At 73.8% G+C, this 113315-nt stretch carries 96 protein-coding genes, 1 pseudogene and 1 riboswitch (1 of these 98 running past the window's edge); of the genes and pseudogenes, 56 read left to right on the top strand and 41 right to left on the bottom strand.

Annotation, left to right across the window (positions count from 1 at the left end; all coding sequences use genetic code 11):
- Positions 1–61: 61 nt before the first annotated feature.
- A complete protein-coding gene (locus AB0G84_RS05255) occupies positions 62–2032 on the bottom strand; it encodes an amino acid transporter (RefSeq protein WP_361315754.1) in 1971 nt (656 codons plus the stop codon).
- A 236-nt stretch (positions 2033–2268) separates the two neighbouring features.
- On the opposite strand from AB0G84_RS05255, the gene AB0G84_RS05250 reads away from it, so the two are divergent.
- Positions 2269–4443 carry a SpoIIE family protein phosphatase gene (locus AB0G84_RS05250; RefSeq protein ID WP_361315751.1) on the top strand — a complete coding sequence of 725 codons (2175 nt, stop codon included), beginning with the start codon at positions 2269–2271 and terminating at the stop codon, positions 4441–4443.
- Positions 4444–4541: 98 nt separating this feature from the next.
- Here the strand turns inward: AB0G84_RS05250 and AB0G84_RS05245 are convergent, their stop codons facing one another.
- Both AB0G84_RS05245 and AB0G84_RS05240 read right to left on the bottom strand, forming a co-directional pair.
- Positions 4542–5381, bottom strand: coding sequence for a hypothetical protein (locus tag AB0G84_RS05245; RefSeq protein WP_361315749.1), 840 nt, complete (start codon positions 5379–5381; stop codon positions 4542–4544).
- Positions 5378–5644, bottom strand: a complete 267-nt coding sequence (locus tag AB0G84_RS05240; protein WP_361315746.1) for a MerR family DNA-binding transcriptional regulator — start codon at positions 5642–5644, stop codon at positions 5378–5380. Before AB0G84_RS05240 ends, AB0G84_RS05245 begins: the two co-directional genes overlap by 4 nt.
- 243 nt (positions 5645–5887) lie before the next feature.
- On the opposite strand from AB0G84_RS05240, the gene AB0G84_RS05235 reads away from it, so the two are divergent.
- A complete protein-coding gene (locus AB0G84_RS05235) occupies positions 5888–7075 on the top strand; it encodes an aminotransferase class I/II-fold pyridoxal phosphate-dependent enzyme (protein WP_361315743.1) in 1188 nt (395 codons plus the stop codon).
- 7 nt (positions 7076–7082) lie between these two features.
- Here the strand turns inward: AB0G84_RS05235 and AB0G84_RS05230 are convergent, their stop codons facing one another.
- Complete coding sequence (locus tag AB0G84_RS05230) at positions 7083–8363, bottom strand: hypothetical protein (RefSeq protein WP_361315740.1); 1281 nt, start codon at positions 8361–8363, stop codon at positions 7083–7085.
- Between the two features lie 643 nt (positions 8364–9006).
- Between AB0G84_RS05230 and AB0G84_RS05225 the strand changes: the two genes are divergently transcribed.
- Together AB0G84_RS05225 and AB0G84_RS05220 are read left to right on the top strand one after the other, a co-directional pair.
- A complete protein-coding gene (locus AB0G84_RS05225) occupies positions 9007–10281 on the top strand; it encodes a VWA domain-containing protein (RefSeq protein ID WP_361315737.1) in 1275 nt (424 codons plus the stop codon).
- Positions 10281–11105, top strand: coding sequence for a hypothetical protein (locus AB0G84_RS05220; RefSeq protein WP_361315735.1), 825 nt, complete (start codon positions 10281–10283; stop codon positions 11103–11105). Before AB0G84_RS05225 ends, AB0G84_RS05220 begins: the two co-directional genes overlap by 1 nt.
- Positions 11106–11278: 173 nt before the next feature.
- Here the strand turns inward: AB0G84_RS05220 and AB0G84_RS05215 are convergent, their stop codons facing one another.
- From AB0G84_RS05215 to AB0G84_RS05205, 3 genes are all read right to left on the bottom strand, one after another.
- Entirely contained in the window at positions 11279–12646 is a 1368-nt protein-coding gene (locus AB0G84_RS05215; RefSeq protein WP_361315733.1) for a DUF5685 family protein, read from the bottom strand.
- A gap of 292 nt (positions 12647–12938) precedes the next feature.
- Positions 12939–14216, bottom strand: a complete 1278-nt coding sequence (locus AB0G84_RS05210; RefSeq protein WP_361315731.1) for a PP2C family protein-serine/threonine phosphatase — start codon at positions 14214–14216, stop codon at positions 12939–12941.
- A 105-nt stretch (positions 14217–14321) separates the two neighbouring features.
- Entirely contained in the window at positions 14322–15155 is an 834-nt protein-coding gene (locus AB0G84_RS05205) for an undecaprenyl-diphosphate phosphatase (RefSeq protein ID WP_361315728.1), read from the bottom strand.
- A 221-nt stretch (positions 15156–15376) separates the two neighbouring features.
- Here AB0G84_RS05205 and AB0G84_RS05200 point away from each other — a divergent pair, with 221 nt between their 5' ends.
- Complete coding sequence (locus tag AB0G84_RS05200) at positions 15377–16465, top strand: acyltransferase family protein (RefSeq protein WP_361315725.1); 1089 nt, start codon at positions 15377–15379, stop codon at positions 16463–16465.
- Between the two features lie 4 nt (positions 16466–16469).
- Here AB0G84_RS05200 and AB0G84_RS05195 read toward each other — a convergent pair whose 3' ends face one another.
- A complete protein-coding gene (locus tag AB0G84_RS05195; RefSeq protein WP_361315722.1) occupies positions 16470–17588 on the bottom strand; it encodes a bile acid:sodium symporter in 1119 nt (372 codons plus the stop codon).
- 419 nt (positions 17589–18007) lie between these two features.
- Between AB0G84_RS05195 and AB0G84_RS05190 the strand changes: the two genes are divergently transcribed.
- Entirely contained in the window at positions 18008–19636 is a 1629-nt protein-coding gene (locus tag AB0G84_RS05190; protein WP_361315719.1) for a helix-turn-helix domain-containing protein, read from the top strand.
- A gap of 180 nt (positions 19637–19816) precedes the next feature.
- A complete protein-coding gene (locus AB0G84_RS05185; protein WP_361315717.1) occupies positions 19817–22288 on the top strand; it encodes a SpoIIE family protein phosphatase in 2472 nt (823 codons plus the stop codon).
- Here the strand turns inward: AB0G84_RS05185 and AB0G84_RS05180 are convergent.
- The gene (locus tag AB0G84_RS05180; protein ID WP_361315714.1) at positions 22283–23725 is read right to left on the bottom strand and encodes an NAD-binding protein; all 1443 of its coding nucleotides are present in this window, start codon (positions 23723–23725) and stop codon (positions 22283–22285) included. The two genes, AB0G84_RS05185 and AB0G84_RS05180, sit on opposite strands and share 6 nt — an antisense overlap.
- Positions 23726–24233: 508 nt before the next feature.
- Between AB0G84_RS05180 and AB0G84_RS05175 the strand changes: the two genes are divergently transcribed.
- From AB0G84_RS05175 to AB0G84_RS05115, 13 genes are all read left to right on the top strand, one after another.
- A complete protein-coding gene (locus AB0G84_RS05175) occupies positions 24234–25697 on the top strand; it encodes an amino acid permease (RefSeq protein WP_361316795.1) in 1464 nt (487 codons plus the stop codon).
- Between the two features lie 102 nt (positions 25698–25799).
- The gene (locus tag AB0G84_RS05170) at positions 25800–26750 is read left to right on the top strand and encodes a hypothetical protein (protein WP_361315711.1); all 951 of its coding nucleotides are present in this window, start codon (positions 25800–25802) and stop codon (positions 26748–26750) included.
- Between the two features lie 162 nt (positions 26751–26912).
- Positions 26913–27356: a hypothetical protein gene (locus tag AB0G84_RS05165; RefSeq protein ID WP_361315708.1), complete on the top strand. Its 444-nt coding sequence runs from the start codon at positions 26913–26915 to the stop codon at positions 27354–27356.
- A gap of 102 nt (positions 27357–27458) precedes the next feature.
- On the top strand, positions 27459–27839 hold the full coding sequence (locus AB0G84_RS05160) for a hypothetical protein (protein ID WP_361315706.1): 381 nt from the start codon (positions 27459–27461) through the stop codon (positions 27837–27839).
- A gap of 90 nt (positions 27840–27929) precedes the next feature.
- Positions 27930–28979: a zinc-dependent alcohol dehydrogenase family protein gene (locus AB0G84_RS05155; RefSeq protein WP_361315703.1), complete on the top strand. Its 1050-nt coding sequence runs from the start codon at positions 27930–27932 to the stop codon at positions 28977–28979.
- Between the two features lie 189 nt (positions 28980–29168).
- Positions 29169–31667, top strand: coding sequence for a SpoIIE family protein phosphatase (locus AB0G84_RS05150; protein WP_361315700.1), 2499 nt, complete (start codon positions 29169–29171; stop codon positions 31665–31667).
- 13 nt (positions 31668–31680) lie between these two features.
- A complete protein-coding gene (locus AB0G84_RS05145) occupies positions 31681–32778 on the top strand; it encodes a substrate-binding domain-containing protein (protein WP_361315698.1) in 1098 nt (365 codons plus the stop codon).
- A 12-nt stretch (positions 32779–32790) separates the two neighbouring features.
- On the top strand, positions 32791–33570 hold the full coding sequence (locus AB0G84_RS05140) for an ATP-binding cassette domain-containing protein (protein ID WP_361315696.1): 780 nt from the start codon (positions 32791–32793) through the stop codon (positions 33568–33570).
- 92 nt (positions 33571–33662) lie between these two features.
- The gene (locus AB0G84_RS05135) at positions 33663–34820 is read left to right on the top strand and encodes a sugar ABC transporter permease (RefSeq protein ID WP_361316792.1); all 1158 of its coding nucleotides are present in this window, start codon (positions 33663–33665) and stop codon (positions 34818–34820) included.
- A gap of 82 nt (positions 34821–34902) precedes the next feature.
- The gene (locus AB0G84_RS05130) at positions 34903–36051 is read left to right on the top strand and encodes a permease (RefSeq protein WP_361315693.1); all 1149 of its coding nucleotides are present in this window, start codon (positions 34903–34905) and stop codon (positions 36049–36051) included.
- A 101-nt stretch (positions 36052–36152) separates the two neighbouring features.
- On the top strand, positions 36153–37025 hold the full coding sequence (locus AB0G84_RS05125; protein ID WP_361315691.1) for a universal stress protein: 873 nt from the start codon (positions 36153–36155) through the stop codon (positions 37023–37025).
- Between the two features lie 58 nt (positions 37026–37083).
- Complete coding sequence (locus AB0G84_RS05120; protein WP_361315688.1) at positions 37084–37383, top strand: DUF1876 domain-containing protein; 300 nt, start codon at positions 37084–37086, stop codon at positions 37381–37383.
- A 49-nt stretch (positions 37384–37432) separates the two neighbouring features.
- Positions 37433–38770 carry a nicotinate phosphoribosyltransferase gene (locus tag AB0G84_RS05115; RefSeq protein ID WP_361315685.1) on the top strand — a complete coding sequence of 446 codons (1338 nt, stop codon included), beginning with the start codon at positions 37433–37435 and terminating at the stop codon, positions 38768–38770.
- 11 nt (positions 38771–38781) lie between these two features.
- Here AB0G84_RS05115 and AB0G84_RS05110 read toward each other — a convergent pair whose 3' ends face one another.
- Entirely contained in the window at positions 38782–39696 is a 915-nt protein-coding gene (locus tag AB0G84_RS05110) for a universal stress protein (protein ID WP_361315683.1), read from the bottom strand.
- Positions 39697–39815: 119 nt separating this feature from the next.
- Between AB0G84_RS05110 and AB0G84_RS05105 the strand changes: the two genes are divergently transcribed.
- On the top strand, positions 39816–40574 hold the full coding sequence (locus tag AB0G84_RS05105; RefSeq protein ID WP_361315680.1) for an HAD-IA family hydrolase: 759 nt from the start codon (positions 39816–39818) through the stop codon (positions 40572–40574).
- Positions 40574–42988, top strand: a complete 2415-nt coding sequence (locus tag AB0G84_RS05100) for a glycosyl hydrolase family 65 protein (protein ID WP_361315677.1) — start codon at positions 40574–40576, stop codon at positions 42986–42988. Before AB0G84_RS05105 ends, AB0G84_RS05100 begins: the two co-directional genes overlap by 1 nt.
- A gap of 24 nt (positions 42989–43012) precedes the next feature.
- On the opposite strand, the gene AB0G84_RS05095 is transcribed toward AB0G84_RS05100, so the two are convergent.
- On the bottom strand, positions 43013–45355 hold the full coding sequence (locus AB0G84_RS05095) for a collagenase (protein ID WP_361315675.1): 2343 nt from the start codon (positions 45353–45355) through the stop codon (positions 43013–43015).
- A 150-nt stretch (positions 45356–45505) separates the two neighbouring features.
- Between AB0G84_RS05095 and AB0G84_RS05090 the strand changes: the two genes are divergently transcribed.
- On the top strand, positions 45506–46891 hold the full coding sequence (locus AB0G84_RS05090; RefSeq protein WP_361315673.1) for an aminopeptidase P family protein: 1386 nt from the start codon (positions 45506–45508) through the stop codon (positions 46889–46891).
- A 32-nt stretch (positions 46892–46923) separates the two neighbouring features.
- Here AB0G84_RS05090 and AB0G84_RS05085 read toward each other — a convergent pair whose 3' ends face one another.
- From AB0G84_RS05085 to AB0G84_RS05060, 6 genes are all read right to left on the bottom strand, one after another.
- A complete protein-coding gene (locus tag AB0G84_RS05085; protein ID WP_361315670.1) occupies positions 46924–47631 on the bottom strand; it encodes a GntR family transcriptional regulator in 708 nt (235 codons plus the stop codon).
- Positions 47632–47749: 118 nt separating this feature from the next.
- Complete coding sequence (locus tag AB0G84_RS05080) at positions 47750–48751, bottom strand: proline racemase family protein (RefSeq protein WP_361315668.1); 1002 nt, start codon at positions 48749–48751, stop codon at positions 47750–47752.
- Between the two features lie 11 nt (positions 48752–48762).
- The gene (locus tag AB0G84_RS05075; protein ID WP_361315665.1) at positions 48763–49665 is read right to left on the bottom strand and encodes a dihydrodipicolinate synthase family protein; all 903 of its coding nucleotides are present in this window, start codon (positions 49663–49665) and stop codon (positions 48763–48765) included.
- 11 nt (positions 49666–49676) lie between these two features.
- The gene (locus tag AB0G84_RS05070) at positions 49677–51131 is read right to left on the bottom strand and encodes an NAD(P)/FAD-dependent oxidoreductase (RefSeq protein ID WP_361315663.1); all 1455 of its coding nucleotides are present in this window, start codon (positions 51129–51131) and stop codon (positions 49677–49679) included.
- The gene (locus tag AB0G84_RS05065) at positions 51112–51432 is read right to left on the bottom strand and encodes a (2Fe-2S)-binding protein (protein ID WP_361315661.1); all 321 of its coding nucleotides are present in this window, start codon (positions 51430–51432) and stop codon (positions 51112–51114) included. Before AB0G84_RS05065 ends, AB0G84_RS05070 begins: the two co-directional genes overlap by 20 nt.
- Positions 51429–52598, bottom strand: coding sequence for an FAD-dependent oxidoreductase (locus AB0G84_RS05060; protein WP_361315658.1), 1170 nt, complete (start codon positions 52596–52598; stop codon positions 51429–51431). The genes AB0G84_RS05065 and AB0G84_RS05060 overlap by 4 nt, the downstream gene beginning before the upstream one ends.
- A gap of 208 nt (positions 52599–52806) precedes the next feature.
- On the opposite strand from AB0G84_RS05060, the gene AB0G84_RS05055 reads away from it, so the two are divergent.
- Entirely contained in the window at positions 52807–53517 is a 711-nt protein-coding gene (locus AB0G84_RS05055; protein ID WP_361315656.1) for a pyridoxamine 5'-phosphate oxidase family protein, read from the top strand.
- Positions 53518–53567: 50 nt separating this feature from the next.
- Positions 53568–54413 (top strand): uracil-DNA glycosylase, encoded by an 846-nt coding sequence (locus tag AB0G84_RS05050; RefSeq protein WP_361315653.1) that lies wholly within the window; start codon positions 53568–53570, stop codon positions 54411–54413.
- Here AB0G84_RS05050 and AB0G84_RS05045 read toward each other — a convergent pair.
- Positions 54398–55309 carry an SDR family oxidoreductase gene (locus AB0G84_RS05045; RefSeq protein WP_361315650.1) on the bottom strand — a complete coding sequence of 304 codons (912 nt, stop codon included), beginning with the start codon at positions 55307–55309 and terminating at the stop codon, positions 54398–54400. The two genes, AB0G84_RS05050 and AB0G84_RS05045, sit on opposite strands and share 16 nt — an antisense overlap.
- A gap of 1 nt (position 55310) precedes the next feature.
- Positions 55311–56117 (bottom strand): SDR family oxidoreductase, encoded by an 807-nt coding sequence (locus AB0G84_RS05040; RefSeq protein WP_361315647.1) that lies wholly within the window; start codon positions 56115–56117, stop codon positions 55311–55313.
- A gap of 82 nt (positions 56118–56199) precedes the next feature.
- On the opposite strand from AB0G84_RS05040, the gene AB0G84_RS05035 reads away from it, so the two are divergent.
- From AB0G84_RS05035 to AB0G84_RS05015, 5 genes are all read left to right on the top strand, one after another.
- Positions 56200–56958, top strand: coding sequence for an enoyl-CoA hydratase family protein (locus tag AB0G84_RS05035; protein ID WP_361315644.1), 759 nt, complete (start codon positions 56200–56202; stop codon positions 56956–56958).
- Positions 56955–57797 (top strand): CoA-transferase, encoded by an 843-nt coding sequence (locus AB0G84_RS05030; RefSeq protein WP_361315642.1) that lies wholly within the window; start codon positions 56955–56957, stop codon positions 57795–57797. The genes AB0G84_RS05035 and AB0G84_RS05030 overlap by 4 nt, the downstream gene beginning before the upstream one ends.
- Positions 57794–58522, top strand: a complete 729-nt coding sequence (locus AB0G84_RS05025) for a CoA-transferase (RefSeq protein ID WP_361315639.1) — start codon at positions 57794–57796, stop codon at positions 58520–58522. Before AB0G84_RS05030 ends, AB0G84_RS05025 begins: the two co-directional genes overlap by 4 nt.
- Positions 58522–59580, top strand: a complete 1059-nt coding sequence (locus tag AB0G84_RS05020; protein WP_361315637.1) for a nitronate monooxygenase — start codon at positions 58522–58524, stop codon at positions 59578–59580. Before AB0G84_RS05025 ends, AB0G84_RS05020 begins: the two co-directional genes overlap by 1 nt.
- A gap of 202 nt (positions 59581–59782) precedes the next feature.
- On the top strand, positions 59783–60553 hold the full coding sequence (locus AB0G84_RS05015; RefSeq protein ID WP_361315634.1) for a GNAT family N-acetyltransferase: 771 nt from the start codon (positions 59783–59785) through the stop codon (positions 60551–60553).
- Between the two features lie 65 nt (positions 60554–60618).
- On the opposite strand, the gene AB0G84_RS05010 is transcribed toward AB0G84_RS05015, so the two are convergent.
- The 3 genes and pseudogenes from AB0G84_RS05010 to AB0G84_RS05000 form a co-directional block, all read right to left on the bottom strand.
- Entirely contained in the window at positions 60619–61776 is a 1158-nt protein-coding gene (locus AB0G84_RS05010; protein ID WP_361315632.1) for an acetyl-CoA C-acetyltransferase, read from the bottom strand.
- A gap of 35 nt (positions 61777–61811) precedes the next feature.
- A pseudogene (locus tag AB0G84_RS05005) lies at positions 61812–62189 on the bottom strand (TetR family transcriptional regulator); the annotation flags it as partial.
- A 19-nt stretch (positions 62190–62208) separates the two neighbouring features.
- Positions 62209–63003 (bottom strand): SDR family oxidoreductase, encoded by a 795-nt coding sequence (locus tag AB0G84_RS05000; protein ID WP_361315629.1) that lies wholly within the window; start codon positions 63001–63003, stop codon positions 62209–62211.
- A 114-nt stretch (positions 63004–63117) separates the two neighbouring features.
- Here AB0G84_RS05000 and AB0G84_RS04995 point away from each other — a divergent pair, with 114 nt between their 5' ends.
- From AB0G84_RS04995 to AB0G84_RS04985, 3 genes are read left to right on the top strand one after another with little or no spacing between them, the layout of a single operon-like run.
- On the top strand, positions 63118–64002 hold the full coding sequence (locus AB0G84_RS04995) for an enoyl-CoA hydratase (RefSeq protein ID WP_361315626.1): 885 nt from the start codon (positions 63118–63120) through the stop codon (positions 64000–64002).
- Complete coding sequence (locus AB0G84_RS04990; RefSeq protein WP_361315623.1) at positions 64002–65171, top strand: acyl-CoA dehydrogenase family protein; 1170 nt, start codon at positions 64002–64004, stop codon at positions 65169–65171. The genes AB0G84_RS04995 and AB0G84_RS04990 overlap by 1 nt, the downstream gene beginning before the upstream one ends.
- Positions 65171–66151 (top strand): acyl-CoA dehydrogenase family protein, encoded by a 981-nt coding sequence (locus AB0G84_RS04985; RefSeq protein ID WP_361315621.1) that lies wholly within the window; start codon positions 65171–65173, stop codon positions 66149–66151. Before AB0G84_RS04990 ends, AB0G84_RS04985 begins: the two co-directional genes overlap by 1 nt.
- Positions 66152–66187: 36 nt before the next feature.
- Here the strand turns inward: AB0G84_RS04985 and AB0G84_RS04980 are convergent, their stop codons facing one another.
- Positions 66188–66769, bottom strand: coding sequence for a GNAT family N-acetyltransferase (locus AB0G84_RS04980; RefSeq protein ID WP_361315619.1), 582 nt, complete (start codon positions 66767–66769; stop codon positions 66188–66190).
- Positions 66762–67379, bottom strand: a complete 618-nt coding sequence (locus tag AB0G84_RS04975) for a PadR family transcriptional regulator (protein ID WP_361315617.1) — start codon at positions 67377–67379, stop codon at positions 66762–66764. The genes AB0G84_RS04980 and AB0G84_RS04975 overlap by 8 nt, the downstream gene beginning before the upstream one ends.
- 309 nt (positions 67380–67688) lie before the next feature.
- On the opposite strand from AB0G84_RS04975, the gene AB0G84_RS04970 reads away from it, so the two are divergent.
- The 4 genes from AB0G84_RS04970 to AB0G84_RS04955 all read left to right on the top strand — a co-directional run bounded on the left by AB0G84_RS04970 (position 67689) and on the right by AB0G84_RS04955 (position 73588).
- Complete coding sequence (locus tag AB0G84_RS04970) at positions 67689–69791, top strand: FUSC family protein (protein ID WP_361315614.1); 2103 nt, start codon at positions 67689–67691, stop codon at positions 69789–69791.
- Positions 69792–70074: 283 nt separating this feature from the next.
- Positions 70075–72630, top strand: a complete 2556-nt coding sequence (locus AB0G84_RS04965; protein ID WP_361315612.1) for an ATP-dependent Clp protease ATP-binding subunit — start codon at positions 70075–70077, stop codon at positions 72628–72630.
- A gap of 13 nt (positions 72631–72643) precedes the next feature.
- Positions 72644–73144, top strand: coding sequence for a DUF6328 family protein (locus tag AB0G84_RS04960; RefSeq protein ID WP_361315609.1), 501 nt, complete (start codon positions 72644–72646; stop codon positions 73142–73144).
- A gap of 93 nt (positions 73145–73237) precedes the next feature.
- A complete protein-coding gene (locus tag AB0G84_RS04955) occupies positions 73238–73588 on the top strand; it encodes a PRC-barrel domain containing protein (protein ID WP_361315607.1) in 351 nt (116 codons plus the stop codon).
- 92 nt (positions 73589–73680) lie between these two features.
- Here the strand turns inward: AB0G84_RS04955 and AB0G84_RS04950 are convergent, their stop codons facing one another.
- The gene (locus tag AB0G84_RS04950; protein ID WP_361315604.1) at positions 73681–74781 is read right to left on the bottom strand and encodes a hypothetical protein; all 1101 of its coding nucleotides are present in this window, start codon (positions 74779–74781) and stop codon (positions 73681–73683) included.
- A gap of 313 nt (positions 74782–75094) precedes the next feature.
- On the opposite strand from AB0G84_RS04950, the gene AB0G84_RS04945 reads away from it, so the two are divergent.
- From AB0G84_RS04945 to AB0G84_RS04920, 6 genes are all read left to right on the top strand, one after another.
- Positions 75095–75286 carry a DUF6381 family protein gene (locus AB0G84_RS04945; protein ID WP_361315602.1) on the top strand — a complete coding sequence of 64 codons (192 nt, stop codon included), beginning with the start codon at positions 75095–75097 and terminating at the stop codon, positions 75284–75286.
- A 349-nt stretch (positions 75287–75635) separates the two neighbouring features.
- Positions 75636–76646 (top strand): hypothetical protein, encoded by a 1011-nt coding sequence (locus AB0G84_RS04940; protein WP_361315599.1) that lies wholly within the window; start codon positions 75636–75638, stop codon positions 76644–76646.
- A 7-nt stretch (positions 76647–76653) separates the two neighbouring features.
- Positions 76654–77781 (top strand): hypothetical protein, encoded by a 1128-nt coding sequence (locus AB0G84_RS04935; protein ID WP_361315596.1) that lies wholly within the window; start codon positions 76654–76656, stop codon positions 77779–77781.
- Positions 77762–80749, top strand: coding sequence for an ATP-binding protein (locus tag AB0G84_RS04930; RefSeq protein ID WP_361315594.1), 2988 nt, complete (start codon positions 77762–77764; stop codon positions 80747–80749). Before AB0G84_RS04935 ends, AB0G84_RS04930 begins: the two co-directional genes overlap by 20 nt.
- Complete coding sequence (locus AB0G84_RS04925; RefSeq protein ID WP_361315591.1) at positions 80746–81870, top strand: trypsin-like peptidase domain-containing protein; 1125 nt, start codon at positions 80746–80748, stop codon at positions 81868–81870. Before AB0G84_RS04930 ends, AB0G84_RS04925 begins: the two co-directional genes overlap by 4 nt.
- A 29-nt stretch (positions 81871–81899) precedes the next feature.
- The gene (locus AB0G84_RS04920; RefSeq protein ID WP_361315588.1) at positions 81900–82964 is read left to right on the top strand and encodes a serine protease; all 1065 of its coding nucleotides are present in this window, start codon (positions 81900–81902) and stop codon (positions 82962–82964) included.
- Between the two features lie 24 nt (positions 82965–82988).
- On the opposite strand, the gene AB0G84_RS04915 is transcribed toward AB0G84_RS04920, so the two are convergent.
- The 3 genes from AB0G84_RS04915 to AB0G84_RS04905 are packed head-to-tail and all read right to left on the bottom strand — an operon-like array spanning position 82989 to position 85760.
- On the bottom strand, positions 82989–84029 hold the full coding sequence (locus AB0G84_RS04915) for an ABC transporter substrate-binding protein (RefSeq protein ID WP_361315586.1): 1041 nt from the start codon (positions 84027–84029) through the stop codon (positions 82989–82991).
- A gap of 44 nt (positions 84030–84073) precedes the next feature.
- Complete coding sequence (locus AB0G84_RS04910; RefSeq protein ID WP_361315583.1) at positions 84074–84955, bottom strand: ABC transporter permease; 882 nt, start codon at positions 84953–84955, stop codon at positions 84074–84076.
- Positions 84945–85760: an ABC transporter ATP-binding protein gene (locus AB0G84_RS04905; RefSeq protein ID WP_361315580.1), complete on the bottom strand. Its 816-nt coding sequence runs from the start codon at positions 85758–85760 to the stop codon at positions 84945–84947. Before AB0G84_RS04905 ends, AB0G84_RS04910 begins: the two co-directional genes overlap by 11 nt.
- A 225-nt stretch (positions 85761–85985) precedes the next feature.
- On the opposite strand from AB0G84_RS04905, the gene AB0G84_RS04900 reads away from it, so the two are divergent.
- From AB0G84_RS04900 to AB0G84_RS04870, 7 genes are all read left to right on the top strand, one after another.
- Positions 85986–87692, top strand: coding sequence for a sensor histidine kinase (locus tag AB0G84_RS04900; RefSeq protein ID WP_361315578.1), 1707 nt, complete (start codon positions 85986–85988; stop codon positions 87690–87692).
- A complete protein-coding gene (locus tag AB0G84_RS04895; protein WP_361315575.1) occupies positions 87689–88381 on the top strand; it encodes a response regulator in 693 nt (230 codons plus the stop codon). The genes AB0G84_RS04900 and AB0G84_RS04895 overlap by 4 nt, the downstream gene beginning before the upstream one ends.
- A gap of 91 nt (positions 88382–88472) precedes the next feature.
- Positions 88473–89051, top strand: coding sequence for an N-acetyltransferase (locus AB0G84_RS04890; protein WP_361315573.1), 579 nt, complete (start codon positions 88473–88475; stop codon positions 89049–89051).
- Positions 89052–89083: 32 nt separating this feature from the next.
- Positions 89084–89821 carry a FadR/GntR family transcriptional regulator gene (locus AB0G84_RS04885; RefSeq protein ID WP_361315571.1) on the top strand — a complete coding sequence of 246 codons (738 nt, stop codon included), beginning with the start codon at positions 89084–89086 and terminating at the stop codon, positions 89819–89821.
- A gap of 139 nt (positions 89822–89960) precedes the next feature.
- On the top strand, positions 89961–91019 hold the full coding sequence (locus AB0G84_RS04880) for an asparaginase (RefSeq protein WP_361315569.1): 1059 nt from the start codon (positions 89961–89963) through the stop codon (positions 91017–91019).
- A gap of 113 nt (positions 91020–91132) precedes the next feature.
- Complete coding sequence (aspA, locus tag AB0G84_RS04875) at positions 91133–92554, top strand: aspartate ammonia-lyase (protein WP_361315566.1); 1422 nt, start codon at positions 91133–91135, stop codon at positions 92552–92554.
- A 116-nt stretch (positions 92555–92670) separates the two neighbouring features.
- Positions 92671–93465 carry a carbon-nitrogen hydrolase family protein gene (locus AB0G84_RS04870; RefSeq protein WP_361315564.1) on the top strand — a complete coding sequence of 265 codons (795 nt, stop codon included), beginning with the start codon at positions 92671–92673 and terminating at the stop codon, positions 93463–93465.
- 21 nt (positions 93466–93486) lie between these two features.
- Here the strand turns inward: AB0G84_RS04870 and AB0G84_RS04865 are convergent, their stop codons facing one another.
- The gene (locus tag AB0G84_RS04865; protein WP_361315561.1) at positions 93487–94113 is read right to left on the bottom strand and encodes a GntR family transcriptional regulator; all 627 of its coding nucleotides are present in this window, start codon (positions 94111–94113) and stop codon (positions 93487–93489) included.
- Between the two features lie 126 nt (positions 94114–94239).
- Between AB0G84_RS04865 and AB0G84_RS04860 the strand changes: the two genes are divergently transcribed.
- Together AB0G84_RS04860 and AB0G84_RS04855 are read left to right on the top strand one after the other, a co-directional pair.
- Entirely contained in the window at positions 94240–94461 is a 222-nt protein-coding gene (locus AB0G84_RS04860) for a hypothetical protein (RefSeq protein WP_361315558.1), read from the top strand.
- Between the two features lie 243 nt (positions 94462–94704).
- The gene (locus tag AB0G84_RS04855) at positions 94705–94857 is read left to right on the top strand and encodes a hypothetical protein (protein ID WP_361315556.1); all 153 of its coding nucleotides are present in this window, start codon (positions 94705–94707) and stop codon (positions 94855–94857) included.
- A gap of 79 nt (positions 94858–94936) precedes the next feature.
- Here AB0G84_RS04855 and AB0G84_RS04850 read toward each other — a convergent pair whose 3' ends face one another.
- The 3 genes from AB0G84_RS04850 to AB0G84_RS04840 are packed head-to-tail and all read right to left on the bottom strand — an operon-like array spanning position 94937 to position 97895.
- Positions 94937–95575 (bottom strand): LUD domain-containing protein, encoded by a 639-nt coding sequence (locus tag AB0G84_RS04850; protein WP_361315553.1) that lies wholly within the window; start codon positions 95573–95575, stop codon positions 94937–94939.
- Entirely contained in the window at positions 95572–97131 is a 1560-nt protein-coding gene (locus tag AB0G84_RS04845; protein WP_361315550.1) for a lactate utilization protein B, read from the bottom strand. Before AB0G84_RS04845 ends, AB0G84_RS04850 begins: the two co-directional genes overlap by 4 nt.
- Positions 97128–97895: a (Fe-S)-binding protein gene (locus AB0G84_RS04840; protein ID WP_361315549.1), complete on the bottom strand. Its 768-nt coding sequence runs from the start codon at positions 97893–97895 to the stop codon at positions 97128–97130. Before AB0G84_RS04840 ends, AB0G84_RS04845 begins: the two co-directional genes overlap by 4 nt.
- Before the next feature lie 205 nt (positions 97896–98100).
- Between AB0G84_RS04840 and AB0G84_RS04835 the strand changes: the two genes are divergently transcribed.
- The gene (locus AB0G84_RS04835) at positions 98101–99774 is read left to right on the top strand and encodes an L-lactate permease (protein ID WP_361315547.1); all 1674 of its coding nucleotides are present in this window, start codon (positions 98101–98103) and stop codon (positions 99772–99774) included.
- Between the two features lie 93 nt (positions 99775–99867).
- Here the strand turns inward: AB0G84_RS04835 and AB0G84_RS04830 are convergent, their stop codons facing one another.
- From AB0G84_RS04830 to AB0G84_RS04815, 4 genes are all read right to left on the bottom strand, one after another.
- Positions 99868–100686, bottom strand: coding sequence for an FCD domain-containing protein (locus tag AB0G84_RS04830; RefSeq protein WP_361315544.1), 819 nt, complete (start codon positions 100684–100686; stop codon positions 99868–99870).
- A 158-nt stretch (positions 100687–100844) separates the two neighbouring features.
- On the bottom strand, positions 100845–101969 hold the full coding sequence (locus tag AB0G84_RS04825) for an aromatic ring-hydroxylating dioxygenase subunit alpha (protein ID WP_361315542.1): 1125 nt from the start codon (positions 101967–101969) through the stop codon (positions 100845–100847).
- 244 nt (positions 101970–102213) lie between these two features.
- Positions 102214–104709 carry an FAD-dependent oxidoreductase gene (locus tag AB0G84_RS04820; protein ID WP_361315539.1) on the bottom strand — a complete coding sequence of 832 codons (2496 nt, stop codon included), beginning with the start codon at positions 104707–104709 and terminating at the stop codon, positions 102214–102216.
- Positions 104710–105096: 387 nt separating this feature from the next.
- Positions 105097–105900, bottom strand: a complete 804-nt coding sequence (locus tag AB0G84_RS04815) for an IclR family transcriptional regulator (RefSeq protein WP_361315536.1) — start codon at positions 105898–105900, stop codon at positions 105097–105099.
- Positions 105901–106068: 168 nt separating this feature from the next.
- Between AB0G84_RS04815 and AB0G84_RS04810 the strand changes: the two genes are divergently transcribed.
- Both AB0G84_RS04810 and AB0G84_RS04805 read left to right on the top strand, forming a co-directional pair.
- Positions 106069–106392, top strand: a complete 324-nt coding sequence (locus AB0G84_RS04810; RefSeq protein WP_361315534.1) for a bifunctional 3-phenylpropionate/cinnamic acid dioxygenase ferredoxin subunit — start codon at positions 106069–106071, stop codon at positions 106390–106392.
- On the top strand, positions 106389–107558 hold the full coding sequence (locus AB0G84_RS04805) for an FAD-dependent oxidoreductase (protein WP_361315531.1): 1170 nt from the start codon (positions 106389–106391) through the stop codon (positions 107556–107558). The genes AB0G84_RS04810 and AB0G84_RS04805 overlap by 4 nt, the downstream gene beginning before the upstream one ends.
- 241 nt (positions 107559–107799) lie before the next feature.
- Here the strand turns inward: AB0G84_RS04805 and AB0G84_RS04800 are convergent, their stop codons facing one another.
- The 3 genes from AB0G84_RS04800 to AB0G84_RS04790 form a co-directional block, all read right to left on the bottom strand.
- Positions 107800–108936, bottom strand: a complete 1137-nt coding sequence (locus AB0G84_RS04800) for an NAD(P)/FAD-dependent oxidoreductase (protein WP_361315528.1) — start codon at positions 108934–108936, stop codon at positions 107800–107802.
- A 335-nt stretch (positions 108937–109271) separates the two neighbouring features.
- Positions 109272–110132, bottom strand: a complete 861-nt coding sequence (locus AB0G84_RS04795) for a tetrahydrofolate dehydrogenase/cyclohydrolase catalytic domain-containing protein (RefSeq protein ID WP_361316790.1) — start codon at positions 110130–110132, stop codon at positions 109272–109274.
- Between the two features lie 14 nt (positions 110133–110146).
- Positions 110147–110235, bottom strand: a riboswitch (ZMP/ZTP riboswitch).
- Between the two features lie 151 nt (positions 110236–110386).
- Positions 110387–111382: a hypothetical protein gene (locus tag AB0G84_RS04790; RefSeq protein WP_361315525.1), complete on the bottom strand. Its 996-nt coding sequence runs from the start codon at positions 111380–111382 to the stop codon at positions 110387–110389.
- A 228-nt stretch (positions 111383–111610) separates the two neighbouring features.
- Between AB0G84_RS04790 and AB0G84_RS04785 the strand changes: the two genes are divergently transcribed.
- Positions 111611–111871: a hypothetical protein gene (locus tag AB0G84_RS04785; protein WP_361315522.1), complete on the top strand. Its 261-nt coding sequence runs from the start codon at positions 111611–111613 to the stop codon at positions 111869–111871.
- 33 nt (positions 111872–111904) lie between these two features.
- Here the strand turns inward: AB0G84_RS04785 and AB0G84_RS04780 are convergent, their stop codons facing one another.
- Positions 111905–112663, bottom strand: coding sequence for an SDR family oxidoreductase (locus AB0G84_RS04780; RefSeq protein WP_361315519.1), 759 nt, complete (start codon positions 112661–112663; stop codon positions 111905–111907).
- A 439-nt stretch (positions 112664–113102) separates the two neighbouring features.
- Positions 113103–113315: the 3' end of a D-alanyl-D-alanine carboxypeptidase/D-alanyl-D-alanine-endopeptidase gene (gene dacB / locus AB0G84_RS04775; RefSeq protein ID WP_361315517.1), read on the bottom strand. It continues 1407 nt past the right edge of the window; 213 of the gene's 1620 nt are visible here — the last part of the coding sequence; its start codon lies off the right edge, out of view — the gene reads right to left on this strand; it ends in the stop codon at positions 113103–113105.

Raw genomic sequence — 113315 nt, 5'->3', positions numbered from 1 at the left:
GGTTAGGGCGCTTCCGTCGGATCTTCGTGGGCGCGCGGGGCCGGGGGGACGGGGTTGCCGCTCAGCCGACGTGCACGCGGGGGCGGCGCGCCCGGTCCGGTTCAGCCTCGCGCAGCACCTCGCGGGTGACGGGGGCGACCTCGCCCTGGCCGAAGAGGAAGAAGCGCAGGAACTGAGTGAAGGGGTTGCCCTCGGTCCACTCGAAGTAGATGTGCGGCCGCTGCTCGGTGGCGTCGCGTACGTGCAGCAGCAGCGCGGCGAGCGCATTAGAGATGGCCGAACTCTCCAGCACCAGGACCCGGAAGCGTTGGTGCAGCACCTCGCCGCGGACCTGGAGTTCGCTCTCGAATTCGGAGGGGTCGCCGAGGGTGACCTCGACGAAGATGAAGTCCTCCTCGGCGGGGAGGTCGTTGTCGGTGCGGATCTGCTGGAGCTTGTCGCGGTACTCGGCGAGGTCGCGCTGGTCCGGCTCGTTGGCGATGAAGCGGATCTTGCGGTGGGCGATGTCGCGGATGAACCGCTCGGCCATGTCGTCGAGCACGACGCTGGTCACCCGGAGTTCGAAGGCGCGGGCGAGGCGGGAGAGGAAGGACACCAGGATGATGCCGGCGATGAAGCAGGCACCGATCTTCACCCCGTCGGGCCGCTCGAAGACGTTCGCCACCGTGGTGTAGACGAACACCACCGCGATGACCGCGAAGCCGACCGTCCAGCGGTGCTGGCCGGCGCGGCGCGCGGCGATGGTCACCGCGATCGCGGCGGAGCTGATCAGGACCAGGACACCGGTGGCGTAGGCGCCGCCCTGGGCGTCGACGTCGGCGTTGAAGATCCAGGTCACCAGGAACGCGATGAGGGTGAAGACCAGCACCATCGGGCGCACCGCGCGCGCCCAGTGCGGCGCCATGCCGTAGCGCGGCAGGTACTGCGGCATCAGGTTCAGCAGACCCGCCATGGCCGAGGCGCCGGCGAACCAGAGGATGGCGATGGTGGAGATGTCGTAGACGGTGCCGAAGGCGGAGCCGAGGTACTCGTGCGCCAGGTAGGCCAGCGCCCGCCCGTTGGCGGATCCGCCGGGCTTGAACGCCTCCGGGGGGATCAGCAGGGTCGTCACGAAGCTGGTGATGATGAGGAACACGCTCATGATCACAGCGGCGGTGGTGAGCAGCTTCCTGGCGCCGCGGATCCGCCCCAGCGGACGCTCCTCGGTGTCCTGGGGGTCGCCCTCGATGTGCGGCATGACCGCCACCCCCGTCTCGAAGCCGGACAGGCCCAGCGCCAGCTTCGGGAAGACCAGCAGGGCCACCCCGACCATCGCCAGGGCGTTGCCGTGCTGGGTGGTCAGCGCCTGGGTCCAGTCCGTCACCAGGCGGGGGGCGGCGAGTACATGCCCCAGTGCATCGACGACGACCACCACGTTGAGCATCAGGTAGAGCCCGACGAGCACGATCGCCACCCCGATCGCCTCCAGGAAGCCCTTGAGGAAGACTGCGCCGAGCAGGGCGACCAGGATGAGGGTGATGGTCATCTGCTGGTCGTGCAGGACGCTGGTGAGGTGCGGGTTCTCCACCAGGTGGGTGGCGGCGTCGGCCGCGGAGAGGGTGATGGTGATCAGGAAGTCGGTGGCGGCGAAGCCCAGCAGGGTCAGGACGAACAGCTTGCCCTTCCAGAACGACAGCAGCCGCTCCAGCATCGCGATGGAGCCCTGGCCGTGCGGGCTCTCCTTGGCCACCCTGCGGTAGACCGGCAGGGCACCGGCCAGGGTCACCAGGACCAGCACCAGGGTGGCGACCGGGGACAGCAGCCCGGCGGCCAGGGCGGCGATGCCCGGCTGGTAGCCGAGGGTGGAGAAGTAGTCCACACCGGTCAGACACATCACCCGCCACCACCGCTGCCCCTGGTGCGCGTCGATCGGTCCGGCGTGCGGCCCCTGGTGGTGTTTGGCCAGATCGGCCAGGCCCTCCAGCATCCAGGCCCGGAAGCGTTGGCGCAGCGCGGCGCGGGAGGAAGAGCCCGCCGGGGCGGAGGGTGCCATCGTGCGCTCCTGTCGGCTTGCGAAAGCATCCGGCCGCCTGTGGGACGGCCGGGCCAGCGTACGAAATCCGGGCCCGGTCGCCGTGGCCATCGCGGGCCTACCGCTTTCGTGTCCCCGGTCCGCGGCGCCGCTGGTCGGGCGGCTCCCGGCGGACCCGTCGCATCCCGGGCGCGGTGTGTCAGAGTGAAGAGAGGACGCGACGGCGTGGTCGCCGCGTGCCAGAGAGGGCGGCTGTCATGTCCCTACCGTCGGATCGCCTGGGCTCGACCACGGAGCGCTCTCCGGCCGCCGGACTGCGGAGCGAGGAGTACGAGGACCTGCTCGGCCAGGCCCCGGTGATCTTTGCTGCGCTGAGCGGTCCGCAGCATGTGCTGGAGGCGGCGAACCCGGCGTTCTTCGAGGTGATCGGTGGCGGGCGCGGGCGTACCGGTGCACCGATCGGCGAACTCTTCCCCGAGCTGGGGCCGCAGGGGGTGCTGGACCGGCTGGACGCCGTGTACCGCACCGGCACCACCTACCGGAACCGCGGCGGGCGGCTGGTCCTCGGTCTGCCGGAGGCGGAGCGGGAGGTGTTCTTCGACTTCACCTACGAGCCCCGACGGGACGCGGTCGGCAACGTCGACGGGGTCTTCGTGATCGCGGTCGAGACCACCGCGCACCACAACGCCCAGCTCCTCGCCGCCGAGCAGCGGGTGTTGCTGGAGCAGATCGCCCGGGACGCTCCGCTCACCGACATCCTGGACGGGATGGCCCGGGCGATCGAGGAGCTCTCCCCCGAACTGATCGTCTCCGTCCTGCTCCTCGATGCCGACGGGCGGCACCTGCGGCACGGCGCCGGCCCGAGCCTGCCGGACTTCTACAACCAGGCGGTCGACGGGATCACCGTCGGCCCCGAGGTCGGCTGCTGCGGCACCGCCGCCTATCTGCGCGCCCCGGTGGTCGCCACCGACATCGCCACCGACCCCCAGTGGGACGACTACCGGGAGGTGGCGGCGCAGGCCGGGGTCGCGGCGTGCTGGTCCACCCCGATCATGGGCACGGACGGCCGGCTGCTGGGCACCTTCGCGATGTACCACCGCACCCCCAAGGCTCCCAAGGAGAAGGATGTGGCGCTCAGCGCCGCGTTCGCCCGGATCGTGGCGCTGGCCATCGAGCGCCACCAGGCCATGGAGGCCGGCCGGGCCGCCCAGGAACGGGAGAAGGCGGCCCGGGAGGACCTGGCCTTCGTGCTCGACGCCAGCACCGCGATCACCCGCGAGCCGCACTACTTCGACTGTCTGCAGTGCATGGCCCGGCTGACCGTCCCCGCCCTGGCGCAGCTGTGCACCGTCCACGTCGTCGAGGACGGCCGGACCCGGCGGATCGCGGTGGCCGCCGCGAGCCCGTCCGCGGAGGGCCTCCTCACCGCTCGTGGTATCCGCGAGGAGATCGACGGTGCGGTCGCCCGGGTGCTCGCCTCGGGCACCACCGAGACCGGCCGCAGCGACGCCGCCGTCGGCTCCCCGCAGCCGACGGTCACCGGCTACGCCTGCGTCCCGCTCGCCACCCGCGGCCGGACGTTCGGCGTGCTGACCCTCCTGGCCACCCGCCGGCCGCTGGACGACCATGTCATCGCGCTGGCCGAGGAGCTCGCCCGCCGGGCCGCCTCCAGCGCCGACAACGCCCACCAGTTCACCGACCGGGTACGGCTCGCCCGCGACCTGCAGGCCGGGCTGCTGCCGCCCGAACTGCCCGCCATACCCGGCGCCGACCTCGCGGCCTCGTACCACCCCGCCGGCGAGGGCCTGGACGTGGGCGGCGACTTCTACGACGTCTTCCCGCTGTCCGAGGGCCGCTGGGCGCTGATGATCGGCGACGTCTGCGGCCGGGGGGCGGCGGCGGCCACCACCACCGGCATGGTCCGGCACACCGCGCGCGCCGCCGCCCGGCTGCTCAACGACCCGGCGGACGTGGTCGCCGCCATCAACAGCGCGCTGACCGAGAGCACCACCGAGGAGACCTTCGTCTCGCTGGTCTATGCCGAGCTGCGGCGCTCGGCGACCCACCTCACGCTGGACCTGATGCGCGCCGGCCATGTGCCGCCGCTGGTCCGCCGGGGCGACGGCACCATCGAGGAGGTCGCCGCACCGGGACTGCTGCTGGGCATCGGCCCGCATGTCGCGGGGGCGCCGTGCCATATCGCGCTCTATCCGGGCGACAGCCTGGTGCTGGTGACCGACGGCATCACCGAAGCCCGTTCCCCCGGCGGTGAGTTCTTCGACGAGCACCGCCTGGCGACCGCCCTCGCCACGGCTCCCGGCAGCTCCCCCACGGCCGCGTCGCTGATCGCCTCCGTCACCGCAGCGGTCACCGCGTTCGCGGGTAACTCCACCCCCGACGACCAGGCCGCGCTGGCCCTGACCGTCACCTGAGGGCCGGTCCGGGGCGTGCGGGACACGGCCGACCGGCGGGTCCGGCCTGGCGAAGCTGACTTCGCCTCCGCCTGTGCGGTCGGAACCGATCTGTGGGGTCAGGCGGGCTGACGGAGTGCGCTGACCAGTGCGCGCGGGTCGTCTGCGTGGAAGCGGATGGTACGGGCCTCTTCCGTTGCGCCGAGCGGGCGGGTGAAGGGGAGCGGCCGGTTCAGCTCCAGGGTCACCGAGGTCTGGCTGCCCACGATCAGGTCGAGGACCCCGTCCTCGGAGAGGGTGACCAGGCGGCCCTCGGGGTAGCGCCGGTCGACCCGGACCGAAGCGACCGCGTCCGGCGGTACGGCGAGGTCGAAGAGGGCTCCGTAACGGATCCGCAGGGAGCCGTCGGGGCGCACGACGTGCGGCCGGGTGACACAGGCGGCGTGCAGAGCCAGCACGAGGACGACGCCGTACAGGTCGAGTACCAGGATCACCCCGTGAACCGCCGGCCAAGGGATGAGGAAGGCCAGGCCCACCGTCTCGATCACCATCACGCACAGCAGCCCGTACATCATCGCGGTCTGGGGCCCGGTGTACGCGGCAGCGAGGTCCCCGGGGCGCACCCCGTGCGTGCCGCGCCGGACCCACCGCCCCAGGGAGGCGAGGGCGCGCAGCTCATGGCGGACCAGGCGGCGGACCGCCACCGGAACCGCCTCCTGTACGGCGGCCCGCCGCGCCGCCCGGCGGTCCACGCCGCGAGCGCGCGCGGCGACGTACAGCGAACGCAGCACCCAGGTCTCCAGCAGCAGCATCGCGAGCACCAGCGCCTCGGCGCCCACCAGCGCCCACCCGGGCGGCCGGACCCCGGCCACCAGGCAGGCCGCCAGGGCCAGTTCCCCCGGCAGCACGGCGGCTACCGCGACCCGCGCCGCCCGTACGCGCCTTGGTCGGCCGCTCATCCCCGGCCCCTGTCCATGAACGCGTCCATGAGCCGGTACACGGTTTCCGCCTGCGCGAGGGTGTACTCGGCAGGCAGCGCCTCCTTGACCCCGGTCACGACCACCCCGTCCTCGGAGATCGCAGCGAACAGCTCCTCGCGGACGCTGTAGGCCCGGTAGCCGTTGGGGCGCCGCTCCGGTTCCGGAAGCAGCCCGACATGGTGGTGGTGCCGGATCGCCCGGGTGGTGAGCCCCACGAGCGCGGCGGTCTCTCCGATTCGCATGCCGCCAGTAGAAACCGTGCCGTTGCGTCAAGGTCAAGCGCGGAAAGTCGCGCCGGGCGCAGAACTATTCAAGCGCTGCTACCCACCGGAGTGGTACGTCCTCGCCAGCGCACGTATCTGGCCACGGTTCGCTCCCGCTGGCCCGGAGGGCAAAGCCGAGCTGGTGGTGCTTGTACGCGGCAGGACGGCCCACCGGGCACGGAGGGCTGCTCAACGGCCGGCACGGTGCCTATGGTTGCCGGCATGGACCCGATGCCGCCCGACGCCCCCGACCCCGCCGACCCGCTGCGCCGGCTCTCGCTCGCCGAACTGCGGCGGCGCACCAGCATGAAGTGGCGCACCTACCCGCCGGACGTGCTGCCGCTCTGGGTGGCGGAGATGGATGTGCCGCTCGCCCCGCCGATCGTCCGGGCGATCACCGATGCGGTGACGCGTGGCGACACCGGCTATCCGGCGGGCACCGCGTACGCCCGGGCACTGGCCGATTTCGCCCGCGAGCGGTGGGGCTGGGACGGGGTCGCGGTGGAGCGTACGGCGATCGTCCCCGATGTGATGCTGGGCGTCGTCGAGATGCTCAAGCTGGTCACCCGCCCCGGCGACCCGGTGATCGTCAACTGCCCGGTCTATCCGCCGTTCTACCAGTTCATCGCGCACATGGACCGGCGGGTGGTGGAGGCGCCCCTCGGGGCGGACCTACGGATCGACCTCGCCGCGCTGGAGGCCGCGTTCCGGAGCGCCGCCGAGGGCGGGAGCCGGGCCGCGTACCTGCTGTGCAGCCCGCACAACCCGACCGGAACGGTGCACCGGGCCGAGGAGCTGACCGCCGTCGCGGCCCTGGCCGCCCGGTACGGCGTGCGGGTCGTCTCCGATGAGATCCATGCGCCGCTGGTGGCTCCCGGCACGGACTTCGTGCCGTATCTGAGCGTGCCCGGGTCGGAGAGCGGGTTCGCCCTGCTGTCGGCGTCCAAGGCGTGGAACCTCGCCGGTCTCAAGGCCGCGCTGGCCCTCGCCGGTCCGACCGCGGCGGACGAGCTGGCCCGGATGCCGGAGGAGGTCAGCCACGGCCCCAGCCACCTCGGCGTCCTCGCCCACACCGCCGCCCTGGAGGGCGCCGGCGGATGGCTCGACGCGTTGCTCACCGGGCTCGACGCCAACCGGCGGCTGCTCGCCGGACTGCTGGCCGAGCACCTGCCGGCGGTCCGCTACCGCCCGGCCGCCGGGACCTACCTCGCCTGGCTCGACTGCCGCGGGCTCGGCCTCGGCGACGACCCCGCGGCGGTCTTCCTCAAGCGCGGCAGGGTGGCGCTCAGCCCCGGCCCGGACTTCGGCACCGGCGGCGCCGGCCACGTCCGGCTGAACCTGGCGACCTCGCCGGAGGTGCTCACCGAGGCCGTGCGCAGGATGGCCACGGCGGTCCGCGGCGCGCCCTGAGGGCACGTCATATCTGCTGGGTGCCGGGCAGCACCTCGACGCGGAGGGAGTCGCCGTCCTGGAGGATGTAGGTGGCGCCGGTCCCGGGCGTCCAGCCGAGGGGCAGCAGGTAGTACCGGCCGTTGCGGTCGAGCAGTCGGCGCAGACCGGTGTAGCGGTAGCGGAAGTGCGCCCGGACGCCCAGGTCCGTCACCTCCAGCCCCGGCCCGGCCAGGCTGAGGCGCTCGGTGCTCAGCACCACCACCGCGGTACGGCGCAGGAGGTTGTCCGCGGCCTGGTGGGCCTCCCGGCTGCCGAGTTCGGTGGTGGCGAGGGTGAGCGACCACATCACCAGCAGACCCGCGGTGAAGGCGGGAACCGCCTTGCTCCACAGGCCGGGTGGCGGCACCGCGCGGCGGGTCGCCCACGGTGTCTGGCCGAGGAGCACGCCCGCCGCCAGCAGCAGCGGAGCCGTCCACTGCCAGGGGGCGAGGTACGGCCACAGGAGCAGCAGCACCAGGCCGCACCCGATGAGGGAGAGGTGCGCCCGGGCCACGACGTGCAGCGCCCGCTCCGCCTGGCGCACCACCCTGCTCTGACTGCGGCCCTCTTCCGTAGTGGCGAGGTGACGTGCGATCAGTACGGCCCCGGTGCAGGCGGCGGCCACCGGGACGGTGACGAGGTTCAGGCTCTGGATGGCCACCTCGGCGAAGCCGAAGCCGAGGCTGAAGGAGTCCAGCCGGAAGTAGTGGTAATAGGCCGTCAAGTAGACCGCGCCCAGGTAGTACATGATCGCGATGAGGAAGGACGCCTGGGTGACGACGATGCCGAGCAGCCCGGCGGCCGTACGCCCGGGCGCCGGGGCGGGAGCCCCAGCGGGGGCCGGGGCGGGGGCGGGGGCCGGGGCGGGAGCCGGGGCCCGGGCGGGCGCCGGGGCCGGGGCGGGCGCCGGCCCCCCGGGGGAAGCCGGTGGCTCGGCGGAAGCCGGTGCCTCGGCCGCCGAACTCAGGCGCCCGGGCCGTACCCGTACGGTCCCGGCCCGGGCGGCCCCGGCCGGTGCGCGGCGGGCCCGGCGGGTGCCGGCCGGGGAGCGCCGAGCGGGCCGCCGTCGGCCGGGCCCGTCGGCCGGGGGCACCGCCCGCTCCGCCTCCTCCTCGTGGTGGCTCATGTCCCGCTCAGGGAGGGGCAGTTCCCGTCCTGCGCGGCTCCGGGCGAGGGGTTGCCGGAACCGGTCGGGGGCGTGGATCCGGCCGAGGGTGCGGATCCGGCCGGACCGCTCTCCTCCGGCGAGGTCGTCGCCGACGGGCACGGGGACGGCGACCCGTCACAGGTCGGGCAAGGGCTGGTGGACGGGCTGCCGCCGGTGCCACCGCCGACGTCCGCGCCACCGTTGTCCCCGCCGCCGGTCGGATCCAGGCCACTGCCGGAGCTCGGCGGCGCACCGTGGTCCACCGGCGGGGACTTGACCGGCGGGACGGGATCGCCGCCGTAGCCCGTACCGCCCGAAGCCGCGGCTCCGGGGGTGCCTTCCGACGGTGTGCCGCCGGCCGCGGAGCCGCCCTGCGGGGCGGCGGAGGCCGGGGGCCGCACCGACACCGGTGCCGACGGGACCTCAGCGCTGCTCGTGGGCCGCCCGCTGCCGGATCCCTCGCCGGAGGCGCCGGACGCCCCGTGGGCGCACCCGGCCACGGCGATCAGCGCCGCGACGAGCACCGCGGAACCGACTGGCCGACGGCGTCTGTTGTGGTGTCCCGCTCCGGTCCTCACCCGGTCCCCCTCGTCCGCACGGGCGCCCGCGCGGCGCACGGCGTACCGCCACGGCCGCAACGGGGTGTACACCCATAGCAACGCTCCGCGTCCGGATTCGGTTCCCGGCGAGGGCGGTCCGACCCTCGGGCCGGAGCCGTACCCCGCGTTTTGGAGCGCGGCGGATTTCTCCATACGATCCAGCGATGATCACAAGAAAACGGCTGGCGGCCGGGGTGTGCGGGCTGCTCGCCGCGATGGCCGTCGCCCTTCTTCCCACCACCGCCACGGCCGCCGAGCCGGACGGAAAACCCTCCCCCAAGGTCGAGTTGACCCTCGACGTCAGCGGCTCGATGCGCGCCCGAGACATCGACGGCCAGAGCCGGATGGCCGCGGCCAAACAGGCCTTCAACGAGGTGCTGGACGCCGTACCGCACGATGTGCAGCTCGGCATACGCACCCTCGGCGCCAACTACCGCGGTGAGGACCGGAAGGTCGGCTGCAAGGACACCCGTCAGCTCTACCCGGTCGGGCCGCTGGACCGCACCGAGGCGAAGACCGCGGTGGCGACGCTCACCCCCACCGGCTGGACCCCCATCGGGCCCGCGCTGCTGGGCGCGGCCCAGGACCTCAAGGGCGGTGACGGGACCCGCCGGATCGTGCTCATCACGGACGGCGAGGACACCTGCGCCCCGCTCGACCCGTGCCAGGTGGCCCGCGACATCGCCGCCCAGGGCATCCACCTCACCGTCGACACCCTGGGACTGCTGCCGGACGCCAAGACCCGCAAGCAGCTGAGCTGCATCGCGGAGGCCACCGGCGGGACGTACACCTCCGTCCAGCACACCAAGCAACTCCGCGACCGGGTGCACCAGTTGGTGGACCGGGCGGCCGATCCGGTGGTCACTCCGGCGCCGGCCGAGGGCGGCGCGCAGTGCGCCGGCGCCCCCAAGCTCAAGTCCGGTCTCTACACCGACCGCGAGAAGTTCGCCGAGCACCGCTGGTACCGGGTGGACGTCCGGCCCGGCCAGGAGCTGCGGGCGTCGGTGAGCATCGGCGCCGACCGCGCCGTCAACAACGACTACGGGGTCCTGCTGCGGGCGGTGACCGCGCACGGCCGGGAGATCGTCCGCGGCTCGGAGGCCGGCGACGGCCGCACGGACGTGATCTCGTCCGGGCTGCGCTACCCCAAGCCGCCGCAGGACGCCCCGGACGGCGCGGACGAGGCGCCCGCGGAGACGGTCTGCCTCCAGGTCAGCAACTCCTTCTCGGCGCCCGCCTCGGTCAAGACCGAGCCCGGCCTCCCCGTCGAGCTGGCCGTCGACGTGGTGGACGGCCCGAGCGACGCCTCGGACGCGGCCTCCTTCGGCCTCGGCCACGGCTGGTGGCTGCTGGGCGCGCTGGCGCTCGCCGGCCTGCTGGCCGGTCTGCTGTGGGGCTGGATCTCCCGTTGGCGCGTGACCGTCTGGAGGACCAACTGATGCGCACCGTACGCCTGCTGACCACCGCCGCCGTACTGGCGGGAGCGGCCCTCCTCGGGCCGGTGGGCACCGCTCTCGCGGACAGCCCCACGCCGAGCCCCAGCGACAGCGCGGAAGCCGCCCCCACCGAGGCCGGCACCTCCTTCCGTACCGCGACCGCCATCACGCCCGGCCAGCCCGCCACGGCCGACGCCTCCACCGGCGACTACCTCTACTGGGTGCTGCCCGTGGACGCCGCACAGCGCGCCACCGTCAAGGCCAAGGTGACCCTGCCGCCGGCCGCCGCCCGGCACGGCGCGGCCACCTGGCGGGTCGATGTGTACGACGGACTGCGCCGCCGCCAGGCATGCCGGTACGGCGCCCAGTCCAGGGCCGCGGACCGGGACGCCGGAACGGTGGAGCTCACCTGTGCCCTGCGCACCGTCCGCGCCTGGGCCGAGCCCTGGTCCAACGACCCGCTGCCGGGCGCCTATTACGTCCGCCTGACGGTCGCCGACCTGCCGCAGGAGGACCTGGGCCAGCCGGTGCACGCCGAGGTGCGGGCCGAGGTGTCCGACGAGGGCGGGGCCGCCGCGGTGGACGGCTCGCTCGCCGCTCCCCTGGTGCCGGGTGCGGGCGCGGCCACACCGAAGGAGGACGGCGTCACGCCCTCCCCGCGCCCGGCTGCCCTGCACGAGCCGGACGGCGGCTGGTCCTCCGGCCGGTGGTCCGACCGCTGGCTGTGGACCGCGGCGGGCGGCGCCCTCGCGGCCCTCGCGGGCATCGCCGGATACCGCCTCACCCGTGGCACGGGCCGCCCGTCGCACCTCCCTCCGGGCGCCTGACCGGGCGCCACGGCACCCCGCCGGTCGGCAACGGCACCTCACCGGTCGCGGCCCACGCGCCGCGACCGGTGGGGCGGGTGCCGCGACGGCGGGGCAGGGTAGCCCGGCCGGTGAGGCAGGGTGCCCCGGCCGGCGGGGCGGGGTGCCGTTGGTACCGAAGCCCCCCGGTGCGCTCAGCAGTTGCAGCAGCCGACGCACTCCAGGCACTGGCAGCAGCTGCCATCGCAGTTGCAGCAGTCACAGCAGTCGCAGTCCTGGCAGCAGCCCTCGCGCTTCTTGCGCGACCACGGGCCCTCGTACTCCTCTGCGCAGCAGAGCTTGCAGGTGCAGCAGAGGCCGATGGCCACCGCACAGCCGGCGAAGAATCCGCGGGGCTTCTTGGGCTGGTGAGAGAAGTGCGACATACCGTCTCCGCCGCCGCCCGGGCCCCCGCCGTGGCCCCCGCCGTGGCCTCCTCCGTGGCCGCCGGGCGGTACCGGACCGCCGGCGTAGGGGTTCTGCGGGGCGTTCAGCGGCTGTCCGCCCTGGGCGTACGGGCCGGTGGCCACCGGCCCGCCCTGCCCGTACTGGTAGGGGTTCTGACCCTGCCCATTCTGGTAAGGGTTCTGCCCTTGGCCGTTCTGGTACGGGTTCTGGCCCGGGCCGTTCTGGTACGGGTTCTGGCCGTGGCCCTGGTGCGCGCAGGTGGTGGTGCCGAACGCCCGGTCCACCGAGCGGCGCAGCTCGTGCACCAGCAGCACATGCACCAGGCTCGCGTCGGCGAACTCCACGTCGCGCAGGGCGAGTCGGATGCCGTGCACCGCGTCGTCGCACAGCCGGCGGGCCTGGGCGGTGGTGGCGCCGGTGGCGGTGAGCGGGTTCCAGGCGCCCTCGGCGGCGTCCGAGGCGCGGTCCTCCACGGCGTCCAGGAGGTGGGCCAGCCGCCCGAAGAGCCGGCCGGCCTCGGCCAGCGGCGCGGCGTTGCCGGGGCGGCCCGCCAGCACCGCGGTGTGGGCGAAGGCGGCGGCGGTCGCGGTCTCGGTCGGCTCGGTGATCACCGTCAACGGGGTGCCGGGGCCGGCCAGTTGCTCGATGCCCGGCTGCCGGTCGACCGCGTCGACGAGTACCGCAGTGTCGAAGCCCAGGGCGGCGCCGGTGCGCGCCCCGGCGCGGTCCCAGCCCGCGGCCACCTTGCGCGCGGCGACGGCCACCGGCCGGCGCCGCAACAGCCCGTTCCGGTCGGCGACATGGTCGCGTATCTTCGCCGAGGCGAGCACCAGGGAGACCGACGCCGCAAGCCGTGCGCCCTCCCCCTTGGCGACCGAGGCGGTGCGCATCCCGCGCAGCGGGCAGGGGCCGGCGGTGCGGCGGTCTTGGGAGGCCACACCGGACTGGGCGTCCGTCAGGACGGAGACGATGAGGCCGTCGTAGTTGGTGACGACCCGGGCGAACTGGCCGTGGTCGGCGCGCAGGGCGAGGCAGAGGCCGCACAGATGGGCCATCCACTCGGTCTTGAGTCCCTGTGTCAGCCGATGGGTGCAGGGCCTGACGATTCCGAACATATGGCAACCCCCCGTGAGACATCGAAACGGGTGCGCCGCAGAGGGCGTGGACCGGCCCGGGCGCACCGGCTGAAGATCGTACCGATAGGGGCGTTGACCTGGGTACACACCCCTCCGGTGGGCCATCCGGGGTGAGCCGTCCGGCAGGCACCGCGGCCGGTGCGTCGGCGCGCTCGGCCGAGCCCGTACCCGGCAGCGCGTGCCCTCGCCGACCGGCAGTGCCGCGCGCCTCGCCCGCTCCTGCCCGGCAGCGCCGCGGCCCCGTCCGGTACCGTCCGGCCCTGCTCCGCGCTCAGTGGCCGACCGGCTCCTGCCCCGGGTACCGGCGCAGCCGGGCGGCGAGGACGGCGACGTCGTCCTCGGCGTGCGCCGCGTCGAGGTGGCGCAGCACCTCGTCGAGCACGTCCTCCACGCCGGTCCCGGCGGGCAGCCTGATCCGGGCGAGCCGGGCCAGGGAGTCGTCGATGTCCTCGCCCCGGCGCTCGACGAGGCCGTCGGTGAACATCAGCAGCGTCTCGTCGGCGGTGAGGGGCCGGGTGACCAGTTCGTAGCCGCCGGCGCCGGTGCCCAGGGGCGGGCCGACGGGCACCCGTACCAACTCCGCGGTGCCGTCGGGGCCGAAGACCACCGGGGGGAGGTGGCCGGCGCCGGCGAACCCGGCGAGGCCGCGCGCCGGGTCGACCCGGGCCAGCAGGCAGGTGGCCGGGCGGCGGGCCTCATCCTTGGCCACCGCCGCGTCGAGCTGGCGCAGGACGCGGTGCGGCGGCAGGTCGGCGGAGGCGACATCGCGGAGGCTGGAGCGGTAGGCGTTCATGTCGACGGCCGCGTCCAGGCCGTGGCCCATGACGTCGCCCACGACCAGCAGGGTGCGGCCGTAGTGGAGGCGGACGGCCTCGAACCAGTCGCCGCCGACCAGGGCACTGGTGCCCGAGGGGAGGTAGCGGGTGGCGAGTTCCAGGTTGGGGTGCGGCCGGCCCGGCTCGGCGAGCAGCGCCCGCTGGAGGTCCATCGCGGTGCGCTGTACGGCGGCGTGCCGGCGGGCGTGGGCGAGGTGGGCGGCGGCCAGGCGGGCCGCATGGTGCACCGTGGCCATCTCGTCGTCCCGGAAGGTCCCGCCGGCGCGGAGGGCGAGCAGCACGCCGTAGCACCGGCCGTGCGCGACCAGCGGAACCGCCGCCGCTTGGGCGGACATCCCGCCCTTCAGGACGCCGGCGGCGGTGCGCGGATGCCCCTCGATGAGGGCCCGGAGCGAGGGGTTGCCGGCGGCGGACCCGCCGGTGCCCTCTTCGGGGAACTGCGCCTGGAGCACCTTCACCAGGCCCGCCGACGTCACCCGGGTCAACTCCGGCTCCCGGGGCGGGAACCGGGCCGCGGTCGCCTCGGCGAGGAGGTCGACCGCGGCGGCGTCACACAGGTGCCGGCACAGGAACCGGCACAGCTCCGTGCAGATCGCCTGCTCGTCCAGGGTGGTGCCGATCTGTTCGGCAGCCTCCTCCACCAGGCGCAGCCGGGCCCGCAGGCGTTCGGGGCCGGCGTCCCGGTGCGCTTCCGTGGCATCCTGGTTCGACATGGCCACCTCCAGGGCGCGGCATTCGCATCGGACGGATTCGCTCCTGATGCACCCATACCACCCGTGGGGCGGGTTACCGGTCCGGCGCGGCGACCCCGGTTGCGGTCAGCTCAGTACGCCCATGCCCAGCAGGGCGAACAGCAGCGCCCCGATGAGGATGCGGTAGATCACGAAGGAGTTGAAGGAGTGCTTGGCCACGAACTTCAGCAGCCAGGCGATCGAGCCGTAGGCGACGGCGAAGGAGACGACGGTGCCGATGGCCAGCGGGGCGACGGCGGCGCCGCTGCCGACCGCGTCCTTCAGCTCGTAGATGCCGGCGCCGGTGAGGGCCGGGATGCCCAGGAAGAAGGACAGTCGGGTGGCCGCAACCCGCTCCAGGTCGAGGATGAGTGCGGTGGACATGGTGGCGCCGGAGCGGGAGAAGCCGGGGAAGAGCAGGGCGAGGATCTGCGAGCAGCCGACCCACATGGCGTCCTTGAGGGAGGTGTCGTCCTCCCCGCGCTTGTGGCGGCCCATCTGGTCGGCGGCCCACATCACACCGCTGCCGACGATCAGCGAGCCGGCCACCACCCACAGCGAGGCGAGCGGGCCCTCGATCAGCGGCTTGGCGGCCAGGCCGACGACGACGATCGGGATGGTGGCGTAGATCACCCACCAGGCGAACTTGTAGTCGTGGTGGTAGCGCTCCTCGCGGTTGCGCAGGCCGCGGAACCAGGCGCCCACGATGCGCACGATGTCCTTGCCGAAGTAGACGAGCGCGGCGGCGATGGCACCGACCTGGATGACCGCGGAGAAGCCGACGACGCTCTTGTCGTCGACGGGGATCCCCATCAGGCCTTCGGTGATCTTGAGGTGGCCGGTGGAGGAGACCGGGAGGAATTCCGTCACCCCCTCGACGGCTCCGAGGACGACGGCTTGGCCGATGCTGATCGCGCTCATGGGGTCCATTTCTGGCGACGGGGCGGGCGGTGGGCGCAGGACGCGCCCCGGTGTGCGGCACGCCGGGGCGACAGTGACTGTACTGGGGGTTTCGATGCCCGGACGACGGGAAGGGCTCGCATCCTCCGGTGACGGGCGGATGTGCACCCCGCCCGCGCGGACGTCTACAGTGCCGCGGAAGGTCTACAACACTGTAGACGAATGAGGGGAGGAAAGGTTCCATGGCCGAGGCACAGGTGCACCAACGGCCCGTGAACACCGAGCGGCCCATCCCCGGCAGAGCGCGCGACGCCTACTTCGACAACGCCAAGTACCTGGCCATCGTGCTGGTCGCGCTGGGCCACGCCTGGGAACCGCTCTATGCCACCAGCCGGAGCGCGGCCGCCCTGTACCTGCTGGTGTACGCCTTCCACATGCCGGCCTTCACCCTGATATCCGGCTACTTCTCCCGCAGCTTCGACATGCGCCGCGACCGGCTGCAGCGGCTGGTCACCGGCGTTGTGGTCCCCTACCTCGTCTTCCAGGTCGCCTACGCCGCCTTCCGGTACGCGGCGGGCGACCGGCCGGACCTCTCGGTCGACCTGCTGGATCCGTGGTTCCTCACCTGGTTCCTGGCGGCGCTCTTCGTCTGGCGGCTGACCACGCCGCTGTGGCGGATCGTCCGGTGGCCGGTGCCGCTGGCACTGGCGATCGCGGCCCTGGCCTCGGCCTCGCCCGACATCGGCAGCACTCTGGATCTGCAACGGGTACTGCAGTTCCTGCCGTTCTTCGTCCTGGGCATGCAGCTGAAGCCGGAGCACTTCGCCCTGCTGCGCCGCCGGGCGGTGCGGATCGCCGCGGTTCCCGTGTTCGCCGGAGCGCTGGCCTTCGCCTACTGGGCCGTGCCGCGGATGAACGACGCGTGGTTCTACCACACCGACAGCGCCGAGACCCTGGGCGCTCCGTGGTGGTGCGGGATGTTGATGCAGGCCGCGATGTTCGGCTGTTCGCTGGTGCTGACCGCCTGCTTCCTGGCGTGGGTGCCGGGCCGCCGGGCGTGGTGCTCCGCCCTGGGCGCGGGCACCCTCTACGGCTATCTGCTGCACGGCTTCCTCGCCAAGGGCTCCCGCTGGTGGAACTGGTACGACGCACCCTGGGTGCACACCCCGTGGGGCGCCGTGGTGATCACACTGATCGCCGCGGCGGTGGTGACGGTGCTGTGCACCCCGCCGGTGCAGCGCGCCCTGCGGTGGGCCATGGAGCCGAAGATGGACTGGGCCTTCCGCCCGGCCCGGCGCTGTTCGTCCACCGGCCCCACGGTCCGCTGCTGACGGCTCACCGCCGTACCACGGCTCCCCCGCCGCCCCCGCGACGGCGGCCCGGCCGGCCCGACAGCGCGCCGTCCGCGAGCCCGGCGAGCAGCTTCTGCAGCACGCTGTACGCCAGGATCGGCAGCAGGACGTGCGGATGGGCGGGGAAGCGGGTGGTGGCCAGGACCGCGCCGGCGCTGCTGTTGTTCATGCCCGAGGTGAAGGTGAGCGCGACGGTGTCCGCCGGGGCGGCCTTCAGGGCGCGGGCCAGGCACCAGCCGAGCGCGAAGGACGCCGCGCACATGACGGCGGCCGCGGCGGTGGACAGCAGCAGCAGCGCCGGACGGGGGCGGGCGATCAGGTCGGTGAAGGCGCCGGCGGCGTTGAGGTAGGTGAGCGCGAGCGCGGCGGCCAGCGCCAGCAGCTTCAGCCAGGGCAGGGCCCGGGCGGCGGTACGCGCCGGCAGCACCGCGCGTACGGCGAGCCCCGCGAGGCAGGGGGCCACCACTCCGGCCGCGGCGACCGCCCCGCCCGCCAGGTGTGCCAGCCGGCCGAGCGCCAGCGCATAGCCACCGCAGGTCACCGCGGCCGCACCGGCCAGGGTGAGCGGGATGGTGAGCGGGCTGAGCAGGGTGGAGGCCAGCACCAGCCCCACGACCAGGGTCTGGTTGCCGCCGGCCCGGCCGCCCCAGACCGTGGCCCCGCCGGCCACCGGCATCGCCGCGATCAGTGCCAGCCCGGTGAGCAGCCCGCTGCCCCGGTCGGCGTCGGGCAGCAGGGTGAAGGCTCCGGCCAGCAGGACCAGGACCAGCAGCGGCAGTGCGGTGTTGGCGGCGGTCCCGGCCAGCAGCAGCCCCGGCCGGCGCAGCAGCACCGACAGTTCGCGGGCGGGCACCTGCAGCGCCGCGGTGAACAGGACGTAGCACAGCAGCAGGGCCTGCGGGGTCAGGGCGGTGTGGCCGCCGGGGAGGGGTAAGGCCCCGCAGGGCAGGCCGCGCGCCCACCGGCCCGGCTGGGGCAACAGCGCCGCGGCCACGTAGGCGGCGGGCATGGCCCAGGTCAGTCGGCGCTGCGCCCCGGCCAGTAGGCGCGGGCCCCGGCCCCGCTCCGACGCTCCACAGTGGGCAGTGGTGACGGCCGGCACCTGTGTCCTCCCTGGCTCCCGTACCGGACCCTCGGCCCGGCGTCCTCCCCCGTCTTGGCCTGCGGTACGCGGCTGCCGCGTACCGCAGGCCGGGACGGGCCGGACGGGTGCACCCTCATGGCCGGCGACGGGGACCGCCGACCGACCGAACGTCTACATCACTGTAGACGAAGAGTGCCGCGGCGCTCACCGTCCGTGGCCGCGTGGCGGAAGCGCGCACCGCTCCCCGGCCGACCGGAGGCGGGCGGCCGCAGTTGCCCCGACGGATAGCATCAGTACTGTGGGCGTGGCTCAATTCACGCGGCCACGGTGCAGCGATGGGCCGACCGGCCGCTTGACACGGCGTGCTCGGACAGGTCTGTGAGAGGGCCGGCGACGACAAGAGCCCAGGCCACCCGAACCCAGCAGAGGCGCCGATCATGGAACCAGCGGCCGCGGCACCACCACCCCGTACCGGCATCACCCTGCGGCAGCTGCTGATGTCGCTGGGCGAGCCGCTGGTGGAGCTGCAGGCCGCACCCGACGGACTGGACGTCGAGATCCGCAGCGTCGCCCTGCTCGATCCGGAGGATCCGCCGATGGCCCGCCCCGGTGAGCTGGTGCTCGCCATAGGGGCCCGGGGCCGGGCCGCGTTCCCCGCGCTACGGGCCGGCGGCCGCGACGGGGCCGCCGCCATAGCGGTCAAGCTGGACACCACCGCACAGGCCACGGCGCTCAGCGAGACCGCGGTGGAGGCCGGGGTCGCGCTGCTGTCCGTACGGAGCGAGGCGCGTTGGGAACAGGTGGACGCGCTGGCCCGGGCGGCCCTGGAGAGCGCGCCGCAGGAGCCCGGCGAGATCCTGGAGGAGGGCGACCTCTTCTCGCTGGCCCAGACCACCGCGGTGCTCACCGGCGGCATCGTCAGCATCGAGGACACCGCCAACCGCGTGCTGGCCTACTCACGTTCCACCAACACCGACGAGGTCGACGACCTGCGCCGGCTGTCCATCCTGGGCTGGCACGGCCCGGAGGCCTACCTGTCCCGGCTGCGCAAGTGGGGCGTCTTCCAGCGGCTGCGCGCCTCCGACGACGTGATCAACATCGACAGCCACCCCGAGCTGGGCATCCGCCGGCGGCTGGCGGTGGCCATCCGGTCCGGGGAGCGGCAGCTGGGCACGATCTGGGTGCAGGAGGGCTCGACGCCGCTGACCGAGCACTCGGACCAGGCGCTGACCGGTGCGGCCCGGGTCGCCGCGCTCCACCTGGTGCGCCGCCGCCGGGAGCTCTCGGCCGACCTGACGCTGACCCGCACACTGACCGCCGGGCTGCTGGAGGGCAGCACCGGCCCCCAGCCGCTCGCCTCCCACCTGGGCCTGGACGCGACCCGGCCCGCCGCGGTCCTGGGCTTCTCGCACGGGTCCGTCGAGGCCACCCCGCCCGAGCTCGCGCGGGCCGAGGTGAGCAACCTGGTCTCGGTGCACACCGCCGCCCGGCACCGCAGCGCCCTGGTCACCCAGGTCGACTCGCGGATCTATGTGCTGCTGCCCCAACTGCCGCGCAGCATCGACCTGGGGACCCTGCGGGTCTGGGCGCAGGAGATCACCGACGCCGCGGACCGCCACCTGGGCCTGCCGCTGCGCGGCTCGGTCGGCTGCATCGTGCCGGGGCTCGGCGAGGTGCCCGATTCCCGCAAGGAGGCGGACCGGATCCTCGACGCGATGGTCAGCGCCGGGGTGACCACCACGGTCGCCGCGCTCCCCGACATCCAGGCCGAGGTGCTGGTCAGCGAGGTGCTGGCGTTGCTGTCCGCGCACCCCGACATGCGCGACCCCCGGCTGACCGCGCTGGTGACCCACGACAGCCGCAACCAGGGGCAGTTGGCCGAGACCGTGCTCACGTACCTGAACGCCTTCGGGGACGTCCGGGCCGCGGCCACCGAGCTGCATGTGCACCCCAACACGCTGCGCTACCGCATCCGCCGGGCCGAGGAGTTGACCGGTCTGGACCTGGGCCGGACCGATCAGCGGCTGCTGGCCATGCTTCAGCTGCGGCTGCCGCCCGACGCCTGACGCCCGCCGGGCCCGACCCGCCGACGCCACCGGCCCGTCCGGCCACCGACCCGGCCACCGGCCCGCCCGACCACCGGCCCGCCCGACCACCGCGCTCGGGCCGTCCACCCGCCCCAGCCACCAGCAGGCAATCACCTTAAACTGGGCGATATGCCCCCTTGAGCTGACGGGCTGGCGATCATGACCTCGGAGAAGGCGCTGCCGGGCAGGCCCGGGCAGGCACGCGACATGGCCAAGGCGGCCACCGCCGAACTGGACGCGCAGGGGCGGGTCGTCGCCTGGACCCGGGCGGCGGAGCGGCTGCTGGGCTACCGGGCCGAGGAGATCCTCCAGCACCCCGCATCCGAGCTGCTGGCACTGCCCGGCGATGTGGCACGGGCCGAGGCGGTGGCACGGTGGTGCCGGGCCGGGGACGGCTGGGGCGGTTCGGTGGCCGCGCGCCACCGGGACGGCCGGGACCTGCAGCTGGCCGTCCAGGTCACGCCCGTCCTGGACGGGACCGGCCGGGACCACTGGTCGGTGCTCGCGCTGGAGGAGTGGCGGCTGCCGGGCGGCGGGGTGAACCAGCTGATGCTGGAGCCCTTCCTCGCGCACGCCCCGGTCGGCATGGCCGTGCTCGACACCGCCCTGCGGTACGTGTGGGTCAACGACGTGCTGGAGCGCCTGATCCCCCTGGAACGGCGGCTGGGACGGACCGTCGACGAGGTGTTGCCGGAGCGGGAGGCCGCCGCGTTCGAGGAACGGATGCGGCGGGTCCTGACGTCCGGATCGCCGGTGATGGACTACGAGTTCCAGAGCCCCACCTATGCGGACCCCAACCAGGAACGCGCCTACTCCGCCTCGTTCTTCGCGCTGGCCGCCCCCCAAGGCGAGCGGATCGGCATCTGGTACATGGTCATCGACGTCACCGAGCGCTGGCGGGCCCAGGGGCGCCTGGCCCTGCTCAACGACGCCAGCGCCCGGATCGGCAGCACGTTGGACGTCACCAGGACCGCCCAGGAACTGGCCGATGTCGCGGTGCCGGCGCTCGCCGACTTCGTCGCCGTCGACCTGCTGGACTCGGTCCTGCACGGCGAGGAGCCGGTCCCCGGCCCGATCGACAGCACCCCCACCATGCGCCGCTCCGGTCAGCAGTCGGTCCACGAGGGGTGCCCGGAGGCGGGACTCGCCGTGGGCGAGGCCGTCCAGCGCGCTCCCTCCTCCCCCATCGCCCGCTGCCTGCTCACGGGCACCTCGCTGGTCGAGCCGGTGCTGGACCTCACCACCAGTACCTGGGTCACCGAGGACCCGGTACGGGCCGCGGTGATCCGGGAGTTCGGCTTCCGCTCGGTGATGGTGGCGCCGGTGCAGGCCCGTGGGATCACCCTAGGCGCGGCGACCTTCTTCCGGACCCGCCGGCTGGGGCCCTTCGTAGCGGACGACGTGCGGCTGGCCGAGGAGCTGGTCGCCCGGGCCGCGGTATGTGTGGACAACGCGCGGCGCTTCACCCGCGAGCGCACCGCGGCCCGGATGATGCAGAAGAACCTGCTGCCGCACGAGCTGAGCGGCGGATCCGCGCTGGAGGTGGCGTCCTGGTACTTTCCGGCGGACGCCCCGAGCGGGGTGGGCGGCGACTGGTTCGATGTGATCCCGCTGTCCGGGGCCCGGGTCGCGCTGGTGGTCGGCGATGTGGTCGGGCACGGCATCAACGCGGCGGCCACCATGGGCCGGCTGCGCACCGCCGTCCGCACCCTGGCCAACCTGGACCTGCCACCCGATGAGCTGCTGGCTCGCCTGGACGACCTGGTCATCGGCCTGGTGAAGACGCACGGCGGCGACCCGGCAGTGGACAGCGAGAACGCGAGCGTGGCCGCCACGTTCATGGGGGCGACCTGTCTGTATGCGGTGTACGACCCGGTGAGCCGGCGCTGCGCGATGGCGCGTGCCGGGCACCTCCCGCCCGCGCTCGTGGAGCCCGACGGCACCGTCGAGCTGCCCGATCTGCCCGCCGGACCGCCACTGGGCCTCGGTTCCCTGCCGTTCGAAGCGGCGGAGGTGGAGCTGGCCGAGGGCAGCCTGATCGCGCTCTACACCAACGGGCTGGTGGAGACCCGCGACCGGGACATCGGCGTCGGGCTGTCCCGGCTGAGCAGCGCGCTGGCGGCGCCCGGACCGTCGCTCAAGGAGATCGGCGGGAACGCCGTCAGGGCGCTGCTGACCGGCCCGCCGTCCGACGACGCCGCGCTGCTGCTGGCCCGCACCCGCGCGCTGGACGCCCACCACGTCGCCTCCTGGGACCTGGCCAGCGACCCGGCCGTGGTCGGCAGCGCCCGAGCGCTGGCTGGCCGGCAGCTCGCGGCATGGGGCATGGAGGAGCTGCTGTTCACCACGGAGCTGGTGGTCAGTGAGCTGGTGACCAACGCCATCCGGCACGGCGCCGGGCCGATCACCCTGCGGTTGATCCGGCAGGACACCCTGATCTGCGAGGTCTCCGACACCGGCAGCTCCGCCCCGCATCTGCGCCATGCCCGGACCACCGACGAGAACGGGCGCGGGCTGTTCATCATCGCCCAGCTCACCAGCAGGTGGGGCACCCGCTACACCCCCACCGGCAAGATCATCTGGACCGAGCAGGAGGTGCCGGTCATGGCCGAGGTGCGCCCTGGCTCATGACGTGCGGGCCCCCACGCGACGTGCACCGTTGACGCCCGAGGCCGTCGCCCGCACCGGGGCGGTGTGCTCTCCCCCGGGCACATGGCCGCAGTCGTCGCCGGCCGGGACGGGCCGGGCGACCAGGCCGTGACCGGGCAGGCCGACGTAGTCGCAGTCGGCGGCGGCCACCACGTGGTGCGGTACGGCGTCCCCGGGGCGGGCGGTCAGATGGGCGACGACATAGGCCGCGCTGGTCCGGTTGATGTCGCGGGTCAGCCCGAGGGGCAGCAGTGACCGGGTCTCGGCGATCGCCTCGTCCTCCCCGGCCCGGAGCACCACGCGGACGTCCGCCGCGACCCCGTGGGCGGCGACCGCTACCGCGACGTTGTCCAGCTCCTCGGAGCCGACCGCGGCCAACGCCCGGGCGCGCGCCAGCCCGAGCCGGGCGAGCACCGCCCGGTCCTCGCCGTGCGCCAGCACCACCGGTATCCCCATCGACCGGGCCAGCCGGAGGTTGGGGGCGGTCGGTTCCCGCTCGACGCCGACGACCGGGACGCCCAGCCGGCGCAGTGTCTGGCACAGCCGCAGCCCCACCTGCCCGAGACCGACGACGATCACATGCCCGGAGCGGGGCAACACGCGTGGCCCCAGGACCCCGACCAGCCGCGGGCCGAAGAGCCGGTCGACGATGCCGGCCGTGAGCAGCGCGGTGAACCCCACCGTCACCAGCATCGCCACCCCGGAGGCCACCTCATAGCCGGGATGGCCGGGGTGCGGTGCGGCCGGACCGACCCCCGCGACGACCCGGGAGGCCTCCAGGAAGGCGGTGCTGGCCGGTGTGTGCAGGACGCCGACCAGCCACAGCCAGTCCAGGGCGAGCACGCCGACGATGCCCAACAGCCCGATGAGCAGCAGCCGGGCATCCGCGTCGTGGGGCTGTAGTTGCCCGCGCAGCCGGCCCCACAGCGCCCGCCGCCGGGCGGCCGCGCCGGGGCGCCAGGCCGCCTCCACCAGCCGCCCGTCCCGCCGGTGGACCGCGACCGCACCGTCCCCGTCGGTCCGTACGGCCAGCGCGTCGGGGTCGACGCACAGGCCGGCGAGGGTCGGCGCGAGCAGGCCGGCCGGGGAGACCGTTTCGCAGTGGCCCAGCAGCGACCGCAGCTGACCGCCCACGGTGCGGTCGAAGACCGTGACGACGATCCGTACGGTGCCGCAGACATGCCGTACGGCCAGCGCGTGGCGCAGCGCGGCGAGGTCGTCGCCCACCAGGACGGCGACGCCGGCCGGGCGGACGGCGAGCGCCCGGCGCAGGTCCCGGTCGTCCGGCGCGGGGAGGTGCTCGACCCGCTGACCGCTCGCGGCGACGGCGGCGCAGACCCGTCGGGCGAGCGGTGTGGCGCCAATCACCACGATCCGATCGGGCTCGGCCGCGGAATCCGCGGTGCATTCATCCGGCATTTCGTCCCCCGTCCCGCTGCTGTCGCACAGCGCTGGTGGTGTGGGTCCAGGTGGGCCGAACTCACGCTAGGGCGCGGGCAGTCCGCGGCGGCTGTCCGCCGGACCAATGGTTGCCAGACCACGTTGTGCGCCCGCACCAGCGGTGATCTGCAGGGAGCGAGTCCGCATCTCCCGGAGGATGCATTGGCCGACCGCACAGCCATCGGGGACGAATTTGTCGTCTCTTACAAATACGCCACCGGTCACCGGCACATACGCTGACGCAAATCCAATACCGGACGTGATGCGGCTCACCTCTCACGAGGAGGACGGGCCATCAGCGTGGCCGCGCGAAGCGCGCTCCCCCACCCGCGCAAGCATCCGAGGACCGGGGCCCTGGGCCTCCGCTTCGCAATGCGTCAGGGCCATGATCGCCGCCTGCCAGCACCCGGCCCTGTCGTGCGTCCCCTCACCGAGGCGATCGCAGCGTCACCCCGTGCATGACCCCTCCAACCCTCAACGGATGTCGATGATGACTACTCCTCCCTCCAGCCATGTGGCCGCTCCGCCCGCTCCCCCCGGCGGCGGTGCGGCCCCGGGGCACTCAGGACTGCAGTCCGGACTCAAGAACCGCCATCTGTCCATGATCGCCGTCGGCGGGGTCATCGGCGCCGGTCTCTTCGTCGGCTCCGCCTCGGGCATCGCCGCGGCCGGCCCCGGCATCCTCCTGTCGTACGCCCTGGTCGGCGCGCTGGTCGTGTTCGTGATGCGGATGCTCGGTGAGATGGCGGCCGCCAACCCGACCTCCGGCTCCTTCTCCGCGTACGCGGACCGGGCGCTCGGCCGCTGGGCCGGCTTCTCCATCGGCTGGCTCTACTGGTTCTTCTGGGTCGTGGTGCTCGCCGTGGAGGCGACCGCCGGTGCGGCGATCCTCACCAGCTGGGTACCGGCCGTCCCGCAGTGGGCCTGGGCCCTGATCGTGATGGTGGTCCTCACCGCCACCAACCTCGCCTCGGTCTCGTCGTTCGGTGAGTTCGAGTTCTGGTTCGCGGGCATCAAGGTCGTCGCCATCGCGGCGTTCATCGTCCTCGGCGGCCTGGCGATCTTCGGTGTGCTGCCCGGCACGCACCACGCGGCGACCGGCTTCGGCAACCTCACCTCGCACGGCGGCTTCCTGCCCCATGGACCGAGCGCGATCCTCACCGGTGTGCTGATGGTCGTCTTCTCCTTCATGGGCAGCGAGATCGTCACCCTCGCCGCCGGTGAGTCCGAGGACCCGGAGCGCGCGGTCACCAAGGCCACCAAGAGCGTCATCTGGCGGGTCGGCATCTTCTACCTCGGCTCGATCCTCGTGGTCGTCTCGCTGCTGCCGTGGAACGACCCCTCGATCGCCAAGAAGGGCTCGTACGTCGCGGCCCTGGACACCATCGGCATCCCGCACGCCGGCCAGATCATGAACGTCATCGTGCTGACCGCGGTGCTCTCCTGCCTCAACTCCGGCCTCTACACCGCCTCCCGGATGGCCTTCTCGCTCGGCCAGCGCGGCGACGCGCCCAAGGCCTTCGCGCGGACCAACACCCGGGGCGTGCCGCAGGCCGCGATCGTGGCCTCCGTCCTCTTCGGCTTCATCGCGGTCGGCTTCAACTACCTGTGGCCGGACACCGTCTTCCAGTTCCTGCTGAACTCCTCCGGTGCGGTGGCGCTCTTCGTCTGGCTGGTCATCTGCTTCTCGCAGCTGCGGATGCGCGGGATCATCCAGCGCGAGAACCCCGAGAAGCTGCTCGTCCGGATGTGGCTGTTCCCGTACCTGACCTGGGCGACGATCGCGATGATCTCGTTCGTGCTGGTCTACATGCTCACCGACGACAGCCCCGGCGGCGGCCGGATCCAGGTGCTGCTGTCGGTGCTGGTGGCCATGCTCGTGGTCGGCATCTCCCTGGTGCGCGACCGGCTGGGCCGCGGCGCCGAGCGCACGGCGGTCACCACCCACTAGCGAGCGATTGCCCCTACGGGCGGCGGTGTGCGAGGCACGCCGCCGCCCGTACAGTGCCGTGTACCCGTTCCGCCCCCCACCTTCCTGGAAGGCCTGCACGCCATGCCCGTGTTCAGACGTCGCAAGGGCAGCCGTGCCCACCTGCTGCCCGAGCTCGACGACGCCGCGCTGGGCCAGGTCCGGCGGCGCGTCGAGACGTGCTGGGCGCGCGGCTCGCTCGATACGGCCGTCATGGCGCTGATGGGGGACGTGATCGACGACGCCGGGGAGGACTGGGACCGCCGGGCCCACCGGATGCGGGTGCTCGCGGGGTCCGCGGGCCGGGCGCTGCCCGGCATCTGGCGGCAGCACAGCCCCAAGGCCCCCAACGCCCTGCTGCTGCACGCCTGGTCGGACCTGCTGCACGCCGGACAGCCGGGCTCCGCCGTCGACCTGTCCGAGGCCCGCGAGGCCTGCCGGCTGGCGGCTGAACTGCATCCGGCCGACCCCACGCCGTGGACGCTGCAGCTGGCCGTGCTGCGGCGGGAACAGCGGCCCTCCAGCGAACTCTCGGCCGTATGGCGCGAGATCAAGGCCCGCGACCCGTGGAACCGGGAGGCCCACCTCCAGGCGCTGGGCTACCTGTCGCCGGACGAGTGCGGCTCCAGCGCCCTGGTGCTGGACCTTCTCGACGGCGTCCGCAACGCCATGCCGCTGGACGCCCCGGCCGCCGGTCTGGAGCTGACCGCCCTGGTCCGTGCGCATCTGCGGGCGTTGGCACCCGGTGGGCTCGACGCGCTGGGCGCGGGCGAGATCTGGCGGCGCCCGGACGCCACCAGGGCGCTGGACCAGGCGACGCACTACTGGCCGAAGCCGGGGTTCCTGCGGCACGCCCAGGCGCTGGCCGATCTGAATCTGCTCGCCTTTGCGCTGATCAAGTCCGCGCGGATCACCGAGTCCGCGGCCGTCCTGCGGGCCACCGAGGGCGTCGCGACCCACTGGCCGTGGAACGCGGACGGTGAGCCGCTGGAACGGTTCTCGCACTACTACGGCCGGGCCACCGCGGAGAACTGACACAGAAACCGACAGGTCGGATCAGATAAGACATATCCGATTCGGGCGCATGCGTACGGCACATAGCCGGATCGAGTGGAATTGCGGTGTCTTTCCGCTCTCTCCGGAGTGCCCCGATGCCTTCCCGGGGATCCCCTCCTGGAAGAGCGTTGGGAGATCCGTATGCGCGACACCGTCAGCACCGGCCGCTCCGCGGCAACGGGCGCCTGGCGTGTGCTGCTGCTCCTGACGCTGCTGGCCCTGCTGCACACCGCGCTGGCCGCCGGCGCCCCCGACGCGCCGGCGGCCACCGCCGGCGGCTGCCCCGCACCCGCGAGCGCCCCGGCCGAGCCCGCTCCCGCCGCGCTGCCCTGCGTCACCGCGGCGCCGGTCGCCGCCTCGTCGGGCGGAGACGGCACCAAGCAACCGGGCCACGGCTTCCGACGGATGTGCGAGGCGTCCGCCTGCCACCTGCGGCACCAGGTCCCGACCGGCCCCGGCGGCAAGGCGCTCAGGGAGTCGGCCGCCGCGCCGGCCCTCGCCCCGCCGGGGCCCGTCACGTCCGGGGCGGTCGTCCCGGCCGCCGCTGCCGGACCGCCGCCACGGGTGACCGTTCTGCGCTGCTGACCGGGCCCGGCCGTACGCCCGCACCCCACCCCGCAAGGGGCCCAGGGGCGAGCGCGGCCTGCCGTCATCCGCTCTGGACGTCCGCACCGCAGGAGTTCCGGCATGCCCCTCGACATCTTCGCCGCGCTCGGCGCACTGGTACGCGCCGAGGCCGCCCGCACCACCCCCCGCCCCAGGACCGACCCCGACGCCGCCCCCGCACCGGACCGCAAGGCCGGCGCGGAGCGCCCCGACCACCCCGCGCCGGAGCCGGACGGGCCGCCGGACGACGCCCCCGGCACCGCGCCCCCGACCGCCGAAGCCACGGCCGATCCCACCACCGACGCCACGGCCGAACCCGACGCCGCCCCGACCACCCCGGCCGCCCCGGCCGCCCGCCGTCGGTCCCGCTGCCGGCTGCGGCGGTGGCTGTCCGCGCTCCGCCGGGCCGTGCGCCGGGGCCGTGGCGGCTCCGGCAACCGACGTCGGGACTCCGGGGCCTGACGGAGGATCCGCAGGCCTAGGCACAGGCGGCCGGGCAGGGGCGGTCCGCCCCCGTTTGTGGGCCTGCCACCCGGCCGCCATCCTGGAGACATGGCTGGTCACACGGCCGGATCCGCGGTAGCGGCCGGCTCGGGCACGGTGTCCGGCTGGTCCGTCCACCGGCCCGGCCCGATCGGCTCCGGCCCCCTGGCGGCGGTCCGGCGCCCCCTGCCCGAGCCGGGCCCGCACGACCTGCTGCTCGACGTCGAGGCCTGCGGGGTCTGTCGTACGGACCTGCACCTGGCCGAGGGAGATCTGGCACCCCGGCGCCCCGGGACCGTACCAGGCCACGAGATCGTAGGCCGGGTGGCGGCGACCGGGTCCGCGGTCACCGGCTTCCGGCTCGGCGACCGGGCCGGCGGGGCCTGGCTGCGCGACACCTGCGGCGCGTGCCGGTACTGCCGCGCCGGCCACGAGAACCTCTGCCCGGCGTCCCGCTACACCGGCTGGGACGCCGACGGCGGCTTCGCCGAAGCGGCCCTGGTCCCGGCCGACTACGCCTATCCGCTGCCGGACACCCAGGACGCCACCCAGCTGGCACCGCTGCTGTGCGCCGGGATCATCGGCTACCGGGCGCTGCGCCGCAGCGCGCTGCCCCCGGGCGGCCGGCTCGGCCTCTACGGCTTCGGCGCCTCGGCGCACCTGGCCGCGCAGATCGCGCTGGCCGAGGGGGCGACGGTGCATGTGCTGACCCGGTCGGAGCAGGCCCGGACCCTCGCGCTCGGCCTGGGTGCGGCATCGGCCGGCGACGCCTACGACCGACCGCCCGAGCCGCTGGACGCCGCGATCCTCTTCGCGCCGGTGGGCGATCTGGTGCCGGTGGCGCTGGAGGCGCTGGACCGGTCGGGCACCCTCGCCGTCGCCGGCATCCACCTCACCGACATCCCGGTCCTCAACTACCAGCGCCACCTCTTCCAGGAGCGGAATCTGCGCAGCGTCACCTCCAACACCCGTGAGGACGGCCGGGAGTTCCTGGCCACCGCGGCCCGGGTCGGCATCCAAGTCACCGTCAGCCCCTATCCGTTGCGGCGCGCCCCGGAGGCGCTCGCCGATCTGGCCGCGGACCGCGTGCACGGCGCCGCGGTGCTGATCCCCGGCTGACCGGAAAGGCGGGGGTCACCTCACCGCGGGCGATCCGGTGCTCACCCACCGTGCCGTCGGGCGCGGTCCTGCCGACTGGCTGCCGTCTCCGTGCATGCCGCACCATGGAGTGAAGACGGTAAGTTACGAAATATCCGATGAGACGGTGGCGGGGTAGACGCCCTGGCCCCGAGGGCGGATACGGCGACCGTGGCTTATGACGACGGCTTCCCCCGTACGGAGGCGGTGCAGGACGTGACCGCGCGGGTCCTTGGGTCTTCCGGGGCCGGGTTGACCGCTGTCTACGTGCCGGCCGAAGGGGGCGGCGATCTTCAGCTGGCCGAGATGGTCGGAGACTCCGGCGACCCCTACGCACTGCCGACGAGCTACTCGCTGTCCGGCCACTCCCCCGTGGCCACCGCCTTCCGCACCGGCGCCCCCCAGTGGCTCGGCCCCGCCGAACTCGCCGCGGACGACGTCCTGGTTCCCGCCACCACCCCCGTCCCGGAGGACGGCCGCCCCGCCGGGGCCCCGCCGGCCGAGGTCTCGGTCGGGGTGCTGCCGCTGGGCGGGGACCCCCATCGGCTGGGCTGCCTGGTCGTCGTCGAGCCGACCGCGGAGGCCTTCGACGCCGACCGCCGCCAGCTGCTGGAGCTGCACGCCGACCAGGTGGCCGCGGGCCTGGAGGCGGTCGCGGCACGGATGATGGCGCGGACCGAGCACCGGTCGCTGCTCGGCCCGGGCCTGGACACCCTCCGCGGCGGCGCGTTCACCCTGGTGCTGCACACCGGCCGGATGGCGGCCGACACCCGGGTGCTGGAGCTGTTCGGCATCCCCCCGCAGGAGTTCGACCGGCGGGTGGAGACCCTGCTGGAGCGCACCGCCCCGGACGACATCCCCGCGCTGATGTCGATCGTCGAGCCGGGCGGGGTACCGGTCGCCGCCCAGCAGCTGTCGTTCCGCATCCGCCGTCCCAACGGCGAACTGCGCTGGCTGACGCTGCGCTGCCGGGTGCTGGTCGGCGCCGACGGGATGCCGGAGCGGATGCTCGGCGTGGTGGCGGACGCCTCGTACCTGCGGCCGAGCGCCGACGAGGTCTCCCTGGTGCAGCGGCTGTCGGCCGCGCTGGCCGGCGCCACCACCGTCCGGGACGTCAGCCGTGCCGTGGTCGCCACGCTGCGCACCCCGCTGTCCGCCGGCCGGGTCGCGGTGGCGGAGCTGGAGGCCGACCGGCTGGTGGTGACCCTGCTCCACCCTCCGGAGCCCGAGTACTGGCCCGAGACCTGGCAGGCCGAGTGGCGCTCGGAGTGGCCCGACGCCTCCTGCCATGCGCTGCCCACGCTGGAGAGCGTGCTGCGCGGCGGCCATGTGGCGGTCTGGCCCACGGGGGCCGAACTCGAACCGGGCTTGGCAGGCATCGGCCCCGGCGGTCTGGCCGTGCTGCCGCTGCCGTCCGAGGGGCGGATCGTGGGGGTCTGTCTCATCGGGTGGGAGACCGAGCACCGGTTCGGGCCGGAGGAGCGGTCGCTGCTGACCGCGACCGCGGGCCTGGTGGGGCAGGCCCTGGTGCGCGCCCATGCGCTGGACGCCGGGCATGAGCTCGCCACGATGCTGCAACGCAGCCTGCTGCCCCGCAAACTGCCGGAGCTGGCCGGCGGGGTGGCTGCGGTCCGCTACCTGCCGGCCACCATGGGGCTCGAGGTGGGCGGCGACTGGTACGACGTCATCCCGCTCTCCGACGGCCATGTGGCACTGGTCATCGGCGATGTGGAGGGGCACAGTGCGGGCGCCGCGACGATCATGGGCCAGATGCGCACGGCCATCAGGGCGTACGCGGTGGAGGGCCATCCGCCCGATGTGGTGATCGCGCACGCCAACCGCCTGCTGCTGGGCATGGAGACCGACCTCTTCGCCACCTGCTGCTACGTCGACCTGGACATGGAGGAGGGCCTGGCCTGGTTCGTACGGGCCGGGCACCTGCCGCCGCTGCTGCGGTACCCGGACGGCTCCACCGAGGAGATGACAGTCGAGGGCGGGCCCCCGCTGGGGGTGGCCGCGGACGGCGAGTTCCCGCTGACCGAGGTCGGGCTGACGCCCGGCACCGTCGTAGTACTGCTCACCGACGGCCTGGCCGAGTCCGCCAGCCTCCCGCTGGAGGACGGGATGCGCCGGGTGCGCGAGGTGCTCGGGGCGGCGGACCCCGCCGACGCCGGGCGGCTCGCCGATGACCTGCTCGGCAGCGCCAAGCGGCGGGACGACGACGTGGCGGTGCTGGTCCTGCGCTACGACGGGATGCGGGTCCGCCCGACCCGGGCCCGCTGGGCGGTGTGGCGGCTGCCGGACGCCGTGATGCACGCCCGCCGGTTCACCGCCCGCACCCTGCGCACCTGGGGTGTGACGGAGGAGATGGACGTGGCGCTGCTGGTGGTCTCCGAGCTGGTGACCAACGCCATCGCGCACACCCAGGGTGAGGTGCAGCTGGATCTGACGCTCGCCGCCGACCGGCTGCGGGTCGCGGTGAACGACGCCTCGCCACGGGCCCCGGTCAAGCCGACCAGCGTCGACTGGGAGGCGACCGGCGGCCGCGGACTGCTGCTGGTCGAGGCGATGTCGACGTCCTGGGGCTCGGTGCCGCTGAGCGGCGGCAAGCAGGTGTGGAGCGAGATCGGCCTGCAGCCGGGCGAACGGCTCGGCGCCGCGGACGGGTGAGGAGGTGGCGGTGGTGAGGGCACGGCTTCGGGGCGCCGCCGTGCTGGCCGGGCTGTGTCTGGTGGCCGGACCGGTGGCCTGCGGGGAGGCCGGCGGGGCGCGTACCGGGGGCGGCGCGGGTTCGCACGGCGCCCCGCGGATCGGTGTGCTGTTGCCGGACAACACCTCGCGCTTCTACCACTTCGACAAGCCGCTGATCGACAAGAAGATCCACCAGCTGTGCCCCGAGTGCCAGGTGGAGATCGTCAGTGCACAGCACGATGTGGCCACCCAGCAGCAACAGATGGACGCGATGATCACCAAACAGGCGGACGTGCTGATCCTGGACGCCACCGACTCCAAGTCGCTGCGCACCCCGGTCGAGAACGCGCGCCGGGCCGGTATCGAGGTGGTCTCCTACGACCGGCTGGTGGAGGGCCCGGTGTCGGGCTATGTCTCCTTCGACGGCGCCAAGGTCGGCCGGCTCCAGGGCGAGGCACTGCTGAAGGCCCTCGGCCCCAAGGCGCGCACCGGCGAGATCGTGATGATGAACGGGGCGACGACGGACCCCAACTCCGCCTGGTTCAAGCAGGGGGCGCTCGCCGTGCTGCGGGGGAAGGTGCGGATCGGCAAGGCCTACAGCACCGCCGGATGGCGTCCGGAGGCGGCCAACGCCAATATGTCCGCGGCCATCTCGGCGCTCGGCGCCGACCGGATCGCCGGGGTCTACTCCGCCAACGACGGGCTGGCCTCCGGCATCGTCGCCGCCCTCAAGGCCGCCAAGATCACACCGCTGCCGCCGATCACCGGCCAGGACGCCGAACTCTCCGCCGTCCAGCGGATCGTCGCCGGCGAGCAGTACATGACCGTCCTCAAGCCCTTCAAGCCCGAGACCGATGCCGCCGCGACCATGGCGGTCGCGCTGGCCCGCGGCAAGAAGCTGGACGGCCTGACCACCCACCACGTCAACAGCCCGACCACCCGCGGCATCCCGGCCGTGCTGCTCACGCCCGTGCCGGTGACCGCGGACCACATCAAGGACACCGTCGTCGCGCACGGCATGTACACCATCGACCAGATCTGCACCCCCAAGTACGCCGCCGCCTGTGCGCGGGCGGGGCTCACCAGGTAAGGCAGGTGCCCCATGGCAGCACCGCCGTTGCTGGCGCTGCGCGGGATCTTCAAGCGGTTCGGCGCGGTGCAGGCCCTCGCGGACGTCGATCTGGAGATCCGGGCCGGCCAGGTCGTCGCACTCGTGGGGGACAACGGCGCGGGCAAGTCCACGCTGATCAAGGTGATCGCCGGGGTCGACCCGGTCGATGCCGGCACCGTCGAGTGGAAGGGCCGGCCGGTGCACCTCTCCCGGCCGCACGAGGCCCAGGACCTGGGCATCGCCACCGTCTACCAGGACCTCGCGCTGTGCGACAACCTCGATGTGGTCGGCAACCTCTTCCTGGGCCGGGAGATCCGCCGCAGTGGTCTGCTGGACGAGGTGGAGATGGAGCGGCGGACCCTGGAGCTGCTGGACCGCCTCGCCATCCGGCTGCCCAGTGTGCGGATGCCGGTCGCCTCGCTCTCCGGCGGCCAGCGGCAGACCGTGGCGATCTGCCGCTCGCTGCTCGGTGAGCCCCGGCTGGTGCTGCTGGACGAGCCCACCGCGTCCCTGGGGATCGAGCAGACCGCGCAGGTCCTCGACCTCGTCGAGCAGGCCCGGGACCGCGGGCTCGGGGTGCTGCTGATCAGCCACAACCTGGGGGACGTCAAGGCCGTCGCGGACTGGATCGCGGTGCTGCGGTTGGGCCGTAACAACGGGTTCTTCGATGTGATGACCACCTCCCACGAGCAGATCATCTCCTCCATCACCGGGGCCACCGACAACGCGGTGAGCCGCCGCTCGGCGCCGGGCCGGGAGGTGGAGTGGTGAGCCGGCCGTGGACGCTGCCGCTGCGCAGGAACCGGTCGGCCGGCGACGGCCGGCCCCCGTCCGGGCGGGGCCGGCAGAACCCCCTCCAGGTCCTGCGGCGGCGGTTCCACAGCGGCGAGCTCGGCTCGGTTCCGGTCGTGCTGGGGCTGCTGGTGGTGTGGATCATCTTCGAGAGCCTGAACAAGAACTTCCTCTCGCCGCGCAACCTCTCCAGCCTGAGCGTGGACATCGTCGGGATCGGCCTGATCTCGACGGGCGTGGTCTTCGTGCTGCTGCTCGGCGAGATCGACCTGTCGGTGGGCTCGGTGAGCGGGCTGGCCGCGGCCACCTTCGCGGTGCTGAACGTGAACCAGGGCGTGCCGGAGGGCCTGGCGCTGCTGACGGCGGTGCTGGCCGGCAGCCTGATCGGCGCCTTCCAGGGGTTCTTCTTCGCCAAGGTCGGGGTGCCCGCCTTCGTCGTCACCCTCGCCGGACTCCTGGGCTGGAACGGCCTGATGCTCTACATCCTGGGCCCCAGCGGCACCATCAACCTCGACGACCAGGGCCTGGTCGCCATGCTGACCAGCTACTACTTCACCCATGTCGCCGCCGCGTACGGCGTGGCGGCGCTGGGCACCGCGGGGTACTTCCTGGCGTCGTACCAGGGCGTCCGGCGCCGCCGGGCCGCCGGGGTGCCGGCCCGGACGATGGGCGAGATCGCCCTGCGGACCGCGGCGCTGGCGGTGATCTCGTTGGCCGCTGCCGCCGTGCTCAACCAGTTCCAGGGCCTGCCGCTGGCCCTGCTGATCTTCCTGGTCTTCCTGGTCGGCCTCGACCAGGTCCTGCGCCGTACGCCCTACGGACGGATGATCTTCGCGGTGGGCGGCAGCGTCGAGGCCGCCCGCCGCACCGGCCTCAATGTGGACCTGGTGCGGATCTCGGTGTTCATGGTGTCGGGGACGATGGCCGCGATCGGCGGGCTGTTCCTGGCCTCCCGGGTCACCTCGGCCAGCCAGACCTCCGGATCGGGCAATCTGCTGATGGACGCCATCGCCGCCGCGGTGATCGGCGGCACCAGTCTGTTCGGCGGCCGCGGCCGGACCTGGTCCGCGCTGCTGGGCGTGCTGGTCATCCAGTCGATCGCCTCCGGGGTGGCCCTGATGGGCATCCAGACCGCCGTCCAGTTCATGATCACCGGTGGGGTGCTGCTGGTCGCGGTGGTCATCGACTCGCTGTCCCGGCGCGCTCAGCGGTCCCACGGGCGGGTGTGAGGCGGCCCCGCCGCGTCCGGTGGGCGCACCGGGCGCCGCCGGGTGCGTTTGCCCTCCGCCCCGCCACGGAAGGCATCGCCCGATGTCCGCGCTCACGCACGCCCTGTCCATCGCCGGATCGATGACCTGGGAGATCACCTGGGCACTGATCCTGGGCTTCGCGCTGTCCGCGGTGGTCCAGGCGGTGGTGCGCAGGTCCACCGTCGTCGGCGCGCTCGGGGACGACCGTCCGCGCACCCTGGCGCTGGCCGCCGGGCTGGGGGCGGCGTCCTCGTCCTGTTCGTACGCCGCGGTCGCGCTGGCCCGGTCGCTGTTCCGCAAGGGGGCGGACTTCACCGCGGCGATGGCCTTCGAGATCGCCTCCACCAACCTGGTCATCGAACTGGGCGTCATCCTGGCCCTGTTGATGGGGTGGCAGTTCACCGCGGCGGAGTTCGTCGGGGGTCCGCTGATGATCGTGTTGCTGGCCGTGCTGTTCCGGCTCTTCCTGCGCGAGCGGCTGCTGGGCCAGGCCCGGCAGCAGGCCGACCGGGGGCTGGCCGGTGCGATGGAAGGGCATGCCGCGATGGACATGTCCGTGCGGCAGGAGGGGACCTTCCTACGGCGGCTGGGCTCCGCCGCCGGGTTCACCGCCACCGCCCATGTCTTCGTCATGGAGTGGGCGGCGATCCTCAAGGACCTGGTCATCGGCCTGCTGATCGCCGGGGCCATCGCGGCCTGGGTGCCGGACGGCTTCTGGCAGGCGTTCTTCTTCGACGGGCACCCGCTGGCCGCGAAGCTGTGGGGACCGCTGGTCGGCCCGCTGGTGGCGATGGCCTCGTTCGTCTGCTCCATCGGCAATGTGCCGCTGGCGGTGGTGCTGTGGCACGGCGGCATCAGCTTCGGCGGGGTGGTCGCCTTCATCTTCGCCGACCTACTGATCCTGCCGATCCTGAACATCTACCGGAAGTACTACGGGGCCAGGATGTCCCTCTTCCTGCTGGCCACGTTCTATGCGGCGATGGTCGTGGCGGGCTACGCCGTCGAGTTCCTCTTCGGCGCGCTGGGCCTGGTGCCCAGCCGGTCCCAGGCCCGCATCCCGATGGCGGGCGTCTCCTGGAACTACACCACCTGGCTCAACATCGCCTTCCTCCTCCTCGCCGCCGTCCTGGTCGTCCGGTTCCTGCGGACCGGCGGCCGGGACATGCTCCGCATGATGGGCGGCTCCCCCGACCAGCGCCGGCCGGCCTGAGCCCCCGGTCGCCGTGCACGGAGTACGGCCCTGGGCGGACGCTGGAGGTAGAGCGGTTCACCCGGTCCGGCCACGGCCGGGCGGAGGAGAGGAGCGAGGCGATGGAGGACGTCATCACCGCCGGCGTGGACGGTACGCCGGAGTCCCTGTCCGCCGTCCGGTGGGCGGCGCAGGAGGCACAGCTGCGGCGGGCGCGGCTACGGCTGCTGCACGCCTGGGTGCTGCTCGCTCCCGAGCCGGAGGCCGGCCCCGTCACCGAGGAGGACGACCAGAACTTCTGGCCGCACCGGATGATGGACGAGGCCGAGGCGGCGGTCCGCGCCGAGCACCCGGACCTCCCGGTGGACCGGGAGCTGGTGGCCGAGGACCCCTACGACGCCCTCAAGGAGGCCGCCGGACGGTCGGACCTGCTGGTCCTCGGCTCGCAGAACCTCGGCCCGATGTCGCGCTACGTACTGGGCGAGCTGGGGCTGAAACTGGTGGCGCACACCCGCACCCCGGCGGTGCTGGTCCGCGCCCGGCTGGACGCCCCGGCGGGCGGACCGGGCGGGGACGTGGTGGTCGGCGTCAGCCTGCACGAGCCCTGCGAGGCGCTGCTCGCCTTCGCCTTCGACAGCGCCGCCCGCCGCGGTGTCCCGCTGCGCGCCGTGCACGGCCGGCATCTGCCGTCCTACGCCTACAACCGCGGTGGCGGCGTGGAGCCGTACGCCGCCGAGGACGCCGCGCAGACGGCCCGGCAGGAGCTGGCCGCGGCGCTGCGCCCGTGGCGGGAGAAGTACCCGGACCTGGTGGTGGACGCGCGGGTGGAGATGGAGAGCCCGGCGCCGGCGCTGCTGCACGACACCGCCGACGCGGCGCTGCTGGTCGTCGGGCGCCGGCACCGCCACCTGCTGCCGACGCCCCGGATCGGCCACGTCGTCCAGGCGGTGGTCCATCACGCTCCGTGCCCGGTGGCGGTGGTGCCGCACGAGTGAGAAGGCGGATGATGACGGTAGAGGACACAAGCCGCCCGTCGGGAAGCTGAGGTGCGCCATGGCGAACACAGTCGAGTGGCCCGTTTGCCTGTCCCTCGTCGAGGAGGGCGGCACGACCACGGCCCGCGTGGTGCTCCGTACCGCCACCGCCGCCTTCACCGGGCACGGCACGGCCCGGTGCAGCCCCGACGACCCGGACGTACCGGAGATCGGGTACGAGATCGCGGCCGGGCGGGCGCTGAAGGACCTGGCCGGGCAGCTACTCCGGGTCGCGGACGACGAGTTGGTGGGCGTCGGCGCCGCACCGCCCCGGCGCGAACAGCGCATCGCCTACGGCTGGACGAGCGCCCTGGGCTGAGCCGGGGCGCGGCGCCGGGCCGGTGTCCCGGCCCTGGAAGGAGCCCTTCATGGCGGATGCCACGATCACCGACCTGTACGAAGTGAGCATGGCGCTGTCGTACCTCCGGGAGGGCATGGAGCGGCCGGCGACCTTCAGCTGCTTCGTACGGGCCCTGCCGCCGGAGCGGGGCTTCCTGGTCGCCGCGGGCGTCGAGGCGGTCCTCGACCATCTGGCGGGGTTCCGGGTGGGGCGCGAGGACGTCGAGGTGTTCGCCGAGGCGCTCCGGCGGCCGGCCCGGGAGCTGGCCCCGCTGCGGGACCTGCGCTTCACCGGCGAGGTCCGGGCGGTGCCGGAGGGCCGGGTGATCTTCGCCAACGAGCCGCTGCTGGAGATCACCGCGCCGCTGCCGCAGGCACAGCTCGTCGAGTCGTTCGTGCTCAACCAGCTCAGCTACCGCACCGCCATCGCCGCCAAGTGCGCCCGGTGTGTGCTCGCCGCGCGGGGGCACCCGGTGGTGGACTTCTCGCTGCGGCGCACCCACGGCACGGAGGTCGCCCACGAGGTGGCGCGGCTCGGTGCGATGGCCGGCTTCGCGGGCACCAGCAATGTCGCGGCGGCGCACGCCGAGGACCTGCCGGCGGTCGGCACCATGGCGCACTCGTACGTCGAGGCGTTCGAGGACGAGGAGGCGGCGTTCACCGCCTTCGCACGCTGCCATCCGGGGCCGGTGACGCTGCTGGTGGACACCTATGACACCGCGTCCGGGGTCGCGGCGGCGGCACGGGTGCTGACCGCGCTGGGCCGCGGGGACGGCTCGGCGATCCGGCTGGACAGCGGCGATCTGGCCCAACTGGCCCGCCGGGCACGGGCGATGCTCGACAACGCGGGCCTGCCGCAGGTGCGCATCGTGGCCAGCGGCGGGCTCGACGAGTTCGCCGTGCATGACCTGGTGGCCGCGGGCGCGCCGATCGACATCTATGCGGTGGGCACCCGGGTCGGGGTGAGCGCCGACGCCCCCTATCTGGACTCGGCGTACAAGCTGGTCGCCTACGACGGGCGGCCGGTGATGAAGCTGTCGGCGGCGAAGGTGACCGCGCCGGGCCGCAAGCAGGTCTTCCGTCGGCCCGGCTGCCTCGACGTCATCGGCCTGGCCGACGAGCCGCCGCCGGCGGACAGCACACCGCTGCTGGAGCCGCGGATGCGGGCGGGTGAGCGCTGTGCGCCGCGCGGCCGGCTGGCGGAGGCCCGGCGGCGGCTGGCGGACGACCTCGGTGAACTGCCCGCGGCGGCCCGGCGCATCCGGTCGCCGCAGCCCGTGCGGCCGCTGGTCTCGCACCGGCTGTCGGTGCTGACGCACCGGGTGCGGCGGCGGACCGAGCGCGAGGTCCTGGCACCGTTCGCCTGACCCGGCGCCGGTCAGGCGCGCTGCGGGACGACCGCGACCGGGCAGGCGGCGTGGCACAGGGCGGAGTGCGCCACCCGGCCGAGCGGCAGCCCGAAGTGCCCGTGCCGGCTGCCCGCGCCGACGACCAGCAGATCCGCGGCGGCGGCCCGGTGGACCAGCATTTTGTGGGCCGGGCCCTCGACGGTGGTGCGGCGGACGGTCACCTCCGGGTAGGCCGCGGCGGCCTCACCGAGGGCCCGGCCGAGCAGCTGCGCCGCCTGCCGCTCGTGGTCGGCCGGGGCCGCTCCGGCCGACCCGGCCCGCTCAGCAGCCGGGCAGCGCCACGTGCGCACCGCCTTCAGCAGGCAGTCCCGGGCCGCCGCCTCCCGGAAGGCGAACCGTACGGCCTCCGAGGCCTGCCACGGCTCGCCGACGCCGAGGAGCACACAGCGGTGGGTGCCCGCCAGGCCGGCCGGGTCACCGCGCACCACGATCACCGGGCACCGGGCCCGGGACGCCACCGCCAGCCCGACCGACCCCAACAGCAGGGCGCTGAGTTCACCGTGCCCGCGTGACCCCAGGACCAGCGCGGACGCCGAAAGGCCCACGCGCAGCAGACCGGTGACCGGGGCGTCGGCCCGTACCTCGCCGGTGACCTCGACGTGCGGGCGGCGGCAGCGGGCCTGCGCCACGGCGGTGGCGACGAGGCCCTGTGCGGGGTCCGGCGCACGGGGCCGCTCCAGGTCCGTCGCCGACGCCCACGCGGAGCGCTCCCGGACGGCGGCGTGCACCACCCGCAGCTCCAGGCCGTGCAGCGCCGCCTCGTCCACCGCCCAGTCGAGCGCCCGGAGGGCGGGGTCCGAGCCGTCCACGCCCACGACCAGGGGCCGCACCATGGCCGCCACCGCCTTCCGCTGGACGTCCCCCGTTCCGGGTGGCCCCTCCATGGTCACCCCGCCCCGCGGCGCCCGCCAAGGCCGGCCGTGCGGCGCGCCCCCGGCCTCCAGCCGTGGTGCCATGGAAAGGACAGCGACGAACGGAACGTCACCATGACCGGACCGTCACCATGACTGGCGCCTCGCCCCTGGCCGGCTGTCTGCACTCGCTGCGGGCGGTGGTCTTCGACACGGACGGGGTCATCACCGACTCGGCCCGGGTGCACGCCGCGGCGTGGAAGGGCGCCTTCGATCCCGCTCTGGCGGCGGCGGGGCAGCGCCCCTTCGACCCGGTGACGGAGTACCTGCGTCATGTCGACGGCCGCACCCGGCTGGACGGGGCGGCCGCGTTCCTGGAGTCCCGGGGCCTCGATCTGCCGCTGGGCGAGCCCGGCGACGCCCCCGGCACCGGCACCGTGCACGCCGTCGCGGCCCGCAAGGAGGAGCTGTTCACCGCGCGACTGCGGGCCGGCGACATCGTGGCCTGGCCCGGCACCGTACGGCTGCTGGCGGCGCTGCGTGACGCACGGGTGCCGTGCGCCGCCGTCTCGGCGTCCCGGCACGCCACCGAGCTGCTGTCCGCCGCGGAGGTGCTCCCGTTCTTCGCCGCGGTGGTGGACGGCAAGGAGGCGGGCCGGCTGCGGCTGCCGGGCAAACCGGACCCGGCGCTCTTCCTGGAGGCGGCCCGCCGGCTCGGTGTCCCGCCCGAGGACACCGCCGTCGTGGAGGACGCGCTGGCCGGCGTCGAGGCGGGCCGGCGCGGGGGGTTCGGCCTGGTGGTGGGCGTGGACCGGGCCGTGGGGCCGACCACCGCGGCCGCGCTGCGCCGCCGGGGCGCCGATGTGGTGGTGGCCGACCCCGGTGAGTTGCTGACGTCCGGGGAGGGCTGATGCCGGCCACCGGGGCCCGCGCCTGGACCTGGACGTACGAGGGGTACGACGCGGGCGCGGAACGGCTGCGCGAGACGCTCTGCGCGCTGGGCAACGGCTACTTCGTCACCCGCGGCGCGGCCTCCGAGGTTCTGTCCGGGTCCGGCCACTACCCGGGTACCTATGCGGCCGGCTGCTACAACCGGCTCTCCTCCACGGTGGCGGGCCGCACGGTCGAGAACGAGGACATGGTCAACCTGCCCAACTGGCTCCCGCTGCGCTACCGGATCCGCCCCACCGACGCCGACCCCGGCCCCTGGCTCTTCCCCGGCCACACCCAGCTGACCGAGCACCGGCAGAGCCTGGACCTGCGGCACGGCACGCTGACCCGCTGGACGGTGTACGTCGACGAGCAGGGCCGGCGGCTGGGTGTGGAGCAGCGCCGGCTGGTGCACATGGGCGAGCCCCATCTGGCGGTGCAGCGCACCTCGTTCACCGCCGGCGGATGGGCGGGGGCGGTGGAGGTGGAGTCGGGCATCGACGGTGCGGTGCGCAATGCCGGTGTGGAGCGCTACCGGGGGCTGGCCGACCAGCATCTGCGGGGGTGGGAGACGGGCAGCGAGGGGCCGGGCACGGTGTGGCTGAGCTGCCGCACCCTCGACTCGGACATCCGTATCGCGCTCGCCGAACGGGTCCGGGCCACCCCCGGCCGCGGTGTGACCCCCCGGCCGGAACTCTCCGTGCTGCGGGCCGGCCAGACGCTGGCGCTCCCGGTCACCTCGGGCGCCACGGCGGTGGTCGACAAGACGGTGGCCCTGTACACCTCCCGTGACCCGGCGATCGAGAGCCCCCGGCACGCGGCGGTGGACTGTGTGGCCCGGGCCCCGCACTTCCGGCAGTTGCTGGCCTCGCACCGGCGCGCGTGGGAGGACCTGTGGCGGCAGGCGAAGTTGGAGGTGCCCGGGGACGCCGGCCGGATCCTGCGGCTGCACCTCTTCCACGTGCTGCAGACGCTTTCGCCGCACACCGCAGAGCTCGACGTCGGGGTGCCGGCGCGGGGCCTGCACGGGGAGGCGTACCGCGGACACGTCTTCTGGGACGAGCTGTTCGTGCTGCCGTTTTTGAACCTGCACCTGCCACAGGTCTCCCGGGCGCTGCTGAACTACCGCTACCGCCGGCTTCCGGCGGCCTGCCTGGCGGCCGAGGAAGTGGGCCGGGCGGGGGCGATGTACCCGTGGCAGAGCGCCGGTGACGGGCGCGAGGAGACCCAGCAACTGCACCTCAATCCGCGGTCGGGCCGCTGGCTGCCCGACCATTCCCGCCTCCAGCACCACGTGGGCTCGGCGATCGCCTACAACGTCTGGCAGTACGGGCAGGCCAGCGGCGACACCGAGTTCCTCCAGACCCGGGGCGCCGAAATGGTGCTGCAGATCGCCCGGTTCTGGGCCTCGGCCGCGGTGTGGGACCCGGTGCTGGGCCGGTACCGCATCCGCGGGGTGGTGGGCCCCGACGAGTACCACGACGGCTACCCCGGGGCCGCGGAGCCGGGCGTGGACGACAACGCGTACACCAACGTCACCGCGGCCTGGGTGCTGCTGCGCGCCCTGGAGCTGTGCCGCACCCTGCCCGAGGCCCACCGGCGGCAGCTCTACGAGCACATCCAGCTCACCCCCGACGAGCCGGAGCGCTGGGAGGACGTCGCGCATCTGCTGCACGTGCCCTACCACCGGGGCGTGATCAGCCAGTTCGCGGGCTACGAGGACCTCGCCGAACTGGACTGGGAGGGGTACCGGCAGCGCTACGGCGACATCCGGCGGCTGGACCGCATCCTGGAGGCCGAGGGGGACACCGTCAATCGCTTCCAGGCCTCCAAGCAGGCCGATGTGCTGATGCTCGGCTACCTCTTCTCCCCCGCCGAGCTGTCCGCGGTCTTCGCCCGGCTCGGCGCTCCGCTCGACGACGACATCTGGCACGCCACCGTCGAGTACTACCTGCGCCGCACCAGCCACGGTTCCACCCTCAGCGCCCTGGTCCACGCCTGGGTGCTGGCCCGCGTCCAGCGGCCGGACGCCTGGACGTACTGTGAGGAGGCACTGACCGGCGATGTGGCGGACGTCCAGGGCGGCACCACCGCGGAGGGCATCCACCTGGGGGCGATGGCCGGCACCCTGGACCTGGTGCAGCGCGGCCTGACCGGTCTGGAGACCCGCGACCGGACCCTGTGGCTGGACCCGGCACCGCTGCCCCAGCTGTCGGTGTTCGGGGTCCGCATCCGCTACCGCCGCCACTGGGACATCGACCTGCGCATCCGCGACGAGCAGGTGCGGATCGCGGTGCCGGAGTCGGAGAACGCGGCGGTGCGGGTGCGGTTGCGGGACCGGACGTTCAGCATCGCGCCGGGCACGACCCGACGGCTGGACCTGCCGGACGCCTGACCCCACTGCACCGGGTCCGGCCGGTCACCGCCGCAGCGGTCCCTCGCAGCTGAAGTCGGAGGTGCCGGCCTTGCCCGTGGACCAGATGGTGGTCGGGCCGAAGGAGCAGTTCATATCGGCGAAGTTGGTCGCGGCGGGCCTGGCGCGGTCGAGCAGGAAGTAGTCCACCGTCTCGGACATGTCCTTGAAGACCTGGTCGGCGCTGCCGGAGTTGCCGAGGTTGGCGGTGATCCGGCCGGTGCAGACGAACCGCCCGTGCTCGGCGTCCCCGGTGTCCTTGCAGGTCGGCGGGTTGGCGGTGGCCTTGGTGAAGGCGCTCTGCACCCCCGCGGCGTCGGCGAGGGTCAGCTCCTGGTCGGGTACGAACACGGTGTGCGGGACGAAGAGGTCGTCGACGCGGGCGATCTGCTGGTCGAGGAAGGCGTCGTACTGCTGCTGGAGGGCGGTGTCCGCGCCCTGCTGGTTGCGCCAGGCGTCGAAGGCGGCGGGGGCGTCGGCGCGCAGGTACCGGTACATCTCCTGGAGCTTCGCCGGGTGGTCGCGCCACAGGAACTCGAAGAAGGTTCCGGCGTAGGAGTAGAAGCGGAACCCGTCGTGGTCGTAGGTCGCGTGCAGCAGTTCGTTGACGGTCATCCGCGGCCCGCCCCCGGAGGTGTCCGCGATGATGTCGCGGACCAGGGACTTGCGTACGGCGATGCCGTCGTCGCGGGTGGAGCCGTCGAAGAACTCGGCGCTGCCCTCGTCCATGGCGGTGGTGCGGTCGCCCTCGTACCAGGGGCCTTCGCCGAAGAAACCGGGTACCGCGAAGCGGCCGTTGAGGTAGTGGACGTACTCGTGCCGGAAGAGCTCTTCGAGGGTGAGGGAGGAGTCCTGGGGGACGCGGCGCTGGTAGGTGTAGAAGGTGGCGCCGCGCTCGATGTAGACACCGCCGTTGTTGGTGCCCATGCCGGTGAGCAGCGGGTGGTAGACCTCGTAGTCGGCGCGGGAGGCGTACAGCACGATGGTCAGGGTGGTGTTGGGGTCGCCGGCCAGCGGTTCGGTGGTGCCGAGCACCCGGTGGAACTGGGCCCTGACCTGCTTGGACGCATAGTAGAGCTGGTCGACGGTGGCGCGGTCGAGGGCGGTGCGGACCTTGAGGGCGCCGTTGTCGTAGGAGTAGGTGTACGGGAAGATCCGCTTCTCGATGTCGTCCTTGCAGACGCCGTAGGGCTTGCAGGCGTCGAAGGTGTTGAGCCAGGAGGCGACCTTGGCCCAGGGTTCGCTGCCCTCCCCGAAGTTCCGGACGGTGGTGGGCAGCAGGGCGCCGAGGTCGGCGGTGATCGCCGCCTTGAGGGAGTCGATCTGGCCGAACCTGCCGTACTCGCCGAGGGCGTCGCGGACGACCCAGGCGTTGGCGGTGCCCTTGAGGTGGGTGTAGTCGGCGAAGGCCTTGAAGGCGGCGCGGTAGGCGGGGTCGCCGGTGACCGCGGCCCGGAACCCGGTGTCCTGGTTGCCGGGGTAGACGCCCAGGTAGTTGAGCGAGAGCGCGGCGAAGGCGGCGTTGCCCCAGGCCGGGTCGTGGTGGGTGGCGGTGTGCGCCGGGTCCATGGTGGCCAGGACCTTCTGGACCAGGCCGAGTTGGTACTGGCGTCCGCCCGGCCCGCTGACGGCGTAGAGGGCCTCGCGCAGGGTGTCGGCGTTGGCCCGGGTGGTGTCGAAGGTGTGGGCCGCGGCGCTGAACGCGTCGGCCGCGGCGCGTATCGCCTGGACGGTCGGGGCGTCGGTGGTGTCGATCTCGTCGTGCGAGAAGTCGTGGTAGGCCACCGCGTGCAGGTAGGTGAACATCTCGTACAGGTGGCCGGTGTTCTTGCCGTCGTGGCCGGCGGCGAGGGAGGCGATGCGCCGGGCCACGGTCTGGACGTGGGCGTCGGACATGACGGGGATCAGCCGCGGGTCCCACTTCCAGATGAGGTCGCGCAGGCACCCGTCGGCGGTGACCGCGGGGTCGGCGAGGAAGTCGGCGAACCGGTCGGGGCTCAGCCCGGTGATGCCGTCGAGGGTGCAGGGGGCGACGGCCGGCTCCGTGTGGTGAGCGGCGGCGGGGCCGGTCCGCGGGCCGGGGATCCGGCCGTACGCGGTGAGCGCGCGGGGCGCGGGGGCCGGGGCCGCGGTGGTGAACGCGGGGGCGGTGGCCAGGCGTTGGGCGTGGTCGCGGGGGTTGTCGGCGGGCCGGTGCGCGGGCTTCGGTGCGGCCTTCGGCGGGTGCGGGTGGGCGGCCGGCGCCGGGTGCCGGGGGGCGGCCGCGGCGGTCTGGGCGAGGGGGGTCGCGAGTGCGGCGACGAGGGTCGCCGTCAGCAGGAGTCTGCGCGGGAAGCGCGAGTGGGCCACCTGAACCTCCGGGCGGGGGTGGGGGGTTGAGTGGGGTTCACGGCGAGGGGGGCCTTCACCCCACAAGGTGTGACCCATAACATAGTAATGTGAAATTGCACTGACAAGGCTTCAGGAAAAGGTCATCGCGCATTTCCCCGGAGGTTCCCCGTGCCCCTGCGTGCCGCCCAACTCCACACCGGCAGCCATGACTTGCCGGTGTCGGACGCCCTCGCCCGCTTCATGACCGGCGGCTGGGCCGCCACCCCGCTCCCCGACGACTCGCGCGTCCCCGGCTTCGACCGGCTCGCCGGCCGCCGGGCCCGGCTGGCCGCCCGCTTCCCCGGCGAACGCCTGCTCGTCCCGGCCGGCGGGCTCAAGGTGCGCTCCCACGACTGTGACCACCGCTTCCGCCCGCACAGCGCCTACGCCTGGCTGACCGGGCTGACCGGCGAGGACCAGTCCGGGCACGTCCTGGTGCTGGAGCCGGACGGCGAGCCGGTGCTGTACCTCCGGCCGCGGTCCCCCCGGGACGAGGGCGGGGAGTTCTACCGGGACCGCAAGTACGGTGAGTTCTGGGTCGGCCGGCGCCCCGACCTGGCCGAGGCCGAGCGGCTGACCGGCGTCCGCTGCGCCCATCTGGCCGATCTGCCCCGCCTCCCGCCCGGCCGGGACGCCGCGCGCGACCCCGAACTCGCCTCCGCACTGGCCGAGTTGCGGCTGGTGAAGGACCCCTGGGAGGTGGGCCAGATACAGCAGGCCGTCGACCACACCGTCACCGGCTTCGAGGACGTCGTCCGCGCGCTGCCGGCCGCGCTGCGGCATCCCCGGGGCGAACGCTGGATCGAGGGCGTCTTCCAACTGCGGGCCCGCGCCGAGGGCAACGGCACCGGCTACGAGACCATCGCCGCGGCCGGAGCACACGCCTGCGTACTGCACTGGACCCGCAATGACGGCCCGCTCGACCCACGGCAGCTGCTGCTGCTCGACGCGGGCGTGGAGACCGACGCACTCTACACCGCGGACCTCACCCGCACCCTGCCGCTGTCTGGGCGCTTCTCCCCCGTCCAACGGCAGGTCTACGACCTGGTGCTGGCCGCTCAGGACGCCGGGATCGCCGCCCTGCGGCCGGGTGCGAGCTTCCGCGACTTCCACCGGGCCTGTTCCGCGGTGCTCGCGGAGGGCCTCGCCGACTGGGGCGTCTTGCCCGTCCCCGCGGCGGAGTCGCTCACCGCCGACAGCGGCCTCCACCGGCGCTACACGCTGTGCAGCTCCGGCCATATGCTCGGGCTCGACGTGCACGACTGCGCCCGGGCCCGTGCGGAGCAGTATCTGGACGGGGTCCTTGCGGAGGGCCAGGTCCTCACCGTGGAACCGGGCCTCTACCTCCAGCCCGACGACGAGACGCTGCCCCGCGAACTGCGCGGCATCGGGGTCCGCATCGAGGACGACCTGGTGATCACCGCGGACGGTGCCTGCCTGATGTCAACGGCCCTGCCGCGCACCGCCGATGCGGTGGAGGAGTGGATGGACGGACTGCTCTCCGCGCCCGCCTGACCGGCCGGCGCCGCCCCGCGCGCCCGGCCCGGTCAGCCCTGGTGCGCGGCCCGCGCGGGCGGCACCGCGGCGGCCTCGCCGCCCTGCGCCCACAGATGACGGACATGGCCGAGGTGGCGGGCCATACAGGCCTCCGCCGCCTCGGCGTCCCCGGTCAGCATCAGAGCGAGCAGCTCCAGATGTTCCTCGGCGGACGGCAGCAGCTGGTCGCGCTCGTCGAGCCGGGTCAGGCCGTACAGACGGGACCGTTTGCGCAGGTCGCCGACGGTCTCGACGAGCCGGTCGTTGCCGCTCAGGCCCAGCAGTGCGAGGTGGAAGCGGCGGTCGGCCTCCAGGTAGCCGATCAGGTCGTGGGCGCGGGCCGCGGCGACGATCTCTTCGGCGGTCGGGCGGAGCGCTTCGAGCTGTGCGCGGGTGGCGGTGCGGGTGACCCGGCCGACGACGGGGACCTCGATCAGCGCCCGGATCTCGGTGTACTGGTCCAGATCGCGCTCGCTGACCTCGGTGATCCTGAAGCCCTTGTTGCGCACCGGCTCGACCAGCCCCTCACGGGCCAGGTCGAGCATGGCCTCGCGCACCGGTGTCGCGGAGACCCCGAAGTCCGCGGCGAGGCCGGGGGCCGAGTAGACGGCGCCCGGCCGGAGTTCACCGGCTATCAGGGCCGCACGCAGCTGATGGGCGACCTGGTCGCGCAGCCGTTCTTGAGCGGTGACCAGACTGCGGTGCTTGAGTTCCCCCATGATGGCCCTCCGGATGCCCCTTCGAGTCGGCGCGAAGTGCCAGCGTACAATGTCACGTTACGCAAACCGGCAGGCAGGGCCCCGACGGGAGCGCCCGGCGCCCGGCGCCGCCCGGCGGTCACAGCTGGAACCCGGCGGGGAAGGGGTCGGCCGGGTCGAGGAAGTACTGCGCGGTACCGGTCAACCAGGCCCGTCCGGTGACGGTGGGCACGACCGCGGGCCGCCCGCCGACCGTGGTCTCGCCGATCAGCCGGCCGGTGAACTCCGTGCCGATAAAGGACTCGTTGACGAAGTCCTGATGGAGCGTCAGCTCACCGCGGGCGTGCAGCTGGGCCATCCGGGCCGAGGTGCCGGTGCCGCACGGCGAGCGGTCGAACCACCCCGGGTGGATGGCCATCGCGTGCCGGGAGCGGGTGGCGTCGGAGCCCGGCGCGGCGAAGTAGACGTGCTTGAGCCCGCCGATCGCCTCGTCCTCGGGGTGCACCGGCCGGTCGGTGGCGTTGACCGCGGCCATCAGCGCGAGCCCGGCGGCCAGGATGTCGTCCTTGCGGGCCCGGTCGAAGGGCAGCCCGACGCTGTCGAGCGGCAGGATCGCGTAGAAGTTGCCGCCGTAGGCGAGGTCGTAGCTGAGCGTGCCGTAGCCGGGGACGGTGACCTTGCGGTCGAGGCCGGCGCAGAACGCAGGGACGTTGGTGAGGGTGACGGCGGTGGCCGCCCCGTCCGTCACCGCCACCCGCGCGGTGACCAGGCCGGCGGGGGTGTCCAGCCGTACGGTCGTGACCGGTTCGTGCACCTGCACCATGCCGGTCTCCACCAGGACGGTGGCCACCCCGATCGTCCCGTGTCCGCACATCGGCAGGAACCCCGAGACCTCGATGAACAGCACGCCGACGTCGGCGTCGGGGCGGGTCGGCGGTTGGAGGATCGCACCGCTCATGGCGGCGTGGCCGCGCGGCTCGTTCATCAGCAGGGTGCGGACGTCGTCCCGGTGCGCGGCGAAGTGGCGGCGGCGTTCGGCCATGGTGGCACCGGGGACGGTGCCGATGCCGCCGGTGATCACGCGGGTGGGCATGCCCTCGGTGTGCGAGTCGACGGCGTGGAAGACATGGCGGGTGCGCATCGTTGCCCCTCTCAGTGGTGGCCGTCGGCGAGCAGCTTCTCGGTGGCGGCGCGGACGGTGTTCGCCTGCTCGTCGGTGAGCGGGAAGCGGGGCGGCCGGGTCGGGCCGCCGTGGTGGCCGGCGAGGTCCATGGAGAACTTGATCGCCTGGACGAAGGCGGGCTTGGAGTCCCAGCGCAGCAGCGGGTGCAGCGCGCGGTAGAGGGGCAGCGCGGTGTCCAGGTCGCCGGCGGCCGCGGCCCGGTAGAGGGCGGTGCACGAGGCGGGAAGGGCGTTGGGGTAGCCGGCGATCCAGCCGACCGCCCCGGCGACGGCGAGTTCCAGCAGCACGTCGTCCGCACCGATCAACAGGTCGAGGTCCGGGGCGATTTCGGCGATCTCGTACGCCCTGCGGACGTCCCCGCTGAACTCCTTCACGGCGACGATGCTGCCGTCGCCGTGGAGCGCGCCGAGCAGCTGCGGGGTGAGGTCGACCTTGGTGTCGAAGGGGTTGTTGTAGGCCACGACGGGGACCCCGACCGCGGCCACCTCGGCGAAGTGCGCCCGGACCGCGGCCTGATCGGCCCGGTAGCCGTTGGGCGGCAGCAGCAGGACGGAGCCCGCGCCCGCCTCGGCGGCCCGCTCGGCCCAGCGGCGCGACGCGGCGCTGCCGTAGGCGGAGACGCCGGGCATCACCCGGTCGCCGTCGCCGCCGGCCGCCTCCACGGCCGTACGGACGACCCGGATCCGCTCGTCGTCGGTGAGGGTCTGGTACTCGCCGAGCGAGCCGTTGGGCACCACGCCGTCGCAGCCGGCCGCGAGGAGCCGGGCGACCTGGGCCGCATAGGCGTCGTGGTCAACGGAGAGGTCGTCGCGCAGCGGGAGGGTGGTGGCGACCATGATGCCGTGCCAGGGACGGGTGCGGGTGGCGGCCATACGAGCTCTCCTTACGGTTGGTGGTCGGCCCGGGTGCCGCCTTCGGGCGGCCCGGGTGTGTCGATGAGGTGGCTGAGGACGACGGGACAGGCGAGGGGCCGGCGGCCGGGCCCGGCGGCGGCGTCGCCCGCGAGGTGCTCGACGGCCGCGCCGCACATCCGCCCCTGGCACCAGCCCATTCCGGCCCGGGTGAGCAGCTTGACGGTGCGGGGGTCGCGGGCGCCGAGGTCCGCCACCGCCTGCCGGATCCGGCCGGTGCTGACCTCCTCGCAGCGGCAGACCTCGGTGTCCGCCCGCAGCCAGTGGGACCAGCCGGGGCCCGGGGCGTGGACCAGAGCCATCGCGTCGGCGAACCGGCGCAGGCGGTCACGGCGCCGCCGCAGCGCCCGGCCCGGCCTCCGCCGGGCGATCGAGCGTGCCGCCACCTCGCCTTCCAGGAAGGCGAGTTCGGCGCCACCGACGCCCGCCGTCTCCCCCGCCGCCCAGATTCCCCCGACGGTGGTCCGCTGCTGGTCGTCGACGATCAGGGCGTGCCCGCCGTCGGGCGTACGGCGGGTGGCGCAGCCCAGTGCGGTCGCCAGCTCCAGCTGCGGCACCAGGCCGTGGCCGACGGCGAGCGCCTCGCAGGGGATGCGCACCCCGGTGTCCGGCAGCGGGCGCCAGTCCCGGCCGAGCCGGCTCAGGGTGATGGCCTCGACCCGGTCGGTGCCGTGCACGGCGGTGACCGCGCTGCGGCTGCGGAGGCGGACGCCGTGCCGGAGGAGGGTGGCGGTGTGTCCGGCCGCTTCGAGCAGCTTGCGGGGGTTGGCGGCCAGGGCGCGGGGCGTACGGGCGTAGCCGCGGTAGCCGCTCGCCTCGGCGACGACCGGCACGGTGGCGCCGGCGGCGGCCAGCGCACCGGCCACGGCGAGCAGCAGCGGTCCGCTGCCCGCGACCACGATCCGCCGGCCCGGCAGGACCAGCCCGGACTTGAGCATCGCCTGGGCGCCACCCGCACCGATCACGCCCGGCACCGTCCAGCCGGGGAAGGGGAGTTGACGCTCGTGGGCGCCGGTGGCGAGCAGCACGGTGCGCGCGGTCGGCCCGACCGCCGGGCCCGCGGCACCGTCCGGCCCGGTCACCGCGTGCACCGTCCAGTGCGCCGGATCGTCGGCGTCCCGGGTGACGGCCCAGACGTGGTGGTCGGCGTAGTGGTGGACCCGGCCGGCGGCGAGCTGGGCGTCCAGCCGGGCGGCCCGGCGGGCGAAGGCGCTCCAGGAGTGGTGCAGCGCCTGGGGGCGGGCGGCGCCGAGGCCGGGGGCGGGCTGCCGGTAGAACTGGCCTCCGGGGCGGGCGGCGGAGTCGATCAGGGCCACGGTCAGGCCGAGTTCGGCGGCGGCGGTGGCGGCGGCGAGCCCGGCCGGACCGGCTCCGACGACGGCGAGGTCGTGGACGGCGGGCGGGGCGTCAGACGGCGAGGTCGGCACGCCCGTGTCCCTCCTGGGTGGTGACGGCGTCCCCCGGCCGGGCCGGGACCAGGCAGGCCCGCTGGTTGGGGGTGCCGTTGACGGTGGCCAGGCAGTCGAAGCAGGAGCCGATGCCGCAGAAGGCGCCGCGCGGCCGGCCGGTCCGCCGGGTGGTCCGCCAGGAGAGCACGCCCGCCGCCCAGAGCGCGGCGGCGATGCTCTGCCCGGGCAGCGCGGACAGCGGGCGGCCGTCCAGACTGATCTCGAACGCCGGTTCCGGTGTGGCGCGTACGAGGTCTGCGGGGGTGCGGCGACGGGTCATACCGGGCTCCTCTCGGTGAAGCGGTCCGGACGGAACGGAGCGGGGTCCAACGGCGCGGCGGCGCCGGTCAGCGCGGCGGCGATCAGCCGGCCGGTCGCCGGGGCGAGGCCGATGCCGGCACCCTCGTGCCCGCAGGCGTGCAGCAGGCCCGGGGCGCGGGGATCGGGGCCGATGGCGGGGAGGTGGTCCGGGAGGTACGGGCGGAAGCCCTGGTAGGTGCGCAGCACACGGACGGAGGCCAGCACCGGGAAGAGGGCGGCGGCCTGGGCGGCGAGGCGGCGCAGCACCTCGGCCGAGAGCGTGCGGTCGAAGCCGACGCGTTCCCGGCTGGCCCCGATGAGCACCGGCCCGGCCGGGGTGCCCTCGACGACGGCGGAGGTCTGCAGCGCCGCCGAGCCGCTGGCGACATCGGCGACGTAGTCGGCGGCGTACACCTTGCGCCGTACCACCCGCGGCAGCGGCTCGGTGACCAGTACGAATCCCCGGCGCGGCAGCACCGGGACGGTCACCCCGGCCAGCGCGGCGAGCCGCCCGGCCCAGGTGCCGGTGGCGTTGACGACCGCGGGGGCGAGCAGGTCGCCCCGGGGTGTGCGTACCCCGCGTACCGCTCCGCCGGGCCCGCGCAGTACGGCGGTGACCTCCGCGCCGAGGTGGAGCCGGGCGCCGGAGGCGCGCAGCAGATGGGCGGCGGCGAGGGCGGGTTGGACCTGGGCGTCCTGCGGGTAGAGGACGCCGCCGGCGAGGCCGGGCGCGAGGTGCGGCTCGACGTCCCGCAGCCGACCGGCCGGGAGCGGGGTGCGGTCCACGCCCGCGGCGGCCTGGGCCCGGCTGAAGGCGCGCAGGGCGGACAGCCCCGGCTCGTCGGCGGCGACCACCAGTCCGCCCTTGGTCTCGTACTCGATCTCCGGCGGGAGCTCGTCGGCCAGTTCGCGCCACAACCGGGTGGAGAGCAGCGCGAGGTCGAGCTCGGGTCCGGGCTCCTTGTCGGAGACCAGCAGATTGCCTTCGCCGGCGCCGGTGGTCCCGCCCGCGACGGCGCCGCGGTCGACGACGGCGACGGAGAGGCCGGACCGGGCGGCGTAGTAGGCGCAGGCCGCGCCGACCACGCCGGCCCCGACGACGACAACATCGGAAACGTCCAGGTGGTGTCCGTGTCTCTTGGGCACGTCAGTAATATGTCACACAACACAGGTCCTGAGAAGGGGACTTGACCGCACCACGGATCAACCAGCCCTGGTTCAAGCCGCTTTGCACTCCCCCGCCACCCCAAGGACCGCGCCACCCACCACGCCAGCAACACCCCCGACAGACAACCGAATCCGTTGCCTCCATTGCCATAGACAACGAATTTAGGCATGCGATAGACACTTCTCCATGGAATCAGCCGATGATGCCGTTCCCTCCCCCGCCTCTCCCCGGCGGTTGGCGGAGACCGACCGCACCCGCCACCGCCGCCTGCGCGAACAGGGCCGGCACGACCGAGACGCGCTCGACGCCGTGCTGTCCGCCGGATTCGTCTGCCATCTGGGGGTGGTCGTCGACGGCACCCCGCTGGTCGTGCCCACCGTGTACGGCGCGGACGGCAGCACGGTGTACTTCCACGGGTCGGTGGCCAGCCGCAGTCTGACCGCCTCGCCGGGGGCGGAGGTCTGTCTCACGGTGACCCATGTCGACGGTCTGGTGCTGGCCCGCTCGGTGTTCGAGCACGGCGTCAACTACCGCAGTGCGATGGTGTTCGGGACACCGCGCCCGGTGACCGATCCGGAGGAGAAGCTCGCGGGTCTGCGCTGCCTCACCGAACAGGCCGCTCCCGGCCAGTGGGACTACGCCCGCCGCCCCAGCCGCAAGGAGCTGGCGGCGACGGCGCTGCTGGCCCTCCCGCTCGACGAGGCCTCGGTGAAGGTCCGCACCGGACCGCCGGACGACGGCGACGGCCCCGACGCCGAACTCGGTCTGTGGGCAGGGGTGCTCCCGCTCCACACCTCCTGGGGCCCGCTCCGGCCGGACCCGCTCCTGCCGGCCGGCCTCGCGCCGCCGGCCCACCTCGCCGGCCGGCCCGGCACCGCGTGGCCGGGGCAGCGGTAGGACGCCGCCGGGACCACTTTCCCGTGCCTCGGCAGGCATAGCGTGGTCGTATGGACCAGACGGACCCGGCCGGGCCACCGCCGGACCGCGACGACGCTGCCTTCCCCGCGCACCGCGCACCGCGCTGCCGCGGGCTCGCGGAACTGGACGCCGAGGTGTCCGGCTGCCGCGCCTGCCCGCGGCTGGTGGCGTGGCGGGAGGAGGTGGCGGCCCATCCGCGTGCGGCGTACCGCGGCGAGGAGTACTGGGCGCGGCCGGTGCCCGGCTTCGGCCCGTCGGACGCGGCGCTGGCCGTCGTGGGCCTGGCGCCGGCCGCACACGGCGGCAACCGCACCGGCCGGATGTTCACCGGCGACGCCTCGGGCGACGTCCTGTTCGCGGCCCTGCACGCGGTGGGGCTCGCCTCCCGACCCACCGCGACGCACCGGGGTGACGGACTGGAGCTGTACGGGGTGCGGATCACCGCGCCGGTGCACTGCGCCCCGCCGCAGAACCGACCGACGCCCGCCGAACGACGGACCTGTAGCCCCTGGCTCGCGTCCGAACTGGCGCTGCTCGGACCGGGGTTGCGGGCGGTGGTGGCACTGGGCGGGTTCGGCTGGCAGGCGCTGCTGCCGGTGCTCGCCGAGGCGGGCCGGCCGCTCCCCCGCCCCCGCCCCGCCTTCGGCCACGGGGTGCACCTGACGCTGCCGGCCACCGACCGGCTGCCCCCGCTGCACGTCCTGGGCTGCTACCACCCCAGCCAGCGGAACACCTTCACCGGCGTGCTCACCTTCGACATGCTCGTCGAGCTGCTGGCCCGGGCGGCCGGTCTGGCGGGGCTGAGCGACGGGGGCGCCGGGCGGCCGGGCGGGCCCGACCGCGAAGGACCCCAGGGGGATCAGGGCGCACCGTAGACGGGCAGCGGCGGCTCGGCGGTGGTGAGCAGGGTGCGGACGGTGTCGCCGGCCTGCGCCGGGGTCCAGCGGCCGGCCTTGTCCGCGGTGGGGCCGGGGCGCCAGCCCTCCATCACGGTGATCCGGCCGGCCTCAGCCTCGAAGACCCGCCCGGTGACCCCCTCACTGGCGGACGAGGACAGCCAGACGACCAGCGGGGAGACGTTGTCCGGGGCCATGGCGTCGAAGGCACCCTCGGCCGGGGGTGCCATCCGCGCGGCGAAGGCCTGCTCGGTCATCCGGGTGCGGGCGGCCGGGGCGATGGCGTTGACCTGGACGCCGTAGCGGGCCAGTTCGGCGGCGGCGACGAGGGTGAGGCCGAGGATGCCGGCCTTGGCAGCGGAGTAGTTGCCCTGGCCCACGCTGCCGAGCAGCCCGGCTCCGGAGCTGGTGTTGACGACCCGGGCATGCGGCGCCCGGCCGGCCTTGGCCTCCGCCCGCCAGTGGGCCGCGGCGTGCTTCAACGGCAGGAAGTGGCCGGTGAGATGGACGCGGAGCACGGCCTCCCAGTCGTCCTCCTCGAGGTTCACCAGCATCCGGTCGCGCAGGAACCCGGCGTTGTTCACCAGGGCGTCGAGGCGGCCGTAGGCGTCCAGGGCGGTGGCCAGGAGCGAGGCGGCGCCGTCGGAGGTGGTGATGTCGCCGGTGTGCGGGACGGCCCGGCCGCCCCGGGCGCGGATCTCGTCGACGACCTGCTGGGCGGGTCCGGCGGAGGTGCCGGTGCCGGACGCCGAGACGCCGAGGTCGTTGACCACGACCTGGGCGCCCTCGGCGGCGAGCGCCAGCGCATGGGCTCGGCCCAGGCCGCGGCCGGCTCCGGTGACGGCGGCGACCCGCCCGGTGCAGATTCCGGTCATCTCAACTCTCCCTGGCGCTCGGGGCGGTGACGGGGTGGTGGGCGGTGGCGGCGGCGAGGAAGGCGGGGCGCTCCCCGCCGCCGTGCAGGAGCAGACTGGCGCCGGTGAGGTATCCGGCGCGGTCGGAGGCGAGGAACACACAGGCCTCGCCGACCTCGGCGGGCTCGGCGAGCCGCCCGAGCGGCACGGTGGCGCCGACCGCGGCGACACCGGCCGCGTCGCCGTAGTGCAGGTCCGAGAGTTCGGTGTGCACCATGCCGAGGACGAGGGTGTTGACGCGGACGGCCGGCGCCCACTCCACCGCCATCGAACGGGCCAGGTGGTCCAGCCCCGCCTTGGCTGCCCCGTAGGCGGCGCTGCCGGGCGAGGGGCGGCTGCCGCTGACGCTGCCGATCATGATGATGGAGCCGCCGGCGGGCCCGCTGCGCAGCACCTCGTAGGCGGCGAGGGAGGCGGTCAGCGGTGCGGTGAGGTTGAGGTCCAGGACCCGGGCGTGCCGCTCGGGGGCCGCGTCCGCCAGCAGCCGGTGCGGGGTGCCGCCGGCGTTGTTGACCAGGCAGTCCAGCCGGCCGTACTCGGTGGCGATGCGGTCGAAGAACTCCCGTACGGCCGCCGGCTCGCGCAGGTCCAGGGGGCGGAAGCGGGCGGTGCGGCCGGCCGCCCGCACCGGGGCGTCCGGCGGGCGGCGGGCGCAGACGACCACCTCGGCGCCGGCCTGCAGGAAGGCGCGTGCGATGCCCGCGCCGACCCCGCGGGTGCCGCCGGTGACCACGGCCAGCCGCCCGGACAGATCGAGGGTCAGGCTCATTCGGCACCCCTCCCGCAGCGCGCCCTCCGCTGCTAACTTCGCTACCTAACAAACGCTTGGTGGAAAGGTAGCTGATCTGCTCATGGGTGTCTCCACCTCCCGGCCCGAACCGGGCGTCGCGGTCGTCACCATGGACTTCCCACCGGTCAACGCCCTTCCCGTGCGGGGCTGGTACGCCCTCGCCGACGCCGTACGCACGGCCGGCCGCGACCCCGGCGTCCGCTGCGTGGTGCTGGCCGCCGAGGGGCGCGGATTCAATGCGGGCGTCGACATCAAGGAGATCCAGCGGGAGGCCGCCACCGGCGGCCATGACGCGCTGGTCGGCGCCAACCACGGCTGTGCGGAGGCGTTCTCGGCGGTCTACGAGTGCGCGGTGCCGGTGGTGGCGGCGGTGCAGGGCTTCTGTCTGGGCGGCGGGATCGGGCTGGCCGGCAACGCCGATGCCATCGTGGCCGCCGACGACGCCACCTTCGGCCTGCCGGAGCTGGACCGGGGCGCGCTCGGGGCGGCCACCCACCTCGCCCGGCTGGTCCCCCAGCATCTGATGCGGACGCTGTACTACACCTCACGCACCGCCACCGCCGCCGAACTCCAGGCGCACGGATCGGTGTGGCGGGTCGTCCCCCGTAGTGAACTGGCCGCCGCCGCACGGGAGCTGGCCGGGGAGATCGCCCGCAAGGACGGCACCCTGCTGCGTCTCGCCAAGTCCGCGCTCAACGGCATCGACCCGGTCGATGTGCACCGCAGCTACCGGTTCGAGCAGGGCTTCACCTTCGAGGCGAACCTCAGCGGCGTCGCCGACCGGGTGCGCGACACCTTCGGCGCGGAGGCCCGCCGATGACCGACAAGACCATGACGCCCGAAGACGTCGTCGCCCGCCTCCGCAGCGGGATGACCCTCGGCATCGGCGGCTGGGGCTCGCGCCGCAAGCCGATGGCGCTGGTGCGGGCGCTGCTCCGGTCCGGCATCGGCGACCTCACGGTGGTCTCGTACGGCGGTCCGGACGTGGGCCTGCTCGCCGCCGCCGGCCGGATCAGGGAGCTGGTCGCGCCGTTCGCGACGCTGGACTCCATCCCGCTGGAGCCGCACTTCCGCGCGGCCCGCCAGCGCGGCGCGTTCACGCTGCGGGAGGTCGACGAGGCGATGTTCATGTGGGGGCTGCACGCCGCCGCCAACCGGCTGCCGTTCCTACCGGTGCGCGCCGGACTCGGCTCGGACGTGATGCGGGTGAACCCGTCGCTGCGCACCGTCACCTCGCCCTACCCGGACGGGGAGACCTTCGTCGCGATGCCCGCGCTGCGGATGGACGCGGCGTTGGTGCACGTCAACCGCGCCGACCGGCTGGGCAACGGCCAGTACCTGGGCCCCGACCCGTACTTCGACGACCTGTTCTGCGCAGCCGCCGACGCGGCGTACGTCTCGTGCGAACGGATCGTGGACGACTTCCGGGAGGCCGTACCGCAGACCCTCCTCATCAGCCGGCACACGGTCACCGGCGTGGTGGAGGCCCCGTACGGAGCGCACTTCACCTCTTGTGTGCCCGACTACGACCGCGACGAGGCGTTCCAACGGCTCTATGCGACCACGCCCTGGCCGGAGTTCGCCGAGCGCTTTCTGTCCGGGGCCGGCGAAGCGGCCTACCGCTCCGCCGTCCAGGCCTGGCAGGAGGAGACCCGATGACCAGCCGTGCGGAGTACTGCGTGCTCGCCTGCGCCGAGGCCTGGCGCGGCGACGGGGAGGTGCTGGCCAGCCCGATGGGCCTGATCCCGGCGCTGGGGGCGCGGCTGGCCCGGCGGACCTTCGCGCCGGACCTGCTGATGACCGACGGCGAGGCGTTGCTCGTCGGGCCCGACGGGGCGCCGGAGGGCTGGCTGCCGTACCGCCGGCACCTCGCCATGGTGACCGGCGGCCGGCGGCACGTGATGATGGGCGCCGCCCAGATCGACCGGTTCGGCAACCAGAACATCTCCTGCATCGGCGACTGGGAGCGGCCCGCGCGCCAGCTCCTCGGCGTGCGCGGCGCGCCCGTCAACACCCTCAACAACCCGACGAGTTACTGGGTGCCCCGGCACTCCCGCCGGGTCTTCGTGGAGCAGGTGGACATGGTCAGCGGGGTCGGTCACGACCGCGCGGCCGCCGCCGGGCCGTCCGCGATGCGGTACCACCGCATCCCGCGGGTGGTCAGCAACCTGGGGGTGTTCGACTTCGCGACGCCGGACCGCACCATGCGGCTGGTGTCGCTGCACCCCGGCGTGACGGTCGAGGAGGTCACGGCTGCCACGTCGTTCCCGCTGGCGATGCCGGACGACCCACCGCTCACCCGGGAGCCCACCCCCGCCGAGCTCCGGCTGATCCACGAGGTGATCGACCCGGAGGGCCTGCGGGAGCGGGAGGTCGGGGCCTGATGGAGACGGCCCTCACCGAACTCGTCGGAATCCGCCACCCGATCGTGCAGACCGGGATGGGGTGGGTGGCGGGGCCCCGGCTGGTCTCGGCCACCGCCCGGGCCGGCGCCCTGGGCATCCTCGCCTCCGCGACCATGACGGTCGGTCAACTGCGGCAGGCGGTGCGGGAGGTGAAGTCCCGTACGGACGCGCCCTTCGGGGTCAATCTGCGTGCCGACGCGGGCGATGCGCACGAGCGGGTGCGGGTCATCGTCGAGGAGGGCGTCCGGGTGGCCTCCTTCGCGCTCGCGCCCTCGCGGGAGCTGATCGCCGAGCTCAAGGACGCCGGCGTGGTCGTGGTCCCGTCGGTCGGGGCCCGCCGGCACGCGGAGAAGGTCGCGGCGTGGGGCGCCGACGCGGTGGTCGTTCAGGGCGGCGAGGGCGGCGGCCACACCGGAGAGGTGGCCACGACGGTGCTGCTCCCCCAGGTCGTCGACGCGGTGGACATCCCGGTGATCGCCGCGGGCGGCTTCTTCGACGGCCGCGGCCTGGTCGCGGCGCTCGCCTACGGCGCGGCCGGCGTCGCCATGGGCACCCGCTTCCTGCTGACCTCCGACAGCACCGTGCCGCGCGCCGTACAGGACCGCTATCTGCAGGCCGCCGCCAAGGACGTCACGGTCACCACCGCGGTGGACGGCCTGCCGCACCGGATGCTGCGCAGCGAGTTGGTGACGGCGCTGGAGCGGTCCGGTCGGACCGCCGGGCTGCTGCGCGCCGTGCGCCATGCCGCCTCGTTCCGCAGGCTGTCCGGGCTGAGCTGGCCGCGGCTGGTCCGGGACGGCCTGGCGATGCGCCGTGGCAAGGAACTGTCCTGGAGCCAGGTCCTGCTCGCGGCCAACACCCCGATGCTGCTGCGGGCCGCCATGGTCGAGGGCCGCACCGACCTCGGGGTGATGGCCTCCGGCCAGGTCGCCGGGGTGGTCGAGGACCTGCCGTCCTGCGCGGAGCTGATCGACCGGATCATGACCGAGGCGGACCGGGCACTGCGCGCACTGCCCGCCCCGGCGCGAGGTGGGTGAGGCGCCGGCTGACGCAGGCCGCCGGGGGTTTCCCGGGCGGGGCCCGATGGGTCAGGATCAGGGGTGGCCCCGGCGGGCTGGCCGGGCCGTCAGTGGGCTGGGTGGGCAAGTGAACCGGTGAGCCGGTGGGCTGGTGAGCCGGTGAGCCAGTGGGCTGGTGAGCCAGTGGGCTGGTGGTTCGGTGAAAGGAGCGTGCGGGTCGGTGCAGACCGTCGGGAACCGCTCGGAGCTGGTGCGGGGCCTCCAGGAGCGGGCCGCCCGGGCACAGCCGGCAGAGCAGGTCGAGCGGATCGACGGGTGGTGGCTGCGCCGCGCCCCCGGCAGTGCCTGGTGGGTGGGATCGGTACTGCCCCACGGGGCCTCCGGGCCGGACGCGGTGTTGCGCGGGGTGCTACAGGCCGAGCAGTTCTACGCCGGTCATGGTGGGGTCGCGCGGTTCCAGATCTCCCCGGCGGCCGGCCCGGAGGGGCTGGACGCCGTCCTGGCGGCCCGTGGCTACCGCCGGCACAGCGCGGTGTCGTTGCAGGTGGCCCCGGTGGCACGGGTACGGGAGCACGCGGGTGCGACCCCTGTGCGGGTGCGACGGGCGGACCGTCCGACGCGGGCGTGGCGCATGGCCCGGCAGGCGGTGACCGGTGCCGCCGGGGACGCTCGCGCCGAGGGAGAGCTGCTGGACCGGGTGGCGCTCCCGTCCGCCTATGCCTGCGCGGTGCTCGGGGACGAGGTCGTCGCGGTGGGTCGTGCGGTCCTGGACACCGGCTGGGCGGGCGTGTTCGATCTGGCCACGCTGCCCCGGGCCCGCGGGCGGGGCGCGGCCCGGCAGGTGCTCGCCGCACTGGCCGGCTGGGCGGGTGCACACGGTGCCGACGCCATGTACCTCCAGGTGGAGCGGGACAACGTCCCGGCCCTGCGGCTGTACGAACGGGCGGGCTTCCGGGAGTTGTGCGAGTACCACTACCGCACGGCGGAGTGAGCCTGCTGCGGGGGGGCGGGCACCGCCGGAGCGGGCCCCTTGCGTACCCCGCTGCCGCCCGTCCCTCAGAGCCGCTCGATGATGGTGACGTTGGCCTGGCCGCCGCCCTCGCACATGGTCTGCAGCCCGAACCGGCCGCCGGTGCGCTCCAGTTCGTGCAGCAGGGTCGTCATCAGCCGGGCGCCGGTAGCGCCGAGCGGGTGGCCCAGGGCGATGGCGCCGCCGTTGACGTTGACCCGTTCGGGGTCGGCGCCGGTCTCCTCAAGCCAGGCCAGCACCACGGGCGCAAACGCCTCGTTGATCTCGACCAGGTCGATCTCGCCCAACGTCATGCCGGCCTTCTTCAGGGCGTGTGCGGTCGCCGGGATCGGCGCGGACAGCATCCGGATCGGGTCCTCGCCGCGCACCGACAGGTGGTGGATGCGGGCCCGCGGGGTCAGGCCGTGCTCGGCCACCGCGCGCTCGGAGGCCAGCAGCAGCGCGGCGGCGCCGTCCGACACCTGGGAGGAGACCGCCGCGGTCAGCCGGCCGCCCTCGACCACCGGAGGCAGCGCGGCCATCTTGGCCAGGGAGGTGGTGCGGCGCGGGCCCTCGTCGACGGTGACCTCGCCGTACGGGACGACCTCCCGGTCGAAGCGGCCCTCGTCGATGGCCCGCAGCGCCCGCTGGTGGGAGCGGAGCGCGAACTCCTCCATGGCGACGCGCGAGAGGTGCCACCGGGCGGCGATCAGTTCGGCGCCGTGGAACTGGTTGACGGGCGCGTCGCCGTAGCGGTCCCGCCAGCCGCGCGAGCCGGCGAACGGGCCCTCAGCCAGGCCCAGCGGAGCGGCGGCCTGCCGGCTGGCGAACGCGATCGGGATCTGCGACATGTTCTGTACGCCGCCGGCGACGACCAGGTCCTGGGTGCCGGAGAGCACGCCCTGGGCGGCGAAGTGCACGGCCTGCTGGGAGGACCCGCACTGGCGGTCGACGGTGACGCCGGGGACCTCCTCGGGCAGCCCGGCGGCCAGCCAGCAGGTCCGGGCGATATCGCCGGCCTGCGGTCCGACGGTGTCCAGGCAGCCGAAGACCACGTCCTCGACGGCGGCCGGGTCGACGCCGGAGCGCGCCATCAGCGCCGTCAGGACATGGGCGCCCAGGTCGGCGGGGTGCACGGCGGACAGGCCGCCGCCCTTCTTGCCGACGGGGGTGCGGACCGCCTCGACGATATAGGCCTCGGGCATGCTGTCTCCCTGGTCAGATTCTGCGGAGGTACCGGTCAGATCCGCAAGGCGATGCCGCCCGGCACCATCGACAGGCACGGGCGGGCGATCTCCTCGGGGCCGTGCTGTGCGCCCGGCCGGTACCACGACGCGGCGACCCGGACGGTGTCGCGGAAGAAGCGGTACGTCAGCCGGAGGGCGAGATCGGCGCGGAAGACCTGGCTGGCCACCCCGCGCTCCAGCGTGCCCAGCCAGGCCCGCGCGAAGTGCCGCCGGGCGTCGGCGAGATAGCCGAAGCGGGGTTGCCGGGCAGCGAGGTGCCGGGGCTCCTCCTGGTAGATCACCACCGCCGCGCGGTGCCGGTCGATCTCCCGGAACGACTCGGTGACCAGGGTCTCGAGGGCCTCGCGGGGGCCGAGCCGGGCGGCGAGCAGCTCCCGGCGGCGCGCCTGGTCAGGCATGCTGCGAGCTGACGGACACGGTCTCGCCGGTCATGTACGAGGCGTAGTCGCCGGCCAGGAACACGATGACGTTGGCGACCTCCCAGGGTTCGGCCCAGCGGCCGAAGGCCTCCCGTTCGGTGAGCTCCGCCAGCAGCTCGGGGGTGGTGACCTTCACCAGGTGCGGGTGCATGGCAAGGCTGGGCGAGACCGCGTTGACCCGTACGCCGAACTCGGCGGCCTCCAGAGCGGCGCAGCGGGTCAGCGCCATCACCCCGGCCTTGGCGGCGGCATAGTGGGCCTGCCCGCGCTGGGCGCGCCAGCCCACCACGGAGGCGTTGTTGACGATCGCGCCGCCGCGCCCGGTGCGCCGCATCCGGCGCAGCGCGGCACGGGTGCAGCGGAAGGTGCCGGTAAGGGTGGTGCCGAGGACCGCGTCCCACTGCGCGTCGGTCATCTCGACGAGGTCGGCGGTGCCGCCCAGCCCGGCGTTGTTGACGACGATGTCGAGCCGGCCGTGCCGCTCCTCGGCCAGGTCGAAGAGGGCGGCTATCTGGTCCTCGTCGGTGACGTCGCAGGGCAGGGCGGCCACGGCGCTGTCGCCGAACTCCCGGGCCAGCGCCGCGGCGCTCTCGCCCAGCCGCCGGGCGTGGGCGTCACCGAGGACGATCCGGGCGCCCTCCTCCAGGAAGCGGCGGGCGGTGGCGCCGCCGATGCCGGCACCGGCGGCCGCGGTGATGACCGCGGTGCGGCCGGCGAGCAGCCGGTGGCCGGGCACATAGCCGGGCGGGGGCACGGGCGGGGTCATGGGCGGGCCTCCTTCGGCGGGTGCCCTGGTGCCCGGGTGTGCGGCGCCCGGGCCTCGACGCTGCTCCTGGCCCTACGTTAATCTACCAAACACTTGTTAGGGAAGGAGGGGTGGATGCCCGCCACCCAGGACGACGAGCCGGTGCGTTACGAGCGCACCGGGCCGGTCGCGACCGTCACCATGAACCGCCCGGACTACCGCAACGCCCAGAACTCCGCGCTGACCTACGCCCTCGACCGCGCCTTCTACCGCGCCGCCGAGGACAACGCGGTCAAGGTCGTCGTACTGGCCGGCGCCGGCCGGCACTTCTCCGCGGGCCACGACATCGGCACCCCCGAACGCGACGCCCACCTGCCCTTCGACCGCACGGCCGGACTGTGGTGGGACCACTCCGACAAGACGGGCGCGGAGAGCCGGTTCGCCCGCGAGTCGGAGGTCTACCTGGGCATGTGCCGCCGCTGGCGCGAACTTCCCAAGCCGGTGATCGCCTCGGTCCAGGGGGCCTGTGTGGCGGGCGGGCTGATGCTCGCCTGGATCTGCGATCTGATCGTCGCCTCCGAGGACGCCTTCTTCGCCGACCCGGTCGTACGGATGGGGATCCCCGGCGTCGAGTTCTTCGCCCACCCCTGGGTGATGCCCCCGCGCATCGCCAAGGAGTTCCTCTACACCGGGGACCGGATGACCGCGGAGCGGGCGTACCAGGTGGGCATGGTCAACCGGGTCGTCCCGCGGGCGGAACTCGCCGCAAGGACCCGGGAGTTGGCGCTGCGGATCGCGGAGATGCCCCGGCTCGGCCTGGCGCTGACCAAGCGGGCCGTCAACCAGGCCGAGGACCTCCAGGGCCTGCACAGCGGTCTGGACTCGGTGTTCGGGCTGCACCACCTCGCCCACGCCCATAACGCCGAAACCGCGGCGGACCCGCTGGGCGGCATGGACATCGCCGCGATGCGCCGGCACTCCGTGGCTCGCCCCGGCTCCCCGCGCGAAGCGGAGGGCTGATGGACCTCGACCTCTCCGCCGCGGACCGGGAGTTCCGCGAGGAGGCCCGCTGCTGGCTCGCCGCCCAGGTGCCCTCCGTCCCCCTGCCGTCGCTGGAGACCGCCGAGGGCTTCGCGGCCCACCGGGAGTGGGAGCAGACGCTGTTCGAGGACCGCTGGGCGGTGGTCTCCTGGCCCGAGGAGCACGGCGGCCGGGACGCCTCGCTGGTGCAGTGGCTGCTCTTCGAGGAGGAGTACTGGGCCGCCGGCGCCCCCGGCCGGGTGAGCCAGAACGGCATCAACCTCCTCGCCCCCACCCTCTTCGCGCACGGCACCGCCGAGCAGCGCGCCCGCGTCCTGCGGCCCATGGCCGGCGGCCGGGTCGTCTGGGCGCAGGCCTGGTCGGAGCCGGAGGCCGGTTCGGACCTGGCGTCGCTGCGCGCGAGGGCGGTCCGGACCGACGGCGGCTGGCTGCTGCACGGGCAGAAGACCTGGTCGTCCCGGGCGGCCTTCGCCGACCGCGCCTTCGGTCTGTTCCGCAGCGAGGCGGACACCGCCCGGCCGCACGAGGGCCTGACGTACCTGATGTTCGAGCTGGACGCGCCGGGCGTGACGGTGCGCCCGCTCGGCCGGCTGGACGGCAAGCCCGCGTTCGCCGAACTCTTCCTGGACGGGGTGTTCGTGCCGGACGCGGACGTCATCGGCGAGCCCGGCCAGGGCTGGCGGGTCGCGATGAGCACCGCGGGCAACGAGCGCGGTCTGACGCTGCGCAGCCCGGGGCGGTTCCTGGCGGCCGCCGGGCGGCTGGCCGCGCTGTGGCGCACCGCCCCGGAGGGGGCCGCGCCGGCCCTGGGTGACCGGGTGGCCGATGCGCTGATCGGCGCCCGCGCCTACCAGCTGTTCACCTACGCCCAGGCGTCCCAACTGACGGCCGGTGGCTCCCTCGGCGCGGAGCCCAGCCTGAACAAGGTCTTCTGGTCCGAGCTGGACCTCGCGCTGCACGAGACCGCGCTGGACCTGCTGGGTCCTGGCGGTGCGCTCGCCGACGACGCCGACGAGGCCCCCGCACACGGCAGTTGGGCGGAGGGGTACACCTTCGCGCTCGCCGGGCCGATCTACGCCGGCACCAACGAGATCCAGCGCGACATCATCGCCGAGCGGCTGCTCGGCCTGCCGAAGGGACGCCGGTGATGCGCTTCCTCCTGACCGACGAGCAGCGGGAGTTCACCCGGACGCTGGACGGCATGTTGGCCTCGTCCGGCACCGTGGAGGCGGCGCGGGCCTGGGCGGCGGGGAAGCACGAGCCGGGCCGCGCGCTGTGGGCGCGGCTCGCCCGGGCGGGGGTGTTCGGCCTCGCCGTGCCGGAGCCGGACGCCGGAGCCGGTCCGCTCGCCGTGGAACTCACTGTGGCCTTCGTGGAGTTGGGCCGGCACGCGGTACCGGGGCCGCTGGTGGAGACGGTCGCCGCTGCGGCGCTGCTGGCGCGGCTCGGCGACGACCGCGCGGCCGGCGGCTGGCTGCCGCGGATCGCCGCCGGGGACGCGGTGCTCAGCCTCTGTGCCGGGACGCCGTACGCGCTGGACGCGGACGCCGCCGATGCGGTGCTGGTCGTCCGGGACGACCGGCTCCACCGCACCGACCGGCACGGGCCCGTGCAGCCCTCGTCCGATCCGACCCGCCGGCTGGCCCGCCCGCTCGGCGGCACCCCGCTCGCCCATGGCCCCGAGGTGCCCGCCGCCGTCGCGTACGCCACCGCACTGGCCCGTCTGCTCACCGCCGCACAGTCGCTGGGCCTCGGCCGCGCGCTGCTGGCGGCGACGGTGGCGCACGTCCGGCAGCGCACCCAGTTCACGGTGCCCATCGGGTCGTTCCAGGCGGTCAAGCACCGGCTGGCGGACGCCCTCCTCGGGCTGGAGTTCGCCCAGCCGCTGGTGTACGCGGCGGCGCTGGCGGTGGCGGCAGGCGCCCCGTCGGCGGGCCGGGAGGTGGCGGCGGCGAAGGTCGCGGCGGGCGAGGCCGGCTACGCCGCGGCGCGCACCGCCCTGCACCTGCACGGCGCCCTCGGCTACACGGAGGAGTTGGACCTCTCCCTGTGGATCCGCAAGGCCCGCCCGCTGCGCGACGCCTGGGGCACACCGGCCGACTGCCGGGCCCGGGTCCTGACGGGCTGACCGGCGCGCCGGGGCCACGCGGGTGCGTCGTCCGGATCATGTGGCCCCGCGAGCCCCGCGTGATCCGCGCGACGCGGCCTCTCCCGGCCGCGGGTCCGTCGCAAGTCGGGCATGCGTCTCGACGTCGTAGCGGACGCCGTCGTAGGCCAGTTTCTGCCGTTGTACGCCTTCGGCCGTGAAGCCCGCGGCGAGGGCGACCTTGCAGGAAGCCGGGTTGTCGAGGCGGTGCCCCAACTCCAGCCGGAAGAGCCCCAGATCGGCGAGGCACCAGTCGGCCAGCGCCCGGCAGCCGTGGGTGGCCACGCCCCTGCCGCGGGCTGCGGAGGTGGTCCAGTAGGAGATCCACCCCGTGCCGTGCCGGAGGTCGAGGCCGCCGACCGCGACACCGCCCAGTGCCGTGCCGGCGCCATCGGTGACGGCGAATCCGTAGGCCACCGCGCGGTACCACTGCTCCTGCCGCCGCCGGATCCACGCCCCGGCCTCCGCGAGCGTGGTGACGGGTGCATCGGCCTGCCGCCCCATCACCGGCTCCGCGAACGCCTCCAGGACGGCGGGAGCATCGGATGGCTCCCACCGGCGCAGCCGCGGCCCCGTAGGCAACCCCAGGGACTCACGCATCCCGTGGCTCCGCGCCGCGCTCCAGTGCGTCCAGGTCGGCCAACATCGCGTCGGCCAGATCGCGTTCACAGGCGTAGAACCGCTCCGACCACTTCAGCACCAGCGCGGGGTGCGCGCCGGTGCCCCCGGTGCGGGCGCCCTCAGCGTCCAGCTCGGCGCGCTGCCGCATGGTCTCGGCGTACTCCCGGTGGCGGCCGAGCACTTCCCGCATCCGCTCGCCCTCCAGCAGGTGCCCGAGCCACAGCCGCAGCATCACCCCGTGCTTGAGGACCGGGGGTTCCACCGGTGCCTCGCGCACCCAGTGGCGCACCGCCGCCAGGCCCTCGTCGGTGATCACGTAGACCCGCTTGTCGCGGTTGCCGGTCTCCTGGGCGACCTGCCGCGAGCTGACGTAACCGACCCGCTCCAGCCGTTTGAGCTCGCCGTAGACCTGGCTGAAGGACGGGCTCCAGTAGAACAGCCGCAGCGACCGGTCCGACCGCTTCTTGAGGTCGTAGCCGGACAGCTCCTCCCCGAAGGAGAGCAGCCCCAGCACCGCCCAGCCGGTCGCCGGCAGCGCCGGCCGCTCGCTCTTGCCGGCGGGCACCGCACCGGCCGTCGTCTCCGTCACCCGGTGAGTGTACGGTCCCGCGTCCGCCGCCCTTCGCCCCACGCGCGCACAACTGCCCTTTCCCGCCTGCCCCTTGCCGGGCAGCCCGACAAGGACACCCGGCGCAGCGGCCGCCTCGGGGCGGCCGCGGGGTCCGCGGTCCGACCGCGGCGGCGGTCACCTGCCGTAGCGGAGGGCGGCGCGCCACGGCCCCTCCCCCCTTGGCCGGCGCGCGGTGCACAGCCCGGTCCGCTGACCAATAGTGGAGGGGTGGAACCGCGGCAGGGAGTCTCCGCACGGCATCGCACGGTGATCGGCAATGCGATCCGTGTGACCACCGCGTCCTGCGTGGCGTTCTACCTCTGCCGTTACGGGCTGGACCGGACGGTGATGTCGGTCTACGCCACCTTCACCGTGGTCTCGCTCGGCGCGCTCGCCCGGATCCCGGGGTCCGGGCGCCAGCGGGCCGCCACCACCCTCACCGCGGTCCCCGCCGGCCTGGCCCTGATCACGCTGGGCACCCTGCTGGCCGTGCAGACCTGGGCGGCCGTCCTCGGGATGCTCGTGATCGGCTTCCTGGTCGCCTACGCGGGCACCACCGGGCCGCGGATCGCCGGCGCCGCGCCCGGGATGCAGCTGCTGTACATCCTGCCGTGCTTCCCGCCGTACGCCCCGCAGGCGCTGGACCAGCGGCTGCTCGGCTTCGTGCTGGGTGCGGTGCTGCTCGCGCTGGCCCAGCGCTTCCTGCTGCCGGAACCGGCCACCCCGCCGCTCCGGCTGCTGCTGGCCGACGCAGCCGACGCCGCCGCGGCGCTGGCGGACCACCGCGGCGGGCCGGCTGCCGCGCCGGTGCTCTCCCGGGCGCGGGCGGCCGCCGATGCGCTGCGCCCCTCCCGTGTCCCGCCCGCCGACCAGCCGGCCTCCCCCACCCTCCGCCACAAGGCCATGGCGCACGCCGCGGAGGCGGTCCGCACCCTGCTGGCCCGGCTCGACGCCCTGCACACCGCGGCCGGCGCGCACTCCGCCTACCGGCCGGAGACGGTGGTGCTGCTGGAGGCCATCGGCGCGGCGGCCCGCGGGGCGGCCGGCGCGCTCCGGCAGGGCCGGCGCTTGCGGCCCGGCGAGGGGCCGTCCGCGGCGGCCCTGGAGGAGGAGCTGGGTCCGGTGCGCTCGCACCGGGCGCTGGACAGCCTGGAGCGACTGGGCGCCGACGACCGGCTGGTCTATGTGCGCCGCCGCTCCCTGGTCGTCCAGGCCGCCGACGCCGCCGTGGTGCTGGTGCTGGCCTCCCGGCTGCTGCTGGGTGACCGCACCGTCAACCGGGACCCCGCCGGGCACTCCTTCGCCTACGCCCGGGCACGCCCGACGGAGCTGTGGTGGCGGCGGCTGACCGCCCACCTCACCCCGCGCTCGGTGATCTTCCAGAACGCCTGCCGGTTCGCGCTCGGTCTGGCCGCGGCCCGTGCCGTGGCCGGGCTCCTCGACCTGCAGCACGGCTTCTGGGTGCTGCTGGCGACGCTGACGCTGACCCGTACGACGAGCCTGGAGACCCGCTCGGCGGTCCGGCAGGCGCTGATCGGGACGCTGGCCGGCGCGGTGCTGGCCGGCGGGCTGCTGGCGCTGGTGCACGACCGGCCGCCGGTGTACGCGGTGCTGCTGCCGTTGGTGATGCTGCTGGCGTTCACCGCCGGGCCGCTGCGCGGACTGGCCTGGGCGCAGGGCGGGTTCACGCTGGTGGTGGCGGTGCTGTTCGCCCAGGTCTCCCCGGTGACCTGGCAGCTCGCGCCGGTCCGGCTGGAGGACGTGCTGGCCGGCAGCCTGATCGGGCTGGCCTGCGGGCTGGTGGCCTGGCCGCGGGGCGCCGGCCCCGAGGTCCGGCGCAGCATGGCGGCGGTGTGCTCGGCGGTCGCCGAGGGGATCGGCCGGACCACCGGCCGGGTCCTGGACCGTACCGGCACGGCCGGCGAGAGGGACGACGGCGGTGCCGGCATCCTCGCGATCAACCGTGCGCTGCTCCTCGCCCAGGAGAGCTGGGCCCAGTACCAGAGCGAGCCGCAGAACCGGAACGGCCCGCAGCCCGACTGGCCCGCGGTGCTGGTCGCCGGTGCGGACGCCCGGCGCGGCGAACGGCTGCTGCCCGGCCGTCCGGGCCGGATCACCCCGTACGAGGTCGGGGACTGGCTGCGGCGGGCGGCGGGCGACACGGCGGCCGACTACCGTGCGCTGGCTGCCCACTTGTGCGCGGACCACGCCGCGCCCGACGCACCGCCCCGTCCACCCGACCTCCGCGCCCTGCTGGCCGTCGCCCCGCCGGTGCCGCGGCACGGCCCGGACCGCGAGGCCCGGGCGGTGTCCGCGGCGCTGCTGCTGGACTCGGTGATCTGGCTCGATGCGCTGGCCACCGATCTGGCCCGTATCCACCGGGAGATGTGACCGGCCGCCCGGGCCCGCCCCGGCCGGTGGGTCCCCGGCCGACGCACGGACGCGGGCCGTGCGGGCGGCGCGGCGCGCAGGGCCCCGGCTCCGGGCTCACCCGCCCGGGTGCGGACGGCCCCGTTCGACCCGATCCTTAAGCAGTGGAGTGGCGTCCGGCGGCCCGCCCGCCGGGACCCGCCGGAAGGAAGCACACGAGGGGCGGCACACGGCACCCGACCGGCCCGACACCCCCGACGAGGCAGCTTGTCGCGGTAGCTCCGCGGCGGCGGAACGGACACACATGAGCAAAGGATCCGTGGGTCCGGAGGGTTACGGCCCGGACCCGTTCGGTGAGTTCCTCGCCCGCTTCTTCGGCGGCGGTCCGCAGTCCGGGAACGGTACGGCCGGGCAGCCGCTGCCCCACCAGGCGGACATCGCGCGCCTGATGAGCGGGCCGGCCCGGGACCTGGTGACCTCCGCCGCCGCCTACGCGGCCGAGCACGGCAGCTCCGAGCTCGGCACCGAGCACCTGCTGCGGGCGGCCCTGGCTGCCGAGCCGACCCGGACCCTGCTGCGGCAGGCGGGGACGGACCCCGACGCGCTGGCGGCCGAGATCGACCGCGGCGCGGGCAGTGGCCCCAAGCAGTCCAGTGTGGCCGTGACGCCCGCGGTCAAGCGGGCGCTGCTGGGCGCGCACGAGCTGGCACGGGACAACGGCGCCTCGTACATCGGCCCCGAGCACGTGCTGGACGCGCTGGCGGCCAACCCGGACTCGGCGGCCGGGCGCATCCTGAACCTCGCGCACTTCGAACCGCAGGCGGGCCACCCGCAGGGCGGCCACGGGTCCCAGCACCCGGGCGGTGAGCACGGGGCGGTGCCCCAGCACGACACGCCGACCCTCGACAAGTTCAGCCGCGATCTGACCGACCTGGCCCGGGCGGGCCGGATCGACCCGGTGATCGGCCGTGAGGAGCAGATCGAGCAGACCATCGAGGTGCTCTCCCGCCGGGGCAAGAACAACCCGGTGCTGGTCGGCGACGCCGGCGTGGGCAAGACGGCGATCGTGGAGGGGCTGGCGCAGCGGCTGGCCGACGGCGAGGTGCCGGACACCCTCGCGGGGCGCCGGGTGGTGGCCCTCGACCTGATGGCGGTGGTGGCCGGCACCCGCTACCGCGGGGACTTCGAGGAGCGGCTGAACGGGATCATGGAGGAGGTACGGGCGCACCCGGACTCGCTGATCATCTTCATCGACGAGCTGCACACGGTCGTGGGGGCCGGCGCAAGCAGCGGCGACGGCGGTTCGCTGGACGCGAGCAACATGCTCAAGCCCGCCCTGGCACGCGGTGAGCTGCATGTCATCGGGGCCACGACCCTGGAGGAGTACCGGCGGCACATCGAGAAGGACGCCGCACTGGCCCGTCGCTTCCAGCCCATCCTGGTGCCCGAGCCGACCGTGGCCGACACGGTGCAGATCCTGCGCGGGCTGCAGGACCGCTACGAGGCCCACCACCAGGTCCGGTACACGCCCGAGGCGCTGACCGCTGCCGCCGAGCTCTCGGACCGCTACATCACCCACCGGTTCCTGCCCGACAAGGCCATCGACCTGCTGGACCAGGCGGGTGCCCGGGTGCGGCTGCGGTCGGGCGCCAAGACCACCGACGTCCGTGCCCTGGAGCGGGAGGTGGAGCACCTGGCGGTGGACAAGGACCAGGCGGTCGCCTCGGAGCAGTACGAGCGGGCCACCGAGCTGCGGGACCGGATCGCCGAGCTCACCTCGCGGATCGAGGCCGCACAGGGAACGCGGCCGAGCGGCGACGGCCGGATCGTGGAGGTCGCCGCGGAGGACATCGCGGAGATCGTCTCGCGGCAGACCGGGGTGCCCGTCAGCAGCCTGACGCAGGAGGAGAAGGAGCGGCTGCTCAGGCTGGAGGAGCGGCTCGGCACCCGGGTGATCGGCCAGGAGGAGGCGGTCACCGCGGTCTCCGACGCGATCCTGCGGTCGCGGGCCGGGCTGTCCGACCCGAACCGGCCGATCGGCAGCTTCCTGTTCCTGGGCCCCACCGGGGTGGGCAAGACGGAGCTGGCACGGGCGCTCGCGGAGGCGCTGTTCGGCAGCGAGGACCGCATGGTGCGGCTGGACATGAGTGAGTTTCAGGAGCGGCACACCGTCAGCCGGCTGGTGGGGGCGCCGCCCGGATACGTCGGCCACGAGGACGCCGGCCAACTGACCGAGGCGGTGCGCCACCACCCGTACTCGCTGCTGCTGCTCGACGAGGTGGAGAAGGCCCACCCGGACGTCTTCAACATGCTGCTGCAGGTGCTCGACGACGGGCACCTGACCGACTCCCAGGGCCGGACCGTCGACTTCAAGAACACGGTCATCGTGATGACCAGCAACCTCGGCTCCGACGCGCTCAGCGGTGGGCGCGGGGTGCTGGGCTTCGGCCCGGACGCCGCGGGCGCCGAGGGCGGCGACGGGGCGCGCGAGCGGGCGCTGGCCAGCCTGCGGGAGCACTTCCGCCCGGAGTTCCTCAACCGGCTCGACGAGATCATCGTCTTCCGCCGGCTGACCGACGAGCAGCTGCGGCGGATCACCACGCTGCTGCTGGACGGCACCCGCCGCCGGCTGCACGCGCAGGAGATCTCGGTGGAGTTCGGCCCGGAGGCGGTGGACTGGCTCACCCGCCGCGGCCACCAGCCCGAGTACGGGGCGCGGCCGCTGCGCCGCACCATCCAGCGCGAGGTGGACAACGCGCTCTCGCGGCTGCTGCTGGACGGTGCGCTCTCGGCCGGGGACCAGGTCCTCGTGGAGGTGAGCGACGACCGGCTGGCGTTCCGTACCCGCCAGATGACCTAGCCGGGGAGGCCGGGTGCCGTCGCTGGGACCGCGGGAGACGTCCGCGGGCCGCAACGAGTCGCCGGAGGAGCGCGCCGACCGGCGGTGGATCGAGCTGCTGCAGGAGGTGCGGGTCGTCCAAACCGGTGTGCAGATCCTCTTCGGGTTCCTGCTCACCGTGGCCTTCACCCCGAGGTTCGCCACGCTCGGGTCGGCCGACACCGCCATCTATGTGGTGACGGTGCTGCTGGGCGCGGCGACGACGGGCGCGCTGATCGGTACGGTGACCTTCCACCGGCTGGTCACCGGCCACCGGCTGAAGCCCGAAACGGTGGTGTGGGCCTCGCGGCTGTCCCTGGTCGGGATCGTGCTGCTGCTGGCGACGGTGGCTTCGGCGCTGTTGCTGATCCTGCGGATCGCGACGGGTCACGCGCCCGCGGTGCCGTGGATCGTCGCCGGGCTCGTCGGCTGGTTCGCGGTCTGCTGGTTCCTGCTGCCCGCCTGGATCCTGCACCGGTACTCGTCCAAGGAGTGACCGTCGGCGGGGCGCCCGTCCGCGCTCCGGAGGGATGATGGAGCCGGGAGGGACACACCGCAGCTCGGCCCGTCGGGCAGCAGGGAGGTTCCCGTGACGGACAGCATCTGGGGCTACCGGGACAGCGTGGGCCACCGTGCCGGGACGGATCTCACCGGCTTCACCGTCGAGGCGATCGACGGCACGGTCGGGACCGTCGATGCGCACTCCGACGAGGCCGGTGCCGCCTACCTGGTCGTGGACACCAGGGTGTGGCTCTTCGGCCGGCACATCCTGCTGCCGGCCGGGGTGATCTCGTCGATCGACCCCGACCGCAGCACCATCTATCTCGCCCGTACCAAGAAGGAGATCGAGGACGCCCCGGAGTTCGACCGGGGCAGGCACCTCGGGGACGACGCGTACCACCGGCTGCTGGCCGGGTACTACGGCGCTCCGCACACCTGAGGGCCCGCACCGTGCGTGCGCAGCACAAGGGCGCGGGCCGGGACCTTGTCGGTCCCGGCCCGCGCCCTTGGTGCGGTGTGCCCGCCGGCCGCTCACACTCCCGCCGGGGCCGGACCCATCCGCCGGGGGCGGCTCAGCAGCGCCGCGCCCGCGAGCCCGGCGCTGACGATGGCCAGGGCCACCGCGAGCAGTTCGGGCCACATGCCGATCTCCCCGAGACCGCCGCCCAGCGGGCTGAGCACACCGGCCCGGGACAGCGCGTGCAGGGCGATGATGACCATGGCCGCGGCGGCGCTCACCGTCCAGACCAGGGCGGTGTCGTGCATCGCCAACCAGCCCGCCAGCAGCAGGTAGATCACGGCGACGGCCATCGAGAGGCCGGCCGCCGCCTGGGCGCCCTGCAGGTGGGAGGCGTGCACCGGCAGGTGGCCGAGCCCGCACAGCGCCAGCGCCGCCGCCGCGGGCCAGCGCAGCACGGAGCGCAGCACGCCGGGGACGGCGTAGCCAGGCTGCCGGGTCTCCTCCCGCTGGGTGGCCCACGCCGGGGCGCCGGGCTGTGGCATGGTGCCCGCGGGCCGGTGCGACCAGGGGGTGCGCTGCTGCTGCGGTGCGGGCTCCTGCCGGCCGCCCGCCGCGTGCGCGCCCAGGGGGCGGACGTCCGGGTCGAGGACGTGCATGGTCGCGGTCGGCTCCGGGTCGACGGGGCCGGCGGGGGCGGGCGGGAAGGGGTCGGACAGTCCGTAGGGAGCGGTGCTTCCGTAGGGAGCGGTGCTTCCGTAGGGAGCGGTGCTCCCGTAGGAGGCGGTGCCGCCGTCCTCGGTCCGGTCGAACAGCTCGATCAGCTGCGCCACCTCCTCGACGGATCTGCCCACGGCCACCGCGCGCAGCGCGTCCCGGCTCGATTCCACGGTGTTCGGGGCGGCCTGGAGCAGATCGAAGAGCGCAGCCACATCACTCACCGGACGGGAGACGACGGCCAGTCGCAGGGCTTCGTCGCCGGGGTTGGGGACGTCACCGCTGCGCTTGAGCAGTTCCACCAGCGCGGCGACTTCCTCCAGTGGCCGGTGGGTGACCGCCTCCCACAAGAGGGTGCGGGCCGAGTTCTTCTCAGGTGTGGGGGGCGGAATGTGCTCGCCGTGTTCTGTCGATGACAGGTCGGCGTCGCCCCCACAAAGTGCTGGTTCGGATGACATGGAGGGACTCCACTGAACGATGGGGAGCGTCAAACACCAGTAGCGCTGACACTCAGCGGACTTTGAGCTGCTGCCCACAGCCAACGTCCCTCTTGGCCGCTCCCGCCATTCAGGAAGGCCATCCGGTGGAGACACGCCGTGCCGCCCGGGCGTGCCGCGCTCGGGCGGGCCCCTACGGCCGCGTTGCGTCGCGGTCAGCTCCTGCGGGATCTCGAAGAGTGACCCTCCGACGTGCCGTCGGCGCCCGGTCCTGATTCGCTGGTAGAGGCAGCTCCGCGCCGTAACGCGCGGGGAAGGACGACGAGGACGGATCATGAGTGCCACAGGAGAAGCCCGCGCACGCATCCAGCAGATGCGCGACAAGGCCCAGGAACTGAAGGCGGCGGCGGAGCACACCGAAGACCCAGACGAACGGAAGCGGCTCCAGGAGAAGGCCCGCCGGCTGCAGTCCCAGAGCGAGCAGGAGAGCATGATGCGGGGCGGAGACATCTACCCTGCGGACTGAGTTGAGCGCCACCGACGACGGGACGCGGCCCCCGGGCCGCGTCCCGTATTGCTGTGCCGGGCCGCCCCGGTGACGGTGCAGCGGGGCTCGGGTCAGGAGCGGCGTACGGCGCGGAACGTCGGGGAAGGCCGCGCGGCGGCGACGCGCCCGGCTGTTCGAGTGGCTTCGCGGGGGCCGCCGGTGGGCGGTCACCGCCATTGGGAAGCGGTGATCACATGATCCCCTCAGACCCGTCACCGGCGGGCGGGGTGCCGGCCGGGACCGGGTCCCCCGGCACCCGCACCGACCGCGCGGGCCACCACGAGCGCTTCCGCGGCGTGTCGGCCGCCCTGCAACGGAAGGAAGCACCATGCCCCCCAGCGTCGTCTACGTCCACGGGAACGGGAACAAGGTCCGTCCGGACCTGCTGAAGTCCCAGTGGGACACCGCGCTGTTCGGCCGGGACATGGGCGAGGCGTCGCGGATGGCGTACTGGGCCCGGGTGCGCTATCCGCAGCCGCTGCCCGACGGGGGTGCGGACCCGCTGGACGGCGGGCCGGAGACGGCGGAGGCCTTGGAGGCGGCGGCCTTGGAGGCGGCGGCCGGGCCCGCGGGGGCCGAGCCCGAACCGGCCGACGCGTTCGTGGCCCGGACGCTCGGCGAGGCGCGGCAGGAGGCTGCCGGTGCCGCGCTGGAGGGGCGGCGGGAGGCCGCGGGCGCCGCCCTGGACGAGCCGGCCGCCCCGGACGAGCACGCCCTGGCGGACTGGCTGCGGGACATGACGTACCTCGCGGACACCCTGGCCCGGGCCGAGGGGGCGGACCAGGCCGGGGAGCCCACCGCGGAACTCCCGCTGGAGGCACTGCCGTTGCAGCGTCCGGGGCGTACCGCGCTGTTCCGGATGCTGGTGCGGCACACGTTCAAGGACGTCCACGCCTACTTCTTCGGCGGGGCAGGGCCGGCGATGCGCGCGGTGGTCAAGGAGGCGCTGGACGGCCTGGACGGGGGCCCGGTGGTGGTGGTCGGACACAGCCTGGGCACCGTCCTCGCCTACGAGGTGCTGCGGGATCAGGGGCTCCCGGTGGAGCTGCTGGTCACCGTTGGCTCGCCGCTGGCGATCTCCGAGGTGCAGGACCAGCTGGCGCACCCGCCGGCCGTTCCGACGGGCGTGGCGGCCTGGCACAACGCCTCAGACCTGCGGGACCTGGTGGCGCTCGACCACACCCTGCGGCCCGAGTACACCCCGCCGGACCGGATCACCGATCTGCTGGTCACCAACGACAGCCGGAACCACCACAGCGTCACCGAGTACCTGGCCCAGCGCCGGGTCAGGGAGCCGGTGCTGCGGATCTTCGGCGACGGCGCCGACGGCGCCGGGTAGGTGCGCGATGCCGTTGACCGAAACGGAGTGGGACCTGGTCACCACCTGGGCGCAGGACTACCTGCTCGACACCACCGACCCGCACGCCCAGCTCGCCCAGTACGGCTTTCCCGCACCGTTCGTCTCCGCGCTGCCGCTGACGCGGGTCAGCGCGGACAACGCGCGGTCCCTGGTGCATGCCTCGCGCGCCGGCATCGAGGGCCAGCTGCGGCTGGTCGAGGCGCTCACCACGGTCGACCGGCTGGCGGTGCTCCCCGAGGTCGGCAAGGCCCGGGACTTCCTGGCCCGGCTGCGCGAGGACTTCCGTGCGCACACCGCGCAGGACACCTTCCGCACCTGCGTGCTGAAGAACGGCACCGAGGCGTTCATCGGCCGGCAGGACCTGCGCAAGACGCTGCGCCGGTTCGTCGCCGACCCCGAAACCCTCATCCTGCTGGTCGACGGCGAGCCGAACAGCGGCCGCTCGTACACCTACAACTTCCTGCGCCACATCGGCCAGCACAGCGGCTTCCGGCCGGTGCGGGTCACCCTGTCGCGCACCTCCACCGCCGCCACGGTCGTACGGCGCCTGGCCGAGTTCGTGGCCGATCCGCGCGCGGGCGTCTCCCCACTGAACCCCACCGGGCTCAATGACCCGCTGCCGTCGACCGACGAGGCCGCGCACTGGGTGGCCGGCCGGGCCACCGCCGCCGAGGAGCGGCTGTGGCTGGTCCTCGACGAGTGCGACAAGCTCGACCCCAGCTCCGATGTGTGGGACTTCATCGGGCAGCTCGCCCTGGCGATCTACGAGCACGCCGCGCTGCGGGGCGACCAGGCACCCCGGCTGGTGCTGCTCGGCTACGGGCGCTCGATGCGTCAACTCCCCTACGACCTGCGGGGAAACATGTGCTGGGACACCGCGCGGGTGGCCGGTCCGGAGGAGCTGCGCAGCTTCTTCGAGCAGGTCTTCCACGAGGCGCCGCCGGAGCCCCTGACGGCCGCCGACGGCCGGGACGCCTCCGTCGACGAGCTCGTGGAGGTCGCGCTGGAAGAGGTGCTGCACGCCATCGAGGAGCAGGCCGGGAGCGGCGAGAGCTATATGCGCCGGGTCTGTACGGCGGCGGAGGGAGCGGTCCGTGTCTACCGGTCCCTCTGACCGTCCGGCGCCGTCCGGGCTGCGGGAGGTGTTCGCCGCCCGGCTGCGGGAGGCGCTGCGCACCGGCGACCGGGGCCATGACCCTTCGTACACCCGCCGCGCCTACCGGGAGGCGGCCTGTCTGCTGGCCCGTTTCGATCCGCGGCTGCTGCGGCTCCCCGGGGAGCGACGGGCCACCGGCCGGGCGCTGCTGGAGCTGGTGGACGACTGTACGACCCTGGGGCGGCCGGACCGGCCCGAGTGGACGCTGAAGGCCGATGTCCGGGAGCGGGCGCTGCGCGGCCTGGCCGGTCCGGAGGCCGCCCGGCGGGTCCTCGCCAGCAACATCGGCGGCCTGCCCGCCGAGCCGGGTCCGGAGCGCTTCGCGCTGGCCCACCTGTTCGGCAACCCGCCGGCGACGGACCGGCTGACCGCCGACGAACTGGCCGACGCCCTCCAGGCGGTGCTCTGGCTCGCCCAGGTGCCGCGGGTGAGCGGGCTGCCGGATCCCACCGCACTGCAGCACGCCCTGGAGCGGGCCCGGCTGCTGGAGCCGCTGGAGCGCCTGGTGCGGCAGCCGTTCCAGGGGCGTGGCCGGGAACTGCGGGAGCTGCGGCGCTTCGTCGAGGGCCCCGGCGGGGAGCCGGCGTCCGTACGGTCGCCGGCGGAGGCTCCGCCGGGACCGGTGCCCCCACTGGTCGTCCACGGGCCCGGCGGGATGGGCAAGAGCACCCTGCTGGCCGCCTTCGTGCTCGGCGGCGCCCGCGACCGGGCCGACGGCTTCCCCTTCGTGTACATCGACTTCGAGCGGCCCACGCTCTCCCTCCAGGAGCCGGTCACCCTGATCGCCGAGGCCGCCCGGCAGCTGGGCATCCAATACCCCGCCCGACGCGCCGAGCTGGACGCCCTGGCGGAGGAGGGCCAGGAGGCCGCCCGCAGCCAGCGCGAGGGGCAGGACCGGGTCACCCAGTTACAGGAACTCGCCACCACCCGGGCGGTGTTGGGGCGCAGCTCCTCGCAGGAGTACCAGCTCCGGGCCACCGGTCAGGAGTCCGGCCTGATCCGGCGGGTCGCCGACGTCCTGGTGCGGGCGGTCGCCGACGGCAAGTCCTCGCCCGGTCAGCCGGACCCGCCCCTCGTGGTGGTCATCGACTCCTTCGAGGCGGCGCAGTACCGCGGCTCGCCGGCGCTGGGCCGGACCTGGGCGATCTATCAGTCGCTGCGGAGCGTCTACCCGCGGCTGCGGTTCATCGTCTCCGGGCGGGCGCCGGTCGACCATCCGGCGAAGACCCTGACGCCGCTCGACATCGAGCTCGGTGAGCTGGACCGGGAGGCAGCGGTGGGCGTGCTGGTCTCCTGCGGGATCCAGGACCCGCTGGTGGCGCGGGAGTTGGCCGACCGGGTGGGCGGCCATCCGCTCAGCCTGAAGCTGGCCGCGCGGGCCGCCACGCTCGCCGGGCCGACGGCCGGGCGGGCCGGCGAGCTGATCCGCAGCCTGCCCGAGCGCCGCCGCGAGGTCCTCCGCCGGGTCGACCAGATGCTGGTGCAGGGCATCCTCTACGACCGGATCCTGAGCCATATCGCCGATCCGGACGTCCGCCGGCTCGCCCACCCGGCGCTGGCGCTGCGGGTCGTCACTCCGGAGCTGGTCAGGGACGTGCTGGCCGAGCCGTGCGGGCTGCGGGTGCCGACGCCGGAGCGGGCCCGGGCGCTCTTCGGCGAGCTGAGCCGCCTGGACATGGTGGAGCCCGTGGGGCCGGACGCGGTGCGCTACCGCAGGGACGTGCGGGCCATCATGCTGCGGCTGCCGGGCGGCGACCGTACGGCGGTGATGCGCGCAATCGAGCGGCGGGCGGTCGACCACTACGCGGCGCGGGACGGGCTGGAGGCGCGGGCCGAGGAGATCTACCACCGGCTGCGGCTGGAGGAGGACCCGCGCTCGGTGGAGGAGCGCTGGCTACCGGGCGTCGAGCGGTTCCTGGCCGGCGCGCAGCAGGACATGACGCCGCGGGCGGCGGGGCTGCTGACCGCCCGGCTCGGCGGCGGGGCTCCCGACCGGGTGACGGCCGGCGCCGACCAGGAGGACTGGGAGCGGATCGCCGCCCGCGAGGTGGAGGACCTGCTGGCCCAGGGCTTCGCCGAGGCGGCGTACGAACGGATCGGCCGGCGCCGGCCCTGGACACCGTGCAGTCCGCTGCATGCGCTGTTCGCCGAGACGCTCAACCGGCTCGGGCGGCGGCCGGAGGCCCGGCAGGCGGTGGCGGACGCCCTCGGCACGGCGGAGCGCGCCGGCTGCGGGGAGCGGCAGCTGGAGCTGCTGCTGCTGTCCGCCCGGCTGGCCCAGGAGGCCGGCGACCGCCGGGGCGCGGACCGTGTGCTGCGGGCGGCGGAGGAGCTCGCGGCCGGCCTGGGCGCGGACCTGGAGGCGATGGGGGCGCTGCTGGCCCGGGCCCGGCTGACCGCCGACGGCGCCGCGGCGGGACAGGAGGCCGACCGGCAACTCGCCGAGCGGCTCCAGGAGGTGCCCGATGCGGTCCTGGCCGAGCGGCCGGTGCTGGTGCGTGCGGTCGCCTCGCAGATCTACGAGCGGGCGCCAGGGGCCTTGGACCACGCGCTGGAGGTGGTGGGGCTGCCGCACGACGACGAGACGCTGGACGAGCTGGGAGCGGCGATGCGCCGGGCCACCGGCCGCCAACCGGCGCTGCTGGGACGGGTGATGGAGATCCTCAACGACGCGGCCGGCCCCACCCGGCCGCAGGCCGGCGGCGCCCCCACCGGCATCGCGGGCATCCTGCGGCTGGCCCGTGACCGGGGCACCCTCGACGCGCTGGCCCGGCGGTTGCTGGCGGTGCCCGACCGGAGCGGTGAGATCGCCGCCGGGGTGGCCGCCGCGATGGGCGCGGGCAGCGGTGGCGGCGCGACGGCGTTCCGGCCGGCGGACCGGGCACCGGGACCCGGGGGCGCCGGAGCGGAGCGGGCCGCCCGATGAGCGCCTACCTCTCCCCGGACGGGATCAGACAGGTGCTGGACGCCGCGGTGGAGACCGGACTCGCCGACCCCTCGGTACGGCCGTTGCTGCTCGACGGGATCATGCCCCGCTACCGCGGCACGCTGCCGCTGCACCCCGCGCCCGGCCGCCAGGTGCACTCGGACCTCAACGCGATGAACCGGGTGGAGCGACTGGTGGACGGCTCGGTGCCGCTGGAGATCTGGCTGCGCAACGCCGTCGCGGAGACCACCGAGGCCGGCCCGCTCGCCGTCTTCCAGCGGGCCCTGGATGAAGTGGCGCGCACGGCGGGCGGGGAGCCGGAGGTGCCCGCGGGCCCGGGCGGGGAGATCGAGGAGCAGATCGTGCACCGGGACGACACCGTCCCGATCGGTTTCCTGCGCGGCGGGGAGCGGGCGGGCGGGGCGGTGGCCCGGATCAAGGTGCCCCCGTACCAGGGCGGCGCACCGCTCCAGCCGAACGGCTTCCCGCACTCCGGCACCGGCTGGCTGATCGCCCCGGACCTGCTGGTCACCAACCACCATGTGGTGAACGCCAGGGCGGGCACCGGCGCGGGGCGCCCGCTCGCCGACGACGCGGACCTGCACCTCCAGGCCCGGCACAGCACGGCCCGCTTCGACTTCGACACCGACGAGGTGGAGACCGAGGAGGCCACCGTCAGCGAACTGGCCGCCTGTGACGCCACGCTGGACTACGCGGTGCTGCGGCTGGCGGCCTGCCCGGCCCGGCCGGTGCTGCGGCTGGCGGAGCGGCCGCTCACGGTCTCCCGCGGCGACTACGTCGCGGTCAACATCATCCAGCACCCCGGCGGCCGCCCGAAGCGGGTGGCGCTGCGCAACAACCTGGTCTACGAGGCGGACGAGCACGACGTCCGCTACTTCACCGACACCCGCGGCGGGTCCTCGGGCTCTCCGGTGCTCACCGACGACTGGAAGGTGGTGGCCCTGCACCGGGGCACGCGCCGGGTGGAGAACGTGCAGTTCCAGGGCCGGAGCACGGCCTTCGTCAATGTCGGCACCCAGATGCACCGCGTGCTGCGGCATCTGGAGGCCGGCAGTCCCGCCGTCCATGCGGAGATCGTCGCGGCACAAGCGGCGCCGTAGCGGCGGCCCCAGCGGCCATGGAGGGCCAGATGCATGGAGCTAGCAGATCACCGGTGGCGGCCGGTCCCGAGCAGGTCTTCTCGGACCTGCGGGAGGTCGCGGCGCGGGTGCGGGACGGGCTGTCCTGGGAGATCCCGGAGTCCCTGGAGGAGCTGCCGGCGCAGGAGCTGCCCGCCGGGCAGATCGCGCAGTTCGCCCAACAGGAGCGCAACCGGGTGCTGTCGGCGGGCGTCAGCGGCCTGGAGAAGCTCGCCGAGGGGCGTGCGGAGGAGATCAGCGACGACGAGTCCTTCGGCATGGAGGCCATCGTGCTCCTCGAAGGGCGGCCGGCGATCCTCGTCCAGGACCACGACTTCGCGCCGCAGCAGGGCGATTGGGCGGTCCTGGACGGCCACCGGGCGGCGATCCGGGAGTCCTTCGCACGGGTCGGCCGGGTCGAACTCACCGGCCACCTCAGTCTGGACTGGCTCGGCACCGCGTTCCTGGTCGGCCCGGACGTGGTGCTGACGAACCGTCACGTGGCGGCGGAGTTCACCCGCGGCGACGGCCGCGGCTGGACCTTCCAGCCGGGCATCGCCGCCCGGGTCGACATGGGCGAGGAGTACGGGGGCGCGCCGGCGGACGGCGGCCCGTCCTTCGACGTGGTGGAGGTCCTGGGCATCCACCACGACGTCGACCTGGCTCTGTTGCGGGTGGCACCACCGGCCGGTGCGGCGGCGCTGCCCACACCGCTGGCGGTGGCCGCGGACGGGCCCGCGGACCTCCCCGGGCGGCCGGTGTACTGCGTGGGTTACCCGGCGTACGACGGCCGGCGCAACGAACCGGAGTCGATGCGGCGGATCTTCATGGACGTCTACAACGTCAAACGGCTGCAGCCCGGCACCACCACGGAGCTGGTGGCGGGCCGCAACGTCATGGGCCACGACTGTTCCACGCTGGGCGGCAACAGCGGCTCCCCCGTCATCGACCTGGCCGACCACCGGGTGCTGGGGCTGCACTTCGGCGGCCGCTACGGACTCGGCAACTACGCCGTACCGCTGTGGCAGCTGGTCGACGACCCGCTGCTGGCCCGGGCGGAGATCAACTTCGTCTGAGCCGGGCCGGTCCGGGCCGCGGGGTCAGGGCTTCCCGACGAACTCGGTGGTGTAGGTCTTCTTCAGGTCCACCGTGACGTCCTTGAGGACGGGGTTGAAGGCCTTCAGCACGCGCTCGACGGTCGCGGGCCCATCGGCCGGCATCACCCCGTCCTTGGTGAACATCGGCAGGGTGTCCTTGATCGCCTTGACGTAGAGCTCCTTGCCGCCCTGGGCGTAGTCGGACGGCATCTTGTCGGCGATCTGCTCGGGGGTGTGGGTGGACATCCACTTGAGGGTCCGCACTAAGGCCTTGGCCAGCTTGTGCACGGTGGCCTTGTGGCTGTTCACCCAGTCGGTGTTCATGTAGAGGCTGGAGGAGGGGTACAGACCGCCGAGCGCCTGCCGGGAGCCCTCGGGCGTGCGCATGTCGATCAGGACCCTGCCGAGGTTCTTCTCGACCACCCGTGCCGCCGTCGGGTCGGTCGTCATCCCGCCCTGGATCGAGCCCTGTTGGAGGGCGGCGAGGAAGGACTGCCCGGCGCCGACCGCGACCGGTGTGAACGCCTCCGGCCGCACGCCGTTCTTGACCGCCAGGTACTTGGTCAGGAAGTCGGTGGACGAGCCCAGGCCGGTGACCCCGAGCTTCTTGCCCTTGAAGTCCTTGGCGGAGGTGAGCTGGCTGGCGGCCTTGTGGGAGACCACCTCGACCTCGCCGGGGGCATGCGCGAGCTGGACCACCGACTCCACCTGCTTGCCCTTGGCCTGGAGGTCGAGGGTGTGGTCGTAGAAGCCGACCACGCCCTGGACGTCGCCGGCGAGCAGCGAGGTGGTGGCCTGCGCACCGGCCGGTTCGGTGAGCAGGGTGACGTGGACGCCCTCGTCCTCGAAGTAGCCGAGCTGCTGGGTGAGTCTGGCCGGCAGGTAGATGACCTTGTCGAGGCCGCCCACCATGATCTTGACCTTGCCGTTCTGGTCGTCGGAGGCGGCACCCTCCGCGGAACCGCCGTCCCCGCACGCGGTGAGCGTGGTGAGAGCCAGCACGGTGGCGGCCGCGGCGGCGGTGAGCTTCAGGGGCGTACGCATGGTGGTGTCCTTGGTCGGTCGACGGAGGTACGGGATACGGGAGTTCAGCGCTCGGCGGAGGGGTCGGCCGGCTTCCAGCGGAAGAGCCGTTTCTCGGCGAAGGCCAGGAGCGCCTCGGCGAGCAGGGCGACCACGGCGAGGATCACCATGGCGGCGTAGACACCGGCGGCGTTGAAGGTGCCCTGGGAGGCCGAGACCAGCAGGCCCAGCCCCTTGGTCGCGCCGATGTACTCGCCGACGATGGCGCCGATCAGCGCGAAGCCGAAGCTGACGTGCAGGCTGGTGAAGATCCAGGAGGTGGCCGAGGGGATCACGACCTGGAGCGTGACCTGCCGGCCACCGGCCCCGAGGATCCGGGAGTGGGCCACCAGGTTGCGGTCGACCTCCCGGGCGCCCTGGAAGGCGTTGAAGAAGACCGGGAAGAAGACCAGGACGACGGCGGAGGCGACCTTGGAGGCCGGTCCGAGGCCGAACCAGATCAGGAAGATCGGTGCGAGCACGATCCTCGGCAGCGCGTTGAGCACCTTGATGTACGGGCCGAGCACCTCGGCGAGGAAGCGGATCCGGCCGAGGGTGAGGCCCAGCACCACACCGACCAGGACGCCGATGACCCAGCCGAGCAGCGCCTCGTAGAGCGTGTACCAGATCTGCTCCCACAGCGGACCCTGCGGGGTGCCGTGCAGCGCCCACTGGCTGATCTGGTCCCAGATCTTCGAGGGCATGGAGAAGTTGAAGGGGTCGATCACGGCGGCCCGGGCCAGCCCCTCCCACAGTCCGAGCAGCCCGATGAGCAGCAGCACCCGGGTGCCGTGGACCAGCATCCGGTGGTTGCGGGCGGCGCGCGCCCGTTGCCGTGAACGGCCGTCGCCGGGCGAGGACTTGACGCGTGCGGCGGGGGCGGGGGCGGAGGCGGTCTCAGGCGACATCGGCGGCACCCCGCTCGCGGGTGATGCGGACCTCGTCGCCGAGCGAGGACCAGATCTCCCGGTAGATCTCGATGAACTGGGGCTCCAGCCGCACCGATTCGACCCGGCGGGGCCGGGGCAGGTCGATCCGGAAGACCTCCTTGACGGTCGCCGGCCCCGCGGTCATCACCACGACCTTGTCGGCCAGGGCGATCGACTCCTCCAGGTCATGGGTGACGAAGACGACCGAGGCGCCGGTGCCCGACCACAGCTCCAGCAGTTCGTCCGACATCAGCGCACGGGTCTGGACGTCGAGGGCGGAGAACGGCTCGTCCATGAGCAGGATTTCGGGGTCGTTGACGAAGGTCGCGGCGAGCGCGACCCGTTTGCGCTGGCCGCCGGAGAGCTGGTGCGGATAGCGGTCCTCGAAGGCCCCCAGCCCGACCCGGGCGAGCCACTCCCTGGCCCGCTCCCTGGCCTGCGCCTTGGGCACCCCGCGGAAGCGGGGGCCCGCCATCACGTTCGACAGCACCGTGCGCCAGGGGAAGAGCGCATCCTGCTGGAACACGAACCCGACCGTGCCGCCGATACCGCGTACCGGCTCACCGGCGACCAGCACCTCGCCCTCGGTGGGCTCCTCCAGCCCGCTGACCAGGGTCAGCGTGGTGGACTTACCGCACCCCGTGGGACCCACCACGGCGACGAACTCACCGCGCTCGACGACCAGATCCAGATCCCGGACCGCGGTGTGCAACGCACCGGACGGGGTCCGGAACGCCTTGCTCGTTCCCCGCAGCTCGATCGCGGGGCTGGTGTGGCTGCTCATGGGCCGGGAGGCTAGGAGCGACTCCGCCCACGGCGCAGCCTTCTGAGCGCAAGCTGCCCTTGTGACCGCAGACACTGTTGTGCTCGTTTTGCTCACGCTAGAACAACTTCTAGATCACCATAGGGTGGGCGGGCGCTCACGGAGGGCTTACGGTGCGGGCCCCCGAGGCGACAGCGACGTGTAGGTTCCACGCAGATGCGGAGGGCCAACAACAAAGGATGACGAATGCGGATCCACTGGCCCAGGCGTGTCTTCGCGCAGGTATTAACGGCACAGGTGGCCCTCACCACCGGAGTGCTGGTGCTCGCCACCGGTCTGTTCCTGGCCCCACTCAGCTCGCAGTTCGACGACCAGGCGATGCGGCGGGCGCTGTCCATCGCCCAGACCACCGCCGCCGACCCCGACCTGGCCCGTGAACTGGCCGGCACCCCACCGGACCCCCGCGGGCCGGTGCAGGCCGACGCCGAACGGATCCGCCGGGCGACCGGCGCACTGTACGTCGTGGTGATGGACACCCACGGGGTCCGCTGGTCGCACACCCGCACCGCGCAGATCGGCCGGCACGTCTCCACCGACCCCAGCCGCACCCTCGCCGGCCGACAGGTACGACAGATCGACACCGGGACGCTGGGGCGTTCGGCCCGCGCCAAGGTGCCGCTGCGCGACGCCCGGGGCCGGATCGTCGGCGCGGTCTCGGTCGGCATCGCCTACGACAGCGTCCGGGGCCGGCTGCTGGGCACCCTCCCCACCGTGCTGCGGTACGCGGGTGCCGCGCTGGCCGTCGGGGTGCTGGCCGCGGTCGCGCTCTCCCGCAGGCTGCGGCGGCGTACGCACGGGGTCGCGTTCGCCGACATCTCCGCGCTGCTCGCCGAGCGCGAGGCGATGCTGCACAGCATCCGGGAAGGCGTGGTGGCCTTCGACCGCCGGGGCCGGATCCGGCTGGTCAACGACGAGGCCGGGCGGCTGCTCGGGCTCGGCGCGGATGCCGCGGGGCGGGCGCTGGAGGACGTACTGCCGCCGGGCCGGACGACCGAAGTGCTGGCCGGACGGGTGGCCGGGGCGGACCTGCTGGCCGTCTGCGGCGGCCGGGTACTGATCGCCAACCGGGTGCCGACGCGGGACGGCGGGGCGGTGGTGACCCTCCGGGACCGTACCGAGCTGGAGCTGCTGTGCCGTGAACTGGACGGCACCCAGGGCCTGTTGGACGCCCTGCGGGCGCAGGACCACGAGCACGCCAACCAGTTGCACACCCTGCGCGGGCTGCTCGAACTGGGCCGGCACCACAAGGCCCTGGAGTTCGTCACCGAAGTGGCCGGCGCCCACCGGGCGTCCGCGGAGCAGATCGCCGAGCGGGTGTCCGATCCGCTGCTGTCCGCGCTGCTGGTCGGCAAGGCGGCGATCGCCGCCGAGCGCGGGGTGGCCCTGCGGGTGTCGCCGTCGACGCTGCTGACCGACGCGGTGGTCGACCCCCGCGACCTGGTGACCGTCCTGGGCAATCTGATCGACAACGCCCTGGACGCCGCCGCGGAGCACCGCCGCGACGACCCGTGCGTCGAGGTGGAGCTGCGGGCCGAGGGGGCCACCGCCGTACTGCGGGTGTCGGACACCGGGCCGGGGGTGCCGCCGGAGCTCCGCGAGCGGATCTTCGCCGAGGGCTGGTCCACCAAGGCCGCGCAGCCCCCGGCGGGCGGGCGCTTACCCGTCCGCGGCCGGGGCATAGGCCTGGCGCTGGTGCGGCGGCTCGCCGAGCGCTACGGCGGGATGGCCCGGGTGACCGCACGCGCGGGCGGCGGTGCGGTGTTCACGGTCGTCCTGCCCGAGGCGCTCACCCTGCAGGACGGGGGCGCGGAGCCGGCCGGGGCCGCGGCCGGGAGACGTGGGCCGGAGGGCCGCCACGTGCGGAGCCCCACGGCGATCGGAGAGCCGCGATGATCGACGTCCTGGTCGTGGACGACGACTTCCACGTCGCCGAGATCAACGCCGCGTATGTCTCCCAGGTACCCGGGTTCCGGGTCGCCGGCCGTGCCCACACCGCCGCCCAGGCGCTGGCCGCTCTGGAGCGCACCCCCGTCGACCTGGTGCTGCTGGACCACTACCTGCCGGACGAGACCGGGCTGTCCCTGTTACGCCGGCTGCGGCTGCTCGGCCACCGCATCGACGTGATCATGGTGACGGCGGCCCGCGATGTCGCCACGATCCAGGACGCGATGCGGTCCGGGGCGCTGCAGTACCTCGTCAAGCCGTTCGGCTTCTCCGGGCTGCGCGCCAAGCTCGACGGCTATGCCGCGCTGCGCCGTACGGTCGCGGGCGTGCGCGGTCGCGGTGAGGCCGGCCAGGAGCAGGTCGACCGGATCTTCGGCGCGTTACGGACCACCGCGTCCCCGCACACCGAACTCCCCAAGGGGCACTCCGCTGCCACCGTGGGCCTGATCCGCCAGGTGCTGGACGAGGCCGGGCGTCCACTGTCCGCCCACGAGGTCGCCGAACGCTCCGGCGTCAGCCGGTCCACCGCACAGCGCTACCTCAAGCACCTGGAGCGCAGCGGTCACATCACGCTGACGCTGAGGTACGGCGACACCGGCCGCCCCGAACACCGCTACCGGTGGGCGGAGGCGTGCTGACCCCGGCCGGGGCGGCGGCCGGGGGCGGTCGCCGGGCGTAATCTTCCGGATCCCCTGCGGAGGCGGCTCCCGGCCACCTAGGCTAACGATCATGGAATCCCCGACGACCGACGAGGCCGGGCCCGTCCTCCTCGATGTCGCCCAGCTGACCGCCGACCCCGAGCGGGCGGCGGGCTTCGCCGCGGCGGCGCACCGGATCCTGGCGGACCTGGTCGGCGCCGGTGCGTCGCTCGGCTGGACCGAGCCGCCGGGGGCCGACGAGGTGGCCGAGCTGGTCGGCCGCGTCCTGCGGGCGGCGCGGGCCGGTGACGGCGCGCTGCGCGCGGCCTACCTCGGCCCCCGGCTGGTGGGGCTGGGCTACTGGCTCCGCTACGCCCGGCCGACCAGCCGGCAGCACGCCGACCTGGAGAAGATCGCGGTCTCCTCCGAGGTCCACGGCCGGGGCATCGGCAGGTCGCTGACCAGCACCCTGGTCGCCGACGCCCGGGAGGCGGAGATCGAGGTCCTCACCCTGGACACCCGGGCCGACAACACCAGGGCACTGGGCCTGTACCGCTCCCTGGGCTTCTGCGAGTACGGCCGGCTGCCGGACTTCGTGAAGATGGGCGGCCGCCGCTACGACAAGGTCTTCTCCATGCTGGATCTGCGCGGAGACCGTCCCGCCTCTTGACATCTCCCCCCACCGGATCCGACGATCCCCGGGTGAACCTGTCAGACAGCCAGACAGCCAGCGGGATGCCCCGGCGGATCAGCGCCATGGAAGCGGTGCTGACGCACCTGCGCGGTGCCATCGAACGGGGCGAGTACGCCGTCGGGGACAAGCTCCCCTCGGAGGCCGAGCTCTGCCGTCGCCTGGAAGTGAGCAGACCCGTGCTCCGGGAGGCGCTGCGGGCCCTCCAGACGATGGGGCTGACCGTCTCGCGCACCGGCAAGGGCACCTTCGTCGTCTCCGACGGCGCGGTCGCCGACCCCACCTTCGGCGACTACGCGGCCAGCGACCTGATGGAGGTCCGCCGCCATGTGGAGATCCCGGTGGCCGGGTACGCGGCGGTGCGCCGCACCCCGGAGGACCTCGACCAGCTGACTCACCTGCTGGAGCGGATGGAGCAGGAGACCGACACCACGGCGTGGGTGGCGATGGACACCCTCTTCCACCTCGCCGTCGCCCAGGCGGCCCGCAACCCGGTCTTCCGCCGGGTCATCGAGGAGATCCGCGATGCGCTGGCCCGCCAGTCGGCCTTCCTCAACGAGCTCGGTGGACGGCGCGAGCAGGCCAACCGCGAGCACCGGGCGATCGTCGAGGCGCTGGTCGACAGCTCCGAGCACGATGCCGCGGAAGCCATGGCACACCACCTCGCGCGCGTCGAGACGACGCTGACCACCATCGTGCGGCCGCCCCACCGCACGGCCCCCTCCGCAGAAGACGAGGAGCAGGCGTGAGCGAACCCCCCGCGACGCAGAGCGGCCCCCGACAGCCCGCGGCCGCGCCGGACGCAGCCCCTCGCCCACGCCCCCGAAGCGCCCAGCACACCAAAGCCACCGAAGCCACCGAAGCCACCGAGAACACCGAGAACGGATCATGAGTCAGCGCACCACCCTGCCGCACCGCCCCCCGACGGCCCCGCCCGAGGTCCGGGTACCTGCCCACGCCCCCGTCGCCCACATGGTGCGCGGAGGCCTCGTCGAGGGCGTCCACCACGGCTCGGTCGTGGTGCTGGCGGCCGACGGGAGCGTGGCGTTCCAGGCCGGCGACATCGAGGCCGCCTGCTATCCGCGCTCGGCGCTCAAGCCGGTCCAGGCGGTCGGCCTGCTGCGCGCGGGCCTGCCGCCGCTGGACGACGAGGCGCTGGCCCTGGTGGCGGCCAGCCACTCGGGCGAGGACCGCCACCTGGCCACCGCCCGGCGCATCCTGGCCACCGCCGGACTGACCGAGGAGCACCTGCGGAACGTCCCCGACCTTCCGTACGGGCCCCTCGTGCGCGACCGGTGGCTCCAGCAGGGCCGGGAGCCCGGCCGGCTCGTGCAGAACTGCTCGGGCAAGCACGCCGCGATGCTGCTGACGGCCCGCGCCCGGGGCTGGCCGCTGGACAGCTACCTCGATCCGGAGCACCCGCTGCAGCGGGAGCTCGCCGCGACGGTGGCCGAGCTCACCGGCCAGGGCATCGCCCGGGTCACCGTCGACGGCTGCGGCGCACCGCTGTTCGCCGTCTCCCTGCACGGTCTGACCCGGGCCGCGGCCCGGCTCGCCACGGCCGCCCCGGACACCGCCGAGGGCCGGGTCGCGCACGCCATGCGCAGCCACCCCGAGATGGTCTCCGGCGCCGGCCGGGACACCGCACGGCTGGTGGACGCCGTACCGGGACTGCTCGCCAAGGACGGTTTCGAGGGCGTACAGATCGCGGCGCTCCCGGACGGGCGGGCGGTCGGCGTGAAGATCGCCGACGGCGGTGACCGGGCCCGGATGCCGGTGACGGCGGCGGCACTCGCCCGCTGTGGCGTCGACCCCGCGGTCCTCGCCGCCTTCGCCACCGCCCCGGTGCTCGGGGGCGGCGCCCCGGTCGGGGAACTGCGGGCGGCGGGAGCGCTGGCCCTCCCCCGGTCCGCCGCCGACGGTGACGGCACCGCCGCAATTCTCTGACGCAGCATCAGATCCCGTGCGGACGCGCCCGTTCACTCACCGGACGCCCGCCCGGCTTCTCCCCTCCCCTCCCCTCCCCAGCATCACCCAGCTCACGAAGGACCACCCGCACCATGACTGCCGCCGCCCACCGCCGCGAACACGATCTGCTCGGCGACCGCGAGATACCCGCCGACGCGTACTGGGGCGTGCACACCCTGCGCGCCGCGGAGAACTTCCCCATCACCGGTACGCCGATCTCCGCCTACCCGCACCTGATCAACGCCCTCGCCGCCGTCAAGGAGGCCGCCGCCCGGGCCAACCAGGACCTCGGGCTGCTCGACACCGCGCGGGCCGACGCCATCGCCGCCGCCTGCCGGGAGATCCGCGAGGATGGCCGGCTGCACGACCAGTTCATCGTCGACGTCGTCCAGGGCGGCGCCGGCACCTCGACCAACATGAACGCCAACGAGGTGATCGCCAACCGGGCGCTGGAGCTCCTCGGCCACGCCAAGGGCGACTACCGCCATCTGCACCCCAATGAGCACGTCAACCTCAGCCAGTCGACCAACGACGCCTACCCGACCGCGGTCAAGGTCGCCACGGTGATCGCCGTACGGGAGCTGCTGGACGCGATGGGCGTGCTGCGCGAGGCGTTCGCCGCCAAGGCCGAGGAGTTCCGCGACGTCCTCAAGATGGGGCGCACCCAGCTCCAGGACGCGGTGCCGATGACCCTCGGCCAGGAGTTCTCGGCGTACGCGGTGATGCTGGAGGAGGACCAGAGCCGGCTGGCTGAGGCGGTGCTGTTGATCCACGAGATCAACCTCGGCGCCACCGCCATCGGCACCGGCCTCAACGCCCCCAAGGGTTACGCCGAGGCGGCCCGTGGCCACCTGGCAGCCCTCACCGGCCTGCCGCTGGTGACCGCCGCCAACCTCGTCGAGGCCACCCAGGACTGTGGGGCCTTCGTCCAGGTCTCCGGCGTCCTCAAGCGCATCGCGGTCAAGCTCTCCAAGAGCTGCAACGACCTGCGGCTGCTGTCCTCGGGGCCGCGCGCGGGCCTGGGAGAGATCAACCTGCCGCCGGTCCAGGCCGGTTCGAGCATCATGCCGGGCAAGGTCAACCCGGTGATCCCCGAGGTCGTCAACCAGGTCGCCTTCGAGGTGATCGGCAACGACGTCACCATCACCATGGCCGCCGAGGCGGGCCAGCTCCAGCTCAACGCGTTCGAGCCGGTCATCCTGCACTCCCTCTCGGCGAGCATCACCCACCTGGGGGCCGCCTGCCGCACCCTCGCCGAGCGCTGCGTGGCCGGCATCACCGCCAACACCGCGGCGCTGCGGGCGAGCGTGGAGAGCTCCATCGGCCTGGTCACCGCCCTCAATCCGCACATTGGGTACACCGCCGCGACGGCGATCGCCCAGGAGGCCCTCGCCACCGGGCGCGGGGTCGCCGAGCTGGTCCTGGAGCGGGGGCTGCTGCCGGCCGACCGGCTCGCCGCCCTGCTGCGCCCGGAGGAGGTCGCGGGCACCGGAGGGGCCGTGGCACCGGCCTGACCACCCGCGGGGGATCCCGTGCGCACGCCCGGCCCGCCACCCGCGGGCCGGGCTGTCGTTCCGTGCCCCGCGGGGCGAGAATCGGCTCGACAGGAGCACGAGGGAAGAGGGATCGCATGCGTATCGGGCTGTGCCAGCTGACCGCCACCACCGACCCGGAGGAGAACCTCGCGGCCGTACAGGACCATGTGCGGCGCGCGGCGCGGGACGGGGCACGGCTGGTGGTCTTCCCGGAGGCGTCGATGGTGCGCTTCGGGGTGCCGCTCGGGCAGGTGGCCCAGCCGCTGGACGGCCCGTGGGCCGAGGGCGTACGGGCGGTGGCGCGTGAGACGGGGGTGACCGTGGTGGCGGGGATGTTCACCCCGGCTTCCGACGGCCGGGTCGCCAACACCCTGCTGGCCACCGGACCCACGGTCGAGGAGTCCTACGACAAGATCCACCTCTATGACGCGTTCGGGTTCAAGGAGTCCGATACCGTCGCCGCGGGCTCGCGGGTGGTGACCCTCGACGTCGACGGGGTGCGGGTGGGCCTGGCGACCTGCTACGACCTGCGGTTCCCCGAGCTGTTCCGGGCGCATGCGGACGCCGGGGCGGCGCTGTCCGTACTGCCGGCGGCCTGGGCGGCGGGGCCGGGCAAGCAGGCGCAGTGGGACCTGCTGGTGCGGGCCCGCGCCCTGGATGCGACGGTCTGGCTGGCGGCCGTTGACCAGTGCGGGGCGGGGCCGGGGGCCGACCCGGAGGAACCCACGGCGGCGCCGACCGGCGTCGGGCACAGCACACTAGTCGGCCCGGACGGCACGGTGCGGGCCCAACTGGGCGGCGGACCTGAGCTGTTGGTGGCCGAGGCGGACATCGAGGAGACAGCGCGGGTACGACGGGCGGTGGCCGTGCTGGACAACCGGCGGCTGTAGCACCGGCTCCCGCGGGGCCGGTCAGGCGGCCAGCAGGATCCGCTGGGTGGCGCGGAGGTGACGGTCGATGGCCGCGCAGGCGGCCGCGGCGTCCCCGGCCGACAGTCCGTCCAGGATCTGCCGGTGCTCGGTGAGCACCTCGTCCTGGTGGCGGCCGGCCCGGTAGAGCGCGATCACACCGGCTCTGGTCTGGCGGCTGCGCAGCGCATCGTACTGACGGCTCATCAAGGAGTTGCCGACGGCACCGACGAGGGCGGCGTGGAAGCGGTGGTCGGCGGCGATGAACTCCTTGACGCGCTGGGCACCGCACAACCGTTCCTGCTCGGCGAGGACGACGGCCATCTCCTCGACGGGCGCGGTGCCCGCGGCCGTCGTGTGCGCGGCGGCGAAGCGTTCGATCAGCCGGCGCATGTCCATCAGCTCGGTGATCTCCCGACCGGACAGCGGGGCGATGTGGGCACCGCGCTTGGGCACCAGCCGCACCAGGTCCTCGGCGGCGAGCAGCAACAGGGCCTCGCGGATCGGGGTGCGGGAGACGCCGATCCGGTCCGCGATCTCCTGCTCGGACAGGAACCGGTCCTGCATCTCGGGGTCGGTCAGCACGTTGTCCTTGAGGTACGTGTAGGCCTTCTCCCGCCCCGACTGCATCCGCTCGCTCCCCCGCTCGTGAACTGTCGCCGCCCCGACCGGCACTGCCGACCGGGCCGTATGCGCAGGCTACACGGCAGACGCCACCCCACCGCCCGCCGCACCCGCCTTCCCTGACGGTACGTCATGCAGTCCCGCGTACCGGTGCTCGACGGGGCAGAGCACCCGATCGGGTCGTTCGGCGACATGGTGGCCGTCATCGAGGAGTTCGGCGGCATGGCGGTCGCAGCGGGCCTGGACGATCGAACCGGCCCGGACGATCGACCGGGCCCGGCCCTCGCCGGAGACCGGTACCGGGGTGGCGTAGCAGCCTGCGAGGGCGCGATCAGTCGGCGCCCTCCAGGATGACGACGAAGAAGGCGTCGACGGTATGGACCTCACCGTGGAGAGGTGGGCAGGGTGGAGCGGATCTAGGTGATCCCTTAGATGCCGTAGAGGTCACTCATTCCAGTCGAACGTGAACTGGCCGGTGGCGCTGTCGCGGCTGACGTTGCACGGACGGGGCGTCAGCGTGAACTCCTCTGTAAGTCCCCGTAGCCCCTCGGTCGTTGCGTGGTCCGGCCGCCGGTCGGCGGACTCGATGCTATGAAGGTGACGGCTGGCTCTGCGGCTGATCGCGGCGGGTACGCCCCCGTCCCCGGCGGTGGCTCGCTGCCCTGTGACGGCGACGGTGAGCTCGATGACCAGGATGCGGGCGAGGACGGCGGCGGGACGTTCGGCGGCGCGCTGGAACAGTTCGGTTGAGCGGGTCTCGGCGCCACCGGGATGACCGGTGCAGGAGCTCCCGCCCTTCGACGGTCGCGCGGGAAGGCGACGAGATCGTTCACACGTCGGTGCGGAGCACCACCTCCAGGACGCGCGGGCCGTGTACGCCCTCCACTCGCTCCAGCTCGATGTCGGAGGTGGCCGAGGGGCCGCTGATCAGTGTGATGGGGTGCTCCGGCAGGAGCCGGGCCACCGCCTCGGGCACGCCGGTCTGCACCGACGACCCGTCGACGACGCACACGTGCAGGTCGGGAACGAGCGTCAGCGCGCGCCGCCCCTGGTCCGGCGCGGCGCCGTCGAGGAAGATCGTGCCGGTCTCGGCGCAGCTGACGGCGGAGGCGGTCACCACACCGTCCAGCGCATCGAGCCGGGGCGCCGGCACGTCCGGGGAGTCGGTCACGACCTGGCCGTCGTACGCGGTCAGCCAGGCCGGATCGAGCCCCGGGGGCACACCGATCTTCCGGGCGCCGCGCGCGTGGAGCACCTCGGCGAGCACCGCCGCGGTGGTGTCGGCGGTGCAGGTGTGGACCTGCGCCCGGTAGTCGACGAGCCGGTCGACGAAGAGGGCGAGGCGGTCCTGGTCGGGGAGGTGACGGCCGGTGCGGTAGGCGCGGGGGACGGCCGTCTCGGGCCGGGGGTCGCCGGCCAGGGCGTCCCGGACCCGCTGCAGGACGGTCTCGCGTGCGGTGGTGGTCACGGTGCCTCCTGCTGGGGGTCGTCGGTGTGCCCGGAGCCGCTCTCCGCCGCCGCCCGCATCGTGGCCGCGCCCTCGGCGGAGGCGAACCAGGAGCGGAAGGACTGCCGGGGCGGGGCGGGGGTGTCGCGGCTGTCGCTCCAGCCGTCGAACGGGGGCGGCAGCCGGTGGAAGGTGCCGTCCCGCCCGGCCAGTGCACGCCCCAGGCCCGCCGCGCGCTGGGCGGCCGTGTACAGCCCGGGCCGCTTCATGACCGCGGCCGCCGCCTTCATCGCCAGCTTCTCCGGGGTGGTGCCCGCCTGTTCGGTGTGCTGGTGCCGCAGCTCTACCAGCAGTGACGGGATGTCGATCTTCACCGGGCAGGCGTCGAAGCAGGCGCCGCAGAGGCTGGAGGCGTACGGCAGCGAGCTGTTGGGGTCGTCCTTGGCCTCGTCCATCCCGGCCAACTGCGGGGTGAGCACCGCGCCGATCGGGCCGGGGTAGGTCGATCCGTAGGCGTGGCCGCCGGTCCGCTCGTACACCGGGCAGACGTTGAGGCAGGCCGAGCAGCGGATGCAGTGCAGCGCCGCGCGCCCGATGCGGTCCGCCAGCGCCGCGGTGCGCCCGTTGTCCAGTAGGACGAGGTGGAACCGCTGCGGCCCGTCACCCGGCGTCACCCCCGTCCAGAGCGAGGTGTACGGGTTCATCCGCTCGCCGGTCGAGGAGCGCGGCAGCAGTTGGAGGAAGACCTCCAGGTCCTGGAAGCGCGGCAGTACCTTCTCGATGCCCATGACGGTGATCAGGGTCTCCGGCAGGGTCAGGCACATCCGGCCGTTGCCCTCGGACTCGACCACCGACAGGGTGCCGGTCTCGGCGATCCCGAAGTTGGCACCGGAGACCGCCACCTTGGCCGTCATGAACTTCTCACGGAGGAACAGCCGTGCCGCGGCGGCCAGTTGGGCGGGTTCGGCGTCCAGCTCGGGGTCGACGCCGGGGATCCGGCTGAGGAAGATCTCCCGGATCTCCTCGCGGTTGCGGTGGATGGCCGGGACCAGGATGTGCGACGGCCGGTCGTCGGCGAGCTGCACGATCAGCTCGGCCAGGTCGGTTTCCAGGGCGGCGATGCCCTGTTCCGCCAGGTGCTCGTTGAGGCCAATCTCCTGGGTGGCCATGGACTTGACCTTGAGCACCTCGTCGCTGCCGGTCTCCTGGACCAGCCTGGTGACGATCTCGTTGGCCTCCACGCCGTCGCGCGCCCAGTGCACGGTGCCGCCGTGCTCGGCGACCTTGCGCTCCAGCTCCTCCAGCAGTTCGGGCAGCCGGTTCATGGTGTCGGCCTTGATCGCCGAGCCGGCGTCCCGCAGTTGCTCCCAGTCGGGCAGTTCGCCGGTCACGGCGAGGCGCTTGGCGCGGATGGTGTGGGTGGCCTTGCCCAGGTTGCGGCGCAGTTGCGGGTTCGCCAGCTCGTCGTGGGCGGCCTGGGGGAAGGCCCGCTCGCCGCGCAGATGGCCCGTGCCGTACGGGGAGCGCGGCGGGACGGCCGGCATGCCGAGGAAGGTGCTGCGACTCGGGGCGCTCATCGGGCCACCTCCGTCAGGGCGTAGGGCGTGGTGCGGGTGGCGGCGAGGATCTGCGCCAGGTGCAGGGTGCGGGTGCCGGACCGGAGACGGGAGAGACCGCCGCCGATGTGCATCAGGCAGGACGAGTCGCCCGCCGTGCACACCTCGGCCCCGGTGTCGCGGATGTGCCGCATCTTGTCCTGGAGCATCGCCGAGGAGGTCCCGGCGTTCTTGACCGCGAAGGTGCCGCCGAAGCCGCAGCAGGAGTCCGCCTCCGGCAGCTCCACCAGGTCGATCCCCTCGACGGCGCGCAGCAGCCGCAGCGGCTTCTCGCCGACCCGCAGCATCCGCAGCGAGTGACAGGTGGGGTGGTAGGTCACCCGGTGCGGGAAGTACGCGCCGACGTCGGTCACGCCGAGCACATCGACCAGGAGCTCGGACAGCTCGTAGGTCTTGGCCCGCACGACGGCGACCCCGGCGCACAGGGCCGCGTCCCCGTAGCGTTCGGCGACGATCTGGTGCTGGTGGCGGACCGATCCCGCGCAGGATCCCGACGGCATCACCACCGCCTCGATCGACGGGTCACCGAACTCCTCGGCGAAGTTCCGTACCAGCGGGACCGGTTCGCGCTGGTAGCCGGTGTTGACATGCATCTGGCCGCAGCAGGTCTGCCGCGGCGGGAACACCACGTCATGGCCCAGGCGGGCCAGCAGTACCGCGGTGGATTTCACCGCCTCCGGGAAGAGCGTGTCTCCCAGACAGGTGGCGAAGAGTGCGATGCGCATGGAGCCTCCTTCGCGCTTATGGTCCGACCATACTCGCTTCGGACCGAAGAAGGAAAGTGCAGGAGCGGTTTGGTCCGACCTTATTGACATGCGACATCTTCGATGGGCTACTGAGGGCCGATCCGTCAGCCACACGGCGCCGCACCCGCCGGGAACGGGACGTTCCGGCGGCCGGGCGCGCGCAGAACTCGATGAGGAGCACTCCGTGGCCAGCACTCCCCCGGCCGTCCTGGCGGCCTACACCCCCGATGTGACCGCCGTCGGGCACAGCCTCACCGCCACCGCACTACTGGGTCTGGTCCCCCTGGCCACCTTCTTCCTGCTCCTGATGGCGGCCCGGCGCCCCGCGCTGCACTCCGCCCTCGGCGCCCTGCTGGCCGCCCTCCTGGTGGCGGTCCTCGGTTACGGGATGCCGCTGCGCCTCGGCCTGCTGTCCGCCGGACAGGGTCTGGTCTTCGGGCTCTTCCCGGTGATGCTGATCGTGGTGTCGGCCCTCTGGTTCTACGAACTCACCGTGGTCAGCGGGCGGTTCGAGGATCTGCGCCGCTGCTTCAACTCCGTCGGCCGGGGCGACCTGCGCATCCAGGCCATGCTGATCGCGTTCTGCTTCGGTGGTCTGCTGGAGGCCCTCGCCGGGTTCGGTGCACCCGTCGCGATCACCGCCGCCATGCTGATGGCGCTCGGGCTGCCACGGGTGACCTCGGCGGTGGCGGTGCTGGTCGCCAACACCGCGCCGGTCGCCTTCGGCGCCATGGCCATCCCGATCACCACCGCGGGCAACCTCACCGGCATACCGGCCGAACAGCTCGCCGCCGTCATCGGCCGGCAGAGCCCGTTGCTCGCCCTCTTCGTCCCGCAGCTGCTGCTCTTCATCGTCGACGGGCGGCGCGGGGTGCGGCAGTTGTGGCCCGTCGCCCTGGTCACCGGCGCCGTCTTCGCCCTCGCCCAGTTCTGGTGCTCGGCCCACTTCGCCTACGAACTCACCGACGTCGTCGCCGCGCTCGCCGGATTCGGTGCCGCCGTGCTCATGCTGCGCCTGTGGACCCCCACGACACCCGACGAGGCGCGCTCCCAGGTGGCGCCCGAACCGCTGACCGGCCGCCGCACCACCCTCGCCGTCCTGCCGTACGCCCTGGTGATCGCGGTCTTCGCGGTCGCCAAGCTCGACGTCGGCGCCCTCCACCTGCCCGAGCTGCTGGGCCGCTGCACCCTCACCCTCAACTGGCCCGGCCTGTACGGCGACCTGCTGGCCCCCGACGGCTCACCGGCGGCCAGCGCGGTCTACAAGCTGGAGGTGCTGGGCAACCCCGGCACCCTGCTCCTGCTCTCCGGCGTCCTGGTGATGCTGGTCTACAGCCGCGCCGAGGACGCCGACCGCTTCCCGATGAGCCTGCGCGCGGGCCTGTCCTGCGCCGGGCGCACCGTGGTGGCCATGCGGGGCGCGATCGCCACGGTCGCCACCGTGCTGGCGCTGAGCTACGTACTGAACCAGTCGGGACAGACCCTCGCCATCGGCACCTGGCTGGCCGCCGCCGGCGGGCTCTTCGCCGCGCTCTCCCCGGTGCTCGGCTGGCTCGGCACCGCCGTCACCGGGTCGGACACCTCCTCGAACGCACTGTTCGCCACGCTCCAGCAGACCGCCGGCAAGGCCGCGGGCCTCGACCCGACGCTGCTGGTCGCGGCGAACACCACCGGCGGCGTGGTGGGCAAGCTGATCAGCCCGCAGAACCTGACCATCGCGGCCACCGCGGTGGAACAACCCGGCACCGAGCGGGTCCTGCTGCGCAAGGTCGTCGGTTACAGCGTCGCGATGCTGGCGGTGCTGTGCGTCCTGGTGTGGTTGCAGTCGCTTCCGGCGCTGTCCTGGATGCTGCCGTAGCGGCACGGCGGGGTGGCGTCAGGGACGCGGGCCGGCGGGGGGGGTCCCCCGGCTCGTCAGCGCCCCGGTCTCCACCCCCATCTACGGCGCGGTCTACGGCGCGGTCCCGGTTCCGCTCTCCTCCGCCCGCTCCTCGGCCGCCTCCGCCGCCTCCGCCGCCTCGGCCGTCTCGGCCGCCTCGGCCGCCTCGGCCGTCTCGTCGACCAGCGTGCCGTGGAAACCGCGGATGTGCTCCTCGACCAGGTCGGCGGCCCGGGCGCCCTCGCCCGCCCGCACCAGTCGCAGCAGCTCGGTGTGCTCGGCGTTGAGCGCGCTCGCCGTGGCCGGCCAGTCCTCCGCCGTCTCCAGCGCCCGCAGGATCAGCGGGCGCACCGACTCCCGTACGGCGGAGGTGAGGGTGGAGTTGAGCTGGTTGCCCGAACAGCGGGCGATGGCGACGTGGAACCGGGTGTCGAGGTCGTTGAAGTCGGCGACGGTCACTTCGGGCCGCCGCATCCGGTCCAGTAGCTCCTCGACCTCGTCGAGGTCCGCCGCCGCGGCGTGCTCCGTGGCCGCCTCGAAGCTGGACCGCTCCAGCACCACCCGGGCCTCCAGCACGTCGTGCAGGCTGTAGCTGCCCAGGGCGAAGTGCAGGCGCAGCAGCCGGCCCAGCGCGTCATCGGGGTTCCGGACGATCCGCGCCCCGGCATCCGGGCCGCGGCCCGCCTGGGCGACCAGCACCCCGATGGTCTCCAGCACCCGCAGCGCCTCGCGCAGCGCGGACCGGCTGACGCCCAGGATCGGCGCCAGCTCACGCTCGGGGGGCAGCCGGTCACCGGCCTTGAGCTCGCCGGCGAGGACCCGCTCCTCGATCCGCTCCAGCACCAGCTCATGTGTGCGCGACTGCCGCACAGGTCGCCATTCGGCGGACATCCAGCACTCCCCGGCTCGGCCCTCATGCTCCTCTGCTCAAACTATGTCACACCGGGCGTGTGGTCGGACCATTCGGTGTGGCTGGGTCGACGCTGGTGGGCACGGCGGGCTCCGGAGCCACCGGTGCCCCGCGCGCCCGCCCCTCACCCACCCGTCCCTCACCCACCCGCCAGGAGGTCGGTGACCCAGCGGTGGAAGGCGCCGATGTGGTGCTCGCTGGGCACCAGCACCCCGCCGTGGCGGTAGGCGCGGGAGCTCATGGCCGGCTGGGTGCGCTCGCAGGCGGCGAAGTCCTGGGAGTTCACCCGGTGGAAGAGCTCGGCGGACCGGGAGAGGTCGGCACCGGAGTCGACCACCTCGGGCAGGTAGAGCCAGTCGCACTCGACGACGGTGCGGTCGGGGGCCATCGGGAACATCCGGTGCACGATGACGTGGTCGGGGACGAGGTTGACGAACACCTGCGGCCGGACCGTGATCGCGTAGTAGCGGCGGTCCTGGGCGTCGTCGATGCCGGGCAGCCGGTCGAAGCCGGCGCTGCCGTCCACGGTGAATCCGGCGGCCTCCTCGGCGAACTCGGCGCCGTGTCCGACGTAGTACTGGGCGGCGAATCCATCGGCGAACTCCGGTAGTACGTCGGTGAGTTCGGGGTGGATGGTGGCGCAGTGGTAGCACTCCATGAAGTTCTCGACGATCAGCTTCCAGTTGGCGCGCACGTCGTAGCGCACGCGCTTGCCCAGGGCGAGCCCCTCGGTGCGGTAGTGCTCGATGGCGGCGGGGTCGCCCAGCCGCTCGGTGGCCGCGCCGATCACGCTGTCCTCGAAGGACGGTGGATCGTCGGCCAGGCACACCCAGGCGTAGCCGAGCCACTCGCGCAGCGGGACGGGGACCAGACCGCGTTCGGTGCGGTCGATGTCGGGCATGCGCTGGAGGTTGGGGGCGGCGACCAGGCGGCCTTCGAGGTCGTAGGTCCAGGCGTGGTAGGGGCACTGGAGGGTGCGGCGGACCTCGCCGGACTCCTCGGTGCACAGCTGCGCGCCGCGGTGCCGGCAGACGTTGAGGAAGGCGCGCAGCCCGCCCGCGCGGTTGCGGGTGATCAGCACGCTCTCCCGGCCGATCTGCACGGTACGGAAGGCACCCGGCTTCGCCAGGTCGGCGCTGCGCACGGCGCAGCACCACAGCCGCTCGAAGATCTGCTCCTGCTCGCGCCGGAAGATCTCCGGGTCGGTGTAGTAGCGGCCGGCGAGGGTGGTGATCAGGCTCGGGGAGAGCGGGGTGGTCGTCACGTGCGTACTCCTCAGGCGGGTGCGGCGGCGGGCCGGGCGGGTCCCCGGCGAAGCGCCGGGCGGGGTCGAAGAGGCCGATCGGGTGCGCGGTGGTGCCGGTCAGGGCCGGGTCGGCGACGCTCTCCCCACCCCCTCGAAGTGCACGTCGGCGCCCTGCAGGCTGCGCGGGCTCGCGGCGTCGGGCACGCACCCAGGGCGTTTCTTTTGGATCTTCGTGGATCAGGGAGCGGGGTCCGGTAACGCCCTAGCGGCGGATGCGGGTCATCTTCGGGTCGAAGAGCGGCTCCTCGGCGACGGTCGCCGGGACCCGCGCGCCGAAGTACTCGATGTGCACGCCGGTGCCGGTGGCGAGCGGCGGCAGCCAGGCGTAGGCGATGCACCGGCCGAGCGTGTAGCCGTAGGCGGCACTGGTGACATGGCCGGCGGGGACGCCGTCGACGAAGACCGGCTCCTTGCCCAGGACGACGGCGGCGGGGTCGTCGAGGAGCAGCGGGGTGAGCCGCCGGGTGACCGGGGCGTCGGTGAGGGCGTCGCGGCCGATGAACTCCTTGTCCCTGCGCACCGCGAAGCCGACGCCCGCCTCGAACGGCTGGTGTTCGTCGGTCATGTCGGTGCCCCAGGCGCGGTACCCCTTCTCCAGGCGGAGGGAGTTGAAGGCCGAACGGCCGGCGGCGATCACACCGTGCGCCCGGCCCGCCTCCCACAGCGTGTCCCACAGCCGTAGCCCGAGGTCGGCGGTGGTGTACAGCTCCCAGCCCAGCTCGCCGACGTAACTCAGCCGCATCGCGGTGACCGGGACGTGGCCGAGGTAGGTCTGCCGGGTCCGGAAGTAGCCGAAGCCCTCGTGGGAGAAGTCGTCGCGGGTCAGGGGCTGGACGAGGTCGCGGGCGAGCGGTCCCCAGACGCCGATGCAGCAGGTGCCCGAGGTGAGGTCGCGGATCTGGACCCCGGAGGGGGCGTGCCGCAGCAACCAGTCGAGATCCGCCGGGGAGTTGGCGCCGACCTGGAAGCGGTCGGGCCCCAGACGGGCGACGGTGAGGTCGGAGCGGATGCCGCCGGTCTCGTCCAGGAGCAGGGTGTAGGTGACCGCACCGGCCTTCTTGCGGAGGTTGTTGGTGGTCATCCGGTCGAGGAAGTCCAGGGCGCCCGGCCCGGTGACCTCCAGCCTGCGCAGCGGCGTCATGTCGTACAGGGCCACCCGCTCGCGGGTCGCCTTCGCCTCGGCGGCGGCGATCGGCGACCAGTAGCGCGCCGACCAGGCGTCCCGCTCGGGCAGGCGGAGGCCTTCGGTGAGCGGGGCGTTGGCCTCGTACCAGTGCGGGCGCTCCCAGCCGCCGGCCTCCAGGAAGTACGCCCCGAGCTCCTGCTGGCGCGGGTAGAAGGGGCTGGTGCGCAGCGGCCGGGGCTGTGCCACGGGCTGCAGCGGGTGGATGACGTCGTAGACCTCGATGAAGCTCTGGGCCCCGCGGTCGGCGATGTACGCGGGCGAGCGCTGGGCGTCCTCGAAGCGGTGCAGAGCGCACTCGTGGACGTCGAGTTCCGGCCGCCCGTCCGTCATCCACTCGGCGACGGCCTTGGCGACGCCCGCGGAGTGGGTGACCCAGACCGCCTCGGCGAGCCAGAATCCGCGCAGCTCACGGGATTCCCCGAGGAGCGGCATCCCGTCCGGGGTGAAGGAGAAGACGCCGTTGAAGCCGTCGGCCACCGCGGACCGGCTCAGCGCGGGCAGCAACCCGATGCCGTCCTGCCAGCTGGGCGCGAAGTCCTCCTCGGTGAAGGGCAGCGAGGACGGCATGGCGCGGGGGTTCCCCCCGTTCGGGCGCAGCCGAGAGCTCGGGGGAAGGTCGTCGTAGGCGGGGACGGTGAACGGGTCGACGGGCAGCGGGCGGTGGGCGTACGAGCCGATCCCCAGCCGGCCGCCCCCAGCCGCGTCGAGGTGTTCGCGGAAGTAGAGGTCCCGGTCCTGGAAGCGGAGGATCGGCCGGATCGCCTCGGTACCCGGGGCAGGGACGGCGCCGTCGAGCTCGGGGAGCGGTGCGGTCGTCGCGTACTGGTGGGCGAGCGGCAGCAGCGGGACGTCGACCCCGGCCATCGCGCCGATCACCGGGCCCCAGAAGCCGGCGGCCGAGACGACGTGGTCGGCGGGGAAGGTGCCCCGGTCGGTGACCACGCCGGTGACCCGGCCGTCGGCGCGCTCGATGCCGGTGACGGTGTGCCGGTCGAGGAAGCGGGCCCCGCGGGAGGCGGCCCGCGCCATCTGGGCGCGGCAGGCCGGCACGGCGCGGGCCAGGCCGTCGTCGGGGGTGTGGAACCCGCCGTACAGCACGGTCTCGTCCAGCATCGGCCACAGCTGAGCGCACTGCCGCGGGGTGAGCAACTCCCCCCGGACGCCCCAGGAGACGGCGAGTCCGGCCTTGCGGTGCAGGTCGGCCCAGCGCGCCTCGGTGGTGGCGATCTCCAGACCGCCGACGGGAAGGAAGCAGGGCGCTCCGTCGGCCTCCAGGGCGCCGAACTTCTCGGCGGTGTAGGCGGCGAAGGCGGTCATGGTCCGGGAGGGGCCGGTCCGGAAGACCAGCCCCGGGGCGTGCGAGGTGGACCCGCCGGGCGCCGGCAGCGGGCCCTGTTCGAGGACGGTGACGTCGGTCCAGCCGCGGGCGGTCAGTTCGTCGGCCAGGGAGCAGCCGACGATGCCGGCGCCGATGACAACCACACGGGAACTGCTTGCGGGCGTACGGGACATGCCCCTCCTCCTGCTGGTCGGGGTGGTCGACGGGAAACGCCGTTACCGGATCACATGGGGGGGTGGGAAGACGCGGCCAGGAACTCGGCGGCCACCGGGATCGTCCGCGGCCCGGCCGGGACGCCGTGCTGCGCCGCGGTCGACGGCAGGGACCTCGTGTGGCATGCCTACCCCCTCGGTGTTGCGCACTGCACGACCGGTTGCGCCACGAGAGACATAGTGGGAACGCCGTCTCGGCACCGTCAAGAGGTTCGTGCCGACGGCCGGTAAAAGGCTCGTTACGCCCCCGGACACACCTGCCGACACCCTTGCCGGCACTCTCCGGACACACCTGCGGGGCCGGAGCAACCGCCCCGGCCCCGCACCTGCGGTCCGTCCGTCAGCCGCTCAACCGGCGTACCCCATCCGCCGGGAGAGCTCCTCGGCCGCGGAGACGGTGCCCTTGACGACCGCGGGCAGCCGCGCGTCGCCCAGCCGGTAGGCCGGCACCGATACGCTGAGCGCCCCGATCACCGCGCCGTCGTGCGCCCGCACCGGCGCCGCGACCGCCCGCAGTCCCAGCTCCAACTCCTCCACCGCCAGCGCGAACCCCTGCGCGACGACCTGTCGGAGCTCCCGGCGCAGCGCCTCGGCCGAGGTGACCGTCCGCTCGGTGAGCCGGGGCAACGCGCGCCCCAGCACGGCGTTCTGGACCGGCGCGGGCTGATGGGCGAGCAGCGCCTTGCCGCTGGAGGTGGCGTGCAGCGGCGTCCGCCGGCCGAGCCAGTTCTGGGCGGTGACCGAGGCGGGGCCGCGGGCCTGCATGATGTTGACCGCGGCGTCGCCCTCCAGCACCGCGATGTTGACCGTCTCCCCCAGCTCGTCGGCCAGTCGACGGCAGACCGCGGCACCCTCCTGGGAGATGTCCAGCCGGACGGCCGCCGCGCCGGCCAGCCGCAGCACGCCGGCGCCGAGGAAGTACTTGCCGCGCTCCTGTTCCTGCCCGACCAGCCCGCGGCTCTCCAGCACCCCCAGCAGCCGGAACGCGGTCGACTTGTGCACGCCCAGCTCGTCGGCGACCTCGGTCACCCCGGCCTCGCCGAGCCGCGCCAGGATCTCCAGCACGGTCACCGCCCGGTCCACCGACTGCACGACGGCCGCGGGCCCCTTCGTAGTCCTGCGCTCCGCCCGCTCCTCCACGATGTCCGTCATGGGTGGGACCTCACCGCCCGGGAGCCCGGTCGCGGGTCCGGTGTCGCATGGCCGGCATTTCCGGGGACCGCTTGACGCACACCGCCCCCGGTTGGATTCTGTTGCGCATAACGCTCCATCGTGCGCAACGCGAAACTCGATGATGTTGAACAGCAACAGGGGGGTCCTGTGATTCCTGTCTGCCCTCTCGTCGATCTGCCCGCGGGCGAGTCCGTACGCATCGATACCGCTCCTCCGATTGCCGTCTTCCACGCCGACGGGCAGCTGTACGCCATCGACGACACCTGCACCCACCAGGACGCCTCGCTCGCGGACGGCTGGTTGGAGGGGTGTCTGGTCGAATGCCCGCTGGGCGCCGCTTCATTCGATCTCCGCACCGGAGCGCCCACCTGCCTGCCCGCGCGCCGGGCGGTGCGCACCCACCCGGTGACCGTCGGGGCCGGCGTGATCAACGTCCACCACGCCGCCGCCGAGGAGGGCACCGCCGCATGAGGTCGGTCGCTGTCATCGGGGCCTCGCTCGCCGGGCTGTACACCGCACGGGCCCTGCGCGCCGAGGGGTTCGACGGCCGGCTGACGATCGTCGGGGACGAGCCGCACCCTCCCTACGACCGGCCGCCGCTGTCCAAGGGCTTCCTCACCGGCGCCACCGGCCCCGACCAACTCGCCCTCGCCGACGCCGAGGAGATCGCCGAGCTCGACGTCACCTGGCTGCTCGGCACCCGCGCGACCGGACTCGACACCGCTGCCGGCGCCGTGCTCCTGGAGGGCGGCCGGTCCCTGACGGCGGACGGCGTGGTCATCGCCACCGGCGCCACGCCCCGCCGCCTCCCCGGCCCCGCCCCCGCCGGTACGCACACCCTGCGCACCCTCGAGGACGCCCGCGCGCTGCGCGCGGACCTGGTACGCGGCCCGTCCCGGGTCGTGGTGATCGGCAGCGGCTTCATCGGCGCCGAGGTGGCCTCCTCCTGCGCCGCACTGGGCCACGAGGTCACCGTTGTCGAGGCCGCCCCGCTCCCCCTGCTCCCCCAACTCGGCGCCGACATGGCCCGGATCTGCGCCGCCCTGCACGCCGACCACAAGGTCACCCTGCGCACCGGCGCCGGCGTCGCCCGCCTCCACGGCGCCGGTCCGGACGGCCGCATCACCGCCGTGGAGCTCACCGACGGCCGGCAACTCCCCGCCGACACCGTCGTCGTGGGCATCGGCGTCCGCCCGCAGACCGACTGGCTCGCCGCCTCCGGGCTGCCGCTCGACGACGGCGTCGTCTGCGATGCCGGCTGCGTCACCCCGATCCCCCACATCGTGGCCGTCGGCGACGTCGCCAAGGTCTCCGGCAACCGCGCAGAGCACTGGACCAGCGCCACCGAACAGGCCACCGTGGCCGCCCGCAACCTCCTCGCCGGCAGCACGGTCACCACCCACCGGGCACCGCCCTACTTCTGGTCCGACCAGTACGGCGTACGCCTCCAGTTCGCCGGCCGCCGCGGACCCGCCGACACCGTGCGCGTCCTCGAAGGCTCCCCCGACGACCGCAGCTTCCTCGCCTGCTACGAACGCAACGGCACCACCACCGCCGTGCTCGCCCTCAACCGCCCCCGCCCCTTCCTCCGCCACCGCCGCGCACTCGCCCGCACCACCCCGCCGGCCACGACCTGACCACCACCTGCCCACGGCCTGCCCACGGCCCCCGGCCTCGGTGCTGGTGAACACTCCCCTCCAGCTGTCGCCAGCTCCCGTGGAGTACGGCCGGCCGGTGACCGTGTGCGGTCGACGGCCGCGTATCGGCTCCAGGTCCCTCCGGCCTCGGACGCGAGGAGGTGACCCGGGACCGCGCCTCGTCTTGGCCGGTTCGTCGGTGCCCGAGGCCCGTCGATGGCGAACACCCGGGGCGCATCCCTTAGGGGGACTGCTCGTGCCGGGTGAACGCGGAGATCAGGCCGTGGGCTGTGTCGTTGTCGGAGTCGACCCCGTGGGCCTCGACACCTTCAAAGGTGACAGCCTCGGCGCTGCGGGGGAACAGCGCCTGCTCGTATGCGGTGAGCGCGGCCTCGACGTCGTCGGGGTGCACGGCAAGGGCCTTGCCGAGTTCGGCGCCGTCGAGCATGGCCAGGTTGGCGCCTTCGCCGTTCGGGGCCGAGAGATGGGCGGCGTCGCCGAGCAGGGTCACTCCGGGCACCCGGTCCCACCGGTGCCCGGCCGGCAGAGCGTAGAGGGGACGCAGGACCGGGGCGATGTCGCCGTCGGTGATCAGCGCGGTGAGCTCTGGCGCCCAGCCGTCGAACTCCCGCGCGATCCGCGCGGTGGCCGCGGCGGCATCGGCGAAATCGATGGCGGCGAACCAGTCCTGCGGCTCCGACAGCCCCACATAGGCGTGCAGAGTGTCGCCCCTTTCCCGGTGAGCGAAGATCTCCCTGCCCGGCGTGGGCGCGATCATCGACCCGCCGCCGACCGCTTTTGCGGCGGCTGGGTGCCGGGTGTCGGCGTCGAAGAGATACGTCTCGACGACCGACTTGCCGACGTACTCGGGTGTGGCGGTGGAGAGTAGCGGCCGGACCCGTGACCACGCGCCGTCCGCGCCGACCAGCAGGCCGGTGGCGACGGTGCTGCCGTCGGCGAAGGTCACCTCGTGGCGCCCCTCGCCGAGGCTACGAACGCCGCTGACCTTGCGCCCCCACCGGACGGTGCCGGCCGGGAGCGAGTCGAGCAGGATCTGTCGCAGCTCGCCGCGTAGCACCTCGGGGCGTCCCCCCATGCCGTCGTCGACCTTGTCGAACAGGACGGTCCCGTCCGGGTCGAGGACCCGCATGGCCTGGCGGCCCGCCAGAATCAGGTCACGGAACTCGTCCATCAAGTCGGCTGTTTCGAGGGCGAGTTGTCCGTTGTAGTCGTGGATGTCGAGCATCCCACCCTGCGAACGCGCAGCCGGGGAGGGCTCCGCCTCGTAGACCGTGGCCGGTATTCCGTGGACGTGCAGGACGCGGGCGAGCGTGAGGCCGCCGAGCCCGGCGCCGATGATGGTGACGTCAGGGGGCATGGGGGCTTCCCTTCTGATCGTGGACCGCTGGGCGGACACCCGGCAGGTCACGCCGGGAGCCCGTTCCATGAGGTCGGGACGATGCGGTGCTGGTGGCCGGTGCCGTTGATGTCCGGCGCCAACCAGCTCCAATGTCCCGCCGGCCATCGACAGATCACCGACAGATCACGACCACCGCCGACAACCACCCGACACCGGCCCCGCCCCACTGGCGGTTGTCCTGCCCAGCGGCCGGGGAACAGCCACCGGCAGGCGTGGCCAAGTGCCGTCCACTCCGGGCCCGTTACCCCGCCCCGGTCCTCCGGCCCGTTGCTCCGGCCGCCTGCTCCGGTCTGTCAGACCGCCTTCAGCCGGCGCTCCGCCGCGTCCACGGTCTGGCTGAGCAGGGTGGCGATGGTCATCGGCCCGACGCCGCCGGGGACCGGGGTGACCAGGGAGGCGCGGGCGACGGCCGCCTCGAAATCCACATCGCCGACATTGCCGGGGTTGTAGCCGGCGTCGACGACCACCGCACCGGGCTTGATGTGGGCACTGGTGAGGAAGTGCGGCCGGCCGACGGCGGCGATCAGCACGTCGGCCTGGCTGGTGAGCGAGGCGAGGTCGGCGGTGCGGGAGTGGCAGTAGGTGACGGTGGCGTTGCGGCCGAGCAACAGCATGCCGACCGGCTTGCCCAGGATCGCGCTGCGCCCGACCACCACGGCGTGCTTGCCAGCGAGTTCGACGCCGTAATGGTCCAAGAGGGCGAGGATCCCGGCAGGAGTGCAGGAGGCGAAGCCGTCCTCGCCGAAGCTCATCGTGGCGAAGGAGTGGTAGGTGACCCCGTCGACGTCCTTCTCGGGGGCGATCGCCTCGAAGGCGGCGCGCTCGTCGATGTGCGGGCCGGCCGGGTGCTGGAGCAGGATGCCGTGCACCCCGGGGTCGTGGGAGAGCTCGGTGAGGGTCTCGACCAGCTGCGCGGTCGTGGTGGCGGCGGGCAGTGCGAGGTGCCGGGACCGGATACCGGCCTTCTCGCAGCGGTTGCGCTTCATCCGCACATAGGTCACCGAGGCGGGGTCCTCACCCACCAGGACGGTCGCCAGGCAGGGGGCCTGGCCGGTCCGTTCGGTGAGGGCCGCGGCGCGCTCCGCGGTCCGTTCGAGGATGCTGCGGGCGAGGGCGGTGCCCTCCATCAAGCGGGCGGTCGGGGACATCGGCACTCCTGGGCGTCGTACGGGATCGCCCAGGCGCGCGGCAGTGGCCATACGGGGCCGAGCCGCTCCCCGGTGGTACTCCACCCCAGCGCCAGTCACGGCTCACCGCCACTGTAATCGACGCCGTGGAAGCGGTGGGGGCCGGTGCCGACGCCGCCGGCGAAGGGCCGGCGCCCGAGGCGGGCGCGAAGGGGCCGGGCTCCGAAGCCGGCGCGAGAAGCGGTCAAGTAACGGTGCCCGAGGCCGCCCCGAGGGGGTGGTCATGTGGGGGTGTTGCCATTTCCCGGCGCGCTGAGCGGCGGTGTGGTGGGGGTGGTGGCTTCCCACTGGCTGAGGATGCCGTCCCAGTCGTGCTGGGCGGCGGTGATGGCGTTGGCGTCCCAGGTGGGCGGGGAGGGCTGCTGGGGCCCCTCGTAGACCTGGTAGTCCTGGTAGTTCTGGTGACTCTGGTAGTTCGGGTAGCCCGAGTGGGACTCGTAGTTCTGGTAGGGCTGCTGTTTCCAGGACTCCTGCTCGTACTGCTCCCGCGGGTGGTGTTCGCGCGGCGGCTGCGACGGTCTCTCCCGCCAGGCGAGCGGGGTGTGATCGGTCTGCGGTGACTGGAGCTTGGCCATCCGGCGGTGCCGCCCGGTGCGGTCCGCGGCGGCGGCGGTGTGCCGACTCTCGGCGGAGAGCTGCTGGGCGCGGGCGACCAGCAGCCGTACGTCCAGGCCGAGTTCGGTGGCGAGGGCGGTCAGGTCGACCCCCGCGTGCCAACTGCTCATCAGGATCGCATCGAGCGCCGGCGCCCAGGCGGGGTCGGCGATCGGCGGTGCGGTGAGGTGCGGGGAAGGAGCCTGGGGCGCAGCGGTCTGCGGTGCGGGCGCGGCCTGGGCGGCGGCCGGCGGCGCCGGGGGCGCGGCGGCCGGACCTGCGGGGTGGGGCGTCGCCTGGGGCGCGGGAGCCGGCTCGGGCGCCGGCGCCGGCTCGGGCGCGGGCTGCTGCTCACGCGACTCGGCCAGCAGGCTCTGGGCGACCGCGCGGGCGTCGTCCTTGCCCACCGTGCGGCGGGCCAGGCGGACTTCGCGTTCTTCGAGGCCGAGCAGGTCCGCCACCACCGCATCGCTGCCGACGGTCACGGCGAAGGCGGCCAGGGTCCGCGAGCGGCGGGCCTCGGCCTCGTCGAGGAGTCCCTGCGTCCGGCGGACCTCGTCATCGCTGCTGCAAAACGCCTGTGCGAGTACCGCATGGCGCTCCCACAACTCCCTCGGTTCCATGTCAGCGACAACGTTTTTTTCGTCCGGATTGGACCGCTTCTCCGCAATAGATCACTGCATGAGGTGATATTCGCGGGAGTTGTTCCCCACCTCCGCGACGGATGTGCGGGGAGCCGGAAAAATACGCAGTGACCCCAGGCTCGAAGAATCGTTTCTACGTCCATGAGCGTCCCTACCTCCGGCACCGTCGCAGGTCACGGTCAGACTTCCCTCCCGCATCCCGGCGCCATGCCCCGGTGGATCACCGCCGAGGTCGCCCGGCAGACGCCACTGTACGCGGGCCTGGTGCGGCTCTGGACGGAGCGCGCCGCCACCGTCCCCGGCGTCGCCGACCCCGAGTGGCAGCGGCTGGTCTCGTACCACTGCCTGATGGAGGAGACCGAGACCGCGCTCGCCGCGCTCCGGCCGCACCGGGCCCCCGATGTGCTGCCGCCGCGCAACGCGGTCCCGGCCGCCCGCCCCGCCCGGCCCGCCCGCCTGGAAGCCTGACGACGGACCACCTGCCGGTCCGCGCCGGCGGCGTCAGCGCAGGGTGTACCCGCCGTCGGGGTAGAGCGTCGAGCCGGTCGTGAAGCCGTTGGTGAAGAGGAACAGCACGGCGTGGGCGATCTCGTCCTCGGTGCCGAGCCGCTGCAGCACGGTGTCCCTGCGGTACTGGGCGAAGCTCGCCTCGCGGTCGGGCGCCGGGCGGTGCGCCCAGAGGTTGCCGTCCACGGTGCCCGGGGAGACCACGTTGACGCGGACCGGGGCGAGTTCCACCGCCAGCCCGCGACCGAGGCCTTCGACGGCGGCGTTGCACGCCGCGTAGGCGGGTGCCGGGCCGGGTGGCCGGGCACCCGCCGCGCCGGACATCAGCACCACTGAGCCGTCCGGTGCCAGCAGTGGAGCAGCCTGCCGGACAACGCGGTACTGCCCCCAGAACTTGGCGGTGAACGGACTCGCCGCGTCCTCCTCGCTCAACTCCCTTAAGGGACCGACCCGGTAGGAACCCGCAGTGGTCAAGAGGTGGTCGACGCGGTCCAGTTCATCGAAGAAGGCGGCCACCGAAGCGGGGTCCGTCACGTCCACCGTCCGCCACCGCGCGGAGCTCCCCAGCGCCTCGGCCGCGCCCGCGAGCCTCTCCGGGGTCCGGCCGCCCAGGACGACCCGCGCGCCGGCTGCGGTGGCCCGCCGGGCGACCCGCAGCCCGATGCCGGAGGCTCCGCCGATGAGGACGACGGTCCGGTCATGGAGCGGGTACCCGCCGGGCGGGGTGGGGGCGTGGGGAGCGGGGTGCTGCACGAGAGAGTCCCTCCTCCTCGCGTCCGGCGGACGCGAGCCGGTCGAAAGCGTGATCACGAATGGCAACCCCGCCCGCCTGTGGAACATTCCGGCACCGCCGGGCTTGATGCCGTCACCAGCCGCGGAGCGGTGACGCGGCAGCACACCGGTCGTGCCCGGTGACCACCTCAACGGCGAAGGGTCTCCCGGATGTTGAAACCACCGCTTCCCGAAACGGCGACCGTGCTGCTGGCCCGGCCCGACCCCGCCGTCATCGGCACCCTGCGCCCGGACGCCCAGCCGGTGTCCACCGCCTCCTAGTACCTCTGGGAGGCCGGCCGGGTGCTGGTCAACATGGACAAGGGCCGCAAGCGGCTGCATCTAGAGCGACCGCTGGCACGGCTGGGGCGGCCTAAAGGCCAGCGGCCGGGCGGGGTGCGGCAGGGGCGCCGGCTCCGGTTCAGCCGGCGCTCTTCTGCTGCAGGTAGGCGGCGACATCGGCGACGTCGTTGGCGATGCCGAGGATCTCGTTGACGTCGGCGGTGGCGGTGGCGGCGCCGTTGACCCCGACGAAGAAGACGTCGAAGCGGTCCTTGCCGGTCTGTAGGTAGCCGGCAATGGTCTCGGCACCGACGGCGAGCCGTTCGTTGAGCGCGTCTCCACCCCCTACGGT

Source organism: Streptomyces sp. NPDC020742, assembly GCF_040641675.1.
Taxonomy (GTDB): domain Bacteria; phylum Actinomycetota; class Actinomycetes; order Streptomycetales; family Streptomycetaceae; genus Streptomyces.
The sequence above is the reverse complement of the archived record's forward strand: the minus strand, read 5'-3'. Positions and strand labels throughout refer to the sequence as shown.

Coding starts and splice junctions, on each gene's coding strand:
- AB0G84_RS05255 (WP_361315754.1), bottom strand. CDS start 2,032: ATGGCACCCTCCGCCCCGGCGGGCTCTTCCTCCCGCGCCGCGCTGCGC.
- AB0G84_RS05250 (WP_361315751.1), top strand. CDS start 2,269: ATGTCCCTACCGTCGGATCGCCTGGGCTCGACCACGGAGCGCTCTCCG.
- AB0G84_RS05245 (WP_361315749.1), bottom strand. CDS start 5,381: ATGAGCGGCCGACCAAGGCGCGTACGGGCGGCGCGGGTCGCGGTAGCC.
- AB0G84_RS05240 (WP_361315746.1), bottom strand. CDS start 5,644: ATGCGAATCGGAGAGACCGCCGCGCTCGTGGGGCTCACCACCCGGGCG.
- AB0G84_RS05235 (WP_361315743.1), top strand. CDS start 5,888: ATGGACCCGATGCCGCCCGACGCCCCCGACCCCGCCGACCCGCTGCGC.
- AB0G84_RS05225 (WP_361315737.1), top strand. CDS start 9,007: ATGATCACAAGAAAACGGCTGGCGGCCGGGGTGTGCGGGCTGCTCGCC.
- AB0G84_RS05220 (WP_361315735.1), top strand. CDS start 10,281: ATGCGCACCGTACGCCTGCTGACCACCGCCGCCGTACTGGCGGGAGCG.
- AB0G84_RS05215 (WP_361315733.1), bottom strand. CDS start 12,646: ATGTTCGGAATCGTCAGGCCCTGCACCCATCGGCTGACACAGGGACTC.
- AB0G84_RS05210 (WP_361315731.1), bottom strand. CDS start 14,216: ATGTCGAACCAGGATGCCACGGAAGCGCACCGGGACGCCGGCCCCGAA.
- AB0G84_RS05205 (WP_361315728.1), bottom strand. CDS start 15,155: ATGAGCGCGATCAGCATCGGCCAAGCCGTCGTCCTCGGAGCCGTCGAG.
- AB0G84_RS05200 (WP_361315725.1), top strand. CDS start 15,377: ATGGCCGAGGCACAGGTGCACCAACGGCCCGTGAACACCGAGCGGCCC.
- AB0G84_RS05190 (WP_361315719.1), top strand. CDS start 18,008: ATGGAACCAGCGGCCGCGGCACCACCACCCCGTACCGGCATCACCCTG.
- AB0G84_RS05185 (WP_361315717.1), top strand. CDS start 19,817: ATGACCTCGGAGAAGGCGCTGCCGGGCAGGCCCGGGCAGGCACGCGAC.
- AB0G84_RS05180 (WP_361315714.1), bottom strand. CDS start 23,725: ATGCCGGATGAATGCACCGCGGATTCCGCGGCCGAGCCCGATCGGATC.
- AB0G84_RS05175 (WP_361316795.1), top strand. CDS start 24,234: ATGATGACTACTCCTCCCTCCAGCCATGTGGCCGCTCCGCCCGCTCCC.
- AB0G84_RS05170 (WP_361315711.1), top strand. CDS start 25,800: ATGCCCGTGTTCAGACGTCGCAAGGGCAGCCGTGCCCACCTGCTGCCC.
- AB0G84_RS05165 (WP_361315708.1), top strand. CDS start 26,913: ATGCGCGACACCGTCAGCACCGGCCGCTCCGCGGCAACGGGCGCCTGG.
- AB0G84_RS05160 (WP_361315706.1), top strand. CDS start 27,459: ATGCCCCTCGACATCTTCGCCGCGCTCGGCGCACTGGTACGCGCCGAG.
- AB0G84_RS05155 (WP_361315703.1), top strand. CDS start 27,930: ATGGCTGGTCACACGGCCGGATCCGCGGTAGCGGCCGGCTCGGGCACG.
- AB0G84_RS05140 (WP_361315696.1), top strand. CDS start 32,791: ATGGCAGCACCGCCGTTGCTGGCGCTGCGCGGGATCTTCAAGCGGTTC.
- AB0G84_RS05130 (WP_361315693.1), top strand. CDS start 34,903: ATGTCCGCGCTCACGCACGCCCTGTCCATCGCCGGATCGATGACCTGG.
- AB0G84_RS05125 (WP_361315691.1), top strand. CDS start 36,153: ATGGAGGACGTCATCACCGCCGGCGTGGACGGTACGCCGGAGTCCCTG.
- AB0G84_RS05120 (WP_361315688.1), top strand. CDS start 37,084: ATGGCGAACACAGTCGAGTGGCCCGTTTGCCTGTCCCTCGTCGAGGAG.
- AB0G84_RS05115 (WP_361315685.1), top strand. CDS start 37,433: ATGGCGGATGCCACGATCACCGACCTGTACGAAGTGAGCATGGCGCTG.
- AB0G84_RS05110 (WP_361315683.1), bottom strand. CDS start 39,696: ATGGAGGGGCCACCCGGAACGGGGGACGTCCAGCGGAAGGCGGTGGCG.
- AB0G84_RS05105 (WP_361315680.1), top strand. CDS start 39,816: ATGACTGGCGCCTCGCCCCTGGCCGGCTGTCTGCACTCGCTGCGGGCG.
- AB0G84_RS05100 (WP_361315677.1), top strand. CDS start 40,574: ATGCCGGCCACCGGGGCCCGCGCCTGGACCTGGACGTACGAGGGGTAC.
- AB0G84_RS05085 (WP_361315670.1), bottom strand. CDS start 47,631: ATGGGGGAACTCAAGCACCGCAGTCTGGTCACCGCTCAAGAACGGCTG.
- AB0G84_RS05080 (WP_361315668.1), bottom strand. CDS start 48,751: ATGCGCACCCGCCATGTCTTCCACGCCGTCGACTCGCACACCGAGGGC.
- AB0G84_RS05075 (WP_361315665.1), bottom strand. CDS start 49,665: ATGGCCGCCACCCGCACCCGTCCCTGGCACGGCATCATGGTCGCCACC.
- AB0G84_RS05065 (WP_361315661.1), bottom strand. CDS start 51,432: ATGACCCGTCGCCGCACCCCCGCAGACCTCGTACGCGCCACACCGGAA.
- AB0G84_RS05055 (WP_361315656.1), top strand. CDS start 52,807: ATGGAATCAGCCGATGATGCCGTTCCCTCCCCCGCCTCTCCCCGGCGG.
- AB0G84_RS05050 (WP_361315653.1), top strand. CDS start 53,568: ATGGACCAGACGGACCCGGCCGGGCCACCGCCGGACCGCGACGACGCT.
- AB0G84_RS05045 (WP_361315650.1), bottom strand. CDS start 55,309: ATGACCGGAATCTGCACCGGGCGGGTCGCCGCCGTCACCGGAGCCGGC.
- AB0G84_RS05040 (WP_361315647.1), bottom strand. CDS start 56,117: ATGAGCCTGACCCTCGATCTGTCCGGGCGGCTGGCCGTGGTCACCGGC.
- AB0G84_RS05035 (WP_361315644.1), top strand. CDS start 56,200: ATGGGTGTCTCCACCTCCCGGCCCGAACCGGGCGTCGCGGTCGTCACC.
- AB0G84_RS05030 (WP_361315642.1), top strand. CDS start 56,955: ATGACCGACAAGACCATGACGCCCGAAGACGTCGTCGCCCGCCTCCGC.
- AB0G84_RS05025 (WP_361315639.1), top strand. CDS start 57,794: ATGACCAGCCGTGCGGAGTACTGCGTGCTCGCCTGCGCCGAGGCCTGG.
- AB0G84_RS05020 (WP_361315637.1), top strand. CDS start 58,522: ATGGAGACGGCCCTCACCGAACTCGTCGGAATCCGCCACCCGATCGTG.
- AB0G84_RS05010 (WP_361315632.1), bottom strand. CDS start 61,776: ATGCCCGAGGCCTATATCGTCGAGGCGGTCCGCACCCCCGTCGGCAAG.
- AB0G84_RS05000 (WP_361315629.1), bottom strand. CDS start 63,003: ATGACCCCGCCCGTGCCCCCGCCCGGCTATGTGCCCGGCCACCGGCTG.
- AB0G84_RS04995 (WP_361315626.1), top strand. CDS start 63,118: ATGCCCGCCACCCAGGACGACGAGCCGGTGCGTTACGAGCGCACCGGG.
- AB0G84_RS04990 (WP_361315623.1), top strand. CDS start 64,002: ATGGACCTCGACCTCTCCGCCGCGGACCGGGAGTTCCGCGAGGAGGCC.
- AB0G84_RS04985 (WP_361315621.1), top strand. CDS start 65,171: ATGCGCTTCCTCCTGACCGACGAGCAGCGGGAGTTCACCCGGACGCTG.
- AB0G84_RS04980 (WP_361315619.1), bottom strand. CDS start 66,769: ATGCGTGAGTCCCTGGGGTTGCCTACGGGGCCGCGGCTGCGCCGGTGG.
- AB0G84_RS04965 (WP_361315612.1), top strand. CDS start 70,075: ATGAGCAAAGGATCCGTGGGTCCGGAGGGTTACGGCCCGGACCCGTTC.
- AB0G84_RS04950 (WP_361315604.1), bottom strand. CDS start 74,781: ATGTCATCCGAACCAGCACTTTGTGGGGGCGACGCCGACCTGTCATCG.
- AB0G84_RS04945 (WP_361315602.1), top strand. CDS start 75,095: ATGAGTGCCACAGGAGAAGCCCGCGCACGCATCCAGCAGATGCGCGAC.
- AB0G84_RS04940 (WP_361315599.1), top strand. CDS start 75,636: ATGCCCCCCAGCGTCGTCTACGTCCACGGGAACGGGAACAAGGTCCGT.
- AB0G84_RS04935 (WP_361315596.1), top strand. CDS start 76,654: ATGCCGTTGACCGAAACGGAGTGGGACCTGGTCACCACCTGGGCGCAG.
- AB0G84_RS04925 (WP_361315591.1), top strand. CDS start 80,746: ATGAGCGCCTACCTCTCCCCGGACGGGATCAGACAGGTGCTGGACGCC.
- AB0G84_RS04920 (WP_361315588.1), top strand. CDS start 81,900: ATGCATGGAGCTAGCAGATCACCGGTGGCGGCCGGTCCCGAGCAGGTC.
- AB0G84_RS04915 (WP_361315586.1), bottom strand. CDS start 84,029: ATGCGTACGCCCCTGAAGCTCACCGCCGCCGCGGCCGCCACCGTGCTG.
- AB0G84_RS04910 (WP_361315583.1), bottom strand. CDS start 84,955: ATGTCGCCTGAGACCGCCTCCGCCCCCGCCCCCGCCGCACGCGTCAAG.
- AB0G84_RS04905 (WP_361315580.1), bottom strand. CDS start 85,760: ATGAGCAGCCACACCAGCCCCGCGATCGAGCTGCGGGGAACGAGCAAG.
- AB0G84_RS04900 (WP_361315578.1), top strand. CDS start 85,986: ATGCGGATCCACTGGCCCAGGCGTGTCTTCGCGCAGGTATTAACGGCA.
- AB0G84_RS04895 (WP_361315575.1), top strand. CDS start 87,689: ATGATCGACGTCCTGGTCGTGGACGACGACTTCCACGTCGCCGAGATC.
- AB0G84_RS04890 (WP_361315573.1), top strand. CDS start 88,473: ATGGAATCCCCGACGACCGACGAGGCCGGGCCCGTCCTCCTCGATGTC.
- AB0G84_RS04880 (WP_361315569.1), top strand. CDS start 89,961: ATGAGTCAGCGCACCACCCTGCCGCACCGCCCCCCGACGGCCCCGCCC.
- aspA (WP_361315566.1), top strand. CDS start 91,133: ATGACTGCCGCCGCCCACCGCCGCGAACACGATCTGCTCGGCGACCGC.
- AB0G84_RS04870 (WP_361315564.1), top strand. CDS start 92,671: ATGCGTATCGGGCTGTGCCAGCTGACCGCCACCACCGACCCGGAGGAG.
- AB0G84_RS04865 (WP_361315561.1), bottom strand. CDS start 94,113: ATGCAGTCGGGGCGGGAGAAGGCCTACACGTACCTCAAGGACAACGTG.
- AB0G84_RS04860 (WP_361315558.1), top strand. CDS start 94,240: ATGCAGTCCCGCGTACCGGTGCTCGACGGGGCAGAGCACCCGATCGGG.
- AB0G84_RS04845 (WP_361315550.1), bottom strand. CDS start 97,131: ATGAGCGCCCCGAGTCGCAGCACCTTCCTCGGCATGCCGGCCGTCCCG.
- AB0G84_RS04840 (WP_361315549.1), bottom strand. CDS start 97,895: ATGCGCATCGCACTCTTCGCCACCTGTCTGGGAGACACGCTCTTCCCG.
- AB0G84_RS04830 (WP_361315544.1), bottom strand. CDS start 100,686: ATGTCCGCCGAATGGCGACCTGTGCGGCAGTCGCGCACACATGAGCTG.
- AB0G84_RS04820 (WP_361315539.1), bottom strand. CDS start 104,709: ATGTCCCGTACGCCCGCAAGCAGTTCCCGTGTGGTTGTCATCGGCGCC.
- AB0G84_RS04815 (WP_361315536.1), bottom strand. CDS start 105,900: ATGACGGACATCGTGGAGGAGCGGGCGGAGCGCAGGACTACGAAGGGG.
- AB0G84_RS04805 (WP_361315531.1), top strand. CDS start 106,389: ATGAGGTCGGTCGCTGTCATCGGGGCCTCGCTCGCCGGGCTGTACACC.
- AB0G84_RS04800 (WP_361315528.1), bottom strand. CDS start 108,936: ATGCCCCCTGACGTCACCATCATCGGCGCCGGGCTCGGCGGCCTCACG.
- AB0G84_RS04790 (WP_361315525.1), bottom strand. CDS start 111,382: ATGGAACCGAGGGAGTTGTGGGAGCGCCATGCGGTACTCGCACAGGCG.
- AB0G84_RS04785 (WP_361315522.1), top strand. CDS start 111,611: ATGCCCCGGTGGATCACCGCCGAGGTCGCCCGGCAGACGCCACTGTAC.